The organism is Marinobacter sp. ST-43 (assembly GCF_030541085.1).
GTDB classification, from domain to species: Bacteria; Pseudomonadota; Gammaproteobacteria; order Pseudomonadales; family Oleiphilaceae; genus Marinobacter; species Marinobacter nauticus.
Genome location: NZ_JASSVO010000001.1, coordinates 517,092 through 632,132, shown reverse-complemented (window position 1 = coordinate 632,132; position 115,041 = coordinate 517,092). Strand labels below are relative to the sequence as shown.

Below are 115,041 nucleotides of genomic sequence, written 5' to 3'. Positions count from 1 at the left end.
TTACCACGCTCTCACTCACACTGCCCGGAGTCTCATGGGCATCCGGGTGAACTCCCCGCATCTGGTACGCCACCAGATTGGAGGCGTGCAGGTGGTAATTGGCGTGCATTTCATGGTCAATGCGTGCGGCCAGTGCTTTCGGGTTGTCCGGTGAATCGGCAATCGGGGCCCCGAAATGGACATGAACGTGGCCTTTAAAGCCCGTCAGCCCTTTAACGATCTGGTCTGTGTCTTCGCCTTCGGTCTTCTGATAGGCGCCGGTCCGGCCCCGCACTTCCAGTTCTTTGGCCTTGTCGGCATCGCAGGGGTCGTATTCGTAGGCAATGGATACCGGCACGATGTGAAGACGGTTCATGGCTTCATCGAACGCCAGCCCGGATTTTTTCCGGCTCATGTAGAACATCTTGATGATCGCCGGGTCGGTAGCGTCAATGCCGTCTTTCGCGCGGCCTTCGCGCTGAGCAATCCAGATGCTGTGATTGGTATCAATGCTGTGATTGATGAAGCCGGAAAGCGTGAGGTAGGCATCACGCATTTCCCTTGGGCTGGTCATGTTACGGCGCACCACAAAACTCTTGTTCAGCCGCATCATTTCCGCAAACACCCGATTGGAGAGCAGGTTGTCGCCAATGGCAATCCGGGTTGTGTGGAAGCCGTTCTGGAACAGCAGGTAGTTGACCACCATCGGGTCAAAAACAATGTCCCGGTGATTGGAAATAAATAGATGGGCGCTGTTCTTGCTGAGATTTTCCAGGCCACTGTGGGTGACGCGGGTGGTGGTATTTTCCACCAGTTCTCCGACGTATTTCGAAACCCCGGCCTGCATATCATCTACCCGGGTGTAATGCCCGAAATGGCCGACCAGCCAGCGGCGAACAAACATCCTCAGAACGCCCGGCGCCCATTTTGCAACGGTTGGCGACTTGAACCGCCCAACCATATCCAGGAATTCCCGGTCGTTAACCAACCTCTGGATGGTTGGCGCGGTTTCTTCATCCGAATAGGGACGGATTGCGTCAAATTCCTGCATGCAAGCCCTGTTGTTGTTCGCAGCGTTGATCACAGTGTACGAAAGGGGCGCTATTGTATCCTTTCTCTTGCCGGTTTGCCTCCACCCGAATGGCCAGTTGACCAAACATCCGGAAGGATCTGGTAGAATCGCGCTGCTTAATCACTCCGCCACGGGCCGACCACTGAATGTACATGGACCAGGACTTCGACCAACTCGCCACTGAACCACCCACCGCTGCGGGCCGAAATCCGGAGCAGGTTCTGCACGAGGTCTTTGGTTACGAGAGTTTTCGGCCCCTGCAGGGGGATATTGTCCGGGAAGTGGTCAACGGCGGTGATGCCCTTGTATTGATGCCCACCGGGGGCGGTAAATCCCTGTGTTACCAGGTGCCCGCTCTGGTCCGGCCCGGCACCGCCATTGTAATCTCACCGCTGATCGCGCTTATGCAGGATCAGGTGGCGGCGCTACGCGAGCTTGGAGTGAGAGCGGCGTTCCTGAATTCCACCATGGATTTCGAACAGGCCCGTGCCACCGAATACGCCCTGGCGACCGGCGAGCTGGACCTGCTCTATTGCGCGCCGGAACGGCTGATTCAGCCGCGAACCATTGAGCTGCTGCATAACGCCTCCCTGTCGTTGTTTGCCATAGACGAGGCTCACTGCGTCTCCCAGTGGGGGCACGATTTCCGGTCCGACTACCTTCAACTGAGCATGCTGGCCCAGGAATTTCCCGGCATCCCCCGTATCGCACTGACAGCGACCGCTGATGAGCGCACGCGAAAAGAGATTGCTGAACGGCTGTCGCTGACAAAGGCCCGGCATTTCATCAGTGGCTTTGATCGCCCGAACATTCAGTATCGGATTACACCAAAGACCAACGCAAACAAACAGTTGTTGGATTTTATTAAAGCAGAGCATGAAGGTGATTGCGGTATTGTCTATTGCTTGTCCCGAAACAAGGTCGATGCCACCGCCCGATTACTGAGCAGCAAGGGCTATACCGCACTGCCCTACCATGCCGGGCTGAGCGCCGAAGACCGCGCCCGCAATCAGGAGCGCTTTCTCAGGGAAGACGGCGTTATTGTGGTGGCAACCATTGCCTTTGGCATGGGCATCGATAAACCTGATGTGCGTTTTGTCGCCCATATGGACCTCCCCAAAAGCCTGGAAGCCTATTACCAGGAAACGGGCCGGGCGGGCCGGGATGGCAAGCCGTCCACCGCGTGGATGGTGTATGGCCTGCAGGATGTCATCAAACTCCGGCAGATGCTGGAGGCCTCTCAGGGTAACGATCAGTTCAAGCGGGTTGAGCGACAGAAACTGGATGCCATGCTTGGGCTGTGCGAAGTGACCCAGTGCCGGCGACAAGTGTTGTTGCATTATTTCGGAGACAATCTGGAGACTCCCTGCGGAAACTGCGATACCTGCCTGAACCCTCCGGAAACCTGGGATGGCACGGTGGCGGTGCAGAAGGCCCTCTCCTGCGTGTACCGTACCGGCCAGCGTTTTGGCGTCAACTACGTCATTGATGTACTTCGCGGGTCAGCGAATGAACGAATCCTGCAATCCGGCCACCAGGCGATCACCACCTATGGCATCGGTCAGGAACTGTCAGCGAACGAATGGAAGTCGGTATTCCGGCAACTCGTGGCGAACGGCTACCTGCGGGCAGACCCTGAGGGCTACGGCGCGCTTCAGCTAACCGAGCGCTGCCGCCCCCTGCTCAAGGGCGCACAGGCGATTGAACTCCGGAAAGACCCGGTGGTCCGCAACACCGCTGGTGGTAAGTCATCAACGAGCCGCCGGAGCGGCCAGAACGTGCGGGACCAGATTACCGACCACGCCGGGTGGGATGCGTTGCGGGCCTGCCGCAAAGAGCTGGCGGACAAGCAGGGCGTGCCGCCCTACGTGATCTTCCACGACACAACCCTGTTCGACATGCTTGAACGCCGCCCTTCCACCCTGGAGGAGCTGGCCGAGGTCAGCGGCGTGGGCGCCGCCAAGCTGGAAAAGTATGGCGATGTTTTCCTGCAGGCGCTACGCTCTATCAATCCTGAGGCTTGAACCCCTTCTTGCGCACCCGGTAATGGGCGATGGAGGTGGCAACGTGGTTGCCTTCTTCATCTCTCAGAATGCCTTCCAGAGTAAATTTAGCCCTGCCGGTGGCGTCTGCATCGGCAAGGATGGCAGCCACCGCCTCTGGTGGTAGTTCAAATTCCACGGTCACATCTGAATTGGCCGGCTGCAGAAACTCCAGAGTCATTTCCTTCAGAATTGGCGTATAGGCAGGGCCAAGGTCGAAGAGGGTCAACACCCCACCGGGAATCTCCGCCACCAGGAAATAGGCGCCAGCATACAGGCTACCAAAGTGGTTTTTATTGCCCTTGAGGCGCACGCGGGCTTTGACGTAGCCCGGGCGAAGCTCCTCAACACTGAAGTGATTACGGGGCGCGAACGGTATCGCCATACCAATAATGCGGTTAACCGCGGCATAACTGCCGGTCTTCTTGAGCCATTCCAGCGGTTGCAGCAGCGTCGCCTTGGGGTCACTGGAGCTTACCCATTGGCCGGCGGTGCCAATCAGAGAATCAATAAGAGCCATAAAGCCATATCCCGAAGTACAGAAAAGGCGATCTTTACAGTCAGATACGGCTACTTCAAGAATCTTTTACAGTTTTTTTGAAACCTGTACGTTTCGATTAACGCTTTCTGATCTAAGCTGTAGCCATTGTCTGTAACGTTACCGTTGCTTGCAGCCGGATAACAGGGAAAGGGCACGCAGTTGTACACATTCAATAAAATGATAACGCGCCTCTGGCCAGTTCTGGCGCTTGCGGCGTGCATTCACGTTCAGCCAACGGCTGCGTCCGAATCCGAATCCAAATCGGCTCCCACACGAGACTACATACTCTGGTATCGCAACTACGATAACCCGGCGATTCGCAATCTGGTTGAACTCGCATTGCGCAAAACCTCGGAGTACGGTGAGTTCCAGATTATCCGCAGTGAAGAAATAAGCCAGGGGCGCGCCCTTCGGGAACTGGCTAACCCTCAGAGCCGGATTCTGGATATTGCGAACGTGGCGACATCAGAAGAGCGGGAAACATTTCTGAACGCCATTCCGGTACCTGTGGACGGCGGACTGCTCGGATTCAGGGTATGCCTGGTGTTGCCGGAACAGCTCAGTCTGTTTGAGGGGGTATCCAGCCTGGACGACCTGCGCCAGCGAGATATCCGTATTGGCCAGGGCGCACACTGGCCAGACACCCCGATTCTCGAAGCTAACGGCATTACCGTGATCACCCACACCCGCTATGAAATACTCTTTGGTATGCTTCGCAATAAACGCTTCGACTGTTACGCCCGCGGTGTGAGCGAAGTGCTGTTCGACCTCGAACATAACAAAGCCGACGACCTGGTAATCGAGCCAAACATCCTGCTGGCCTACGCCATGCCATCCTACCTTTTTGTGGCCCCGGACGATCACGAAACCGCGCAACGCCTGCAACTGGGTCTGGAGCGAGCGATCCTGGACGGCAGCTTCGCGGTGTATCTGAAAAACTGGTTTGGCAGAGCGGTATCATCACTGGGCCTTGAACGGCGCACAGTAATCACGTTGGAGAATCCGTATCTTAGTGAAGAATCCAGATATGTCGGGCGTCGAACCCTGGAAAACCTGGAGCGCCGCGTTGAGCTACTGAGTGTCGGAGACTAGCGGGCCATCCCTGGCCGCCACGAATTACACCCGGAAACGGGTTACCTTGTCATTCAGCACACTGCCGATAGTCTCGATGTGGCCACTGTAAACATCGTTCTCGCTGGCCGCCTTGGCCGCTTCCTGGCCCTGGTCAGCAATGCGGGTGATGGACGCATTCAACTCTTCGGTCACCGATGTCTGCTCCTCGGAGGCCGTGGCGATCTGTGAGGTCATCTGACTGATGGCGGTAATCGCCTCCACAATCCGGTTCAGAGACTCCATCGCATCCTGCGCTTTTTCCATACTCACGTTGGATACCGCCGTAGAGGCTTTCATAACGTCTACCGCATCGTTGGCGCCTTTCTGCAGCCGCTCGATCATGTTGTTGATTTCTTCGGTGGAAGACTGGGTACGCTGAGCGAGATTCCGAACCTCATCGGCCACCACCGCAAATCCGCGTCCCGCATCCCCTGCCCGCGCCGCTTCAATGGCCGCGTTCAGTGCCAGCAGATTGGTTTGTTCCGCAATGCCCTGAATGACTTCAAGTACAGTCGTAATCGACGAAACATCCTTACCAAGGGTGTCGATAACCTCGGCGGCGGCGTTTATCTCACCCACCAGCTTCTGCACCGCATCCCGCGAGGCGGTGACGGTCTCCAGGGAACCCCGGCTTTCCTGGTCTGCATTCTCTGCGGCTTCCGCAGTTTGCTGGGCATTCTGGGCAATCTCACCCGCCGCCGCGGACATTTCGTTAATTGCCGTCGCGATCATGTCGATCTCATGCTGCTGGTTTTCAACACTGGAGCGACTGTCGCTGGACGTCTGTCGGAGCGACTTTACGTTCTCCTCCAGTTCGTCGCTGCCCTCTTTTACTTCTTTTACAACCTGCTGGATGTTCTCAACAAAGCTATTGAAGCTGCGCGCCAACTGCCCAAACTCATCAGACGCAGAGTCATCAAGACGCTTGGTAAGGTCCGCATCTCCGGAAGCGATGCGAGACATGGCGCCATTAAGCCTGCGAACCGGCGCAAGAAGGAAGCTAATCGCAAAGTAGAGCAAGACAAGCGCAACAATCAGCCCTACCCCGGCGATGATCAGGCCCATAGTCCGAGCCTCGACGATGGGAGCACTGATCAGGTTTTCATTCACGAACGTAGCCAGGTACCAGTCCACGGCCCGGGCTTCGCTGATGGGGTGAAAGCTGACACTCCACTCGGCACCCTCGCTCTCAAATCCCTGCAGAGAACCGTCCAGAACCGGCTGCTGACCGATCATGCCGCTGATGTTCTTGCCAACAATCTCGCTGTTGGGGTGAAACAGGACCGTGCCGGAATTGTTGATTAACGCCGCATAGCCCGTCTCTGCCAGGGTAATGGTCGATAGCATCTGATCGATTGTGTTGAGACTGATATCCATACCGGCCACGCCAACATAATTGCCCCGCTTGATTGGCGCCATGGCGGAAATAATGGTCTCGTCCGAGGTTGCATCCAGGTACGGATCGGTAAACGACGCCCGCCCCAAACGCTGGGCTTTCTGGTACCAGGGGCGTACCCGGGGGTCATAATCGGGTGGAAGCGTGGCCTCTACTTCGGCACTTCGCATCAGCATGCGGCCATCTTCGGTGCCGGCGTACACGTCCTTGATGTTGGCACCTTCGGTCATGGCTTCCATAAGAACGCGGGCGTTATCGTCGTTGCGAGTCCGTTCCAGCGCCTTCGCCGTCGCTTCCGCCATATCCAGGCGCGTATTGAGCCAATCGGCAATACTCGACGTACTCTGGGCCACCGCATCGCTCATCAGCGCGCTAACGTAGCGATCGGTCGTTGAGCGGAGCCGAATATCGTTGGAAATTGTCAGGGCGCCCATAATCAACACGATCAGGGAGCCAATTGCGATCAGCAATTTCTGGGCGAATGATAGGTTCAAGCTGACGGCCTCCAATCAGGGTCAAAAACAAATTGCATTTATCATTTAGTGTAGTCGAAACATACTTACTAACGGCAGATCCTGCGAAGTCTTGAACACTCTTTGCTAGAATGCTGAGATCACAGCACATTCGCCAGACACGACAGGGAGAACCCTATGGCCCATGAAGAGCTCCACCTGAATCTGCGTAACCTGACCCTTGATGACTACGGCCAGTTGCAAGAGTTGATGGATCGGGTTTACGACGACATTGGTGGCGCGTGGCCAAAAGAAACCATCAAGGCTCTGGTAGAACAGTTTCCGGATGGCCAGATCTGTATCGAAGACAACGGCCAGTTGGTGGCGGTGGCGCTCACGGTATGCGTGAAATACGAAAGATTCAGCAACCCTCACGCCTACGACGACCTGATTCTGCGTAACGAGAAAATCTGGCACAACCCCAACGGCGATTCGCTTTACGGCCTGGATGTGTTTATAGACCCCGAATACCGGGGCTATCGACTGGGGCGTCGCCTGTATGAAGCACGAAAAGAGCTCTGTCGTTCCATGAACCTGCGGGCCATCCTCGCCGGAGGGCGGATTCCCAGCTACTTCAAGTACGCCGAGCAATACACTCCGGAAGAATACATTCAGCGCGTTGATCGCAAGGAAATCTACGACCCGATCCTGACGTTCCAGCTTTCCAACGATTTCCAGGTTACCCGGCTGATGCACAAATACCTGCCGGAAGACCAGAAATCCCTCGGATATGCAACGTTGCTGGAGTGGAGAAACATTCTCTATACGCCTCCCTCATCGGTACTCAACGTCAAAAAAACCCAGGTGCGCATGGGGGCGGTGCAGTGGCAGATGCGGGAATTCACCTCGGTGGAGGAGGTGCTCAAGCAGGTTGAGTACTTCGTGGACGCACTGTCGGATTATAAAAGCGACTTTGCCCTGTTCCCGGAATTTTTCAACGCGCCGCTGATGGGGCTGACCGACCAGATGGATCAGACCCGTGCCATTCGGTTCCTCGCAGGCTTTACCGAACAGTTCCGCAACGAAATGTCGGAAATGGCCGTCAGTTACAACATCAACATTATCACCGGCTCCATGCCGCTGATTGAAGATGACCGGGTCTACAACGTCTCATACCTGTGCCACCGTGACGGTCGTGTAGACGAGCAGCGCAAGGTCCACATCACCCCTCACGAACGTCGCGACTGGGTTATTGAGGGTGGTGATAAATTCCAGGTATTCGATACCGATGCCGGCCGTGTCGCCATCATGATCTGCTACGACATTGAGTTTCCGGAACTGGGCCGTATCGCCGCCAGTCAGGATGTGGACATTATCTGTGTCCCCTTCTGGACCGATACCAAGAACGGCTATTTGCGCGTGCGCCATTGTGCCCAGGCCCGGGCCATAGAAAACGAGTGCTACGTGGTGATTACCGGCAGCGTGGGCAACCTGCCGAAAGTGGAAAACCTGGATGTTCAGTACGCCCAGTCTTCGGTATTCTCGCCGTCGGATTTCGCATTTCCACATGATGCAGTGATGGCAGAAACCACGCCGAACACCGAAATGATCATGTTTTCAGATATGGATCTGGAAAAGCTCAAACTGGTCAGAAACGAAGGTTCTGTCACCAATCTGAAAGATCGACGTGTTGACCTTTACGAGCTGAAAACCCGGTAATGGGCAGATTTGGCCCCGCACAGGGGGCCAAATCCTGATTATTTCCATGAACGGGCTGCGGTAGATAGCTGACGGCATTGCCAAAAGTTTCTGGCCCGTCTATTGTTTAATTAATGTTCAGTATATATCTGGCCGACCTCAATAGCAGAGCAAGCGTTCCATGAACGAAGAACTACCGGACCTGGTCGCGCGTTTCCGAATCCGACACGGCATTTTTCGCAAGGAAACCGTTGAAGCGCGACTTTATGAACTCGACAGTTACGGCTGCGTGATGAAAACGGACAAGCTGTTTGAACCCGGGGATACCGTGGTTCTCGACCTTGTTATGGATATGCCGTTTGAAGAAATCCGTGCCGAAGGCCTGACCGGCCTGGTTACCGAAAAGAGAAAACACTGTAGCAACTTCTTCTACTCGCTTGATTTTGTTGAGCTAAATGCTCGAGACGAATCACCGCTCTCTGACAAGCTGCGGCGCATAAGAGAAGTTGTTCTCAAGAAACAGAGCCTGAAATCCCGGCGTGGGTCGAGTCCCGCTTCCGGTATGCGACAAATGGCCTGATGCCCGTTCACTTCACCCGCACTTCCCTTCCGTAAGGAGACTCTCCATGGCAAAGAAAGCCAAGCCAAGCGTTGATAAGATCGTCAAGAAAGTAAACAAAGAGTTCGAGAAAACATCCGCCCAGATCGAAGGGCTGATTAACGACGCACTGAAGCAGTTCGACAACCTGCAGAACCAGGTTCAGGAGCCAGTACGCAAGCTCCTGAAAGACATGGATGAGCTGCGTGATCGTGAAATGAAGCGCTTTAACGACGAATTTGAGCGCCGCATGAATGAATTCCACGAACTGCAGTCGGCATTGCTGGAGCGCCTGGGTATCGCTTCCAGGGAAACTGGCAAGTCAGTGTCCAAGTCCAGCGAATCAACCTCGAAGGCCAGCGGTACCAAGAAAGCGGCTCCGGCCAAGAAAACCGCCGCGGCCAAGCCGGCCGCCAAGAAAACGAGCACTGCCAAGCCCAAGGCCGCAGCTCCGAAGAAAGCGGCCAAGCCGGCAGACAAGTCTGACCTTACCCGCGTGAAGGGCATTGGCCCGGCAACCGCAAAGAAAATGAAAGAGGCTGGCATTACCTCCATCGAGCAGATTGCCAACCCCAGCGATGCGGACAAGCAGAAACTGGAAGCATTCAAGAGCCTGAAAGGGTTCAGCGAGTTGTCTGCCGAAGCGAAAAAGGTACTCTGAAACCTATCTCGCAACCCAATGCCTTAAAATAAAGGGTAGGCCCGTCGGCCTACCCTTTTTTGCATCTGACCAGGGCGAGTTCGAGGCTTTCCAGCTCGCTCTCCGGGGAAAAACCAGACGCGAGGGCACTTACCTTCGCCCGCAAATCCCCCAGGAATTCCGCGTCGGTTTCCGCACGTAACATCAGCCTCGCCAGAGCTTTATCATCTTTAACCGGAAAATAGCCGGGATAGTCATCGCCCAGCAAACCACGGTTGCCGGGAATATCAGAGGCAAGAATCGGCAAGCCCGCCCGACAGGCTTCCGACACCACATTCGCCCCACCCTCCATGATGGAACTGATCACCATAAGATTACTCACGGCCATCAGGTGCTCCAGCTTTGGCTTGTCCAACTCACCCAGATAATGAAACCGAGGATTGGACCGGCTTTCTTCCAGCGCCTTTTCCCGCCACGCCTCGTTGTGGGCCTTGCCGGCGCAGGAAACCACGATGCGGGATTGCTCAGGAAGGTGGTAGCAGGCCCAGGCAGCACGTAGAGAATCCTTTTCGTCACGCAGATGGCCAATAACGCAAACGTGGAACTGGTCCTTTTCTGCCCGGGCGCTACCCGCCACTGACGGCTTGGGCGCGGATTGCCGCAGGCACAGCAATTTGTCGTGGTAGCGTTCGGGAATATCCTCGGCCACCAGATCATGCAGCCCGATCAACAGATCAGCGGCGTCCATGGAGGCCCATGTGATGTCCGGAAACTCGTGCTGAAAGCGGTATATGTCTGTGCCGGTAAGTACCACGATCAAAGGTTTCTCGGGCCATGTTTCCCGGTACCGCTTAACCGCGTCAGCACTTCGCCAGGCGTGCAGGGCAATCAGGCAGTCCGTTTCCTGGCCCTGGTATTCTGTCACCACTTCCACCTGATGACTGGCTGCTTCCAGCAGACTCTGCCAACGCAGTGCGGTGGCCCGATTACCTGCTTTCGAATCCGGGCCGGCTGGAGTTACTATGGTCAATCGCATGGTGGTCACTTGTTCTGTTTTTGAAAAATTCTGCATGTGGCACTGCGCCAGGTAAAGCCTTCCCTCGTATACCGGTTCAGACTTGATGGAAATCACGTTATCCTGACTGGGTTTTCAAGTAGATGGCAACGTTTTTCACCAAACCCCACCTCGCAAAGGAATGATTCATGATGGCAATCAGCAACCTCAGAAAATGGCTGGCGACGGGCCTGCTTTCGCTGGCAGCGGCAACCACCGTTCAGGCAGACACTTTCGTGTTCACCGCCATTCCGGATGAAGATGAAACCAAACTGGTCGAGCGCTTTCGTGGCGTGGCTGACTATCTTCAGGAGCAGCTGGATGTTGAGGTGCGTTACATCCCGGTGAAATCCTACGCCGCTGCGGTCTCCGCCTTCCGCAACAACCAGGTACAACTGGCGTGGTTTGGTGGCTTGTCTGGTGTTCAGGCCCGCCGACTGGTTCCGGGTTCCGAAGCTATTGCCCAGGGGGTTGAAGATGAAGCCTTCGAGACCTACTTCATCGCCAACACCAGCACTGGAATCCAGCCGGCCGACAGCCTGGATGAGCTGGAAGACGAGCTGCGCGGCAAAACCTTTACCTTCGGCTCCAAAGGTTCTACCTCGGGCCGCCTGATGCCGGAATTCTACATTCGGGATGCCTTCAACGAAGCGCCGGATTCCCTGTTCTCCCGCGTTGGCTTCAGTGGCAACCATACCCGCACTCTGCGCCTGGTCGAGGCCGGAACCTATGAAGTGGGCGCCCTGAACTTCCAGGTTTGGGAAAAAGAACTGGAAAACGGCAACATCGATACCGACGCCGTTCAGGTAATCTGGAGAACCCCCACCTACCCGGACTACCAGTGGACCATCCGTGGTGATGTCGACGAGCGTTTTGGTGATGGCTTCAAGGAGAGAGTCACCGAAGCCCTGCTGAAGCTGGATGATCCTGCCTTGCTGGAGAGCTTCCCCCGCTCAGGCTTCATCCCGGCATCCAATGACGACTACGAGCCCATTCGTGCGACAGCGGAAAACATCGGAATTCTCGATTGATGTCAGGCTTTGATTTCCATGGCCTGACCGCCAGTTTCGATGGAGAACGGGTTATTGGCCCGCTCTCCTTCCGAATCAATGAAGGGGAACACGTTGGTCTGGTTGGCAAAAGTGGTGCCGGCAAATCCACGCTTATCCGCTTGCTTTATGACCGGCTCGAAGGCAAGGCTTCGCTCGTTCCTCAGGGCCTTGGATTGGTCAATGCGCTTCCTGTCTTCCACAATGTATTTATGGGCCAACTGGACCAGCATGCCACCTGGTACAACACGCTTACGCTGATCCGGCCCTTCCGGCGGGACAAAGACGCCATCGGGGCGTTACTGACCGAACTGGGTATACCGGAAAAACTCTGGATTCCGGCGGCGGCACTGTCTGGCGGGCAACGGCAACGGGTGGCCATTGCGCGGGCGCTCTATCGGCAGGCGCCAACACTGTTGGCCGATGAGCCCATTTCCGCCCTGGACGGGCCAATGGCCCAGCAGGTGATGACGATGCTTACCAATCAATTCACCACCAGTATTGTTGCGCTGCATGATGTGGAGATGGCACTGGCACACTGTACCCGCATCATCGGTATTCAGGATGGCCAGATTGCCCTGGACCAGCCTGCCAGCGAGCTGACAGCCGCTGACATTTCCGTTCTCTACTGACAGGCACCCACTCTCAGCATGTTCGCCTACCCAACCGTACGAGCCAGCTTTATTTTTCTTGCCGTTGCGCTGCTCGGGCTGCTGGTTGCGGACATTGCCATTACCACAGCCAACCCCTGGCAGGATCTTGGCCGCTTCTTTCTGGGCGTGGCCACACCCAATTTTTTCAGCACCGAAGGCTTGCTCACTGCCCTGCTGCGGACCGTAGCTTTTGCCTTCGTGGGCGTAACTCTCGGGAGTATCTGCGGCTTCCTGCTGGCGCTGGTGTACCGCTTTCTGCCAGTACGAATCTTCTGCGCCTTTATCCGTGCCATCCATGAGCTGTTCTGGGCGCTGATCTTTCTTCAGTTTTTCGGTTTCCACCCGCTCACGGGTGTGCTGGCCATTGCCATTCCCTATTCCGGCATCTTCGCCAAGGTCTATTCGGAAATCCTGGAAGAGGCAGACCCGGAACCGGGCCGTCTGCTGCCACCGGGTACCTCATCCATTGCCGCCTTTCTGTATGCCCGTATCCCCGATTGCTGGGTTCAGATGCGCACCTATACGGCCTACCGGCTCGAGTGTGGTCTGCGTTCCTCTGCCATTCTGGGCTTTGTGGGACTCCCGACTCTGGGTTTCTACCTGGAATCCTCATTCTCCCAGGGTCTGTACTCAGATGCCGGCGCCATGCTGATTCTGTTCTATGTGCTGATAGCCACCATGCCCTTATGGGTTCGCCCCAAACTACTGCCGATCTATATTCTTGCAGCGCCTTTTTTTCTTGGGGACGGTCTACCCATTGTCTGGGGCAACGTGGAACGCTTCTTTACTGAGGACATCATTCCTTCACCGATCCGGGATGGCGAAGGGCTTGCGGCTATCTGGGCGTGGTTATCCGATGTGATGATAACGGAAGCTTTGCCAGGCATCTGGAACACCGTGGTATTGACGCAGATAGCGCTGGTGGCCACCGGCATTCTGTCCCTGCTGGCCTTCCCCCTGATCTCGAATCATTTCGGTGGCCCTGTGCGGCGTACCTCCGGGCATGTGTTTCTGGTGATCGCCCGTTCGACACCGGAATACATTCTTGCTTATATTCTGCTACAGCTGTGGGGGCCTTCCATGCTGCCGGCCGTGGTGGCGCTGGCCCTGCACAACGGTGGCATTATCGGCCACCTGATTGGCCGGCAGACCAACACCATTCACCTGCGCCCGGACGCTCCGGTGGGTTTTTCCCGCTACAGCTGGGAACTGGTGCCCCGCATCTACCGCTCATTTCTGGCATTCCTGTTCTACCGCTGGGAAATCATCATGCGCGAAACGGCGATACTGGGCATCCTTGGTATCTACACTCTCGGCTTTTACGTCGACAGTGCCATTCAGAATATTCGTTTTGATCGTGCCATGGTGCTGATTTTGATTACCGCCCTGCTGAACATCGGTGTCGACGCCCTGGGCCGTTTCATTCGTCGCAAACTGGCCCTTCAAACCATGCCCACCTGCTGATCCCCTGGGACTGCCATCACATTTTTCGACGCTAAACCGGGCTTCAGTGCCATTTTCTGATTTTGCCCCCTGTCCCGCCGGTTACACAACGTTACAATAACCTCGATGAATCAGCTTGTCGCTCCGCTTTCAGAGGAATACCACGATGGTCAATGGATTGGTCACAATGACAGAACTGGGGCTGATTGCCCTGCTGGCACTGTTAGCCGCGCGGGTGATTACCCTGTCCCGAATGGAATCCTTCGTTCCGGCCGGTGTCGCAGGCGCCGAGCCGCAAGCCGATAATTCCAGGAGTTCCGCGCGCAGGATCGCCAGTTCGGGCAAAGAAGCGGGTCACTATAAGGGCATGACGACACCGGATCGAACTGAACTCTTCACCCAGTTGCACATTTTGGCGGGATTGCAGGAGCGGGATTGCCGGGTGAAAGGCCTGGTACTGTCAGAATCGCCAGAGGCGGTTCGTACTTATGCTGCCGCCTGGCTCTACGGTGCCAGCTGCGCCCTGAGCCCGAAACCCGTTCGCCACTCAGAGGCGCTGGCAGGTATGGTTGCGGGCATTGTCAGCCGGAAGACAGGTATTCGGCAGCCGGAGGCGCTGCAGGCCATTTCGACGCTTACCGGTAGCAGCGTTCTGATGGCCTGTTACCGTGCCGGGCTGGAAGGTGCGGAATTCTGGCAAGCAAACCATTATGTGCCCGCCAACTCGAGCCTCTACGAGGCAGTGACCAGTAACGCGTTTATTTAGTGGTTTCCAGAGTCCAGTCGCTGCCCAGGTTAACGGTCTCCCGGCAGGAATCATCGTTGGCAGGTGAGCCGGTAATTACAGGTTTGGTGAATTCGCCATCATCGGTGTAAGCCATGGACTCCACATCCACCGCCCGCACTACCCAGGACTGGCCATTGGCTGAAACCGTAGCCCGGTGGGTCAGCCCGAACACGAAGCGACAGTAATCCAGCTTGAGCTGAACGAGATCCTGCTCGGCCTTGCGGATTTTGCGCAATAGCACCTTCTGAACGCTTTCCCCGTAATCCATCACTGTTCCCTGGAAGTCATCGAAATTTGACGGGATTTAACTATTTCTCAGCCCGGAACACCAGTGCCCAGGGCACATTTTCCAATACTTTCTGGCCATCCTGCAGGTCAATGCGCCAGATCATCTCCGCACCCGTAGTGCAAAACGGAGCTGTAAAGGTTGCCTGATAGCTCAGGGGCTCCTGGCGCTCCATGGGCACCGGATATTCGCCCATATACATGGATTGCCCTCTTAATACCGCCAGAAAGCGGTCCGGCGCTTCCGGTACGGTAATCGCCAGCCGGTATTCCATGCCCTGATCGCCTTCTTCGAGCGTGCTGAGTTCCACTCGCCAGGCGCCTTCGTCGGTCTCCCAGGTGCAGGCGCGGGAAAGCAGGTCGCATTCTGGCCGTTCCTCAGCGGTGCCGGCGGTTTCCAGCCACTGTGGGCCAAACGCCAGAGCCCCAATTGCAGCCAACACTAAACCCGGAACCATGATGGTTCGTACCATACCCTGCCTCACAACCAGATCTTAAACCGGCATTATGGGGATAATTCCCGACATAGCAAAGGTTTCTAAACTGCTGCCAGCATGAGAAAATGTCCGGCTTTCTGGTCTACCATCAACAGAACAGGACACGCCCGTGCAACCGGACATATCCGTTAAGCACCTGAACAAGATCTACGAAGATGGCTTCCAGGCCCTCAAAGACGTCAACCTGGAAATCTACCCCGGCGAGATCTTCGCGCTGCTCGGCCCCAACGGTGCTGGTAAAACTACCCTGATCTCTATCATCTGCGGCATCGTCAACAAGAGCGATGGCGAGGTAAAAGCCGCCGGTCACGACATCGTAAAGCAATACCGCAAAGCCCGGGAGGCCATCGGCCTGGTACCGCAGGAGCTTAATACCGACTCCTTTGAAACCGTTTGGGATGCGGTATCCTTCAGTCGCGGTCTGTTCGGCAAGGCACCCAGGCCTGCCCATATCGAAAAGGTTCTGAAAGACCTCTCCCTCTGGGACAAGCGCAACAACCGCATCATGTCACTGTCTGGCGGTATGAAACGCCGGGTGATGATCGCCAAGGCGCTGTCCCACGAACCGCGCATTCTGTTCCTGGATGAACCTACCGCCGGAGTGGATGTCGAGCTACGGCGTGACATGTGGGAGATGGTGCGCAAACTCCGCGAGAACGGCACCACCATCATTCTGACCACCCACTACATTGAAGAAGCGGAAGAAATGGCCGACCGCATCGGCGTTATCCGCCAGGGCGAGATCATTCTCGTGGAAGACAAGAACCGCCTGATGTCCAAGCTGGGCAAGAAAGAACTTCGCCTGCAGCTTCAGCAAAAACTGGATAAGCTGCCCGGGGAACTCACCCTGGAGCCAATCGAACTTTCGGAAGACGGCTACGAGCTGATCTATACCTTCGACTCTCAGCAACAACAGGCCGGCGTGGCCCGACTGCTACGCACCCTGGGAGATCTGGACATTGAGTACCGTGATCTGCAAACCCGGGAGAGTTCCCTGGAAGAGATATTCGTGGGCCTGGTGCACGAGTAGCCACCCGCCCGAACGGTCCGCACGGAGAGAACAATGAATCTTTACGGTGTTAAAGCAATCTACAAGTTCGAGATGGCACGCATGAAACGCACGGTCATGCAAAGCGTGCTGTCGCCCGTTATCTCCACCTGCCTGTACTTTGTGGTATTCGGCTCGGCCATCGGATCCCGCATGGGCGACATCGACAACATCAGCTACGGGGCCTACATCATTCCCGGCCTGGTGATGCTGTCACTGCTGATGCAGAGCATCTCCAACGCCTCCTTCGGCATCTACATGCCGAAATTCTCCGGTACCATCTATGAAGTGCTGTCTGCGCCGGTATCCTACGTGGAAATCGTGCTGGGTTATGTGGGGGCCGCAACCACCAAGGCCGTGATATTGGGTCTGATCATTCTGGCCACCGCGAAGCTGTTCGTTGACTACTCAATACTCCATCCTTTCTGGATGTTTTCGTTCCTGGTGCTTACAGCCATGACCTTCAGCCTGTTCGGCTTCATCATCGGTATCTGGGCGGATGGCTTCGAGAAGCTGCAGATTGTGCCAATGATGATTGTGACGCCACTGGTGTTCCTGGGCGGCACCTTCTATTCCATCGAGATGCTGCCCGAGATCTGGCAAACCATCAGCCTTTTTAATCCGGTGGTGTACCTGATCAGCGGCTTCCGGTGGGCCTTCTATGGGGTTTCCGATGTGCACGTGGGCATTAGTGTAGGCATGACCATGGTATTCCTGACCATGTGTATGACCGCCGTCTGGTGGATCTTCAAAACCGGCTACCGTCTGCGTTCATGATGACTCGTTTTTTCTCCCTGCTGGTTGTGAGTACCCTGCTTGCAAGCTGTGGCTCGGCAGGGGCCAAAGATTCCGGGCACCTCCCGGTGGCCCAGGCCTGTTTCGTCACAGAGACAGCGCGACATCCAGTGGTGCTGGAAGTGGCGAGTGACAGCAAAGACCGACAGAAAGGCCTCATGGGCCGGGAAGCTCTGGCAGAAAACGCCGGCATGCTGTTCATCTACGATTATGAGAGAAGCCCGGAGCAAGGCTTCTGGATGTACCAGACCCTTCTACCGCTGGATATTGCCTTTCTGGACAACGAGGGAGTGATCGTCAGCATTCGCCAGATGCACCCTTGTGCATCATCTCGTAGCAACGATTGCCCCAGCTACCCCGCAGGCGTCTCCTACTGGCGCGCCGTGGAAATGAACGCGGGTTATTTCAACAGCCGGCAAATCGAAGCAGGAGACCGACTGGTCCGAGACCAGCCGGCCTTCTGCAACCGCTGATTACTTGTGTTGCCAGTCTGGGTCCCGCTTATCCAGAAACGCAGAAATACCCTCCCGGGCATCGTTCGCTTGCATGTTTTCCGCCATCACATTCGCCGTGTAGTCATAGGCATGGGCCAGCGGCATTTCCAGCTGCTTGTAGAACGCCTCTTTACCAATTTTCAGGGTATGCCCGGACTTTGCTGCGATGGTGGTTGCCATGCCGTACACGGTCTCATCCAGAGCTTCCGGCTCGACCGCTCGATTAATCAGCCCGATCTGTTCTGCCCGGGCCGCATCAATCAACTCACCGGTCAAGAGCATCTCCATGGCATGCTTGCGGCTGACATTGCGGGACAGAGCCACCATGGGCGTTGAACAGAAAAGGCCAATGTTCACACCTGGCGTAGCAAAACGGGCACCCTTCTCGGCCACTGCCAGGTCGCAACTGGCAACCAGCTGACAGCCTGCCGCCGTCGCTACGCCAGCAACCCGGGCAATCACCGGTTTTGGCAGGTTCACAATCTGCTGCATCACCTTGCTGCATTGCCTGAAAAGCCGCAACTGGAAATCGTGGCTGTCGAACTGCTCGCGCATTTCACGAAGATCGTGTCCGGCACAGAACACCTTGCCGGCAGCGGCAAGTACCACTACGCGCACATTACCGTCCCCGGCAATCTGCTCAAGCACCTCTGAAAGCGCTTCCAGCAGGGCCATTGAAAGATTGTTACGCCGCTCCGGCTGATTCAGGGTTACTGTGGCCACACCGTTTTCAGCGTGCAGTCGCACCAATTCATCAGATGCCGCCGTCATACAACACTCCCCTTGGTTTTTATCGGTGATTTCTTTGTGTCAGTATTCCCAACGCCGCCGTCTCTGTCGAACCGACCTTCGGCGTATGGTTGCAATGCCGCGAAACGCCCTCAGGGTAATAACATGTACCCGACACAGGAGGTGATGCATGTCTCGCTCAACGTTGCTCAAAGCCATTGTTGGTCTTGCCATTATCGTTGGCGGTATCGTCGTGATTATCAAGGATGAACCGGCCGCCCCCACCGGCGACATCAACAGCATTGAGCCCCTGCCGGAACAGGACAACCCGGATCGTTAAGCCCTGTGTATGTCCGTTTTTTTACAATGCGACTGATCAAAGATCGCTCAATCATAAAGGTGACACTCCTTTCATATTGTTAAACGGACGATTTTTAAAATCAGGCATTCCCGTTGCTGATTGTCTCTCGGAGCTCAGGGATTACACCTTCGAGCGACGGTAAACAAATGACGAAGCCCACAGGGAGTGTCACCAATGAATAAGAAACTATTGATCGCCAGCGCCGCCGTGGCCCTGTTTGCCGCAGGCTCCGCCCAGGCCGCGGTGATTCAGCTAACCGGTGTTAGCGGAATCTGGACCGCCACCAATCCCGTAAGCCCGGCCGTATCGGGTGGTGGAACCAATGAAATCCGTTGGGGAACACCGGCCATTTTCGGAGGACAGCAGAGTGGTTACCGTTTCGACGGCTCAGCGCCCCCAGCCGTCAACGTCAATGAGAACGTTGACTTCAACCTGGGTACCTTCACCCACTACAACTGGCCCATCTTCGAACCGTCACTGAATACTGCCCAACTGACCGTCGAAACCAACCTGACCATCGACGGAATGGCAGAAACCATTTACTCCGTGTTTGAGTTCGAGCATTGGGAAACCCCGAATGCGGGACCTTGCCCAAACAACTCGATTCCCGGATTGAATGCCAACGGCTGTGGAGACCGGGTCACATTCGCGCTTAACGTCGGCGCCTCTGACTCCTTCCTGATCGATGGCGTTAACTACTTTGTAGATATCTCAGGCTTTTTCTACAACGGGGCATTGGCTAGTGAATTCTGGACCAAGGAACAGAACGATAACGCTGCCACACTAAAAGGTGTGATTACCTCACGTCCGGTTTCCGTACCGGAACCCTCTACCCTCGCCTTGCTGGGCCTGGGCCTGCTGGGATTTGGTGTAAGGAAGCGGATGGCTAAGGCTGCTTGATAGCCACGCAAACGATTAGGAAATCGCGGCTGGAAACGGGCGCGGTTTCTTTAATTCGAGTTATATTAATGAAAATTACCTAACTGTGATCAGTCAATGGTTTTGTTCAAGACTTGGCATTGAAGAATGCCGACGCTGAAATGGTTAATCCCAGACTGTCCTTTCCTGACTGCCTTCAACTAACTCCGACAACACCCACATTTCCCAGCGATACCGTATGCTTGTATAACTAGGGGCCGAGATATGCCCGCCACCTTGGAATTCTGTCAATTACTGCACGAACCCCTTAAAGCAGATATCATGAAAAATTCTGAACATCTTGAAGTAAGTCCTTAACCTGTTTACTTATCCTTCTACGAAACTCAAGATCCAATTCATCAGGGGTCATACTTTCCACACCGGTTTTTTGAAAGTAGCTTACTAAAACTTCTTTCTTTTGAAGGTCAGTATATTCGTCAAAATTCGGAATGTATTTGCTCGTATATCTTTTGTGATTTATTTCATAAAACGACCGTGCAAAGCGCTTTGGATTAATAACAACATTGAATCGCCTTGCTAGCTTCATTATGAAATTATCAAGAGAATGAAGGAGTTCTTTATCGTTAATCTCAGAAAAAAAGAAGAGCCACCCCATGCATTTATTCTCAAAAATGCAACCGGTGATTCGCATATTTAGGCGCCACTCCAAGAACTTCTCGTTCCTATTCTTAGAGTATCGATATGAGGTAAAAATAGAGACAATGGACTCTCTAAGTTTCTCAATTGACCCAGATCTAACCGTAATTAAATTATTTCTAAAAGAGTAACCCAAATAGTCGAACTCATCAGTCAACTTTCCTATTCTAGATTTTTCAGGCGAAACTTTGGGGTCGTGTACTTTAAGGCCCAGACGTGAGAAGTCCGATATTATATTCGAAGTTACGCTCTCTACCTTCTCCTCTGGCGAAAAAACCAAAATATCATCTACATACCGATAGAATTTGATCCTTGAATCTCGCCGGTATTTCCGATCCAAGTCAGCCAAAAATATTGCAGCCAAAACATTAGAAATTGCCAACCCCTGCGGAATACCAGCTTTAGTCAATTTATCAGATTTAGAAGGGCGCGAAACTGTAGGAGTTTTTATAGCCTTATAAACCAAATTTCTTATTTCTTTATCTGCTATAAGATGTCTGAGTTTAATTTTAAATATACTATGCGGAACGCTTGGGTAAAAATTCTGGACGTCGAGCTTAATAAAGTGTGTATATGAGGCATCAGAACGAGCTGACTTAACATCTTTTATAACATTCTGAGGAAGCTGAAACTCGACAAGATCCTTAAAGTGATCTGTTAAAAAATCACACAAGGCTCTTAGAACTATCCTGTCGCGTATAGTAGGTATTGAAATTTCCCGAGGAACTTTCCCTGCACCCTTGCTAGCAAGTTTTTGCTTATACTTTGTAAACTCATAATTCCCGGAAAGTACTTTCCTGACAATCACGTCAATCTGATCCTTTTGGATCCCCCAAAAGTGACGTTGACTTAGATTGTCTATCCCTGTGGCACCGGAAACAATAACTCGATTATGATAGATTTTCTCTAAGTACTCTTTATCAAAATATTGATCAAATTCGGCCCTAACTGTCATAGCAAACCGATTCCAACGAAAATGCCGACTGGAAGGAGGACGTACAAAGAAAAAAGAACAACGCGGGCCAGCCGCTCCAGCCAAAACACAAGCCAAGTATATTGAGTCGGGTGTTTTGTAAGCCTTTCACGGGGCTCAGTAAGATGGGCTTCGCACAATGCAGCTCTGAAATCACTATCGGTGTGATTTTCGCAAACTTTAAGAACTTGTTGGAACTCTCTCCCAATCGATTCTATTGATTTGTGATTGGCGGTTTCCCTTCCGTCCTCACTCTCATCCTGAGTTGTTTGCGCTCCTTCCGGACAACCAGGCTTCATCCGATCAGACTCTGGATTCTGGCCTCTACTGAAACCAGGTGCTTTTTCCACGATCCTGGCCTGTATATAAATGCCGTTCAATGTTTCGTAGCACTCTTTGACTAGCGCAGCCCTCTCTTTGAAGCTAAGGCCGTTAATGAACCCCGATACAGTTAAAGTCAGAATAGAAAAAGCGATCCAGCCAACATTTACAAGAGCATCGGGCCTCTCTACTTGGAGATAGTAGATGGCAGCAAAAACAGAGAAAAAAGAGTACCAGAGAAGTAGAATTTGCGCTTGAAATGAATTCGAAAGAAGACGCTTTTCGGTTTGAATCCTGGCTTTCCTTGTCCACCAGATATTATCTGATAACGTCATGAGATCCCTATCTAAATTATAAGGTCCTAGGGTGCAGTTTTAAGTCATCATAAGGTAACGCCCGCAATACGGGCTAGCAAAGCTAGGAGTAAAACTCCTCTAGATTAGTTTCACCCACTAAGTGGACGCCTCACAGTGCAAGCACCAGAGGTGCACCCTAGGAAGCATGATCCTACTAACTAACGCTTGGGGGTGCAACAGAACTCGAACGCTCTACCAACAGTCTACAAAGGGACTTTGAGTCCATACAGCATCCCCCCCTCATAACGCTTTGTTTTATTTGGTGCCCGGAGCCGGAATCGAACCGGCACGGCCTTGCGGCCGAGAGATTTTAAGTCTCTTGTGTCTACCAATTTCACCATCCGGGCATCGGAGGGGAGATTCTTGAAGGGCGGAATTGTATAAGGGCCGGTGGCGTAACGCAATTCTGTTTCCCGGCGGCTCTTCAATACGCTTTCTATGCCGCCACCGGCTTGATCGCCCTGCCCTTGTAGATGTAACCCGCGATTTTGGGCGCTTTGGGGATGTAGAGGTTTTCCAGCTCCAGGATTTCGAAACCCGCTTCCCTGATCAGGTCCGCTATATGGCGGTTCAGGTGGCAGCCACCGGCCAGCTTGCGCCAGCCAGGTGTGATTCGATGTTGCCATTTGCGGGTGCCATCGTGGGGGGATTCGCCATGCTCCAGGAACAACAGATTGCCACCCGGCCTGAGTACGCGTTTCATTTGCTGCAGCGCGGCGTGCCAGTCAGGGATGGTGCATAGGGTGAAGGTCAGCAGCACGGTGTCCACGCTGTTGTCCTCCAGGGGTATTTTCTCCCCCGGCAGATCCAGCCACTCTACTTTTATGGGGGAACGTTGCAGGTTGGGTAGCGCTTTTCGGCGCATGCCTTCTGAGGGTTCCAGGCCGTAAACCAGCTCAACCTGGTCCTGGTTGTAGAACTCCAGATTGATGCCAGAGCCCATGCCCACTTCCAGTACCCGGCCCCGGGCCTGCGGAACCACCTGGCTGCGCAGCTTCATCACCTGGCCCATGGAACAGGCCTTGTCTATGATGTGGGGGAGAATTCGTTCCTCGTAAAAGCTCATCTGGCTCACCATAATTGTTTTATATCAAGGGGTGCGACAAACTGCCCTATCGAAATCTGCTACGATTTGCGTAGCATCGTAATCATCTGCCGGTAATAACAACATAACAAAATAAACTATGGCAGCGGCTGAACGGGTTCGCTGACCCGTTTGTTATGACTTGTGCGAGTTACCGGAGGTTCCTATGGAACTAGATCCTCTCATCCTATCGCGAATCCAGTTCGCGTTTGTGGTGTCATTTCACGCCATTTTTCCGGTGTTTACCATCGGGCTAGCCTCCTACATCGCGGTACTTGAGGGCCTCGCCTTCAAAACCCGTAATCCGGTGTGGACCAAACTGTCGAGCTTCTGGACCAAGGTCTTCGCTGTGGTCTTTGGCATGGGCGTGGTCTCGGGCATTGTGATGTCATTCCAGTTCGGTACCAACTGGAGCGCGTTCTCTCAGGCCTCGGCCAACTTCCTCGGCCCCATCCTGAGTTATGAGGTGATCACCGCATTCTTCCTGGAGGCGGCGTTCCTGGGGGTGCTGCTGTTTGGCCGCGACAAGGTACCCGCCGGCGTTCATCTGTTCGCCGCCATCATGGTCGCCACCGGCACCTTTATCTCGTCCTTCTGGATTCTCGCAGCCAACAGTTGGATGCAGACACCGGCCGGTGTCGAATTCCGTGAGGGCGTGTTCCATGTGGTCTCCTGGAGCGAGGCTATCTTCAACCCGTCCTTCCCGTATCGCTTTATGCACATGGCCCTGGCGTCCTTCCTTACCGGTGGATTTGTGGTGGCGGGTGTCAGTGCCTGGTATCTGTTGCGGGGGCGTGAGGTGGAAGCCAATCGCAAGGCACTCTCCATGTGCCTCTGGTTGCTGCTGTTCATTGCCCCGGCCCAGGCGGTTGTAGGTGACTTCCATGGACTGAATACTCTGGAACATCAGCCCACCAAAGTCGCGGCTATGGAAGGCAACTGGGAAACCTCCCGCAATGTGCCGCTGTTGCTGTTTGCCATTCCCGACCAGGAAAACCAGACCAACCATTTCGAGATTGGCATTCCCAGCCTGGCCAGCCTGATTCTTACCCACGAGTGGGATGGCGAAGTGCCGGGTCTGAATGAAGTGGCGGTCGAAGAGCAACCACCGGTGGCGATTGTGTTCTGGTCCTTCCGGATCATGGTCGGCATTGGTGTCCTGATGATTCTGTTTGCGCTCGCAGGCCTGTTTCTGCGCGCGGGTGGCCGGCTTTACAAGACCCGCTGGTATCTTCAGGGGATGCGCTTTATGAGTATCGCGCCCTTCTTTGCCGTGCTTACCGGCTGGTTTGTGACCGAGGTAGGCCGGGCACCCTGGCTGGTGTACGGCATGATGACCCAGGCCGAATCGGTAACGCCCTCGCTTACCGGCGGCATGGCGCTGTTCACGTTGATCGGCTATATCGTTGTCTATGCCCTGGTGTTCAGTGCCGGCGTGTATTACCTCATGCGGGTGCTTTACGTTGGTCTTGAAGATGCTGACGACGAAGAGCACGCCTCTGATCGCCCTGCCCGTCCGCTCTCTGCGGCCCATGTGCCGTTCGAGATTGAATCTGGCTCACACGGCGTTCATCAGGCAAAACCGGCTAACGAAGGAGGGCACTGACCATGGAACTGTTTGATCTCGCCCTCATCTGGGCATTCATTATCGGCTTCGGCATCATCATGTATGTGCTGATGGACGGCTTTGACCTGGGCGTGGGTATCCTGTTCCCGTTCGCTCCGTCGGAAGAGGACCGGGACACCATGATGAATTCGGTGGCTCCGGTCTGGGACGGCAACGAAACCTGGCTGGTGCTGGGCGGAGCCGGCCTGTTGGCCGCCTTCCCGATGGTGTATTCCATCTTCCTGCCGGCACTCTACATTGGCGTGTTCCTGCTGCTGGCAGGGCTCATCTTCCGGGGTGTGGCGTTTGAATTCCGATTCAAGGCTCGTACCTCAAGGTACCTGTGGAACTGGTCGTTTGCCGGTGGCTCTACCATTGCCGCATTCGCTCAGGGTGCTGTGGTCGGGGCTTACATCCAGGGTTTCAATACCGTGAATGGCGCCTACGTTGGCGGCGCGCTGGACTGGCTGACCCCGTTCACCGTGCTGACAGGCCTGGGGATGCTGGCCGGTTATGCCCTGCTGGGTTCTACCTGGCTGATTATGAAAACTGAAGGGCGCCTGCAAGAGTGGGCCTACCGGGTAAGTGCACCACTGCTGATTGCCGTGTTGGTGGTGTTTGGCATTATCAGCGTATGGACGCCCTTTGTTGACGACATGGTGCGGGAGCGCTGGTTCTCCAATCTGAGCGTGATCTGGATTCTGCCGGCCCTGACCCTGCTGTGTGCTTTCCAGATCTGGCGTTCGGTACGCAACCGGTTTGAAGGTATGCCATTCGTCGCCACCATGGGCCTGTTCATCACTACCTACCTCGGACTTGTGGTGAGCAAGTGGCCGTATGTGGTTCCGCCCAACTACACCCTGTGGGATGCGGCTTCCGCTTATGAGTCCCAGCTGTTCCTGCTGCTCGGCCTGCTGTTCGTCATTCCCATTGTTCTGGCCTACACCGCCTGGACCTACTGGGTATTCCGCGGCAAGGTGCGTGCAGGCGAAGGGTACCACTGAGTGGCGGATCCGGCCCGGTTAAAGGTCCGCGCCTGGCTATCGGGTCTGGCCCGCAACAGCCAGCGCTGGATCACCGCAACCGTTCTGGCCGGTGTTCTTGCCGGGCTGGCGACCATCGTACAAATGGTGTTGCTGGCCTGGCTGATTCACCGGGGTGTGATTGAAAAAACGCCGGTTTCCGAACTCACGCCCGTATTTCTGGCCCTGCTTGCGGTTCTGGTGATTCGGGCCGCAGGCCAGGGGCTGCAAACCCGCTTTGCAGCCCGCTGCAGCGAGCAGGTGCGGCGCGATGCCCGCCGGCAACTGCATCATCACTGGAAAGCCACCGGTCCGGTTAATCTGGCGGATACGTCCGCTGCGTCCCTGGCCCGCGAGTGGCTGGACCACGTGGAGGCGCTGCACGGCTATTTCGCCCGTTTTCTGCCGCAGATGACTCTGTCTGTGGTGATTCCCCTGGCCATCCTCGTTCTGGTGTTCTGGCTGGACTGGCTGGCGGGTATTTTCCTGGTGCTTTCTGCTCCGCTGATTCCGCTGTTTATGGCCCTGGTGGGCATGGGCGCAGAAAAGCTGAACCAGCAGCATTTCGAAACGGTCAGCCGGTTGTCCGGCCAGTTTCTGGATAAGGTTCGAGGGCTGACGACGCTTCAACTGTTCGGGCAAACCGAGGCGGCCAGCCGCACGCTGGAAGCCCGTTCCGACCAGTACCGCAAGATCACCATGACAACGCTGAAAGTGGCATTTTTATCGTCAGCGGTACTGGAATTCTTTGCCTCTGTGGCGATTGCGGTATTGGCCATCTATATCGGCTTCGGATTGCTGGGTTATATCGAATTTGGCCCAAGCGACGAACTCACGCTGTTCAGCGGATTGCTTATCCTGCTGCTGGCCCCGGAGTTCTTTCAGCCCTTGCGCACGCTATCCCAGCACTATCACGACCGGGCGGCCGCCCTGGGGGCCGGTGCCGAGATTCTGGCCCGGCTGGAACAGTCTGTCGACAACGCAGAGCCGATCCGGCCAGACAACAGCATTAGCAATCAAGGCATTCAGATCTCCGGGGTCACGCTCCGTTACGGCGAGGGCCCGGTCATCTTCGATAACCTGGATATCCGCATCAAGGCCGGTCAGGTGATCGCCCTTACCGGACCCTCTGGTGGAGGCAAATCGACCCTTTTGCATCTGCTGGCTGGCTTTATTCAGTCAGAGGCAGGGGCTGTGTCAGTATTCGGCGAGGCTCCGGGCAATCAGCCGTTCGGATGGCTTGGCCAGCGGGGCTTCTGGATTCAGGGCACCTGGGCCGAAAACCTTCGGCTAACCACCCCCGATGCGACGGATATTGCCATCGACTATGCATTACGACAGGTGGGCCTGGGTGAGCTGGTGGACAGCCGGGCTGACGGCATTCACAGCCGCATTGCCGAGGATGGTCTGGGGCTGTCCGGTGGTCAGGCCCGCCGTTTAAGCCTGGCCCGTATCTTCCTGGCGGACTATCCCCTGATTCTGCTGGATGAACCGACGGCCGGGCTGGATGCCACCAGCGAGGTGTTCATTCTGGAGGCCCTGCACAAACTCAGCGAATCCGGCAAAACACTGGCGTTCTCCACCCATCATCAGGCGCTGCTGACATTGGCAGACCGCGTATTGATAGTGAATGACGGCGAGGTGCGCGATGCCTGAACTGAAGCCCTGGCTGGCGCTGATTTTCCGTCGCAAAAGTCGCCTTACGGTTGGTGCCGGCTTGCTACTGGGCACCCTGCTTTCCGGTATCGGTCTGCTAGCGTTGTCTGGCTGGTTTCTGACCGAAACCGCGCTGGTTGGCCTGTTGCTGGCGGCAGGGATACAGGCCTACATCAATCTTTATGTGCCGGGCGGTGGTATCCGTTTTTTTGCGGTGTCCCGAACGGTGTTCCGGTATCTGGAACGCGTGTACAACCACAACACGGTACTGCAGCTACTCACCGATATTCGGGTGGCCCTGTTTGACCGATTGGCGGCCCGGCCACGAACAGAGCGCAGTTCCCGTTCCGGCGCGCAGTGGCTTTCCCGGCTCACAGCCGATGTCGATGCGCTGGACACGCTTTATCTCAGGCTGATTGCCCCCGCCGCCCTGGCAGCCGTGGTTACCCTGCTGCTTGCCGCAATGGCGTGGTTACTGTTTGATGGTGTTGTGGCGCTGATTCTGGTGGTGATTCTGTCGCTTTCGTTCCTCCTGTCCACCTGGCTGGTGTATCTACGAACTTACGCTGCCTCCGGACAGTTGAGCGATCAGCAGGAAAGCCTGCGAGGCGAACTGGTTGAGCATCTTGAAGGCTTTGCGGAACTTACCGCCGCTGGCCGCACGGGTAAGCACACAGCCCGGCTGATGCGTCGAAGCGTAGAACTTTCCAGGGATCAGGCCCGGATCGACAGCCGAACCGGCTGGCATCAGGCTGGCTCTCATCTGCTGATCAATGTCGCGGCGGTGGCAGCCTTGTGGCTGGGCTTCCGCCTGTTCGAGCAAGGCACTCTGAGCGGCCCGGTACTGGTTCTCCTGCCCATTGCCCTGCTGGGCCTGGCCGAAGTCTACGCCATGCTCCCGGATGCCTTTGGCAAACTGGGAGCGACTCGTGCTGCTGCGCGCCGCCTGAACTCCGACCACGGTCTGGAAAGGGCCGCGGCATCACCCGCTGGTTCTGCTGGCGAACTGCCGGAGGGCTTCTCTCTTCAGGCCTGCGATATCACCGTGGGTTACGCGGGTTATTCGCCCTTACTCAGCCACTTCACGCTGACGCTTCGCCCGGGCGACACCGTGGGTATCGTTGGCGTCTCCGGCAGTGGCAAATCCACCCTGGCAGATACCCTGGCCGGGCTGGCAGAGCCATGCCGGGGAGAACGTCATTCCCTGCCCTGCGCCTACCTCACGCAAGCGACCGTGGTGTTTGAAGACACCGTGAAAGCGAACCTTCAGTTGGCGAACCCCTACGCCGAGGACGGCGATTTGTGGCGGGTACTGGAACTGGTGGAACTGGCGGAACGCTTTGCTCAGGAAGCCGAAGGCCTGGATACCTGGCTGGGCAGTGCCGGCAACCGGTTGTCTGGCGGGGAGGCCCGGCGATTGGTACTTGCGCGGGTTTTGCTGAGCCGGGCGCCGGTGGTGATCCTGGATGAACCTTTCACCGGTGTGGACGAGGCAACCCGCACCCGGATCTCGCCCCAGATCAGCCGCTGGCTGCTGGGGCGAACCGTGGTGTGTCTCGGCCATGGGCCGGACGCCCTGCTGGCCTCCGACCGCATTCTGCACCTGGGTTGATCAGCGGGTTTCGACCACTTCAAACGTCAGACCGGCATTAGCCTGCAGGCGCTCGAGCAATTTGCCATCGAGCGCCGAGGCCGGTGTCCAGAAGCCACCTTTGACGTCCTCTTTCACATCAAAGGCCAGACACAGACCGGCTTCACCAAGCATTTTTGATGTCGAGCCGTAACCCGGGTCGCGATCGCCCGTCACCTTGGTGATCATGGTCTTGCCATCGGTGGTTTTGCCCACGAAACGCAGGTCGTAGAAACCTTTCTCCTGATCGTCCGGGCTTGGGCCCTCCCCGGGCTTGGGTACCAGCTTTTCCACCACCCAACGTGTTGGCTTGATGGCGGACGCGGTGAAGAACGCACCCAGCGCACCCACCATACCGTAAGCGGTCAGGCGGCCTTTGGTGCCCTTGCCCGTCATGATGGCTTCGTCGTAGGTGAACTCTTTGCCGTAGCGGGCACCCTGCAACGCATTGGAGCGGTGCACCACACGGGTGTTGATGGCCCCCATCACAAACGGGGCCAGCCAGGCGTTGAAGTTCTTGTCAAACTCAGCAGATTTCAGGCTGGGCTGGCGTTTCTCGGAGCGATGCTCCGGCGGGCAGATGGAGAACGGATTGGCCAGTTCCTTGCGCAACTTGGGGTCGGCTCCGGCTTCCTTGGCCACGTTGATCATGGAAGCCACCGTGCCGCCAGAAAGGCCGCCCTTGGCGACTTTCACCCTCATGCGCACGTCCTGGCAGGGTTTGCCAAAGGTTGCTTCCGATTGCTGCTGCAGGAACCAAACGCCCATATCGGAAGGAATCGAGTCAAAGCCGCAGCAATGCACAATCCGTGCACCGCTTTCTTTAGCCTTGGCCTCGTACCGCTCAATCATCCGACGGATCCATTGTACTTCACCAGTGAGGTCGCAATAGTCCGTACCTGTCTCTGCGCAGACTTTTACCAGAGTTTCGCCGAAAAGAGCGTAAGGGCCCACGGTTGAGATGACCACTCGCGTCTGGCCGCACAGATCGCGCAGCGCAGGCTCGTCTGCTGCATCCGCCAGAATTACCGGTAGTGATGCGGCGCCTGCCCCCAGATCCGACTTGAGCTGGTTCAGCTTTCCTTCGGAGCGGCCGGCAATGGCCCATTTGACCTCCTTGTCTGCACCATAGTTTTCCAGAAGGTAGCGAGCCAGAATCTGGCCGACAAAACTGGTGGCACCGAACACGACAAGGTCATAGTTCGCAGCGGTGGTGTCTGTCATGGTCTGTCCTTGTTCAAACGAATGTATGAATGGATGGTAACAGGTTTATTCTGTGGTGCTACTTTCCCGTGAACTCGTGAACCGGCGTCGGGCCGGCCAATCGTTTGTCCTGTGGACTGCGGCACACTCTGCCCAGTCATTGAAGGAGGAGAGCCCCTTTGAGCGTCTTTCTGATTATTATCAGCCTGTTTCTTCTGGCTTTCAGCGCCCTGCTGGTCTGGCAAGTGCTTGAGCAGCGAAAGATGATCAAGCAAATGCTGGAAAGCGAGGATATCAGCGACACACATCAGGATCCTGAGCTGGTGCTTACGTTACGGGTACGGGATCCGATCGCCTTGGCCAAACGCGAATCCCGCACCGGACGGGTGCTGGCCGACCGCCTACCAGTAATGACCCGGAAAATGGTCTATCAGGAAGTGATGAAAGAGCTGGAGCGGGAGCTGGACGAGCGGGACATTGAGGTAGATATGCACATTGAGTATCGCTAGTACAAGAGCAACAGGAGCCCTGCCATGCTGTTACTGATCGTTAGCCTGATGTGTCTGGCCGGCAGCGCAATACTGTCGTTCGCTGCATTCCGGCTGTCCAATGGTAACCGGCGCGACCTGAGAATCCTGAATGCCCATCGAATAGGTGCCCTGAGCGCTATTCAGAAAAGCCGGATGGACCTGATGGAGGTTCGCAACCGCGCCCGGTTGCTGGAAGAAACGGTGTCCGGCGGCGCGACCGCAGTCGAGAAAGTCCACAAAGCCATCGCCAACACCACGTTTGGCCTGATTGACCTGTTTTCCCGGGACGATGAGTTCCGGGACAGCGCCCGCCGGATAAAGCAATCCCACCACCAGAAGAGCGAGCAGGTGTACAAAGCGGTGAGAACCTCTAACCGGGCACTGCATATCCTTGCCGATACGCTGATTATCGGCAAAGCGGAAAAGCGCATTGTCTCAAAAACAAAGAAGGCGCCCTGAGGCGCCTTCTTTTATTGAAACTTCAGAAAGTTACAGTACTTTCTTCAGTTCCTCTTCCAGCTGCGGAACTGCTTCGAACAGGTCTGCAACCAGGCCGTAGTCGGCCACCTGGAAGATCGGGGCTTCTTCGTCCTTGTTGATCGCAACGATCACCTTGGAATCAGACATACCCGCCAGGTGCTGGATGGCACCGGAGATACCAACCGCAACGTACAGCTGCGGAGCAACAATCTTACCGGTCTGACCAACCTGCATGTCGTTCGGCACGAAGCCGGCGTCAACGGCGGCACGGGAAGCACCAACCGCAGCGCCCAGCAGATCAGCAACCTGCTCCAGCATCTTGAAGTTGTCGCCGTTCTGCATGCCACGGCCACCGGAGATAACGATACCGGCAGAGGCGAGGTCCGGACGATCAGACTGGGCTTTCTCTTCACCAACGAAGGAAGACAGGCCGGCGTCTTTTACCACGTCCAGCTGCTCAACAGAGGCAGAACCACCTTCAGCGGCTACCGGGTCGAAGGCGGTCGGACGAACCGTCACAACCTTGATGCTGTCGCTTGCCTTGACGGTCGCGATGGCGTTACCAGCGTAGATCGGACGCACGAAGGTGTCTTCGGATTCAACGCGGATAATGTCAGAAACCTGGGCAACGTCCAGCAGCGCAGCAACGCGCGGCATGAAGTCTTTACCGGTGGTACCGGCAGAAGTCAGGATGTGGCTGTAGCCCTTGCCTACTTCAGCAACCAGCTCGCCCAGGTTCTCACCCAGGAAATGACCGTACGCGGCGTTGTCTGCAACCAGTACCTTGTTCACGCCTTCTGCCTTGGCAGCGGCTTCAGCGACGGCGCCTACGTTCTCACCGGCAACCAGCACGTCGATGTCGCCACCGATGGCCTTGGCAGCCGCTACAACGTTCAGAGTAGCCTGTTTCAGGCTGCTGTTGTCGTGTTCAGCAATTACCAGGATGCTCATTTAGATCACCTTCGCTTCGTTCTTCAGTTTATCCACCAGCTCAGCTACGTCAGCCACCTTGATACCAGCCTGGCGTGCAGCCGGGGCTTCGACTTTCAGGGTGGACAGGCGAGCGGCAACGTCAACGCCCAGGTCAGCCGGAGACATGGAGTCCAGCGGCTTTTTCTTGGCTTTCATGATGTTCGGCAGAGAAGCGTAGCGCGGCTCGTTCAGACGCAGGTCTGTGGTAACAACCGCCGGCAGGTTCAGAGCAACTGTCATCAGACCGCCGTCTACTTCGCGGGTTACGTTAACCTTGTCACCGTCAACAACCACTTCAGAGGCGAAGGTGCCCTGGCCCATGCCAGTCAGAGCAGCCAGCATCTGGCCAGTCTGGTTGTTGTCGGAATCGATGGACTGCTTGCCAAGAATAACCAGCTTGGGCTCTTCTTTCTCAACAACAGCCTTCAGCAGCTTGGCCGCTTCGAGGGACTGAACTTCTTCGTCAGTCTCGATGTGGATACCGCGGTCAGCACCCAGAGCCAGGGCAGTACGGATCTGCTCCTGAGAAGCCTTCGGGCCAATGGATACAACAACGATTTCACTGGCAACGCCCTTCTCTTTCAGACGAACCGCTTCTTCAACTGCGATTTCGCAGAACGGGTTCATTGCCATCTTGACGTTGGCGAGATCAACGCCGGTGTTGTCCGGCTTGACGCGCACCTTCACGTTGTAGTCGATAACTCGTTTTACAGCGACCAGAACCTTCATAGATTCCTCGTTCTTCTACGATGGGTTTAATGAGTCTTCACAGTCAAAGGACCGGGTTGACCCGACCTGACAATGAGACGATACTAAAAATCGACTCAAAACACACGATATTTCGGTGTATACGTACAATGCCAAAGGTTAGTGCAGATTTCAAACAAACGTTTGTTTGATTCTTCAAATGCGTTATCCTTTCGGGACAAATAGCCGTTTTGAGCGGTTTTGGGCTGTCGTCCATACGCATTTTTACCGGTATGATGGCGCCCCTGATGAGGCCTGCGGGCAAACAATATCCATTAAAAGCTGTTTGAGGAGACCAACGTGGAACGCGAATCGATGGAATTTGATGTTCTGATCGTCGGCGGCGGCCCTGCGGGCCTGTCGGCAGCCTGCCGCGTCATGCAACTGGCGCAGGAAGCCGGCGAAGAACTAACCGTTTGTGTGGTTGAAAAAGGTTCTGAGATCGGCGCGCACATCCTCGCCGGCACCGTATTCGAGCCCACGGCCCTGAACGAACTCTTCCCGGACTGGAAAGAGAAAGGCGCCCCCCTGAACACCCCGGTTACCCGGGATGACATTTTCCTGCTGAAGAATCAGGAAAAGGCCACCAAAGTACCCAATGCCTTTGTGCCCAAGAACATGCACAACCACGGCAACTACATCATCAGCCTGGGCAACCTGTGCCGCTGGCTGGCTGAGCAGGCCGAACAGCTGGGTGTTGAAGTGTATCCGGGCTTTGCCGCTTCAGAAACCATCGTTGAAGATGGTCAGGTAAAAGGCATTATCACCGGTGATATGGGCGTTGCCCGTGACGGTTCCGAGAAAGACGGCTATATGCCGGGTATGGAACTGCGCGCCAAGTACACACTGTTTACTGAGGGCTGTCGTGGTCATCTGGGCAAACGCCTGATCAATGACTTCAAGCTGGACGAAGGCAAGGATCCGCAACACTACGGCATCGGCATCAAAGAGCTGTGGGACATCGACCCGGCCAAACACGAGCCCGGCCTGGTTGTTCACACCACTGGCTGGCCGCTGAATGAATCCGGCTCTACCGGCGGCTCTTTCCTGTATCACCTGGAAAACGGTCAGGTTTATGTTGGTCTGATCACCGATCTTTCCTACAGCAACCCGCACCTGAGCCCGTTCGAGGAGTTCCAGCGTCTCAAGTACCATCCGGAAATCAAGAAGTATCTGGAAGGCGGCAAGCGTGTTGCCTACGGCGCCCGTGCGATCGCCAAGGGTGGCTACAACGCCCTGCCCAAGATGAGCTTCCCGGGCGGCCTGCTGCTGGGTTGTGATGCCGGCACCCTGAACAGCTCCAAGATCAAAGGTTCCCACACCGCCATGAAATCCGGCCTGTTGGGCGCTGAAGCCGTATTCGAGGCCCTGAAGGAAGGTAAATCCGGTGAGGAAATCACCAGCTTCCAGAAGCGTTTCGAAGACAGCTGGCTGTACAAGGAGCTATACGCCGAGCGTAACTTTGGCCCGGCCATGCACAAGTTCGGCAATATCGTCGGCGGTGCCATCGCATTCTTCGAGCAAAACATTCTGCGCGGCAGCCTGCCTATCACCTTCCACGACACGACTCCGGACTACGCCACTCTGAAGCCGGCGTCTGAGTGCAAGAAGATCGACTATCCGAAGCCGGATAACAAGCTGACGTTTGACCGTCTGTCCTCGGTGTTCATTTCCAACACCAACCATGAGGAAGATCAGCCGGTTCACCTGAAGCTGACCGACCCGGAAATTCCGCTGAAAGAAAACCTGCCGAAGTACGACGAGCCAGCGCAGCGTTACTGCCCGGCCGGCGTATACGAAGTGGTTGAGAAAGACGATGGCAGCGGCAAGAAGTTCCAGATCAACGCCCAGAACTGTGTTCACTGCAAGACCTGTGACATCAAGGATCCTGCCCAGAACATCACCTGGGTAACGCCGGAAGGCGGCGGTGGTCCGAACTACCCGAACATGTGATCCACGATCACTGTTTCAGAAAACCGGGGCTTGCCCCGGTTTTTTTATGCTCGCAGATTATTCCGGCCATAAAAAAACGGCCCCCGAAGGTGCCGTTTTCTGATCAACCATCAGAAGGCATATCAGTGCACGTGGCCGTGCTCTTGCTCTTCGTCGGTTGCTTCGCGGGTTTCTACCACTTCAACGTCGAAGTGCAGAGTCTGGCCCGCCAGCGGGTGGTTGGCATCGATGGTAACGGTTTCGTCGCCAACTTCTACCACGCGAACGACCTGGGGGCCGCCCGGAGTCTGTGCCTGGAACTGCATGCCTGGCTCGATGGTGTCTACGCCCTCGAAAGCAGAGCGCGGAACCGGCTGGATGAGCTCTTCGTTTACTTCACCGTAGCCTTCAGCTGGCTCTACGGAAACTTTAACCTGGTCGCCAGCGTTCTTCTCGGTCAGCGCACTTTCCAGTCCGCCGATGATGTTCTGTGCACCTTCCAGATACGCCAGTGGCTCACGGCCTTCTACGCGGGAGGAATCGAGTTGCTCTCCCTGGTCGTTAGTGAGCGTGTAATGGATGGTGACAACACGAGGTTGGGCCATGTGATCTCCTTGCGTGTCGCAATGACTGTGTATTTAGATTGTAGGCAATCGAAAGTGATCGTGAACAGCCAGACTGCACAGAGGGACTAACGACCACCGGGCCTCGTTAGAGAGCCAGGCTCGATAACAAGAAAGAAACCACAGTTTAACAAGTGACAGACTGCGTTTTCTACCTTATTCATTGGGGTGGTCAGGCGCTTTTCAACCGTCCTGCCCGATTTCCCAGAATTTTCCGTGACTAAGCACCCCGTACACGGTTTTTCCCGCCGCTTCCGTTTCCTCGGCCAGCTCGGCGAGGTCATAGAACGCCGAGGTAACCAGCCGGGCTTCAACGCCGTGGCGCACCTGAATAACTGGCCGAGGTTCGCCAGTCTCGGAGTAGGAACCCACATGTAACGGGTGCTGCTCACCAATCTCCAGGGTTTCGTCCATGTTGGTGGCCAGGGTGATAACCTGCTCTGCGCCCTCGCCTTTCACCTCCAGACCATGGGCCAGCAGTGGTGCGTCCTCAACCTGGATACGCCATTTCTCGACCGGCGTAACCAGGTAGTACTCGCCATCGCTTTCCCGCCTGAGAATGGTAGAGAACAGCTTTACCGTGGCCTCCCGGGCGATGGGCTCACCTTTGAAGACCCACTGGCCATCGCGGGTGATCACCAGATCCATATCGCCGGAAAGTTCGGGGTGCCATTTATCCAGCGGTGGCAGATCCCTGCTCTTGCCAGCGTCCTCGAGGGATTTGGCAATGTCATCGGGTGTCCGGTTCATCGTTTTCTCCCTGATCAGAGCCCACGCATCCATTCTTCCCGCAAAGGCACGGCGCCGGGCTGGGTAATGGCCATGTTTACCTGCTGCAGCAGGCGATCTTTATCGCGGCCCAATGTACCTTTGAGCACGAGGTAATTGGAGGCGTGATCGCTGCGGAAAATAGTGTTATCCAGTTCCAGGTGTTCCAGGAACAAACGTATTTCCTCGAACAGGGCCTGCTGGCCCAGGGGCACGAAATCTGCCCCGAAGCCCTCGCGGAATCGCTCTTCACCCTGCGGGAAGCTGACCACAAGGGTCGACAGGTAATCGGGCTGGGTTTCATTGCAGAGTGCGGCGGTGTTAATGGCATGCTGCCATGACAGAGCTTCACCACCCAGACCATTGAGCACCATCACCGAGCTCACCAGGCCCGCTTCCCGGATCTTCACCAGGGCCGACCGGGTGGATTCCCAGGTTTCACCTTTGTTAACGCGCCGAAGAATCTCGTCGTCGCCGGATTCCATGCCCACATAGAGGATTTTCAGGCCGGCTTCCCGGAGCTGCGCCAACTCTTCAACCGATTTTTTCGCCAGGTTTCGTGGCAGGCAGTAGCTGGAAACGCGTTCCAGGCCGGGAAAAGCTCGCTTCAAGTCAGCGATTATTTCCAGCAAGCGCCGGGTGGGCAGCACCATGGCATCTCCATCGGCCAGGAAAACCCGGCGCACGTCGCCAAATGCCGCTGCTGCTTTCTCGATGTCTGCCCTGATGTCTTCGGGCTTTCGAGCCCGGAATTTCTTCTGGGGCTGAGTATACATCTCACAGAAGGTGCACTGGTTCCAGGAACAGCCATTAGTCACCGGCAGAATCAGCGATTTGGCCTCGCTGGGCGGCCGGAAGACCGGCTCAATGTAATCAATGGGAAAACTGTACATAGGTTCGTTCAGTATCAGAAATGAGTGATGTACTGATGAGATCAGGGCAGAAACTGGGCTTTCAAGTCGGCGCAGCCTGGCCCCACTACAGGCATATCCAGCAGTACAGCCTGAGACGTCATAAAGGGAATGCCCTGCCGATGGCCATCCACCAACAGAGTGGAGAAGCTGCCCACAAATGGCATGTGGGAAACCAGCATCAATGGTGAAACCTGGTTGTCCAGAAGCTCATCCAGACAACGGCCAGGGTCGTCATCGGGTGTGATAAAGGCTTTTTCCTGGACCGGGCAATTCAGCACTTCCGCCACAATCGCGGCGGTTTGCCGGGCCCGAACATAGGGGCTGGACCAGATCTGGGCGGGACGCCACGGGGAAGAGGCAATTTGGGCCGCCACGGCTGCCACGCCGCGGCGACCCGCCTCGGTCAGCTCACGCTCCTGATCCAGCGAATGCCAGCCGGCCTCACCATGGCGCATAACAATCAGATGCACGTGCCTCTCCTTCCGGATGACAATCCCGGGTCACTGGGTAATGGTGCGCGGCAGAATGAACTCCACATCAGAGTTCTGCACGGCCATCATCAGGCTGTTGATCACCGCATTGATGGAAGCGCTTTCATAGAGAATCTCGTAAAGCCCCCGTACCAAAGGCATGTAGATGCCAATAGCCTCAGATTTTTCCCGTACCAGTTTCAGGGTATAGATACCTTCGGCCACCTGCCCCAACTCCTGCACGGCTTCTTCCAGCTTCTGGCCCTTGCCAATGGCATAACCAACCCGGAAATTCCGGCTTTTGCAGGAGGTACAGGTGGCAATCAGGTCACCAACACCCGCAAGGCCCATAAAGGTCATCGGGTTGGCGCCAAGGCTAACCGCGAAACGGCTCATTTCGGCCAGGCCACGGGTAATCAGCATGGCTTTCGCGTTCTCGCCCATGTTCAGGGCCGATGCCAGGCCGGCAACAATGGCGTAGATATTCTTGAGTGCGCCGGCCAGTTCCACACCGTAGACATCAACATTGGCGTAAACCCGAAAGTATTCGCAGCCCAGCAGTTCCTGCACTGTGCGGCGCACATCCGGGTCTTTTGCTGCGATCACGGTGGCGGTCAGTTCCCGGTTGACGATCTCGCCAGCCAGGTTCGGCCCGCTCAGAACACCGGAGCGACACCTGGGAAGCTCCTCCAGCAGGATTTCGCTCATCAATTTAAAACCGTGCTCTTCGATGCCTTTGGTCAGGCTGACGACGATCTGGCCATCGCGGAATTCGCTGCTGTGTTCGCGAATGACCGACCGAAACGCTTTCGATGGGATCGCAACCAGCACAATCTCCGCTTTGCGCACCGCATCGGCCAGGTCTGTTGTCGGCTGAATGTCACCCTCAAGGGTAACGGCGGGCATATACCGGCGGTTAATGCGGGTGCTGCGTATTTCCTCTGCCTGTGCTTCATCGCGCATCCAGAAATGCACAACGTGGCCATTCTCGCCCAGTACTTTTGCCATGGCAGTACCGAAACTGCCGCCACCAAGTACTGCCACATCGTAGGAATTCGCCCCGTGATTACCGGGCGTCGGGTTATCAGGCATAAACGTTCCGTTCTGTTTCTGTCAGGGCCGGGCCCGGTGCAGGACTGGCGTTTCAGCCAGTTTCCTCGCATTCCAGGGCCCGTACCAGATTCTTGAATTCTTCCCTGTTCCGGCTATTCATGCCCATCAGTACTTTATGGGCATCAAGAACTTTATCGCGAACCTGCTGTTCGCTCGCCTTGAGCACGGGGATTTCTTCGAGTTCTTCAATTCGGGAAGCTGGCTCACGGACAATAATGAAAATCTTGTCGAAGCCCATGGACGTAATAATGCGGGTGATATCGGGGTTGGTGGAAATCAGCGTTGGCAGAAAATGACTTTGTTTCTGCGCCGCCAGCGCAATCTTGGCCAGCAGGCCAAGCGTCGTGCTGTCGATGATTTCGGTCTCGGTGAGATCGATAACCACGGTTTTGAATGCCGGATCACGGGTTATGGACTCAACCAGATTGTCCAGCGTCGAACACAGGTTCAGCCGGATTTCCCCAATAAACTTCAGGACGTATATTCCCTGCTGTTCTGCTTGCAGGATTTTATAACCAGCCATTTTTCACACTGCCACTAAGTCGACGACGTGTTATCTGACCCGTTTATGGTATCAGTTACCGATACTATCGCGATATCGTCAGGCAGCTCCGAGATCTTATCCAGCCCCAGAGCGTCGCTCAGCGATGCGATAGTGTGACTACCTCCTGAAACGAGTTCAAGTAGTCTGTTCTCCTTTTCATCCAGAGATTTGGCCGGGATCACTTCCAGCAGGCCATCAGAGAACAACAAAAGCCGGAATGGTCGGTCCAGCTTCACCTTGTAAAGCTCCCATTCCGGCGTTTCGAACAGCCCTACCGGCAGCCCGCTGCCTTCCAGAAAACGGGTTTCACCATCTTCAAACGACAGGATGGGCATGGGGAAATGCGCTCCGACCGCATAACTCAATGTACGTTCTGTTGTTGAAATAATTCCAACAAACACGGTGACATGCTTGCCAAGCCCTGTATCCAACAGCTCTGAGTTGATGCGCTCCAGGAAACGTTCCGGGTGCAGGATGTCTTCACTGGACTGACGCCGAAGATTCCGCTGCAAACGATTGGTGAGGTTTCGCAGTAACACGGTAACGAATGCGGAACTGGCGCCATGGCCAGAAACGTCGGCGATATAAACGAGGACCTTGTCTTCACTGATGCGAAAATAGTCGAGAAAATCGCCACTGAGATACAGGGACGGCTTGATGAGGTAATCAACGCTGAGCCCGGAAAGCGTGAGCTGATGGTCTGGCAGCATTTTTAGCTGCACCTTGCGACCGGCATTCTGGTCGGCCCTTAGCTCGGCAATACCGTTGCGCAGGTCCCGGTTGGCTTCTTCCAGTTCCTGCCGGTACAACTGGTTCAGGCGGTTTACCCTGACCCGGTCAAACAACTTGCCGATAACGTCGTCCAGTGCATTGCGGTCGTCATTGCAGGGTTTGAGCACGACATCGGCGGCTCCGGCCCGCATGGCCTGGACCACATCGGCGCTGGACTGGCTGCTGGTGCAGGCCACTATCGGCGTGAAACTTTCTGTTTCATCAAGGCGCCGGGACAGGTCTCTGATCGCCTCTGGAGGGAGATCTGCAAAGATCACATCCGGGATATTGTCGTCGAACAATCCTCGGGCAGCGTTTACCCCCGCTGCACCAGTTACGTAAAACCCCCGCGCCTCCAGGTAACGGGACAGATCGGCTCGGGCCTGTTCATCGGCGTCAATTATCAGAATGCGCTCGGTGCGCGAGGTCATGTTGGCTGCCCTAAACTACCAGCGGTAAAGAAAAAAGGCTTTATATGGCCTATTCTGGCATGCCCCTGTGATATAACAAGGCCGCAATCATCATTTTGGGAGAATTGTAACCATGAGACGTGCCGTTAACGATCTGCTCGGAGCCTATGACAAACTGATCATGGACCCGGTGCATGGCGGTATCCCGCTCTACCGGCACGAAATCCAGGTGATTGACCATCCACTGTTTCAGCGCTTGCGAAACATCTGCCAGAACGACATTCTGAGTCTGGTTTTCCCCGGCGCCACCCATTCCCGTTTCCTGCACAGCATCGGGGTGATGCATGTGGGCACACGGATGTTCCGGGCCATGATCGATGCATACCTTCGGGAACGGCAGCTGAGTGAGCAGACCGATCTCAGCCTGAGCCAGCTCGATGCCATTGATTACCTGGCCAAGACCATCCGGCTTGGCTGCTTGCTGCACGACAGCGGTCACTCCAGTTTCTCCCATCAGTTCACCCAGGCCCGGAAGATTCGCGACCTGATGTCTCGCCCTGAACGGTTCCGGGATTTGTGGGAAGGCGTTGACTATTCGGCCTACCACGCCAGTGAACCGGAAGAGCTGGAGCATGAACACTACTCTGTTCGAGTCGCCCATGACGTACTCTCGTCTGTGGATCTGGAGAGCGCCGGGCTGGCTGCTATCGATGTCATCGGCATTATGGAAACCACCGATGTTACGCCCAGCGAAACCTTCTGCCGCCACGCCCAGACCTTCTGGGAATTTATTGCTGGTGATGATGCCATTGCCGGCACTATCCCGCCCCGGGATGTACCACAGCTGGTGATGGGTCTGCTGTCATCCATTGTTTCGGGGGAAATTGATGCCGACCGGGCCGATTATATGTTGCGGGACGGCTTCCACAGTTCGGTCACCATCGGCGGTTTCAATCTCGATCACCTGCTGAGCAACCTGCGGTTCGGCTGGGACGTTTCTGAACCCTGGATGGGGCTTGCGATTACCCAGAAAGGCCTGGGCGCCCTGGAAGACTTCGTGTACAGCCGCCACCAGATGTACCGCAAGGTATATGCGCACAAGACCGCTCTGGGCTTCGACTGGTTGCTGCGGGAGGCCATTAACGAAGTGCTGGAGGACCCGGAAAGCTTCGACTGGGTGGATACCTGCCTGAGCAACATGAAATGGTTTGCCGAGCTGACCGATAACTTCTTCTGGGAAGCCTTCCGCAAGGTGGCCCGCCGGGAGCCCAGGAGCTACTCGTTCTGCATTGTGAACCGGGTAAAGCTGGACCACGTCGACACCCGGGAAAATCTGGACAAGACCGAAATCCTGAACCACAGCCGCTGGCTGGCATCGGAGCTGGGCATTAACCCGGACAACGTGGTTACCTGCTCCATGAAGGCTCGCTTCTCGAACATTCAGGACAACTTCAACGGCATCAAGGTCTTGGTGAAAAACCCGATCACCCGGGAGCGAAGCCTGCGAAAAATCACCGAGGTGAGTGCCTTCTTCTCAAAATTCGGCGACGGCACCATCACCCATTTCTACCGGCGGCCGGAGGTCGCAGAAAAAGCTCCCTCCGACCTGACTGAGTAGCCGCAATTACTGATCAGAGCTCTGGCCCATTGCCTGCACCAGTTGCGAGGCGCTTTCCCAGGCGCCTTCAACCCGACCGCCCGCCAGCCAGTCGCCTGCCAGGCCAATGCCAGTATTCTGGTCGAACAGATAGCCGGGGTTATCGCCGGCTTCCGAGCGTGCGTACAGCCAGCGATGAGTTACCCAGTCATCCGGAGCCTCCCCATGCCCGGTCAGTGCCTTGAATTCCGCCAGCAGAGCTTCAGCAATGCTTTCCGGAGCGTCATCCACGTGCTCATGTGTCCACCCAGGGTTGGCGTGCAGCACCCACCACTGGCCCTCGTCTTCCCGGCCGGGTTTGGAGGAGTTGTTGGCCACCCAGAACAACACGTCCGAGTTGGGGCGCGCAGCATCGAACGGGAAATCAACGGAGCGATTAAAATGGGCAGCTACCGCCCAGCACGGCAGGATATTACCCACGTGTCCAGCCAGCCCTTCCGCCATCGCATCAAGCCCGCTGTCCCGCAACAGTTCCTGAGCCTGCGCCGGTGGCGCCGTGATCACGACCTGATCAAAGCCGTCGTAGTGCTGCCCATCGGTACCGGTGAGCTGCCATTTCGAATCTTCTTTCGACAATCGGACGATTCGAACACCGGATGCCAGCGTAATGTGTTCAGAAAGAGCCCGGGAAATGGCCGTCATTCGCGGAGTACCAACAAACCGGTGTTCCTCCGGAAACGCCTGCCAGCTGGCCCCTTCCGTCTGATAGCCGAACCGGGCATTCCAGCTCTGGTAGCTCCGGGGCCCGGCCCAGCGATCCAGAAACCGGGTGAAGCCGGGATTACGGGACGTGAAGTACTGGGCGCCGATATCGGCGGATCCGTTCGCCACGCGTTTGGACGCCAGACGACCACCGGGGCCGCGACTCTTCTCGAATACCCGGACATTATGGCCCGAATCGCCAAGAAGAATTGCGGTCGTCAGCCCCGCCAGCCCTGAACCAATAACCGCGATGCTGCGTATTGATGTGGTGTCTGATGTTACTTCACGCATGGTTGTATATGACCCGAGTAAATAGTTGGTTAACAAACATTCTGAGATGGTTCGATTCCGAAGCTGGATCAGATCACCTGGATACGGACTCCCGAGCCTTTAACTGGGTACGAGTCCTGCCCTTCATCGCTCTCCACCTTGCCTGTTTGCTGGCACTTTACACCGGCGTCAGTACTTTCGCAGTGGTTTTTGCCGTTGCGTTTTTCCTGGTAAGGATGTTCGCGATCACGGGCTTCTACCATCGGTATTTCTCCCACAAAACCTTCAAAACCAGCCGGCCTGCGCAGTTCGCATTTGCCATTCTGGGGGCCAGCGCGGCTCAGCGGGGTCCCTTGTGGTGGGCCGCGCACCACCGGCACCATCACCAACACTCGGACAACGAGCAGGATCTGCACTCACCACACCAGGGTGGGTTCTGGTGGTCCCATATGGGATGGTTCACCTGTGATGCGGGCTTTGCGATGGATGAACGCAGGGTGCGCGACTGGCTGAAATTCCCGGAACTCAGGTTCATCAACCGTTTTGACTCTCTGATACCCGCTGCGTTCGCGGTCGCTATTTACCTGTTTGGCGAGGCACTGGCCCTGTGGGCGCCCGAGCTCGGCACCAACGGGCTTCAGCTCCTGGTATGGGGTTTCTTCATATCAACCGTGGTGCTTTTTCACGCGACGGTTTCGATCAACTCCCTGTCACACGTCTGGGGTAAAAGACGGTTTGAGACCGATGACGACAGCCGCAACAATTTCTGGCTGGCTCTGATCACCCTGGGCGAGGGCTGGCACAATAACCACCACCGCTGGCCGCAATCGGTACGCCAGGGTTTCCGCTGGTACGAAATTGATGTCACCTGGTACGGCCTGTGGTTGCTTTCCAAGCTGGGCATCATCTGGGATCTCAATCCGATTCCGGCTCATATTCAGAAAGAGACCCGGAAACTGGACCACAAGAGGAGGAACCGCTCATGACGACGTCTGCCTCTGCCATTGAAGTCGGGGCACCGGATTCCGGATTGCCCGTGGTACTGGACCGTTTCTGTTCGCTGTATAACGCACTGGACAAAGGCAATCTCAACAAGCTCCAGCAGGTATACGGCGAGGATATCGAGTTTCAGGATCCTTTTGGTCGGGTACATGGCCTTGATCAGCTAACCGAATACATGGCGAGCGCCTACGGCAACGTTATCCGCTGCCAGTTCCGTTTCCATGAACCCGTCATTCAGGAATGCTGGTGCTGCCTGCCCTGGGTGATGGAACTTCAACACAAGCGTGTCCGCGGCGGCAAGCCGGTGTTTGTAGAAGGCATCAGCCACCTGGAAATCCGGGACGGGAAAGTGCGGTATCACCGGGACTATTTCGACGCCGGCCAGCTATTGTATGAAAACCTGCCCGTATTGGGCCGGATGATTCGTTGGGTAAAGGAGCAGGCGGGATGAGCCAATTGCTGTCATCACCCAGCAACATCTGGTTAACCGGCGCCTCATCCGGTATTGGCGAAGCGCTGGTTCACGAACTCGCCGGTGCCGGTCACAAACTGATTGTGACCGGCCGCCGGCAGGAGCCATTGGATGAGCTGTTGCAAACCTTCCCGAACCAGATAGCCGCCGCCGCTGCGGACACCACCAGCAAGAATGACTTGCAGGGGGTCAAGTCGCAGCTTGACCACTTTGGCGACCTGGACATGGTCATTCTGAACGCCGGTACCTGTGAGTATCTGGAAGTCGCGGACTACAACAGCGATGTCATTGCCAACAACGTGACCACCAACGTGATCGGCACAGCACGCTGCCTGGATTTTGCCCTGCCGGCGCTGCGGGCGACCCGTGCCAAAGGTAAACCGGCGACGCTGGTGATTGTGAGTTCCTCGGCGTGGTGGTTTCCGTTCGGGCGTGCTGAGGGCTATGGCGCCTCCAAGGCGGCACTTACCTACTTTGCCCAGTCACTGAGAGCTGATCTGGCGGCCGAGGGGATTCGGGTGGTGGTGGTATCCCCGGGGTTTGTCAAAACGCCATTGACGGACCGAAACGATTTTCCCATGCCGTTCATCATCTCAGCCGGGGATGCGGCTAGACGAATCCGCACAGGGCTTGAGAAAGGCCGGAACGAAATCGCGTTCCCGAAACGCTTTACCTGGTCCCTGAAGCTGCTAGCCGCCCTGCCCCAGGGAGTCATCGACCGCATGGCCGCCTCCATGGCCCGTAAAACCGATCATTGAAGTTTGACCACAGGAAATACCTTGCATGAATCAGGAACGTCAGCGAATTGCCGTGATTGGCGCTGGAGTATCAGGTTTAACAGCCGCCTGGCTGCTGGCCGACAAGCACGATGTGCATCTGTTTGAAGCCGGCGACTATGCCGGAGGCCACACCAACACGGAACAGGTTGAAGCTGGTGGTCGCACCTGGCCGGTGAATACCGGTTTTATTGTGTTCAACGACTGGACCTACCCCAACTTCATCAAGTTGATGGATCGGCTCGGGGTGGCCTCTGAAGTGAGCAACATGAGTTTCAGCGTGGACTGCCATGCCAGTGGACTGCAGTACAACGGCACCAGTCTGAACACCCTGTTCGCCCAGCGCCGGAATCTGTTTAATCTGAATTTCCTGAAAATGATCCGGGAGATTCTCCGGTTCAATAAGGAAACCCGTGCCGACCTGGCCGCCGCCACGATTCCGGACGGCGAAACACTCGGGGAATATCTGAACCGCAACGGCTACAGCCGGTACTTCCGAAACTACTACATTGTCCCCATGGGCGCGGCTATCTGGTCTGCGCCGGAGATTGTGCTGGAACAGTTCCCAATCCGGTTTTTTCTACAATTTTTTAACAACCACGGCATGTTATCTGTGGATGACCGGCCCACCTGGCGAGTGATTTCCGGAGGTTCGGCTACCTACGTAAACCGGATGATGGACAAGCTGGGCGAACGCACCCATCTGAACAGCCCGGTAACTTCCGTAAAACGGGATGAGGAGGGCGTTACCCTGGTGGCCAACGGACAGGAACATCGTTTTGACCAGGTCATTTTCGGCTGCCACAGTGACCAGGCCCTGGCCATGCTGGACGACGCCACTGACGATGAGAGAAGCATCCTCGGAGCCATCGCATACCAGAAGAACGACGTGGTTCTGCACACGGACGCCAGCGTACTGCCCTCGAACCGTCTGGCTTGGGCCGCCTGGAATTACATGATCCCGGAACACAGCACGCAACCGGTTTCCGTAACCTACAACATGAACGTTCTTCAGAACTTCGACGACGCTCCGGAAACCTTTTGCGTCACCCTGAACCGAAGCCGGGATATTAATCCGGAAAAGGTGATCAAACGGTTTGAATACGATCACCCCGTCTTCACTCTGGACGCCGTTGCCGCACAGGAGCGCTACGATGACATCGGTAACCGGAACCGCACCCACTTTTGCGGTGCCTACTGGTTCAATGGCTTCCACGAAGACGGTGTGCGCAGCGCACTGAGAGTTACCCGGGCATTCGGGGTGGAGCTCTGATTATGGCCAGTGAATGGCTGGAAGGCACCATAAGGCATCGGCGCAAGCTACCGGTTCAGCATGAGTTCAGCTACAACATCGGAATGCTCGCCCTCGACCTTGACGACTGGTCCACGGTAACCAGAACCAGTCCGTTTTTTTCCCTCGAACGTTTTAACTGGCTGGGGCTCTACCGGCGGGATTACCTTGACCCGGAAGTGCCCAGCCTGCGCCAGGCGGTATTCAACCGGGTTAAAAGCGCCACCGGCTGGGCTCCGGATGGGCCAATAGAGCTGGTTACCCACCCGCGCTACCTGGGCTACATTTTCAATCCGGTCAGCTTTTACCTGTGCTATGAAAGGGGCTGCAGGCCAGACGCCGGTGCCACCCCCCGTGTGATTGTCGCCCAGATTACCAACACCCCCTGGAAACAGCGCCATGTGTACTGCATGGAATGCACCCAGCCGGGGCCGGGCTCCGATAACGCCTGGCACACCGAGCGTTTTGCTTTCAGCAAACGCTTCCACGTTTCACCATTTAATGGCATGAATCAGCACTACCAGTGGCTGTTCAGTTTTCGCGGCAAGGACATGCGCGTTCACATGAATGTGGAAGAGGAAGGCCGCAAGCATTTTGATGCCACGCTGGTAGTCCAACGCACCCCTCTTGATCGTAAAACCCTGCACAGGAGCCTGAGACGGTTTCCCCTGGAAACCATCAAAGGCGTTGCCGGTATTTACTGGAATGCCCTGAAGCTGAAATTCAAAGGGGCCCCCTTTTACACCCACCCGGACAAACTCGATGCAACCGACAGCGCCTACCAGCGCGGTACCGAGGATCTGGGGCTGGATGTAACGGAAAAACCATCGGCACAACAAGACAACGCATTTGATTCGGCAGGAAGGGTAAGCTCATGGAGAACCTGAACACCTCGGTTGAACACCAGCGCACCGGAAACACGGGGCTTTCGTTGATCAGCCGTGTCGCAAAGCACCTGGCTTGCCAGCAACTGGCGCAGCTTGGTCATGGCAGGCTGGTGATCAGAGAGGCAGGAGGTGAGGACCTCGTATTCGGTGATGGCGATGACCGCTATCCGCAGGCCGAGTTAGTGATCCACAACCACAGCACCTGGCGGGATCTGGTGACCGGTGGCAGCATCGGTGCTGCCGAATCGTTTGTGGCAGGTGACTGGAGTTCACCAGATCTGACCGCCCTGCTTCGGTTCTTTACCCGCAATATCGACACCATGAACCGGTTTGAAGACCGGTTTGCCTGGATCAGCAAGCCCGCACTCAAGGCACTGCACTGGCTGAACCGCAACACCCCGGAAGGCTCCCGCAAGAACATCAGCGCCCACTACGATCTGGGCAATGACCTGTTCCGCCTGTTCCTGGACCCAACCATGATGTATTCCTCCGCCATTTACCCCCGCGAGGATGCAACCCTGGACGAAGCGGCCGTTCACAAGCTGGATACCATCTGCCGCAAGCTGGATTTAAGGCCGGAGGACCGGGTGGTGGAAATCGGTACTGGCTGGGGTGGCTTCGCCATTCACGCCGCCAAACACTATGGCTGCCATGTCACCACCACTACCATTTCCAGGGAGCAGCTGGAGCTGACCAAGGCGCGAGTGAAAGCGGAAGGCCTGGAAGACAAGATTACGCTGCTGTTCGACGACTACCGCGATCTGCAGGGGCAGTTCGACAAACTGGTGTCCATCGAGATGATCGAAGCCGTTGGCCCCCAGTTCCTGGACAGCTACCTGTCCCAAATCAGCCACCTGCTGAAGCCGGATGGCCTGGCGCTGATTCAGGCCATTAACATGCCGGAACAGCGTTACCACCGGGCATTGAAGAATGTGGATTTCATCCAGCGTTACATTTTCCCCGGCAGCTTTATCCCATCGTTTGGCGCTATTCTTGGCTCTATGAACCGGGGCTCAGACCTGGTACTGACCCATGCCGAAGACTTCGGCTTTCACTACGCCCGAACGCTGAGGGACTGGTGTGATCGGTTCATGGTGTGCCGTCAGGAACTGGAACAGCTGGGATACGACCAGGCCTTCCAGCGCCTGTGGCATTTCTATTTCGCGTACTGCGAAGCTGGCTTCAGCGAGCGGGCGATTGGCGTTGCCCATCTGGTCATGGCCAAGCCGGCCAACAAACGCGCGAATATTCTGAGTGTATGATCACTTCAAAAAACGCCCGTAACCTGCTGAACTTTATACTGTTCCAGACAGGCTGGCTGGCCTGCGTGCTGTACCCCGGGCTAGCTACGGTTGGGCTGATCCTGGTGTTCCTGGGGCTACATCTTGCTCTGGTCAGTCAACAGCGGTTTTCCGAACTGCAGTTTATTGGCTTTGGCGTGGTGCTCGGCGGACTGATGGATACATTCTGGTTCCGAACCGGGGTGCTGGCCCTGGATTCCGGAGAAGAGGTGCTGGCGGCCCCGCCCTGGCTCATCGCGATCTGGGCAATCTTCATGACCACCCTGTGTCATTCCCTGGGCTGGATTGGCCAGCGCCAGTGGTTGCCGTGGGCTCTGGCCCCCATTGCCGGCCCCTTTGCCTATTGGTCCGCCAGCCAGCTCGGTATAGTGGCGCTGCCGGACCTGACAGTTTCCCTGGTCGCCATGGCCGTCGGCTGGTTCGTCCTGTTTCCGTTGCTGCTGTTCATTCGCAAGGCCCTGTATACGGAGCTGGAAACATGAAACTCGCTGGTTCGACGGCCCTGACCGTATTCCTGGCAGCAGCCGCGTTTCCCGTGGCTGGCGAGGTATTTGAATTTTCAGGTACAGCCAAACAGGATGGGAAGGTGCTTTACCAGGAGGATCATCGAGTCGAAGGCACGTGTTCCGAAGGCGTCTTCGCCCCGGTTAATCACCAGGTTTCCTACCGGACTCCGGAAAGCCGCGACGAGTTTGCCAGCAAAATGCTGTCTTACAATAGCTCCCCATTCCGTCCGCAACTGGAATTCCGCCAGCCGACATTCGGAGAAGCTTTGACCATCACCTACCCGCAGGAGCAGGCACTCAACATCGTCTGGCAGAGTCCAGCGGGAGACACCCGCGAATTCATGGTCCCCTTTGACCAGAGCCTGGTGGTGGATTCAGGTTTTGATTACTTTGTCCGGGCAAACTGGGAACGCGTCCAACAAGGCGAGTCTGTGGAATTCCGGTTTCTGGCCCCCACCCGGGGCGATCACTACGGTTTTGTTCTGGAGCCAGCCACTTCTGTAAAGGTGAACGCAGAGGTGACCGTGCAGATCCGCCCCACAAGTCTGGTATTACGGTTTCTGGTGGATCCCATCGTGCTGGGCTATAGCTCAGACGGCGCACTGACCGACTATCTGGGGTTGACCAACATCCGGCAAGATGCCGAATCCAACCACATTGCCCACATTCGCTATCAGGTTGCCCGCTTGCCGGATTGTGAACTGACACGGTAATCCGGTCGCAGCTGCCAGACGGCACCCGGCCTGGGGTGTGTTAAACTCCGAAAAAATTTTTCCGGAGATTCTGCGCCCATGATGTTTGTGTCGTTCAATGTGAACAGTATCCGCACCCGCCTGCATCAGCTCGAAGCCGTGATTCAGCAGCTTAATCCGGATGTCATCGGTCTTCAGGAAACCAAGGTCACTGATGAGGAATTCCCGGTCGAGGCCATTCGCGAGCTCGGTTATCACGTTCACTTTCATGGCCAGAAAACCCACTACGGTGTTGCCCTGTTATCCCGCGCGGAGCCGGAAGAGGTCCTCAAAGGCTACCCCTCCGATGGCGAAGACTCCCAGCGGCGCCTGATTACCGGCCATTTCACCGTTAACGGCGAGCCCCTGACCGTCATCAACGGTTATTTCCCCCAGGGAGAAAGCCGGGACCACCCTGTAAAGTTTCCTGCCAAGGAAAAGTTCTACGCCGACCTGATGGCCTACCTGGACGAATTGGCCAAGAAACCCGGCCATATTATGGTAATGGGCGACATGAACATATCGCCCACAGACCGCGACATCGGCATTGGCGCCGACAATGCAAAACGCTGGTTGCGTTCGGGAAAATGCAGTTTCCTGCCGGAAGAGCGGGAATGGCTTGGGCAGGTTGAACAACGGGGCTTTACCGATGTATTCCGCCATCTGCACCCGGACGAAGCCAACACCTTCAGCTGGTTTGACTATCGCAGCAAAGGCTTTGAGCGTGACCCGAGGCGAGGCCTGCGCATTGACCTGATCATGGCCAGTGACAGCCTCCTGCCCAAGGCAAAAGCAGCTGGTGTGTCCTACGATATCCGGGCCATGGAGCGACCATCCGATCACTGCCCGGTGTGGGCCTCATTCGACCTCTGATTGACCGGGCCATTACGGATGAAGAAAGTCAAAACCAGGGATCGGATCCTCGACACCAGCCTGCTGCTGTTCAACAGCCTTGGGGAGCCCAACGTCACCACTCTGCTGATCTCTGATGAGCTGGAGATCAGCCCTGGCAACCTGTATTACCACTTCAAAAGCAAAGGCGATATCGTTGAGGAATTGTTCCGGGCCTATGAGGCAGAGATGCTGGATCTTCTGGCGGTGCCCGAGGAAGCAGACGTGCCCATGGACCAGTTCAGCTTCTTCCTGCATCTGCTGTTTGAAGCCGTGGCCCGCTACCGTTTCCTGTACCAGGATCTGGTCAATGTCCTGTCCCGTTACGATCAGCTTCAGGTTCGATTTCGCAGGGTTCTCAAAAAAAAGGAATTGGCGTTCAACACGCTGTGTGAGAGTTTTCGCCGGCAAGGCATCATGAACATCGGTTCGGATGAACTGGCTTCGGTGTGTGAGCAGCTTACCCTGACGGTGTGTTACTGGAGCAGCTTCGATACGCTTTCGCATCTGGATGACAGGGAGTCAGTGGACCCGGGCCGCGGGGTCTATCAAATGTTGCACCTGTTGCTGCCCTACCTGAACGAGGACGAGCAGGAACAGGTCCGGCTCACCAGCCGGACCTATCTCTAGAGTTTATTCTTCCTCGTCGCGCGCAGTGTTCTGGCCGCGCAGCCTGGACAGCTCACTTTCCAATGCCTCGATACGGCGCTCCATAGCTTCGATTTCTTCCCGGCGATGGATGCCCAGGCGACGGAGTGCGCCAGAAACCCGCTGGTCGAACATATGCTCGAGCTTGTCCCAGGTACCGGTGGCCCGCTCACGAACCTCGCCTACCCGATCTTCCACGGTGCGGATCTGTTTCTCGACCACACCCCGGGTTTTGCTCTCCAGCTGTTCGCCTTCCTGAACCAGACGATCAAAGAACTTGCCGGCGTCCTCTTCCGCTTTGGTGTAGGCGCCAAGCCCAGCCAGCCAGATTTGCCGGGCGGAATCCTTGATCTTGCCCGCCAGTTGCGGATCATTTTCAGGATTTTTGTCGTCGTGCTCAGACATGCATACCTCATGGGAGTCGGGCATTAGCGGTAGCTGTCATTGTATTACAGCCGGGGCCGGATTGCAGTGGTGGCCCTGAGAACCGCATAACGAAAGGCCGCAGTATAACCACTGATGCAATATGAAAAAATGTTTTCAAACGAAAGCGCCTCTCACTTGAACTGTTCAAATTATGGTCAATACTTCCCAATACCGGCATCCCTGTTGATGTCGGTTTGTCTGGAAGTCTTTCATGGATACTACTCGCACGCCTCTGCCCGGCATTCCCTGCCGGGCTTTTTTTGTTATTATTTCTCCCCATTATATGGTTATTCCAAAACCGATATTTCGCGGGAGTCTATGAATGATTGATATTGCCTGGAGCCAGTTTACCCCTGGCGCTGCACTGATCGGCGGCCTGCTGATCGGCCTCGCCGCTGCAAGCTTCCTGCTTTTGAACGGCCGCATTGCAGGAATAAGTGGAATACTGGGTGGCCTGTTGGTGCCTGCCCGCCGCGATATACTCTGGCGGGTGGCTTTTCTCGCCGGGCTTGTAGGCACCCCAAGCCTGTGGCTGTTGTTTTCCGAGCTTCCACCCATTCAAGTTGACGCAGGTTACCCGGCTCTGATCCTCGCCGGATTGCTGGTGGGTATAGGCACTCGCTACGGCTCAGGCTGCACCAGCGGGCATGGTGTCTGCGGATTGTCTCGTCTGTCGCCTCGCTCACTGGTCGCAACCCTGAGTTTTATGGCAACAGGATTTTTAACGGTGTTCGTAATTCGCCATCTGATGGGAGTCTGAATGATGAAGTACTCTGTCACCTCACTTCTGGCAGGACTGATTTTCGGGTTGGGGCTCATGGTATCCGGTATGGCCAATCCGGAAAAAGTGCTCGGTTTTCTCGATATCGCCGGGCTTTGGGACCCGTCACTGGCTTTCGTGATGGGAGGCACAATCATCGTCGGACTGGTCGCTTTCGCCGTGGCGCGCAGGCGTACCCTGTCGTTCCTCGGATTCACCATGAAAATGCCGGCGAACAACCGTATTGAGCCCAGACTTGTTATTGGCAGCATGATGTTCGGTATTGGCTGGGGCATTGCCGGTTTTTGTCCAGGGCCCGCCCTGGTGGCTCTTGGTGCCGGAGAAATCAAGGCCGTGGTCTTTGTTGCGTCCATGGTGGCCGGTATGATGGCATTCGAAGTGATCGAGCGGATTAAACGACCGTCGTTGGGAGACACGCGTGGATATCAGAAAAATTGATGACAGTATTTCCGTAGCGCCACAAATCGCTATTGATGACGTTGCCGAAATTGCGCGGCTGGGGTTTCGGACCCTGGTCGCCAATCGGCCCGACCATGAAGAATACGGCCAACCGGCCATGGCCGACATTGAGGCCGCAGCGAAAGCAGAGGGCCTTGAATGGGTCTACATGCCGGTTGAGTCTGGCAATATTACCGACCAGGACGTCGAACGTTTCGCGCCCATGATCCGTGATGCCGAGAAACCCGTACTAGCCTTCTGTCGTTCCGGCACCCGCTGTACGGTACTATGGGCCCTGAGCAGTGCCCGCGACCACCAGCCTGAGGAAATCCTGTCCCGGGCACGGAATGCAGGTTACGACATTACCGGGCTTATTCCCCGCCTGATGCAGCAGGCCGGCAAGCGTTAATTTTCACCTCACGGAACGTCTCAATGCCTTACAACGGGATCGATAACTACCGCCACAATGAGCCGGACCGGCTCGGTGTGCTGATCACCAACCTTGGAACCCCCGACGCACCTACTACTCCCGCCCTGAGGAAATACCTGGCGGAATTCCTCTGGGATCCGCGGGTTGTCGAGGTACCGCGCCCCCTGTGGTGGCTGATTCTGCACGGCGTCATCCTCCGCATTCGCCCCCGGAAAAGTGCGGAAGCCTATGCCGGTGTGTGGGAAAAGGACGGTTCTCCCCTGCTGATTCACACAGCGAAACAGGCTGAGGGTATCCGTGAGGCCATGAAACAGCGCTTCGGCACCAATGTGGTGGTAGGTTTCGCCATGCGTTATGGCAACCCTTCCATCCCCCGGGTACTGGACGAGATGCAACAACAGGGCGTGCGCAAGCTGCTGGTACTTCCGCTGTATCCCCAGTATTCAGCCTCGACCACGGCCTCAACGTTCGATGCCATTGCAAAAGACTTTACCCGGCGGCGCTGGCTGCCCGATTTCCGGTTTATTTCCCATTACCAGGATTTCCCGCCGTACATCGAAGCCATGGCGCGCCATATTGAATCGCACTGGGCCGAACATGGCCGCAAGGAAAAGCTGATTCTCTCCTACCACGGCGTGCCGCTGAAATACCTGCTGAAGGGCGACCCGTACCACTGTGAATGCCATAAGACATCACGGCTGCTGGCGGAGCGTCTTGGCCTCGGTAAAGACCAGTACATGACCACTTTCCAGTCCCGGTTCGGGCGGGAGGAATGGCTGCAACCCTACACCGATGAAACCCTTAAAGCCTTGCCCGGAAAAGGGGTAAAATCCATTGATGTATTCTGTCCTGGTTTCTCCGCCGATTGCCTGGAAACCATCGAGGAGATTAACGAGGAAAACCGGGACTACTTTATGGCAGCCGGCGGCGAAAGCTTCAGCTATATCCCCTGCCTGAACGCCACCCCGGGGCACATTGATGCGCTGGTGCAACTGGTTGAGGACAATCTGCAGGGATGGGCTATTCCCGAGAATTCGCCGGAATCCCTGGAACAGCGGGCCAGACTGGCGGAAGAGCGCAAACAGGCCACCTTCCCGGGCCGCAGCGACATCTAAGGAAAGACAGGACAGTGCCATGAAACTGAATTGCGATCTGGGGGAAAGCTACGGCGCCTGGCAAATGGGCCAGGACGACCTGGTTATGCCCCTGATCGACATGGCCAACGTGGCCTGTGGCTTTCATGCCGCAGACCCTATGGTAATTCGCAAAACACTGGCACTGGCAGCCACTCACCACGTGGCTATTGGCGCTCACCCGTCCTATCACGACCTGCCCGGCTTCGGTCGGCGCTCGATTCACCACACATCGGAAGAGATCGAAGCCCTGATGCTGTATCAGCTCGGGGCGCTCGAAGGCATGTGCCGGAGTGAAGGCCTGACGCTAAGCTACGTCAAACCCCATGGCGCCCTGAATAACGACATGATGCGGGACAATAGACTGCTTCGCGCCGTGATGGAGGCCGTACGCACCTTCCGGACCGATCTGGCACTGATGATTCCGGTCACCAGTAATTACCGCGAACATCAGCAGATGGCGGCCGACGTTGGCCTGCCCCTGCTGCTGGAAGCCTTTGCAGACCGCGCCTACGATGACGAAGGCCAGTTGGTTTCCCGGCGCCAGGCCGGCGCCGTACACGAGAATCCGGACATCATCGTTGGCCAGGCGCAGTCCTTTGCGGAAAAGGGCGGCGTATTCAGTACCACCGGCAACTGGCTTGAGCTTCCGGCCGACAGCCTGTGTGTACATGGCGACAATGACGCCGCGCTCGACGCAATCAAAGCCATCCGCCAGGCGCTCGGTAAATCCGGCCGATGATCGAGGCGGTTTCGGAAGATACCATCCTGATTACCCTGGCCCAGGCCATCGATGACGCCCTGCCTGCCCGCATTGCCAACCTCGTCGACAACATTTGGCGTGCGGGTTTTCACTGGCTGGTGGATATGGTGCCCTCATACACGACATTGATGGTGGTCTACGACCCGGTAGTCGTCGATTTCCGACAGGTAAGCGCCGAGATCTGGCCCCTCGTTCACAGGCTGAGCACACAGGCGCACACGGCGGAATTGAAAAGCCGCCTGGTGGAACTGCCGGTGTATTACAGTGCCGAGACCGGGCCTGACCTGCAGTGGCTGGCCTCGGAAAGCGGCCTGGATTGCGAGGAAGTGATTCGTCGACACAGCTCGGTTGAATACCGGGTGCATGCGCTTGGATTTGCCCCCGGCTTCGCCTTTATGGGGCAGGTTGACCCCAGCATCGCCGCACCCCGGAAAACCACTCCTCGCAAACAGGTACCCGCCGGAAGCGTTGGTATTGCCAATCGGCAGACAGCAGTTTACCCGCAGGTTTCTCCGGGCGGCTGGCAGTTGATCGGCCGCTGCCCGACACTCCTTTTTGACCCAACCAACCTGTCGCTCCTCAGGGTCGGCGATCGGGTGCGCTTTACACCCATCAGCCGGGAGGCGTTTCTGGCCGCCGGTGGGGAGCTCATTCCATGAGCTGGCTGGACGTCATTCATCCCGGCGTGCAAAGTTCTGTGCAGGACAGTGGTCGCCGGGGTTATCGCCACCACGGGCTGGCCGCAGGCGGCGCCCTTGACCTGGTTAGTTATGCCTGGGCCAACAAGCTGCTGGACAACCCTCGCGATGCCGCCTGCCTGGAAATCATGCTGGGCGGATTCTGCGCCATTGCCCACGGCTCGCTCCAGATTGCCGTCACCGGCGCCAGAACCAGCGTGACCGTGAACGGCGAACCCGTTGAACTGTGGCGAACCTTGAACCTGAACGACGGCGACGAGCTGACCATCAGCCACTCGGCTCATAACCGGCTTATCTACCTGGCCGTGGCGGGAGGATTGGATTCACCGGAGCAGTTCGGCAGTCGCACCGTGGTTGTTCGGGAAAAGCTCGCGGGCCGGGGCCCTATAAAGCGCGGAGATAACCTGGTACCACGGGAAGCGCAACGAAAAGTGTCAACCCGGGAAGTTCCCGCGCACCAGCGCCCTGATTTTAGTTCAGAGGTGGTTATCGGCCTGATACCGGGCTATCAGTACGCTCAGTTTCAGCGTTCAGATATCCTGCGACTGACAACCAGCAGCTACACCGTTAGCGATCAATCCGACCGTATGGGTTTCCGGCTTCAGGGCGCGGCCATGGACTCCCCTCCTCCCGGCATCATCTCCGAAGGTATTGCACACGGATCCGTTCAGATTCCCGGCGACGGTCAGCCTATCGTACTGCTGAGCGATGGCCAGACGATTGGAGGGTACCCCAAGCCCGGTGTCGTACCAGCGCTGGATTGCAGCCGCCTGGCTCAGCAACTACCCGGTGGCCGTGTCCGGTTTGAATTATGCGATCTGGCTACGGCGCAGAATCAGCGTCGGCTTTTTGAGCTTCACTACCAGAACACTCGCTGGTGTCAGAATGGCCAGGCACTTGAGTGGCTTTAATTCCCCCGGCATGTTCAAGGTCGGGAACGGCCTGACAAAAGGTGCACTCTTCCGTATCTACGGCCGCGCCACCCGTCTCGACATAACGCACGCGATGGCTCGCCCTGCCTCGATTGGCTGACACTGCGAAGCGGCGGTTTTTGCGATCTGACTGTTCCTGACTTTCCGGTTCTTCAGCCATGGATGAAATCTCCCGGATATGAAGCGTGGTGTTTGGAATCCAACGGAGGGATTGGTGTAACCAGGATATTGGGGTATCAAGAGGAAAAACAAGAAGAAAAATGGCGGTGGGCCAGGGATTCGAACCCCGGGACGGCTATTAACCGTCGGCGGTTTTCAAGACCGCTGCATTCAGCCACTCTGCCAGCCCACCGTCTTGTCGAAGCATCGGGAAACGCTTCGGCTAGCTGCCTTGTCGACAGCGGGAGGAATGATACCGGATTTGCCCCCTCTGTCAACGCCCTGCAAGAAAAACAAAGCAAATTCCGTGGCTTCTGGTCAGAGCTTAGACAAGATTACCGCGTTTTAATGGAATCCATTTGGTGTTTCTCTGTCGTAAATGATTGAAAGTTGCGGTTTCGACATTATGATGGTCTACAGTATCCAGTTGCACTAGAGCACTAAACGGAGATGACAATGGAAGACAGACGTTTCGGCGTTCAGAACAACCAGGCGGCCTACTCGCCGGCCAGCGAAACCAGTCGCGCAGCGGCAGGTATCAGCGACGACGCCATGAAGGTGTTGCGCAACACCTACATGTTGCTCGGTATGACCCTGGCGTTTTCAGCCGTGACCGCGTTCCTGAACATGAATGGCACGCACCCGGGCTTCCTGATTACCATCGTGGGCTACATCGGCCTGCTGTTTGCCACCTATAAGCTGAAGAACAGCCCCTGGGGCATCGTCACCACCTTCGCACTGACCGGCTTTATGGGTTATACCCTTGGCCCGATCATCGGTGCGTTTGTTGCTGCAGGCGCCTCACAGATTGTTGCTCAGGCACTGACGTTGACTGCCGTCGCGTTCGTGGGCCTGTCCGCAACCGCCATCATCACCAAGAAGGACTTCAGCTTCCTGTCCAGCTTCCTGACCGCTGGTGCATTCGTGCTGATTGGCGCCATGCTGCTGGCGTTCTTCATGGAGAGCTCAGTTCTGCACCTGGCCGTTTCCGCAGGCTTCACGATCTTCGCTTCGATCATGATCCTGTTCGAGACCAGCCAGATCATCAAGGGTGGCGAGCGTAACTACATCATCGCCACCGTAGGCCTGTATGTGTCCATCTACAACCTGTTCGTCAGCCTGCTGCACCTGCTGTCAGCGTTCAGCGGCGAAGATTGATCAGTACACTCAGCCCAACGCCTTGAGAAAACCCCGGCCTATGCCGGGGTTTTTGCTTTAGGTACACTTGCAGGGTTTCCATCAGTCAGCATCCAGATTCATGCCTCAGCCACTCAGTTACACACTCGTGATTACCGGTGCCCCCTGGGCAACACAGGCTCCCCAGACTGCCCTGTCATTCGCTCAGGCCCTGCTGAAAGCGGGCCACCGTATCGACCGGGTGTTCCTGTATGGCGATGGCGTACACCTGGCGTCAGCCCTGAGCGCTCCTCCCTCCGATGAGCAACACTGGCCGCGACTGTGGTCTGAATTCCTTTCCGGGAACAACATCACAGCGGTCGCCTGCATTGCTTCAGCCCTGCGCCGCGGCATTGTCGATAAGACCGAACAGGCCCGTTACGAGCTGACTGCCAGCAATCTCAGGGCACCCTTCGAAATTGCCGGTCTTGGCGAGTGGGTAGAGGGAAACCTGAAGTCCAACCGGGTTCTTTATTTTCACGGGACACACTGACCATGACCACCCTGATTGTGATCGATCAGCCACCCTATGGCTCCTGGGCAGGACGAGACGCGCTGGACATGACCTTCTCCCTGGCGGCCTTCGACCAGCCCGCCGCCATGCTGTTTCTGGGGGCTGGCGTCAACTGGCTGTGCAAAGGCCAGGCCGCCGATGCCGTCGGCCAGAAATCTGTGGCGAAGAACCTCTCTGCGGCCGCCCTGTTCGGCGTTGAACAGATACTGGTGGATGCCCAAGCATGCGCGCAATATGGACTGGAGTTCGACGATTTGCTGTCAGGAAGCATGCCGTCGGAGTCGATTTCCGAAACCCTGAGCCAGTTTTCCCGCGTTGTTTTTGCCGGATAGGACCCTGTCATGCCTGAAAACACGACCGCAACCCTGCACATCATCAACAAAGCTCCGGAACACGCCAGATTCCGGCATTGTCTGGCATCTGCTCAACAGGGTGACACGCTACTGCTGATTGAAGATGCCGTGTTGGCGCTGCTCGATCGCGGAAAGGAGTTGCCGGGGGCTTCTTATGGCCTGGAGGCGGACGCAAATGCGCGCGCCGTGGCCAATCGCGTGCCCGCAGATCAACTGGTCGACTACGCCGGTTTTGTGCAGCTGACCGTTAATCATTCACGAATCATCAACTGGTAAACCATGAGTGCTTCGAATTCGCCTGAGAGAAACAACGAGGGTTTTCTGGAGGACGCGGCCACCTGGACCGATGAGGTAGCCTGGGAAATCGCTCAGGAAGACGACATTGAGTTAACGGAAAAACACTGGGAAATCATATATTTTCTAAGGAATTTTTATAAACAGCATGAAATTTCACCGCCATCGAACCGTTTGTTCGTGAAGGCCGTGAGAGAGGCGCTGGGGGACGAGAAAGGAGACAGCATCTACCTGATGACACTGTTCCCCGGAACACCCGCCAAAACTGCCTGCCGGATTGCCGGACTGCCTCGTCCTACGAATTGCCTCTGAGCCAGTGGAAGATATCGCACTGTTACTTGTCGCGCTTTTCGGCTGACCGCGCCTGATTGGCTTGCTGTTCTTCGGCAGCGGCCCCCAGAAAAGTGCTCAGCCCGTTTTCAAACAGGTTTGAACCAAACTTGAGGAACTGGCGAGTGGATTCCCTGGTGGCACCGTCCCAGGCGCTTTGGGGTATCTGCCGGATAGATTCAGCAACACCCTTCTGAACGCCGCTGGTCACCTTCGGCTCAATCTCATTGGCGGTATCAATCAAATCCTGAATGCGCTCAGCCAGCCATGGCTTTACCACCCAGAACCAGAACGCGAAGAGAACAGCCGTTACGGCGAACGCTGTCAAAAAAATCTGTGTGAGGATCTGTGCCCAAACTGGCATACGCTATTCTCCCTGGTGTGGTTAGCCCAGTACGGCCCGGGGCAAGCCGGTCATGGCAAGAAACTGAACGAGCCCGGCCACTGCACCAAACAAGCCACCCACGAACATCAGCTGAATTTCTTCCTCCCGGAACGCCGGCCTGAGTATGTCCTGGAATTCTTCCGGTCGCAGGGCCTTCATCTGGCTGGCCAGCACCCCCGCGACGACTGGTGCACGCTCACGATTGAAAGCGGGATCACTGAATACATCCCGCGTGGCCAGCACCGCTTTCTGATTCATCACACGCTTGAGCTCGGTGTAACCGGTCATACCCACAGACACCTGGGCCGCCAGCTTCATGACCATGGAATTGTCGAGCATGGGGCGCAGGTGTTTCTGGATGATGGCGCGGGTACGGTCACCATGCTGACCGTTGATCATGGCATCGGCGACTTTCTCGACCGTGATCAATTCCTCCGCCACCAGACGCGCCCATATATCGCTGATTTCATCCTGCCGACGCAGGAACAGCCCCTGCAATTGCCAGAACAGCACTCTGCGCGGACGTACCGGAGCGAAAATCAGGTTGATGGCAATCCAGTTAGTCACGAAGCCTATAAAGAACCCGCCCACCGGCAGTAACCAGGGCTGGGGGTAGAACACGGAAACCGGCGCCAACGCGGCACCCATCACCGCTCCGATGATAGCGCCCCGATTAATAACCGACCTGAGCTCAACCGCACCGGCCTGCTGGAAGATACGATTCATCAGGTCCGGATGGTTCTGCAACTCCCGACTCAACAGCGCCTTGAGATCGACCAGCTCATCAAGATCGTCACCAAAATCCTCCACCAGCTCCTCTACCCGATTGGGTAGCTGTTGCCGCGCCCACTGATAGATCCGGGCCCGAACAAACAGCGGCAGATTATCCCAGAGTACCGGCTGGATTTCGTACATGACCTCGTCAATGTACTCATCCATGCGGGGCGTCACCTGAGCCACCACCTGTTCCACAATGCGGTTGGGCTCCAGCTTCTGGTACACAGAATTCAGGTCGCCAAACTTCTGCAGGGTGCGATCAATACAGATGTGGGCCATTTTCTCGGCCTTGCGCGGAATTACCCCTTGCCAGCCAATAACCCCAACGCCGATGAACCGGACAGGATGAAAGGACATCTGAATGGCGAGCCAGTTAGTGAACCATCCCACCACGGCAGCCATTACAGGCACGGACACAAGAGCAAGGTCAGTCAAGCGTTACCCCGAAATAGAAAAAGCATTCGCTCACACGGCACGGATAATACCCGGCCTTTGATTCTGTTTATGTGACCGATAATGAAGTATTGCGCTTAACAGGCCATTGGCCGTGTAGCCAGGCAAGGCAGGTGTTTCTGGCAGCCGCCAGAGAAGGGGCGACTGCCGGAGGAAGGGTGCAACTTATTGATAGTAAGCGTTTTCGGTATTCGAGTGGTCTGTCACATCACGCACCGCGGAGATTTCAGGTACGCGTTCCTTCAGTGTCTTCTCGACACCCTGCTTCAGCGTCAGGCTGACCGCAGAGCAGCCCTGGCACCCGCCACCAAAGCGCAACACCGCAACCGATTCGTCAACAATCTCAACCAGCGAAACATCACCGCCATGAGCTGCCAGGTTGGGATTGATTTCAGAGGCCAGCACGTAGTTCACACGCTCCGGCAGGGGCGCATCATCAGCCACCTGCGGCACCTTGGCATTAGGCGCCTTGATGGTCAGTTGCCCGCCCATCTGATCCTTGGAGTAATCGACATATGCGTCTTCCAGGAACGGCACCGAATTATGGTCCAGATACAGAGTAAACTTCTCCAGGTTGACCTGCTCATCGGTTGGCACAACTTCATTGGGCGGACAGTATGCCAGACAGGTCTCTGCGTTGCGGGTGCCGGGCTGGGTCACGAAAATGCGTACGCCCATACCTTCAACGTCCTGCTTTTCAATCAGTTGCGCAAGATAATCCCTTGCGGAATCAGTCACAGTTACCAGAGCCATGCTTCCTACCTGTTATCAAGTGTGACTGACATTTTATGAGAGATCGCCGGAACATAAAAGACCAAGTAAAATAGTCGGGCATTAATGGGGTAATCAGTTTCCCTTATCCCAACGGCGGACAGGCAAAACGGAACTTGATAATGATCATCCGTACTAAGACGCCTTTCAGCATTTTTGCTATGATCCCGCGCCAAAACGTAAAACACGACGTTAATAACGACACCCGGAAGAGTTTTCTATGACCGATCGCAATACACGCCTGGAACAGCTGCACCAAGCCCTCAAGGAGCGGATTGTCATTCTTGATGGTGGCATGGGCACCATGATCCAGAACCAGAAACTGGATGAGGCCGCATTCCGGGGCGATCGGTTCAAGGATTACGAACGGGAAGTCCAGGGCAACAATGACCTGCTGAACCTTACCCAGCCTGCCCTGCTCCGCAACATCCATGCAGATTATCTGGATGCCGGCGCCGACATTATCGAGACCAACACCTTCAACTCCACCAAGCTGTCACAGGCCGACTACGGTCTGGAAGAGCTGGCCAGGGAACTGAACGTGGCTGCGGCGAAGCTGGCACGGGAAATCGCCGACGAGTTCACCGCCAGGAATCCCGACAAGCCGCGGTTTGTGGCCGGTGCCGTGGGCCCCACCTCCCGCACCGCCTCTATTTCACCGGATGTGAACAATCCCGGTTACCGGAACGTGGATTTCCAGACTCTGGTCGACAATTACTACGAGGCGGTCTCCGGCCTGGTCGAGGGCGGCTCAGACCTTATTCTGATCGAAACCATTTTCGACACTCTGAACGCCAAGGCGGCAATCTACGCGACCCAGCAGTTCTTTATCGACAGTGGTATTGAGCTGCCGATCATGATTTCCGGAACCATCACCGATGCCTCTGGCCGAACACTTTCCGGGCAAACCACCGAAGCTTTCTACAACTCGGTTGCCCACGCAAAGCCGATTTCCGTGGGTCTGAACTGTGCTCTTGGCGCGGACGCGCTGCGGCCTTATGTGGAAGAACTGTCGAACAAGGCCGAAACCTACGTATCAGCCCACCCCAACGCCGGGCTGCCCAACGAGTTTGGCGAATACGACCAGACCCCGGAGGAAATGGCCGAGATCATTGAAGGCTTTGCCAAAGACGGCTTTCTCAACATCATTGGCGGCTGTTGCGGTTCGCGCCCGGACCATATTGAAGCCATCGCCAGGGCCGTGGCCAAGTACCCGCCGAGACAAATTCCTGAACGCCCGAAAGCACTCAGGCTCTCCGGCCTGGAACCGTTCACCGGTGACGAAAACACCCTGTTCATCAACGTCGGTGAGCGCACCAACGTAACCGGTTCCAAGCGCTTCCTGCGGCTGATCAAGGAAGAGCAATATGAAGAAGCCCTGAGCGTTGCCCGGGACCAGGTTGAGAACGGTGCGCAGATCATCGATATCAACATGGACGAGGGCATGCTGGATTCCAGGGAAGTGATGGTTACCTTCCTGAACCTGGTGGCCTCTGAACCAGACATTTCCCGCGTACCGATCATGATCGACTCGTCCAAGTGGGACGTGATCGAAGCGGGTTTACGCTGCATCCAGGGCAAGGCCGTGGTGAACTCCATCAGCCTGAAAGAAGGCGAAGAGGAGTTCATCAAACGTGCCAGGGACTGCATGCGTTACGGCGCTGCGGTGGTGGTGATGGCCTTTGACGAAGACGGCCAGGCCGATACCTTCGAACGCAAGACTGAAATCTGCAAACGCTCCTATGATGTGCTGACCGGCATCGGCTTCAACCCGGCCGACATCATTTTTGACCCCAACATCTTTGCCATTGCTACCGGTATTGAGGAGCACAACAACTACGCAGTGGACTTTATCAACGCCACACGCTGGATCCGGGAGCACTGCCCCCACGCCTCTATCTCCGGCGGCGTAAGCAACGTCTCGTTCTCATTCCGCGGCAACGATGCGGTGCGTGAGGCCATCCACTCGGTTTTCCTGTATCACGCGGTCAAGGCCGGCATGAATATGGGCATCGTGAATCCCGGCCAACTGGTGATCTATGACGAGATCGAGCCTGACTTGAAAGAACTGGTGGAAGACGTGGTTCTGAACCGCCGGGATGACTCCACCGATCGCCTGCTCGAAGCGGCCGAAAAGTTCAGAGGCAAAGGCGGCCAGGCCAAAGAGGAAGACCTTGCCTGGCGTGAATGGCCCGTTGAGAAGCGCCTGGAGCATGCCCTGGTTAAAGGCATTACCAGTTACATTATTGACGACACGGAAGCCTGCCGGCAAAACGCCAGCCACCCCATCGAGGTAATCGAAGGCCCGCTGATGGCCGGCATGAACGTGGTTGGCGATCTTTTCGGTGACGGCAAGATGTTCTTGCCCCAGGTGGTCAAAAGCGCCCGGGTGATGAAGCAGGCCGTGGCGCACCTGATTCCGTACATCGAAGCTGAGAAAACCGAAGACCAGCAGGCCAAGGGCAAGATACTGATGGCCACGGTCAAGGGCGACGTACACGACATTGGCAAGAACATTGTTGGCGTCGTCCTGCAGTGCAACAACTACGAGGTAATCGACCTTGGCGTAATGGTGCCCTGTGAAAAGATTCTGGAAACAGCCCGAAAAGAAAATGTCGACATGATTGGCCTGAGCGGCCTGATCACACCGTCACTGGATGAGATGGTGCACGTGGCCCGGGAAATGCAGCGCCTGGATTTCAGAATTCCCCTGATGATTGGTGGCGCGACAACTTCCAAAGCCCACACCGCGGTCAAAATCGAGCCCCAGTACAAGAACGACATCGCCCTTTACGTGTCTGATGCCTCCCGCTGTGTGAACGTGGCGTCCCAGCTGTTGAGCAAGACCGCCAAGCCGGCTTTCGTGGAAGCAGCCCGCACCGAATATGATGAAATCCGGGAACGCCGGAAGAACCGTGGCGACCGCACCAAGCTGGTGTCGCTGAAAGAAGCCCGTGCCCGTGCACCGGAAATCGATTTCGAGAACTACCAGCCGCCCAAGCCTGCGTTTACCGGTGTCCGGGTGTTCGAAGAGTATGATCTGAACGAACTGGTGGACTACATCGACTGGACACCGTTCTTTATTTCCTGGGACATCGCCGGCAAATACCCTGCCATTTTTGACGACCCGAAGCGTGGCGACGCCGCCCGTACCCTGTTTGACGATGCCCAGAAACTACTGAAACAGATGATCGGGGAAAAGCGGATCTCCGCAAGAGGCGTTATCGGGTTCTGGCCCGCCAATCGCCGGGGTGATGACATTGTGGTGTACACCGATGAGTCCCGAACCGAAGAGCTGACTACCCTGCACCATTTGCGTCAGCAGGATGAGAAGGCTCCGGGCAAGCCAATGATGGCGCTGTCCGACTTCGTGGCGCCGGAGAGTCTGCATCTGGGCGATTACGTGGGCGGCTTTGCGGTGACCACCGGCATCGGCGTCGACGAACTGACCACTGAGTTCAAAAACGCCCACGACGACTACAGCGCCATTATGGTGCAGGCCCTGGCAGACCGCTTGGCCGAAGCCTTTGCCGAACGCATGCACGAACGGGTGCGCAAGGAATTCTGGGGTTATGCCACCGATGAACAGATGGCCAACGAGGACCTGATCAAGGAACGCTATCGTGGTATCCGCCCGGCCCCCGGCTACCCCGCCTGCCCGGACCACACTGAAAAGGCCACACTGTTCAAACTGCTGGACGCCACCGCTAACACCAGCCTGCAGCTAACGGAGCATTTTGCCATGTATCCAACCGCAGCAGTCTCCGGTTGGTACTTCGCCCACCCGGAAGCCAAGTACTTTGCCGTTGGCAAAATTGGCGTTGATCAGGTTGAGGACTATGCTGAACGCAAAGGCCTGACCAAGGCTGAGGCTGAACGCTGGTTGATGCCAAGCCTGGCGTACGATCCGGCGGAATAACCTGAGGCGTATTCCATGAATGACGTGACCGAAAACAACAATAACAATGAACGCCCCCGCAGCCCGGGGGTTCTGAAGATCATGCAAAGCATCCTTGCCGGCGCTTTCGGTGTGCAGTCTGACAAGCGCCGCCAGGAAGACTTTTCACACCACAGCCCGCTGCCCTATATCGTTGCCGGCGTTCTGTTTACCGTCGCGTTTGTGGGCGGGCTGATCATCGTGGTCAAACTGGTATTGGCCGGGCAGTAGCCTACTGCCCGGATACCCAGACCACCGCAAAGGCCACTGCCAGCAGCACGAGCAATACCGCCGCCACTGCATCGGCCTGACTGTCTGATTGCACGGATTTTTTCATGGCACTTCCTCCTTCCTACCCGAAGTTGTTGTTTTTCTGGCTTTCCCGATCAAGTAAAGCAGCAAATTGACATTCGTCCAGTTCCGGCGGCGATCACTTATCACCTGAATCGATAATGTTATGTTGAAATAATCATTTTGAGAATAAAAACACGATGGTATCCTGCCTCGCAGGAATAAGGCCCGGTCCATGAAACCCGGCCGTAAATTTTAGCTCTTCTGATGTAGCAGGCAGGACGTTCCACTATGTACGTTTATGATGAGCACGACCGGCAGATAGCCGCAGAGCGTGTTGCCCAATTCCGTGACCAGACCGAGCGCGCCCTTGCTGGTGAGCTGTCTGAAGAGGAATTCCTTCCACTTCGACTGCAGAACGGGCTTTATGTTCAGCGTCTCGCACCCATGCTCCGTATCTGTATCCCTTACGGCATGCTTCGCTCCGAGCAGCTCCGCCGTTTGGCACGCGTAACCCGGGACTATGATAAAGGCTACGCTCATTTCACCACCCGCACCAACATCCAGCTGAACTGGCCGAACCTGGAAGACGTGCCCGATATCCTGGCTGAGCTGGCGGAAGTGGAAATGCACGCAAATCAGACCAGCGGTAACTGCATCCGGAACACCACCACGGACCCGTTCTCCGGTGTCCAGGTGGACGAAATTGCTGATCCTCGCCCCTACTGCGAGATTATTCGCCAGTGGTCGACATTCCACCCGGAATTTGCGTTTTTACCACGTAAATTCAAAATTGCCGTGAATGCCTCTGAACACACGGATCGTGCGGCTATCCGGGTCCATGACATCGGCTTGCAGCTGGTGCGCAATGACCAGGGCGAACTCGGCTTCCGGGTGCACGTCGGTGGCGGACTTGGCCGTACCCCCATGGTTGGCCCGGTCATCCGCGACTTCCTGCCGGAACTGGATCTGCTGACCTACCTGGAAGCCATTGTCCGGGTTTACAACCGCTACGGCCGCCGTGACAACAAGTTCAAGGCGCGTATCAAGATTCTCGTTAAGGCACTGAGCCCGGAAGGCTTCGCCGAGAAAGTGGAAGCAGAGTGGGCCCACATCAAGGACTCTCCTTCAAGGCTGACACCGGAGGTGGTGACCAAATTCCAGGGCTACTTTACTGAGCCGTCCTATGATGCACTGGACAATGCCACCGACCTGCTGGCAACGCAGCGCTTTGAGAACCGTGAGTTCGACAAGTGGCTGACCCACAACGTCAACAGTCACAAAAAGCCCGGCTACGCCATTGTGACCCTGACACTCAAGAAGACCGGTACGCCCCCGGGGGATGTCACCGACTTCCAGTTGGAGCAGATTGCCGACCTTGCGGATGAGTACAGCTACGGCGAAGCCCGGGCCACTCACGAGCAGAATGTGGTGCTGGCAGACGTCCGCCAGGATCGGCTGTTTGAGCTCTGGCAAAAGCTTGTGCCTTTGGGCTTCGCAACGGCGAACCTGAACACACTGAACGACGTTATCTGCTGCCCCGGCGGCGATTTCTGCGCCCTGGCCAACGCCAAGTCGATTCCTGTGGCTGAAGCAATCCAGCGTCGTTTTGATGACCTGGACTTCCTGTACGACCTCGGTCCCATCGACCTGAACATTTCAGGCTGCATGAACGCCTGTGGCCACCACCACGTGGGCAATATTGGTGTTCTGGGCGTCGACAAGAAAGGCGAAGAGTTCTATCAGATCAGCCTGGGTGGATCGTCACACCACGACGCCACCATCGGCAAGATTCTGGGGCCGTCCTTCGCTCGTGAGGAAATGCCAGAGGTCATCGCCAAGCTGATCAATGTTTACGTAGAAAACCGGACGGAAGAGGAAACCTTCCTGGACACCTATCGCCGGGTCGGTCTGGATCCTTTCAAGGAGCGGGTATATGCCTGATGTAATTGCCGCTGACGGCACGATTCGTAATGACGACTGGGTTGTGGTGCCCCGCCCTGCGGCGGGTGAATCCATGGATATTCCTGAAGATAAGCCGGTCTTGATTCCGGCAGATCTGTGGCTGGCCGGCCATGAGCACTTTGCCGCAAAGCCCTCAGTGGGTGTCTGGTTTGACAGCCACGATGAGCCGGAATTGCTTGGCGAGAAAGTGAATGAATTGCCACTGATCGCGGTGAATTTCCCGCGCTTTGTCGATGGCCGTGGTTACAGCATTGGCCGTTTGCTGCGTGAACGGTTCGGGTACCGCGGCGAGCTGCGAGCCATTGGCGATGTTCTGCTTGACCAGCTTCAGTTCATGAAGCGCTGTGGCTTTGACAGCTACGTACTGCGCGCTGACAAGGACATTGCAAAGGCACCGAAGTGCCTGAGCTTCTTCACCCAGACCTACCAGGCTGCGACCGACACGGACCAGCCCCTGTTCCGCCGCCGGGCCTCCTGAGACCAATCACCAGCGCATGAGTCGTCATGCGCTGGTGTTCAGTTCTGGTTTACTGCATTTTTTGATTCCGAAACGCACTCAACACTTTCCAGACGGTATGTTCCAGCGCCGCGCTGGTAGCCAAACCGAGCTTTTCCGGCAGTGTACGTTTGCGCTGGAAAGACACTGAGATCACGTCTCCCCGCTCACAAGCCTCAATCAGGTATTCGTCAGACGTTTTGATCTCATCGATCAGCTTCACGTCCAGAGCGCGCTTGCCGAACCAGATATCTCCATTGGCAACCGCCTGAATATCCAGATCCGGACGCCGCTCACTCACATACTCCTTGAACAGGACATGGGTATCCTCCAGGTCCTCGAGGAATTTCTGGCGTCCCTTATCGGTATTCTCACCAAAGACTGTCAGCGTTCGCTTGTGTTCACCCGCGGTGAGCACCTCAAAGTCAACGTCGTTCTTTTTCAGGAACCGGTGGAAGTTCGGGAGTTGCGCCACCACCCCGATGGAACCGAGCACGGCAAACGGCGAAGCAATAATGCGATCAGCCACGCAGGCCATCATATAGCCGCCGCTGGCCGCAACCTTGTCGACACAAGCAGTCAGCTTGATGCCCTTGCTGCGAATCCGGTCCAGCTGGGCTGCCGCCAGGCCATAGGCATGAACCAGACCACCGCCGCTCTCCAGGCGGATAACCACTTCGTCCGTTTCCGGATTGGCGACACCGAGAACCGCCGACACTGAACGCCGCAGGGTATCGGTATCGCTGGCTTTAATGTCGCCGTCAAAATCGAGGACGTAAACACGGGCGGTTTTCTCTTCGGTAACGTCAGATTCTGGCTGCTTCTTCGCTGCTTTCTTTTCAGCCTTGTCCTCTTTCTTCTTTTTCTTCTGCCAGGCTTTGCGCTCCTGATCTGTCATCAACCTGGCCTGGATTGACTCTCTGAGCCGGCGATACTGATCGTTCAGCTTGCGTATTTTCAGCTCACCCTCACCTTCGTGATCGTCCCGGTCTTTCTGGGTTGCCGAGACAATGATGGACACGAGCACAATCGCCGCCACCACGAAAGTCGCCACCTTGGCGAGAAACAGGCCGTATTCGGTCAGAAATTCCAAAATGCAGTCTCCACACGTATTTGCAAACCCCGAAGTGTACCGCCTCGGCACAGGCCTGATAAGCCCGCGATAAAATTAAAACAAGCGTTCGATCAAGCTTGACACGAACCGGCTCTAACCATAAAGTCGGATTGCGAGGTTGGCGCTACCCCGGCTGCTGTACAGGCTGCCTCTGCCAGGGATCACTAGTCGTCACCACCATGACAAGACAACCATCAAAAAGGGTAAAACAATGTCTGTAGCTCAGGTATTTGAAAAACTCGAACAGAACTTCAACGCAGACGCAGCACAGGGCCTGGACCTGGTATTCCAGTTCGACATCGAAGACGACAAGACTTACCACCTCGTGATCAATGACGGCACCTGCAAGCTGCACGAAGGCGCACACGACGATCCTTCTGTTACCCTGATCATGAACTCTGAAACCCTGCAGGGTATCGTCTCTGGCGAGACCGACGGCATGCAGGCGTTCATGGCTGGTCAGCTACGCGCCGAAGGCGACATGATGCTGGCAACCAAGCTGGGTGAACTGTTCAACATGGGCTGAGCCCGGTTAAACACCAGCTATAAAAAAACCTGCGCAAACCGCAGGTTTTTTTATGCCATTCAGAAATTCGGGCCACCCTGGCGTCTACAGACCGACGTCATCCAGCGAACTCTGAGCCAGCTTGAGCAGGTCTACATTCCTGTCTTCCCGCCGACCGACGCCTTCAATGTAGTACTCGAGCGAGGTGAGCGCATCCGCCAGCGCTTCCAGAACCTGAGACGCAGGGGCTTCGCGCGCATCCAGCAGGCGCTCCTGAATAGACGTCGCGACCCTGGCAATGACGTCCGCTGCGATCGGGTCGTCCACCATTTGCAAGCCACCCCAGATACTGCGCAGTGTCCCCGGCAGATTGGCCAGATGAAGCTTGTCGTAATCGGATTCGATAAATGCTGTGATCGCTCGCTTGGCAAGGGTCAACGCACTACGGGCCTCATCCGCCACAACCCAGATGGCTTCCTGCAGGTACACGGATTCGTCCCGGCTCCGTTCTGCGCCGGCAAGGGCGTCGGTCTCTGAGGTGATGCCGCGAGTGACAATCTGCATGACGGCATCTTCCACCCCCAGCACGGAATCCGCCAGACGATAGAGCTCCTCCTCCGCCGGCAGGCGGTTTTCCTCTTCCCATTTACGCAGTTTGGCCGCTTCTTCACGGGAAATACTGGCCAGGCGGTTCAGATCGAGCATCACCAGCGTATTGGCCAGGCGCTCCAGAGTATCGGCAATCGAGGCAAGTTCGGCCAGATCCGGTTCTATTCCGCGCTCAATGATGTCCAGCTTGTCTTTCAGCTGATTAAGCTCTTCCTGCAAGGCTTCAGACAGGGATTTGAGCACGTCCGTGCCAGGGCCATAGAGGCGCCGGGAATGAGCCTCAAGAAGTGCGTCCGGGAATTCGGCAGGACCGAGCTGATAAGCAGAGAGTACCCGCGTCACCTCAGGGTTGGCTGAGCCACTGCGGTAAAGCAGATAGATCAGATCTTTGATCAGCGATTCGGGGGCATCCTTGGCGGTAGCTACCTTGCCGACATATACCACTTCCCGAGCGTATTTCTCGATTCGCATCAGCAGACGCTTGCGGGCCTTGCTAAAGCCCATGGCACGATCCAGCATGGTATCGGAGACCAACGCCAGCAGGCACCACATCTGCCCCATAGGCGCTCCCTGACACAGCCGTGCGAGACCACGGGCAGCCCTGGCAATGAGCTTCTTGCTAACCGCTTCGTTGCGCTCGCGGAGAATGCCGAGCAGTGCCACCTGGAAGGTCAGGCGCATGCGACGGGCCAGGATTTCATATTCAGACTCTGCATCATCCATGGGCCTGAGCCCCAGATCGCTGCAAAAGTCCGGGCGCTCCTTGATGTCGATATCAAAGAAGCAGGATTCGGGATAAGGTTTCTCACGACGGGCTTCACGCAGATCATTGATCACGGGCAGCAGCAGCTCGGGATGATCTTCACGTTGCTGATGGTAGTACTCGACGTAACGGCGGAGAATGAACAGCGCGCTGTTAAGTGCTGTCAGCAGTATATTCTTGTCGTCGTTGGCACCAACCGGAACATCATTGGCGAGATTAACCGCTTCCTGGCAAAGCAGGGTTCCGCCCCGGAGCTCCACCAGAATGAAGATTCCCCGAAGCTGGTTCAGGTAATCAACACAGTTCTGCAGATCTTCCCCGCTCTCGCGGTTTTCCTGAAAGCGCTCAAGGCTGGATTCTGCCTGCTTGATGGTCTGTTCGATTTCACTTTTGACCAGATCAAACGACTGCGATTTCGTCGCCAGAGACGATTGAACCATAAACGCTTCCTGTTAATTTGCGGAGACTACCGCATCCTGTTCATGAACTGCAGCCTGCATACGGGCAGGTCCTTCCTGTTCAGCGAGGCAGCCCTTGCCCATACCTGAACGGTTCGCAAAAAACTGGCGAACTTATCATTACTTATAACACAAAACTCAAGTAGCTCAAGAAAGCCGGAATGTAACAAATGGTACAGCTGAACGTGGTTCTCATTCTGTTGCCTGCAACCGGGACCACACCGTTTCTCCGGCCTGCTTCTCCATCATCGCCATGAACTCATCATGGGCCGAGGCTTCATCACTGGAGGCCCGAACCACCGCCAAAGGCGCGCGCTCACCGGAGATTCGGCGAATACCGCCATCGCCACCTTCATCGCCGGAGCCGGCATCCAGGGAAAGCGCGGTCTGGCCGCCGGTCATCAGCAGATAGACGTCTGCCAGGATCTCGGCGTCCAGCAATGCCCCGTGAAGGTCACGGTTGGAGTTATCCACTCCATAACGCTTGCACAGGGCGTCGAGATTGTTTTTCTGGCCCGGGTGCTTTTTCCTGGCAATGGCCAGTGAATCGACAATGCCGCAATGGTCTGCTGTTTTCCGAACCGGTTTCAGACGGGCGAATTCGGAGTCCATGAAGCCCACGTCGAACGCGGCGTTATGGATGACCAGCTCTGCACCCTTGATGAACTCAAAGAACTCGTCGGCAACCTCCGCAAACTTTGGCTTGTCGGCCAGAAATTCATTGGTGATACCGTGAACGGTGATAGCCTCCGCTTCTACCTCCCGCTCAGGGTTAATGTATACGTGATAGTTGCGACCGGTCAGCTCGCGCTCGATCACTTCCACACAACCAATTTCGATAATGCGGTGACCTTCGTTCGGATCAATACCCGTGGTTTCGGTATCCAGTACGATCTGTCTCATGCAACTGCGCTCTCACTCACTGCTCATTAATCGGTTTTCCAGGGGCCAGGGTTCAGGCCCCGTTCAGTTCGCGGACTCCGCGGTTGGCCAACTCATCCGCCAACTCGTTATCAGGATGCCCTGAATGACCCTTCACCCAATGCCAGTTAACGGTGTGCCGGGCAGTTTCAGCATCGAGCTCCTGCCACAGATCCGCATTCTTGACCGGTTTCTTTGCCGAGGTTTTCCAGCCATTGCGCTTCCAGCCGCTCATCCATTCGGTAATGCCCTTGCGCACGTATTGTGAGTCCGTATACAACTCCACCTGGCAAGCGCGCTTGAGCTCCCTTAAGCCTCGAATGGCCGCCATCAGCTCCATTCGGTTGTTGGTGGTTTGCAACTCGCCACCGTGCATGGTCTTGCACGCATCGCCATAGCGCAACACAACACCCCACCCCCCGGGGCCCGGGTTACCTTTACAGGCTCCGTCGGTATACATCACTACCTTACCAGCCATTACTGCTCCTGTTCTGTTCCACGCCTGTCCACCCTGCCTGAGCTATGGCTGGCACAGCCACTGGATACCCCCACGGTTCCGGGCAAAGAAATCACCTTGCTCTTGCGCCAGGATGCCCTGGTCCGGATCCCGGCGTATTCGCGTTTGCGCGCAAGGATACAGTAATAGGCGCCCGTGGGCAGTAAATGAGGGCGGCTACTGGCGGCCAAACGCTGCCGTCTTCCGGATGCCCCGTGTTTTCGCTGCAGCGGAAGGGTACAGAAATAGGTGCCACTGTTTTCCAGCTCGAACCCCAGCAACCTGAGCCAGTCCTCCATTCGTGATCGCATCAGGAACCGACCACCCCAGGGGCCAAACCGATGGCGGGAAACCAGCCTGCGTGCGCCCCAGAGACTGAGGGGGTTGAACCCAACCAGAGCGATGCGCCCCTCACCTCGCAATACACGGGCGGACTCGCGAAGTACCTGGTGCGGATCCGGAGAGAAATCGGCCGTATGATGAAGGATCACAAGATCCATGGAATCACCGGGAAACGGCAGCTCGTCGGCGTCACAAACCGCCACGCCCTCTGGCATATGGGCATGCCAGGCCGGGCAGGTAATAATCTTCTGGGCAAAATCGGTACCACTCGCCAAAGGCAATCGGTGACTCAGGCCGACCTGAAGTTGTCTTGCCCCCGTAAGGCCTTGCAGTTCCTTATCAAGCACCGCTCTCTGGCTGGCCAGCAGGGAGCGGCCGAGGGGGGTCTGCACCCAACGCTCAAAGCTCTCATGTCGTGCTGAATAGTCAATCACGCCGCTGGTTGTCACGCTGGCTCCCCTACCCGATCCACTAAAGGCTTGATTGCTCGCGCAACCTGCCGCTCCTTGGGCTGTACCCGTTGTTGCATTATCATAACAGGCACATTCATTGAACACATGGGGTGGCCACCTTGCGCATTCATCCGGTTCCGGCGTTCTCAGACAACTATATCTGGTGCCTTACCAACCCTGAATCCGGCAAGACCCTGATTGTCGATCCCGGCCAGGCAAGACCGGTGCTGGACTATCTCAGTGACAGCGGTTTTTCAGCAGACACCATCCTGATCACCCATCACCACCCGGATCACACCGGTGGTGTGAAAGAGCTACAGAAAGAGTTTCCGGATATCCGTATTGTTGGCCCGGCGGATTCGCCCTTCAAGGGTGCCACAAACACGGTCCATGCCGGCGATGAAGCCGTCTGGGAAGGCATCACGTTCGATGTCCTGGCAGTTCCCGGCCATACACTGGATCATATTGCCTATTACAGCGACACCCAGGTAAATGGCAAACCCGTTCTGTTCTGCGGCGACACTCTGTTTGTCTGCGGCTGCGGGCGACTGTTCGAAGGCACTCCGGAGCAGATGCACACCTCGCTCCAGACCCTGCGGGACCTTCCGGATAACACTGCAGTATACTGTGCTCATGAATACACCCTGGCAAACCTTCGCTTCGCCCGTCACTGGCTACCCGAAGATAAGGCGTTGGCCGAGTTTGAGAACGCCTGCAAAGACCTTCGGGAACGGGGTAAGCCAACCGTGCCGACCACGATCGGCCAGGAGAAACAGCTGAATCCATTCCTTCGGTGGGATGATGCCATGGTCATAGAGGCCGCCGAGAATTACAGCACCACACACCGCCTTGCCACCGGCTCGGATTGTGCGGTTTTTGCAGCCGTGCGCCACGGCAAGGATAACTTCTGAGCGTGCGGGCGGTCACTGCTTAACAATTTATCTCACAGCCGTAACATGGCTCGGCTTGACCGCCCGGAAAACGCTCCCATAGAATTTCGAGCAATTATCGAACGTAACCTGTTAAATATGCCGGCTATTTTTACAGATACCCGCCGGCTCCACCCGGAACCCTGTGTTTATGCCGGTAAAACGACTGCCCTTCATCCTTCTCGCGTCAACCCTTTTCAGCGGCTGCAGTACCAGTCAGATCGCCGAAAACTGGCATACACCTTCGGCCTGGTTCGGGACCGAGGAAGAGAATCAGCAAAAAGACCCCCTGGACTCACAGCAAGTGGTTGTTGCCAAGGGCGATGAGGACCTCAAGGCTGACGTCGCTGCCGGCAATGGAGAGGACAGTGCCAGCGGGGCACCATTAGATGACGCCATCTCCCCGGAACTTCAGGCCAAGGCCCAGCAAGCTCGGGAAAAACTGGACAATCCCGCCCGACAATCCGACGCATCCACCAGAACAGACGATCTGTGGTCACGACTTCGCGCCGGTTTCACCATGGACCACTCCGTCGACAATGCCAGGGTACAGGCTCAATTGGACTGGTACGTGCGCCACCCCCGTTACATCGATCGCGTGGTGGAAAGAGGCTCCCGGTACCTGCATTACATTATCAATGAAACCGAAAAACGCGGCCTGCCCAGCGAACTGGCTCTGTTGCCAGTGGTAGAAAGCGCCTTTGATCCTTTTGCCTACTCCCACGGTCGCGCTGCCGGGCTTTGGCAGTTCATCCCGTCTACCGGCAAATACTTCGGGCTGACCCAAAGCTGGTGGCATGATGACCGACGGGACGTGATTGCGGCTACCGATGCTGCCCTGACTTACCTGGAGCGCCTGGCCAACCGGTTCGATGGCGATTACACCCTGGCCCTGGCCGCTTATAATTCCGGGGGCGGGACCGTATCCAGCGCCATGCGTCGTAACCGCAACGTCGGAAAAGCCACAGACTACTGGTCTCTGACATTACCGACGGAGACCCGCCACTATGTGCCCAAACTGATTGCCCTGGCAAAAATTTTCGACGATCCGAAAGCCTACGGTATCGACCTGCCACCATTAAAAGACGAACCGTATTTCGAAGTGGTGGATACCGGCTCCCAGCTGGACCTGGCCCAGGCCGCAGAATTAGCCGGCGTGGATATTGATGAAATCTATCTGCTGAACCCGTCCTACAATCGCTGGGCAACCAATCCGGATGGCCCCCATCGCTTGCTGGTACCCAAGCAACAGGCCGAGGCATTCCAAACCGCGCTTGCAGAGTTCCCAAGCGAACAGCGTGTATCCTGGCAGAACTATAAAGTCCGCAAGGGTGACAGCCTGAACACCATTGCCCGCAAGTTCTCCACTACCCCATCGGTCATTCAGCAGGTCAACAAGCTCAACAGTGACCTGATCCGGATCGGCCAGCAACTGCTGATTCCGTCCTCCACCAAGGGCTCCGACGCCTATGCCCTAAGCCAGGCCCAGCGACTGGAGCGAACTCAGGATCGCAAGCGCAGCGGCAACAAGGTACGGTACACCGTGCGCCGGGGCGATACTTTCTGGGATATTGCCAGGGAGCACCGGGTTTCGGTTCGGGAAGTGGCTGCCTGGAATGGCATGGCACCGGGAGACCCCCTGATTCCAGGCAAGGAACTGGTGATCTGGTCGAAAACTTCAAAGCCGACCATGGTAGCTTCGAATACCCGGGGCAAGGCCATGGTGCGCAAGGTGGGATACCGGGTTCGCAGCGGCGATTCCCTGTCTGCCATCGCCAGCCGGTTTTCGGTGAATGTGCGTGACATCGCATCATGGAACGATCTTAATACGGACCGTTATCTCCAACCCGGCCAAAGTCTGGTACTCTACGTGGACATAAGAAACAGTCCGTAACGTACGAGAACCATGACAAAAAAACCAGAAGCACCCTTGCTGACCAGAATTACCGCGACGCTGGCTCTGGCAGCGTCTGCCTGTTTCGCCTCAGCCGATGAAGGCGTCACCGAAAACCCCACTCCTGTGCATGGCATCGCCATGCACGGTGAACTGAAGTACCCTGCGGATTTCAGTCACTTCGACTACGTCAACCCGGAGGCCCCGAAAGGCGGCGAACTGAAGTTATCTGTGGTTGCCAACGGCTTCGATAGTTTTAACCCCTTTGTCATCCGGGGCATCTCTGCGGCGGGTATTAACGCATATGTGTACGATACCCTTCTGGAGTCTTCTGCCGACGAGCCGTTTTCCGAATATGGGCTGATTGCCGAGTCCGTTGAAGTGCCGGAAGACCGCAGCTTTGTCATCTTCAATCTGAATAAAGAGGCCCGCTTCCAGGACGGTGAACCAATCACCGCTGAAGACGTGGAGTTTTCCTACCGGATTCTGACCACCGAAGGCCACCCGTTTTACCGCAACTACTACGCGGATGTAGACAAGGTCACCATTGAAAACAGTCACCGGATCCGCTTTGACTTTGCGCAAACCAACAATCGGGAACTGCCCCTGATTCTTGGCCAGATGCCCGTCCTGCCAGAACATTTCTGGCAGGATCGGGAGTTTGAAAGCAGCGGCCTGACCATCCCGGTGGGCAGTGGCCCTTACCGGATTGCCTCTTTTGATGCCGGCCGTTCGGTTACCTATCAAAGAGTCGACGACTACTGGGCCAAAGATCTGGGTGTACGCAAAGGCCGGTTCAACTTCGACACCATTTCCTACGAGTACTACAACGACGACACCGTCGCCCTGGAGGCTTTCAAAGCCGGTAATTTCCATTTCCGCCAGGAAACCTCCGCCAAGAACTGGGCCACTGCCTATACCGGTCGTCAGTTCGAGAGCGGCGATATTGAGAAAGAAGCCATTGAGCACCACCGCCCCACCGGCATGCAGGGCTTTATCTTCAATACCCGCAAGCCGGTGTTTCAGGATCCCCTGGTTCGGGAGGCGCTGGCCTACGGTTTTGATTTCCAGTGGGCCAACCAGAACCTGTTCTTTGGCCAGTACACTCGCACCAGCAGTTATTTTGAGAACAGCGATCTTGCCTCGTCGGGCTTGCCTGAAGGGCGAGAGCTTGAAATTCTTGAAGCCTATCGGGATCAACTAAGCCCCGACGTTTTCACCGAGGCCTATTTCCCTCCGGATACCGGTAAAGGCGTCAGCCTGCGGGACAATCTGCGTACCGCACTAAAACTTCTGACCGAAGCCGGGTATCAGATCAAGAATGGCAAAATGGTCCATCAGGAGACTGGCAAACCACTGGCATTCGAGATCCTTCTGTTCCAGAAAAGCTTTGAACGAGTGGTTCTGCCCTTCAAACAGAATCTTGGAAAGTTGGGTATCGATGTGTCGGTGCGGCTGGTCGACAGTAACCAGTATGTTCAGCGGGTTCGGAGTTTTGATTTCGACATGATCACCCAGGTGCTGCCTCAATCTGATTCTCCGGGCAACGAACAACGGGACTACTGGCACTCGAGTAATGCCGATGTACCCGGCTCCCGCAATTTCATGGGCGTTAGCGATCCCGTCATCGATGAGCTGGTCAACATGGTCATTCAGGCGCCGGACCGGGAAGAGCTTGTACGCCGGGTGCACGCACTGGATCGTGTGCTGCTGAATGGCCATTACGTGATCCCGCACTGGCATTTGCGCAAGGATCGGGTGGCCTACTGGAACCACCTGAAACGCCCGGCCAACACGCCCAAGAACGGCATCGACCTTAACAACTGGTGGAGTGAACGCTGATACCGTTCGCTATCACGACGCTGTAGTAAGGACTGCTCCCTGAATGGGCATTTACATACTCCGCCGCCTCGCCCTGATCATCCCCACCCTGGTGGGGATCATGCTGTTGAATTTTGTCATTGTTCAGGCCGCTCCCGGTGGCCCCATTGAACAGATTCTCGCGGAGATGGAAGGCCACGGCAGCAGCGCTCTGGCGCGCGCCGGTGGTGGCGATGTCGGCAGTGAAGTGGCGAGCAGTTCCGGAGACAGCCGGGCCTCCCGGGGCCTGCCGCCCGAACTTCTTGAAGAACTTGAGGCCATGTACGGCTTCGACAAGCCTGCGCACGAACGCTTTTTCAAAATGCTGGGCGATTACGCCACCTTCGATTTCGGCGATTCCTTTTTCCGGGACAGAAGCGTCGTCGAACTGATTCTGGACAAGATGCCGGTCTCCATTTCCCTCGGCCTCTGGTCCACGCTGATTATCTACCTCGTCTCCATTCCACTGGGCATCCGTAAGGCGGTCACGGATGGCTCCCGGTTCGATGTCTGGACCAGTTCCGCGATCGTGGTCGGCTACGCCATTCCCGGATTCCTGTTTGCCATCCTGCTGATCGTACTGTTTGCCGGCGGTAGCTATTTCGATCTGTTCCCGCTCCGGGGCCTGACCTCGCCGGGTTTTGACGAGATGACCTGGTACCAGAAGGTTGCTGATTATTTCTGGCATCTCGCCCTGCCAGTGACCGCAAACGTGATCGGCGGGTTCGCTACCCTCACGCTGCTGACCAAGAACTCGTTTCTGGACGAAATCAGCAAGCAGTATGTGGTCACCGCCAGGGCCAAGGGCCTGGAAGAGAAGCAGGTGCTTTACGGCCATGTGTTCCGTAATGCCATGCTGATTGTCATTGCCAGTATGCCCGGCGTTCTGGTGGCGCTGTTCTTTACCGGGTCGTTGTTGATTGAGGTAATCTTCTCGCTGGACGGCCTCGGCCTGCTTGGTTTTGAGGCTGCCCTCAACCGGGATTATCCGGTCATTTTCGGCACTCTCTACATCCTGACGCTGATGGGGCTGGTGATGAAGCTGATCAGCGACCTCACTTATGTCGCGGTTGATCCGCGCATCGATTTCGAAAGCCGGGAGGGTGCGTAATCGTGGCAACCCTCTCGCCGATTCAGCGCAGACGACTCAATAACTTTACCGCCAACCGGCGCGGCTTCTGGAGCCTCTGGATTTTTCTGGTGCTGTTTGGCCTCTCGCTGTGTGCGGAACTGATAGCCAACGATAAACCCCTGGTCGTTTCCTACAACGGAGACTGGTACTTTCCGGTCATTCAGCAAGTGCCCGAAGAAACCTTTGGTGGTTTTCTACCCACGGAAGCTGATTACCGGGACGACTTCATTGCGAGCGAAATCCAGAGCAATGGCTGGATGCTCTGGCCGCCCATCCGCTTCAGCTATAACACCATCAACTACGAGCTCACCGTGCCCTCACCTGCGCCACCCAGTGCCGAGAACTGGCTGGGAACCGATGACCAGGGGCGGGATGTGGCTGCCAGGGTGATCTATGGTTTCCGTATTTCGGTGTTGTTCGGCCTGACGCTCACCATCGCCAGTTCCATCGTTGGCGTTGCCGTTGGCGCACTTCAGGGCTACTACGGTGGCAAGATCGATCTGTTTGGCCAGCGCTTTATCGAGATCTGGTCTGGTTTGCCCATGTTGTACCTGCTCATCATTCTGTCTTCGATTGTTCAGCCCAATTTCTGGTGGTTGCTGGGCATCATGCTGCTGTTCAGCTGGATGGGGCTGGTGGATGTCGTGCGGGCTGAGTTTCTCCGCGCCCGTAACTTCGAGTATGTGAAAGCCGCCAGAGCACTCGGCCTGGATAATCGCAGAATCATGTTCCGGCACATTCTGCCCAATGCCATGGTGGCAACCCTCACGTTCATGCCGTTTATTCTCACCGGCGCCATAACCGGGCTCACGTCTCTGGATTTCCTGGGGTTCGGCCTGCCCTCGGGATCGCCATCACTGGGTGAACTGATTGCCCAGGGTAAAGCCAACCTTCATGCCCCCTGGCTGGGTATTTCCGCATTCGTGTCACTGGCCGTCATGCTTACGCTGCTGGTGTTTGTGGGAGAAGCGGTGCGCGATGCCTTTGACCCGAGAAAGAACTGATATGAGTGACCTGCTTTCCATCTCGGACCTGTCCATCACCTTCGATAACGGCCCACGGGTGGTTGACGGGCTGTCATTAAGCATCGACAAAGGCCAGACTCTCGCGCTGGTTGGCGAAAGCGGCTCCGGCAAGTCGGTATCTGCCCTGTCGATACTTCGGCTGCTGGATGAACGTCATGCGGCTTATCCCGCCGGACAGATCCTCTACAAGGGCGAAGACTTGCTGCAGGCGAAGGAAAAGCGCCTGCGCCAGATTCGTGGCCGGCACATCAGCATGATCTTCCAGGAGCCGATGACCTCGCTCAATCCGTTGCATACCGTCGAAAAGCAGATTGGCGAGACCCTGGAGCTACACAAAGGCATGCGCGGCCCCCAGGCCCGGAAACGCTGCCTGGAATTACTGGAACTGGTCGGGATTCCGGCCCCGGAGACCCGCCTGACGAGCTACCCACACCAATTATCGGGTGGGCAAAAACAGCGGGTAATGATTGCCATGGCTCTGGCCAATGAACCCGATTTGCTGATTGCGGATGAGCCCACCACGGCACTGGATGTGACGGTTCAGAAACAGGTGCTGGAGTTGCTGAAATCATTGCAGCAGAAGCTGGGCATGGCAGTGCTGTTAATTACCCACGATCTGAACATCGTCCGCCGGTATGCCGATTACGTGGTGGTGATGGAACGGGGAAAAATGGTCGAACAAGGCGCGACAGAAGCGCTGTTCAGGTCGCCCTCTCATACCTACACCCGTAAACTCATTGACGCGGAACCACCGGAGCACCCTCTGCCAGCCAGTAGTGGTACCGAAACCCTGATGACCGTAAACAACGTGAATGTGCATTTCCCCATTCGCAAGACCCTGCTGGGCAAGGTAAAAGAAAGCTTCCACGCGGTACAGGATGCCAGCTTCGAGCTGCGTGCCGGTGAAACCCTCGGTATTGTCGGCGAAAGTGGCAGTGGCAAAACCACACTGGGCCACGCCTTGCTGAAACTCACTCCGAGCACAGGCCAGTTCAGCCTCTGCGGCACAGAGCTGTCCGCCCTTTCCCAGAAGGCTTTCCGGCCATGGCGCCGGCGCGTTCAGATTGTCTTCCAGGATCCGTTTGGCAGCCTCAGCCCGCGGATGTCCGTTGAAGAAATCATCCGTGAAGGACTGGAAATCCACGAGCCCGGGAGTTCCGGGCAGCACGAAGCCAGGGTTATCCAGGCCCTTCAGGATGTGGGACTGGATCCGGCCGCACGGCATCGGTATCCACACGAGTTCTCGGGCGGCCAGCGTCAGCGTATTGCCATAGCACGCGCGCTGGTTCTCCAGCCAGACCTGATGATTCTGGATGAACCCACCTCCGCCCTGGACAGAACGGTACAGAAGCAGGTGATCGAGCTTTTACGGGAAATTCAGGCCCGATATAGGCTAAGCTACATCTTTATCAGTCATGATCTGGCCGTTGTTCGCGCACTCAGCCACAAACTGCTGGTACTCAGGCAAGGCCGGATTGTGGAATACGGCGATGCAGAGACCATTTTCCGGGAACCACAACAGCCGTATACCCGGGAACTGCTGAATGCCGCATTTTTCTATCAGTCTACGACCAATTGAGCGTTACCCGACCCTGACAGGTCGGGGATAATGCGCCGAAACCACGGAACACAGGGAGCAGAAACCCATGGGAATCCTCAGTGGCAAAAAAGCACTGATTGTTGGCGTCGCCAGCAAACATTCCATTGCCTACGGCATTGCCGAGGCCTTCGCTCGTGAAGGCGCCGAAATGGCCTTCACCTATCAGAACGAGAAACTGCAGTCCCGCGTTGAGAAGTTTGCGGAACAGTGGGGCAGCAAACTGACTTTCCCCTGTGACGTCGCCAGCGACGAGCAGATTGACCAAGTATTCGAGCAACTGGGCAAACACTGGGACAACATCGACATCATCATCCATGCGGTTGGTTATGCGCCGGCCCATGAGCTGGATGGAAACTACGTGGACGTCACCACCCGTGACGGATTCCGGATTGCCCACGATATCAGCTCATACAGTTTCGTGGCCCTCGCCAAGGGCGCGCGCAAGATGATGCACGAAGGCAGCAGTCTGCTGACCCTGAGCTACCTGGGCGCCGAGCGGGTGCTGCAGAACTACAACGTGATGGGTCTGGCCAAGGCGTCTCTCGAAGCCAACGTACGCTATATGGCCGCCAGCCTGGGCAAGGAAGGCATCCGGGTGAACGGTATCTCAGCGGGCCCGATCAAGACCCTGGCCGCTTCAGGCATCAAGAGCTTCCGCCGCATGCTGGCCGAGAACGCCAAGCAGGCCCCCTTGCGTCGTAACGTGACCACAGAAGAAGTTGGCAACGCCGCCGCCTTCATGTCGTCCGACCTGGCCTCTGGTATCACCGGTGAAATCCTGTATGTGGACGGTGGTTTCAACATCACCGGCATGGCGGAGATGGACGCCTGATAGGTTCCCTACGTCAGCCATAGCAAAAGAGCCGGCGCGATGCCGGCTCTTTTCGTTCAGCTTTCCGAGAGTGCCCTGGCAACCGCCTCGATCCAGTCCAGATAGTCAGTTTCATCTGACTCAAGTACCCGGACGCCAATCAGATACCCCCACTCCGCCTCGCGACACCACATGACCTCGACACTCAGCCGGAAGTGCTCTGCGTGTTCCCCGAGACTTACCTCCGCAACCAAAATCGACCCGATGCTAAGCGATGCCTCGCACAACAGACTGATTCCACGGGCCGATATGTCGCGCACCTGACATTCCAGCCTGTCGGATACACCATCCAGTGTCGACGGCTCCGACTCCGGTTCGGCCGATTCCAGGAGTATCCAGGCACGCGCCCGGGCCGTTAGACGGTAGTCCTCACGAAGGTCTTTCCCTGACGGCAACTCGTCCTCTAATCCGAAGCCATAATCATCATCGATCATCGTTCACCTCAGTTCCGACCAACACGGATACGCCCGACAACACGGCTCAGGGTGTCATCAAACTCGGCCGAATTGCCAAGCACACGAATTCGTCCTTCCACGATCCCGTTAACCAGTTCGTCCTGGAGAAATTCCCGGCGATTGAGCCCCAGGCGATCCACAAACACATATTTACGCGAGGCAGAAATCTTGACGGCAAGCTTGAGCCGGACAGGGTCGTCATCCCGGGTTTCCTGGGTAAGCACAATCCAGCCACCGAGAGCGATACCTTCAACCTGTTTGGTGGCCACCAGCACGGCCTCTTTTCGCAAACGCTCCTGCTCCGCCTTCTCATTTGCCACCCGTTGGCGCTCAACCTCTTCACGCTCCCGTTCAAGTTCCTGCTGACGTGCGAGCTCTTCTTCCCGACGGCGCTGCTCGGCCGCTTCCCGTTCCTTTCGAAGCGCTTCGGCCCGGGCACGGGCTTCCTTGGCCGCCTTTTCCCGTTGTTCCAGCTGCCTGGCGCAGACTTTCGATAGCACTTCGAGGGTTTCTACAAGTACCTGACCGAAGGCCGTTGGTTCTGGAAGCGGCCTGAGCGCACCGCGGCCAAGCTCGGCGTGGAACTCGGCCCACGGCTGCAGTCCGAGTTTAACGCCGGCACCATTGGTCCAGAGCACTTCCCCGCTATCAGACAACAAAGCAAAGAAAAAACGTCGCTGTTCCCTTGCCCCTTCACCCTCTACAAACCACTGACCGACCAGAGGTTTGGCGTGGTCGGCCGAGACCGGCTCATTTGCCAGCCAGGTGCTGTCCCAGGAAAAATCTGAACCGGTGGCGAGCGCGGGCTCCAATTCTGGTGTCTCCCCTCGAATTCGAGCCACAATTACCGCCTGGATCTCGTGTAATGCCTGTTCAGGAGCATCCTCACCCAGAGCGCGAGTCCAGACTTCGCGGACACGGTCGCCGAGTTGTTCCCCGACGTGATACAACCGGTTACGATCCCGATCAGAAAGCTGGGGGTCGCCCACCCAGACCAGCCACTCCAGTAATTTGTTGGCGTGCCGATGCACTTCACTGTCCGCGCCTTCGGCCCAGACACTCTGTTTCAACACCTTGTGCCAGTCGGTCAGGATAAAGCGGGTAATGGCCGGCGGTAGCTGACGGCCCGTCAAGGCGCGGCCAATCAGAGCCCTGGCCACCTGATCTGACAAACGCTGGCGTGAAGCCCCCTGCTCGGTTTCCAACAACCGTTCCCGGAGCCGCGCCACCTGATCATCCCGCTTTCGGGTATCGGCAAGCCATTGGCTGCAGTAGTGCTCCAGCGGATCGCGGCTGCCGGCCTCAAAGCTGCCGGATACAGTAATAACCAGGCTATCAAGCTGATCCAGCAATACGCGGGATGATCGACCACCGGTATCACTCCAGCCACGCCATTCCTGAAGGTTATCAAGCCAGTCCAGAAGTACCCCGCTGAACACCTCCGCACCACACAGATCCAGTTGCCATGCCAGCCAGAACCGCAAGCGCGCTATGCGCCCCACCAGGGCGGCATGCAGGCCTGAGGTTTTCAGGAAGACATCCATGATCCGGTCGGAGAGGTAGGCCGCATTCACCTGTCGGACGGTCCACTCAATCTGAACCGAACGCAGCACTTTGGTTACCCGCTCATCCCGCTGTTCCGTCCAGCAGGACATCAATAAGGGACGCCAGTCCGGTTCCTGCTCCGGAGAAGACTTACTGGCGGGGTATGGCAGATCGGGCACCCGGATCCCGGACAGAACCTGGGTAATCCTTTCTGAAACCACCTTTCGGGAGGGAGCGACAGCCTGTGGTTTCGTTGATGAGGGCGACATCCGTTACCTGTTGTCCTGAAGCGTTGAGAAGCGTTGAAAAGGGCCTGCAAATAACGCAGTATAACCAACTCGCCGGGGTTTACTGCAACCTAGTATCCCACTCGCACTTATTATTCAATCATCCGGACAAAAGAATGAATATACCGGATGAGGTAACGACAAGATTCGGGGAAGCACAACAAGATGTCGGGTAAGAAACTGGAAAACCTGAACGTGGCCAGCCAGGAAACACTGATCACTCCTGAAGCACTGAAGCAAGAGATGCCACTGTCAGACAAGGCAGCCGAAACCGTTGCCAATGGTCGGCAAGCCATCTACGACATTATGGATGGCAAGGATCATCGTTTGTTCATTGTCGTAGGCCCCTGCTCGATTCACGATGTAGAAGCTGCCCGCGATTATGCCGCCCGACTGAAAAAGCTCGCCGATGAAGTCAGCGATACATTGTTGATCGTCATGCGCGTGTACTTCGAGAAGCCACGCACCACCGTAGGCTGGAAAGGCCTGATCAACGATCCGCACCTGAATGATACCTTTGATATCGAGCAGGGACTGCACATTGGTCGCCGCCTGCTGCTGGACATCAATGAGATGGGCCTTCCGGCCGCCACTGAAGCCCTGGACCCAATATCTCCCCAATACCTTCAGGACACCATAGCCTGGTCTGCTATCGGTGCCCGTACCACCGAGTCCCAGACTCACCGGGAAATGAGCAGCGGCCTGTCCATGGCCATCGGCTTCAAGAACGGCACCGATGGCAGCCTCGACGTTGCGGTAAACGCCATGAAGTCAGTCTCTCATCCCCACAGCTTCCTGGGCATCGACCAGCAGGGCAAAGTTGCCATTATTCGCACCAAGGGCAACAACTACGGCCACGTCGTGCTTCGTGGTGGTGGCGGCAAGCCAAACTACGACTCCGTCAGCGTAGCCTTGTGTGAACAGGCACTGGATAAGGCCAAGCTGCGCAAATCCATCATGGTGGATTGCAGCCACGCCAACTCCAGCAAGGATCCGGCTATTCAGCCTTTGGTAATGCAGGATGTGACTCACCAGATTCTGGAAGGCAATCAGTCTATCCAGAGCCTGATGGTGGAAAGCCACATTAACTGGGGTAGTCAGTCTATTCCGGAAAACCTGGCTGACCTGAAATACGGCGTATCCATTACCGACGCCTGTATCGACTGGGAAACCACCGAAAAAGCCATTCGCGACATGCGTGAGAAGCTGAAAGACGTTCTGCCTAAGCGGACCGCCTCTGCCTGAAGTCTGAAGCCGGGCCTCAGCGCCCGGCTTCTGCTCCAAGCCAGTCCAGACGGTTTCGAAGAGAAACCACATTGCCGATAATCACCAACGTCGGCGCCTGAGCCCCCTTCTCCTGAACCCGATCCACAATCGTTTCCAGAGTGCCGGTAATCACTTCCTGTTCCGGCGTGGTGCCGCGAGATACCAATGCCACAGGCATATCCGCCGGCATGCCGTGTGCCATCAGTTCCCGACTGATGATCGGTAAACCGACCAGGCCCATGTAAAACACCAGCGTCTGGTTATTCTGGACAAAATCCTTCCACGGCAGATCACAGGTGTCATTCTTCAGGTGCCCGGTAATAAACCGCACCGACTGGGCGTGATCCCGATGGGTCAGCGGAATACCGGCATAAGCAGCACAACCTGAGGCGGCAGTGATACCCGGCACAACCTGGAAACGGACGCCGGCCGAGGCCAGGGTTTCAATCTCCTCGCCACCACGGCCAAAGATGAACGGATCGCCGCCTTTAAGGCGTACCACCCGATAGCCTTCCCGGGCCAGATCCACCAACCGTTGATTGATCTGATCCTGCGGCAGCGTGTGGTTCGAACGTTGTTTGCCAACGTGGATCTTCTGGGCGTTTTCAGGAATAAGAGCCATGATTTCCGGGGAAACCAGGCGGTCGTACAACACCACCTCCGCCGACTGGATCAAACGCCAGGCTTTCAGGGTAAGCAGTTCCGGATCACCAGGGCCGGCACCGACCAAGGCAACTTCCCCGGCCGAGTTGTTGGGGTTATCCGTAACCGGGTTGGTCCGGTACCTTGCCGGTGCAGAGCCGACGGGTACGCCCTTTACTGGTGCATCCCTGGATTGATCATTCATTGAATACGCTCGACGCCTCCCATGTAGGGTTTGAGTACCTCGGGCACCAGAATACTACCGTCCGCCTGCTGATAGTTCTCCATCACCGCAATCATGGCGCGACCTACGGCCAGGCCGGAACCATTGAGGGTATGGACCGGTTCGGGCTTTCCAGTGTCCGGATTACGCCAGCGGGCTTGCATACGCCGTGCCTGAAAATCACGGGTGTTGGAACAGGAAGAAATCTCACGGTATTTACCCTGCCCCGGCAGCCAGACTTCCAGGTCGTAGGTTTTCGCGGCGGAAAAGCCCATGTCTCCGCCACAGAGGGTGACGACGCGGTAAGGCAGTTCGAGCAGTTGCAGGATCTTCTCGGCGTGTCCGGTCAGTTCCTCCAGCGCCTGCGTGGATTCATCCGGCCGAACGATGTGCACCAGCTCCACTTTGTCGAACTGATGCTGACGAATCATGCCCCGCACATCCCGGCCATAAGACCCTGCCTCACTCCGGAAACACGGCGTATGGCAAACCAGGAGCAACGGCAATTCAGCATCATCCAGAATGGTATCCGCAACCAGGTTCGTGGCCGGCACTTCCGCGGTAGGAATCAGGTACAGGGGATTGTCGCCGGCTGTGCGGAAAAGATCTTCTTCAAATTTCGGCAGCTGGCCCGTACCAAACAGAGTGTTGGCATTCACCAGATAAGGCACATAGGCCTCGGTGTAACCATGCTGCAGAGTATGCTGATCGAGCATGAACTGAGCCAGTGCACGGTGCAGGCGCGCCAGCTGTCCGCGCATAACAGCAAAACGGGAATGGGCCAGCTGAGTGGCCTTCTCAAAGTCCAGGCCTTTCAGCTGCTCACCCAGGGCCACGTGATCCTTAGGCTCAAAATCGAATTCACGGGGCGTACCCCAGACACGCGTCTCGACGTTGTCGTCTTCACTGGCGCCCGGTGGCACGTCGTCGTCGGGAAGGTTGGGAATACCGGCAAAGAAGGCATTCAGGGATTCCTGCACGGAACGCAGTTCGTCCTCGGCGTCACCACGTTGCTGCTTCAGGCTTTCGACTTCTTCCAGCAACGGTTTGATATCCTCACCGGCCGACTTGGCTTTGCCGATGGATTTCGACCGTTTGTTCTGCTCGCTCTGCAAGTTTTCCGTACGAACCTGAATGGCCCGGCGGCGTTCCTCAAGCTGCTCGAAGGTGGCAATATCAAACTCGAAATTCTTGATAGCCAGCCGACGGGCGATCTCTTCAGTCTGTGTACGGACACGTTTCGGATCGAGCATGTTGTTCCTGATTTCCGGTTAACGAATGAATGGTTATGCGGGCATTATACCTGCCGTGAATGCGCTGACCACCACCGGCCGGGCACAGGCAGGAAAATTGGCAAGGGATGGGGCTTAGTACCGCTTTTTGGGGCTGTTGGCATCCAGCGAGTCCAGTCGTTCGCGCTTCTCAGCCAGCTTGATTTCCAGCCCCCGCTGGACCGGTTGGTAATAGCGGCGCTGGTGGATCGCCTCCGGCAGGTAGGCTTCTCCTGCCGCATAGGCATCCGGCTCATCGTGGGCGTATCGGTACTCTTCTCCGTGCCCCATGCTTTTCAGCAATTTGGTGGGCGCATTACGCAGATGTACCGGAACTTCATAGTCCGGATCGCTGCGGATATCCGCGATGCATTGATTGTAAGCTTTGTAAACGGCATTGCTTTTGGGGGCAAGGGCCAGGTACGTAACGGCCTGCGCCAATGCCAGCTCACCCTCCGGGGAGCCCAGACGTTCCTGAGCATCCCAGGCCTGCAGGGTAATCTGGAGCGCCCTCGGGTCGGCATTACCGATGTCTTCACTGGCAATACGAACCAGGCGCCGGGCGACATACAGCGGGTCGCAACCTCCGTCGAGCATCCGGCACAACCAGTAAAGTGAACCGTCCGGGTTGGAGCCCCGCACCGATTTGTGCAGCGCCGAAATCTGGTCGTAGAAGACATCCCCACCTTTATCGAAACGGCGGAGACTGGTCTGCAGTACCTGTTCGAGAGTTTGAGCGGTAACCCGATTATTCCCGTCATCGTCCGGCTCAGCGAGGTCGGCGGCCACTTCCAGAATGTTCAGCGCTCGCCGGGCATCGCCACCGGACGCTTCCGCCATGGTCGCCAGCACCGACTCATCTACCCGAAGCTGGCCAGCGAAGCCCTGTTCGCTCTCAAGGGCACTGTCCAGCAACCGTCGTATATCCGCTGCCTCCAGGTTTTTCAGGACATAAACACGGGTACGGGACAGCAGGGCACTGTTCAGTTCGAAGGATGGGTTTTCGGTGGTTGCGCCCACGAAAATGAAGGTGCCATCTTCAATGTGCGGGAGGAATGCATCCTGCTGGCTCTTGTTGAACCGATGCACTTCATCCACGAACAAAAGCGTATCCCTGCCCTGGGACTGTTTACGGTTGCGGGCCCTTTCCACCACCTCGCGAATTTCCTTAACGCCACTGAGGACTGCAGAGATGGTTTCGAAGGAAAGGTCGCCGACATTGGCCAGCAGGCGAGCAAAGGTGGTTTTTCCGACTCCGGGCGGCCCCCAGAGAATCATGGAATGCAGCTGCCCCTGTTCCACGGCCCGGCGCAGAGGTTTGCCAGGGCCGACCAGATGAGCCTGGCCGACATAGCCTTCAAGAGAAGTCGGCCGCATACGAGCGGCCAGGGGCTGAAAGCCGGTCTCAGTCTGAAACAGGCTGTCCTGCATCAGGCACCATCCCGAATCACGTCAACCCCCTCCGGATAATCGAGGCGGAAGACACTGGAGTCGAGTGCCTGATTCAGTTCAATATGGTCGAAGCTGAGAATGCTCATCTGGGACAATGAATCCCGCATGCGCATTTCCTGCAGCTCTCCGTCATAGAAGCTCAGTCGCAGAGAGGTAAACAGAGAATCCTGGCTACGGGGTACCAGAGTGAACTCACGGGTGCTTTCGCCAAGATCCCGAACGCTCACTTCGTAACTCTCATCCAAGTTCTCTACTTCGCCGCTTAACAGCAGTGCCGGCGTGGTCTGAACCCGCTCATCAAGGGAGTGGACGGTTACCTGCTCCAGATCCGGATCGTAGACTTCGACTTTGTCGCCATCGCTGACAATAAACTGGGACAAGGGTGCACCGGTCTCCCAGTAGAACAAACCAGGGCGTTTGGCTTTGAGCGATCCACGGGTTTCCTGAACCTGACTGCCATTCTCGTTGACGACAATCTGTATGAAATCCGCCTGATAGGTCTCGTAGCCTTTCAGAATCGAGGTCAACTGCTCAGCCGCGCCCCGGGATGCCTGTACGCTCTCAGCCTGGGACAGGCCAGACCACGTTGCTGCCAGCATCAACAGGATTCCTGAAAACATTCTGATCATCTGATAACTCCTAGTCTCTGGGAGGCGGCGGTGCAAGAACTTCTCTGGCACCGTTGTGGCCCGCCGGGCTGACTACCCCCGAAGCTTCCATGGCATCCACCAGATTGGCGGCACGGTTGTAGCCGATCTTGAATTTACGCTGGACCGACGAAATCGATACCCGTCGGTTTTCGGTAACAAAGGCGACAGCTTCGTCAAACAGGGCGTCGCCCTCTTCGCCACCACCGGCGCCGCCCTCGCTGAGCGTGGGCACACCAGGAAGGTGCTCACCCTCGGCGCCATTCAGTACATCATCCACGTACTCCGGCTCACCCCGGGCTTTCCAGGCACTGACGACGCGGTGAACTTCGTCATCATCGACAAAGGCCCCGTGCACCCGCACCGGTAAACCGGAACCAGGTGGTAGATAAAGCATGTCGCCATGGCCCAGCAACTGCTCTGCGCCGCCCTGGTCGAGAACGGTGCGGGAGTCGATCTTGGAGGACACCTGGAACGACATCCGGGTGGGAATGTTCGCCTTGATCAGGCCGGTAATCACATCAACGGAGGGCCGCTGGGTTGCCAGAACCAGGTGGATGCCAGCCGCCCGTGCCTTCTGGGCAATCCGGGCAATCAATTCTTCCACTTTCTTGCCGACAATCATCATCATGTCGGCAAATTCATCGATCACCACCACAATAAACGGCAGTGTATCCAGCTCAGGGCGTTCCTGCTCATCATTGGCAAGGTATTCATCCGGCTTCCAGAGTGGATCCAGCAGCGGCTCTCCCTCCGCCCGGGCATCTTTCACCTTCTTGTTGTAGCCGGCAATATTTCGAACCCCCAGGCTGGCCATCAGCCGGTAGCGGCGCTCCATCTCGGCCACACACCAACGCAGGGCATTGGCGGCCTCTTTCATGTCCGTGACCACTGGCGCCAACAGATGCGGGATCCCGTCGTAAATGCTCAGCTCAAGCATCTTCGGGTCAACCATGATGAACCGGACCTCGTCCGGAGTGGCCTTCAGCAACATGCTCAACAACATGGCGTTCACCCCCACCGACTTACCGGAACCGGTGGTGCCGGCGACCAGCAGGTGGGGCATCTTGGCCAGGTTGGCAACCATGGGGTTGCCCCCAATATCATTCCCCAGAGCCAATGTCAGTGGAGAGGAGGATTCGGTGAACACTTTTGCACCCAGCACTTCGCTCAGGCGTACAATTTCACGCTCCTCGTTGGGAATCTCGATGCCGACCACGGATTTGCCCGGAATCACCTCGACCACCCGCACACTGAGCACGGCCAGGGATCGGGCCAGGTCTTTTGCCAGGTTGGAGATCTTGCTGACCTTGACCCCGGGCGCCGGTTTGATCTCGAAGCGGGTAATCACGGGGCCGGGATTAACCTCGACTACCTCAACTGACACCCCGAAATCGCTTAGCTTCTCTTCGAGCAAACGGGACATGTGCTCCAGAGACTCTTCCGAATAACCTCTTTCTTTGTGCTCCTCGGGAGGGTCCAGCAATGAAATCGGCGGAATCGGGCTTTCAATGTCTTCGAGCAGAGAGCCCTGGCGGTCATCACCCTTTTTCGGCGCACCGCCCTGCTCTTCTTTCTTGAACGGCGATATTTTCAGGGAACGGGCTTTTGCCTTTTCAGCCGGGGGAGGCGATGGCTCTGCCTTTACATCCCGAGAGCTGAAACTCTCCAGGTGCTCTGGTTCCGCTATGGATGCAGGCAGCCCTTCGATAGCCGGCTCTTTCCGTTCGCGCTGGGGCTCCCGAGCCCTGGTATCCTCCGCGGGTTTTGCACGACGACCAAATATCCGCTGCCACCAGCTCTGCTGGCCTGACTTTCGGTCATTTTTACCCTTCTCGCGAGCCCGTACTTTGTCACGCACAACCGGGGGTTCCGGTTCCGGCTTTGGTGCTTCCACCCTGGCTGCCGAGGTTCCCTGGCCGGCGGTCTTTTCAGCCTTCTTCCCTGCCCCGGCGAATAGCGATTTGGCGGCCAGGGCAAACTTCAGGGTCAAGCCGCCCACCTGATCCATCAACCGGAACCAGGACAGGCCGATAGTCACCGTCAGGGCAAAGAGAAAAATGGCAATCAGCAGCAACGTGGTCGCCGGAAGATTAAAAAACCGCACCATGGCTTCAGACACCGCAGTACCCAAAACGCCGCCAGAGGAGGCGCCCAAGCCAAATACGGAGTAGAGAGAAAGCAGGCTGGTGGCAGACAGCAGTATAAGAACAAAACCGCCAAAGCGGACCATGAACAGCGGCCAGTGCATATCCAGCGGTTGATGCCGGCGACGAATCAGCATGATGGCGTAACCGGCAACCATCACGGGAAACAGCCAGGACACATGGCCAAAGAAATCCATGAACAGGCTCGCCAGCCAGGCACCGGTGCGACCTGCGTAATTCTGAACACGGATATCGTGGCCAATGCTGGCCCAGCCAGGGTCAGCCGGATTGAAGGTAAACAGGGCCATGGCGAGATAGATGCACAGCACAATCAACGCAATGACCGCGCCTTCCCTGGCCCCCTGAGCCATCAGGCGACGAAATCGCTTCTGCTTGTCGGTCAGTTCTGTGGCTACTGCTTTCTTCGCTTTCGCGGATTCCGCCATGAATGCTCAAACCGTCCGGTTGTTAATCTTTCAACGCCTGGAAACCTCTGTCCAGATCGGTTTTCAGATCCTTGATGGATTCGATACCGACTGACAGGCGAATCAGGTTCTCGGTAATGCCTGCCCTCGCCTTGTCCTCGGGAGAGAGGCGTCCATGAGTGGTTGTCGCCGGATGAGTGATGGTGGTTTTCACATCCCCCAGATTGGCGGTGATGGAAATCATCCGGGTCGCGTCAATAAACTTCCACGCCTGTTCCCGGCCACCCCTTACCAGGAAGGAGAGCACGCCACCAAAGCCGTCCTGCTGTTTTTTCGCCAGCTCGTGCTGCGGATGGCTCCGCAAGCCTGCATAGTAAACTTTCTCCACACAGTCCTGCTGTTCCAGCCACAACGCCAACTCTAACGCATTGTCACAATGGGCGCGCATACGAATCGGTAAGGTTTCCAGGCCCTTCTGGAACACCCAGGCATTGAACGGACTCATCGTCGGGCCGGCGGAACGGAGGAAACCATAAATCTCGTCCAGGTATCTCGCCGGCCCAACCACCACGCCACCGACACAACGGCCCTGGCCGTCGAGATACTTGGTGGCTGAATGAATAACGATGTCGGCGCCCTGCTCCAGTGGCCGCTGCAGCACGGGTGTGCAGAAGCAGTTGTCGACCACCAGCAAAGCATCGTTTTCACGGGCGATGGCCGACAAGGCCGCAAGATCCGCCACTTCACACAACGGATTGGACGGGGTTTCCAAAAACAGCATCCGGGTGGCGGGGCGAACCTCAGCCTTCCACTCATCGGTGTTCGTCAGGCTCACAAAGCTGGTTTCCACGCCAAACCGGGCCATGTACTTCTGAAACAGTACGTTGGTCGTCCCAAACACACCTCGGGAACAGATCACATGGTCGCCGGACTTCAGCAGAGACATGCAGGTGCTGAGAATGGCAGCCATACCTGAAGCAGTCGCAACACCACGCTCTCCCCCCTCCATGGCAGCAATTCTGGCTTCAAATGCCTGAACCGTCGGGTTGGTAAACCGGGAGTAGATATTACCGGGCTCTTCACCGCCAAAACGGGCAGCCGCCTGGGCCGCGCTACCATAGACGAAGCTGGAGGTCGGGAAGATTGCATCGCTGTGTTCGAGCTGCCCGGTACGAATCTGCCCTGCCCGCACGGCCAGGGTATCGACCGACATGCCTTCCAGGTCCGATTCGGGAATCCAAACGTGTTCTTCTCGGCCGAACGTCATGACAGTCTCCTGGCGTAATTGCGGGTGTCAGTCTTCATCATTGTGCAGGTCAATAATGGCGTTGTCGTCATTCGCGACCTGACTGGTTGAGCGCTTCTCATCCTTGCGAAGATCTTCCAGCCTGGTCAGGTAAGCTTCATCCACGTCGCCGGTAATGTAATCCCCGGTGAACACCGAGCATTCCCAACCGTCGATGTCTTCATTGACATCGTTGACACAGGAAATCAGGTCATCCAGGTCCTGATACACCAACCAGTCGGCGCCGATCAGATCCCGAACCTCTTCCACCGTGCGGTCATGGGCAATCAGTTCGCTGGCAGAAGGCATGTCGATGCCGTACACATTGGGATAGCGCACGGGGGGCGCAGCCGACGCGAAATAGACATTACGTGCTCCGGCATCCCGGGCCATCTGCACAATTTCCTTACAGGTAGTGCCCCGTACGATGGAATCGTCCACCAGCATGACGTTCTTGCCACGGAATTCCAGGTCAATCGGGTTGAGCTTCTGGCGTACCGATTTCTTACGCATTTTCTGGCCGGGCATGATAAAGGTACGGCCAATGTACCGATTCTTGATAAAGCCTTCGCGATACTTCACGCCCAACTGATGGGCCATTTGCATGGCGGACGTACGACTGGTGTCCGGAATGGGAATGACTACGTCGATATCGTGGTCGGGCCGCTCGCGCAGGACCTTGTCTGCCAGCACCTCGCCCATCCGGAGCCGGGCCTTGTAACAGGAAACGCCGTCCATGATCGAGTCCGGACGGGCAAAATAGACATGCTCAAAAATACACGGATAGAGCTTGGGTGATTCGGCGCACTGTTCTGAATACAAGGTGCCATCGGTTTCAATATAGACAGCCTCGCCCGGAGCAATGTCACGAACGATGCTGAAACCGGCAGCATTGAGGGCGACGCTTTCCGACGCGATCATGTATTCCTTCTGGCCCTCTTCATTTTCCCGGACACCGTAGCAGGCGGGCCGGATACCGTTCGGGTCCCGGAAACCGACGATGCCATAACCGGTGATCATGGCGATAACAGCATAGGCACCTTTGCAACGCTTGTGCACTGCGCGCACAGCGGAAAAGATCTCGTCCTTGGTGGGGTTCAGCTTACCCAGTTTCTGCAGTTCGTGGGCGAACACGTTCAGCAGAACTTCAGAATCCGAGTTGGTGTTGATGTGGCGCAGATCGGTTCGGAACAGATCGCTGCTCAGCTCATCGGCATTGGTCAGGTTCCCGTTGTGCGCCAAGGTAATGCCGTAGGGGCTGTTCACATAGAAAGGCTGGGCCTCCGCTGAACTGGAGCTACCCGCCGTGGGATAACGCACATGCCCGATGCCCACGTTACCCACCAACCGGCGCATATGGCGAGTATGGAAAACATCCCGCACCAGTCCATTGTCTTTACGCAAAAAGAATCGGTTGTCCTGGAAGGTAACAATACCCGCCGCATCCTGGCCACGGTGCTGAAGAACAGTCAGTGCATCATAAAGAAGCTGATTGACGTTGGAAGTACTGACGATACCGACAATGCCGCACATGGCTGGATATATCTCCGAGTGTTAAAACTGAATGTTAACGGGATGCAGACGCGGGTTCCACGCCTTCAGGTTCTGCGGACGCCTCCGGGGCTGTCTGAGCGCCCTGCTCCGGACCGAGGAAGCGGGCAAATTCGTCGCCGAGCGTGCGCCTGGACCAATCCTCAACTACCGCAAGGCGTTCAATCATGACCGACGTTCTCCACCAGGTATCCTCGGCCAGCGGCGTGTAGCGCGTGAAGGCAATGGCGACAATCACAACCACAACCCCTCTGAGAAGACCAAACCCCATGCCGAGTACCCTGTCCGTTGCTGACAGGCCGGTCGCACGCACCAGGTGGCCGATCATATTGTTGATGATCGCGCCAACGATCAGGGTGCCAAAGAAAAGGATGGCAAACGCTGCAATCAACCGCACCAGCGGTGTTTCCACCGTGGACTCCAGAAGAGATTGCATCTGGGGGTGAAACGTCCGGGCGATGATAAATGCACCAACCCAGGTAACCAGCGACAGCGCTTCACGGACGAAGCCCCGCTTCAGACTGATAAGCGTGGAGACGGCAATGAGGGCAATGATGACCCAGTCTATCCAGATCAGCGCTTCCATGGAAAACCCGGTGGAGAAAACGAAAGGCGGATTCTAACAGGAAACCGGGTGACACCAAACTGCCGAAGCCAGATTAAATCCGGCAACGGCCAGTTATTTGTCGCCGGTGGTGACCAGGCTGTTCAAGCCGAAGGCTTTATCAAGGGCCGCCTTGGCTTTCTGGGCATCGTCTTTGTTGACGAACGGGCCGCTGAATACCCGGGTCAGGGTGCTATCGCCGCGATCAACCTGTTGCAGGTGGGCGCCGTACCCCATGTCGAGAACCTTGTCCCGCAAACGCCGGGCGTTGTCCTGGTTACCAAAACTGCCAAGCTGCACCACCCACGCACCTTCAAGTGAACCGGTAAACTCGGCCTTATCGCCAGGTTCTGCAGCGCCTGCGGAGGCAGCATCTTGTTTTTCGGCTGGCGCCGCAGGCTCCGGCTCAGCGGAGGATTCTGCCGGTACTGGTTCCACCTGTTGGGAATTTGGCTCCGGGGCGGGCTCCTCCTCGGCAACAGCGTTTTCCTCGATGATCCGGAAACCGGCCGCCGGCTCGTCGTTAACGGGCGGCGCGGAACTCCTGGGTGCCTCTGCGCCGACGGTCTCGTTATCCGGATACTGAGATTCAGGCATCTCAACTTCGGGGAACGGAGGTTCCTCGGGAATGGTGATGGGGGTTGACTGTCTTTGGGAATGGGGCTCGTCAAAAATCATCGGCACGAAAATAACCGCGAGTGAAACCAGCACCAGTGCGCCAATGATCCGCTGCTTCAGTCCATCCACCTGAGAGGGCTCCCGTTAACAACCTGTTTGATCACGATACTAACCGGCCACTCGCCAGAACTCAAAGCTTCCCAGGGGCCTATGGACAAACTTTAAGACGCTTCCGAAGCCGGCAGAAGCTCTTCCCTGGCCAGAGCAACCGTGAAGAACGAACCGAACACCACGACCCGATCACCGGACACTACCTCGCCCATGGCCGCTGCGAGAGCCTCAGACACAGAATCAAAAACGCCGGGCGTTCCCTGAAATGGCACGCTTGCGATACGCCTCATCAGGCTGTCGGAATCAAGCCCTCTGGCAACATTCAGGCCCGCCAGGTACCACTGATCAACGACGGACGACATGGCACCGACCACACCCTCCACGTCCTTGTCTCCCAACGCGCCGTACACAGCCAGGATACGCCCGTGGCCATCACCATCACATCGAAGGTTACGGAGGTTGTCAGCGAGCCAGGCAGCAGCATGGGGGTTGTGACCAACGTCTATAATGACATCCGGATCGTGATGAATGGTTTCAAACCGGCCTGGAACCCGCACGCTATGTATCGCATGCTGAAGGCTTTCCAGTGAAAGCTCCGGTACGAGTTGCCGGGAAAGCACCGCCGCAGCCGCGACACTCTGGACAGGCAAGGGGCCGGCCGGCAACTCGACCCGCTCGTCGCCGATAGTGAGCAAAACCTGTCCGGGAGCGCCAGGCGCAAGCGTATAATCACGGCCGGTGAGCTTCAGCGCCACCTTCTGCGCCGCGGCCTGTTGAAGGACCGAGGATGGAGGATTTGGATCCGCACAAACGGCGGGTATACCCGGCCTGAGGATCCCCGCTTTTTCAAAACCAATGACTTCCCGGTTATCCCCCAGAAAACCAATATGATCGATATCTACTGACGTGATCACCGCGTAGTCCGGGTCCAGCACGTTGACTGCATCCAGGCGACCTCCCAACCCGACTTCCAGCACCCAATTCTCAACGCCGGCGTCTGCAAATGCGACAAAAGCGGCCAGCGTTCCGAATTCAAAATAGGTCAGAGTCACCCCGCGGCGAGCCGCCTCCACCCGCTCGAAGGCGGTCACCAGGGTCGCATCGGAAATCTCCTGGCCACCAATCCGAACCCGCTCGTTATAGCGGAACAGATGGGGGGACATATAAGCCCCGGTGCTCCTGCCGGCTGCCAGCAAAATCGACTCAAGTGCCGTAACCGTGGTGCCTTTGCCATTGGTCCCTGCCACGGTAATGATGCGAGCCTGAGGCTTGCGCGGGAACAACCGCCGCAGAACCACCAGTACCCGGTCCAGGCCGAGATCTATTTCTGTGGGATGAATGGCTTCGAGCCAGTGCAGCCATTCTTGAACAGACGCCCCGAGGGCCGGAGGCCCAACGGGGGCTGAGGAGGATTCAGTGCCCTTCTGGTTCATCAACGTCCGGCTTTTCAGTAACTTCAAATTCGATGGGGGCTTCGGTGCCGGGCTTTTCCTGGGCAGTAAACTTGGCCAACAGATGGGCGATGCGCTCACGCATCTGATGACGATGCAGAATCATATCAATCGCACCATGTTCCAGCAGAAATTCGCTGCGCTGGAAACCTTCCGGCAGTTTCTCGCGCACGGTTTGCTCGATAACCCGTGGGCCCGCGAAACCGATCAGAGCGTAAGGTTCAGCAATATTGAGGTCACCCAGCATAGCGAGGCTGGCCGATACACCACCAAAGACCGGATCGGTCATCACTGAAATGTATGGTATGCCTTCCTGCTTGAGCTTCTCCAACACCGCCGCGGTCTTGGCCATCTGCATCAATGACAGGATGGCTTCCTGCATGCGGGCACCGCCACTGGCGGAAAAGCAGACCAAGGGAATCCGGTGCTCAAGAGCCACATTCGCTGCCTGGACAAACTTCTCGCCAACCACCTGACCCATCGAACCGCCCAGGAAGTTGAACTCGAACGCGCAGGCAACCAAAGGGACACCCATGGTTGTGCCACGCATGGCAATCAGCGCATCTTTTTCGCCGGTCGCTTTCTGCGCCGCCGCGAGTCGGTCCTTGTAGCGCTTGCTGTCTTTGAACTTCAGCCGATCTGACGGTTCGAGGTGAGCTGCCAGCTCCTCACGCCCGTCTTTGTCCAGAAAGATATCCAGTCGACGACGTGCAGACACCCGCAGATGGTGATTACACTTGGGGCAAACGTCCAGGTTCTTCTCGAGCTCCGGCTTGTACAGGAATGCGCCGCATTTGGGGCATTTCTTCCATAACCCTTCCGGCACTCCGGTACGTTGCCGTGATTCCGAGCGAATCTTGCTCGGCATGATTTTGTCCAGCCAGTTACTCATGCTCTCGTCCTGTCCTTTGATGCCTGGATAATGCCCGCTCAGTGAGCGAGGCTGTCCAGCGCTTCGCGCATCGGGTGCAGCAGATCCGTCAGTGCGTTACGCAAAGCGTCAGGATCTGTCTGATGTCGGGCTATTGTATCGACCAGAACACTGCCAACAATTACACCATCGGATACTCTGCCTACTGCAGCGGCAGTTTCCGCATCCCTGATACCAAAGCCCACACCCACCGGTAACGCCGTGAGCTCGTGCACGTGGGCCACTTTCTTCGCGACTTCATCAACATCAATGGTTGCGGACCCGGTCACGCCCTTGATAGAAACATAGTACACATAGCCGGATGAGTGCTCACTGATCGCCTTGATCCGGTCATCCGTGGTTGTCGGCGCCAAAAGGAAAACCGGATCCAGATGGCGGTCGGCAAACAGCGGTGCTACCTGATCAGCCTCTTCGGGAGGCAGGTCAACCGTCAGAACGCCATCGACACCTGCGTCCGCTGCCGCATCTGCAAACGCTTCATAGCCCATGGCCTCCATCGGGTTCAGATAACCCATCAGCACCACCGGGGTATCCGGATCGGTCTTGCGGAACTCCTTGACCATCGCCATCACCTGACGCAGCGACGTACCGTGCTTGAGCGCCCTTTCACAGGCCAGCTGAATCACCGGACCATCAGCCATCGGGTCCGAGAACGGCACGCCCAGCTCGATAATATCAGCACCGGCAGAGACCAGGGTATGCATCAGGCTGACCGTCTGATCCGGATGTGGATCGCCCGCTGTAATATAGGGAATCAGCGCCTTGCGGCCCTGCTCTTTCAATGTTTTCAATACGCCTTCAATTCGGCTCATGCCTGCTCCTGATACCTTCAGATCTCAATGCCATCAAGCTGGGCAATGGTGTGAATATCCTTGTCGCCGCGACCAGAGATGTTGATAACCAGCATTTGGTCCTTGTCCATGGTGGCGGCAAGCTTCACGCCATAAGCCACAGCGTGGGCGGTTTCCAGCGCCGGCATGATACCCTCAACCCGCGTCAGTTTACGGAAGCCATCCAGGGCCTCGTCATCAGTCACCGACACGTAATTGGCGCGGCCAATGTCTTTCAACCAGGCATGTTCGGGCCCCACTCCGGGATAGTCCAGACCAGCACTAACGGAATGTGTTCCGGCGATCTGGCCATTCTCATCTTCCATCAGGTAGGTCCGGTTACCATGCAGCACACCGGGGCGGCCGGCACAAAGCGGAGCCGCATGTTGTCCGGTTTCAATACCCAGACCACCGGCTTCAACACCATAAAGCTCCACGGACTCATCCGCCAGGAACGGATAGAACATACCAATGGCGTTAGAACCGCCACCGACGCAGGCCACCAGTGCGTCCGGCAGTTTACCCACTTTTTCCATGGCCTGTTTACGGATTTCTCGCCCAATCACCGACTGGAAATCACGCACCAGTAAAGGATAGGGATGCGGCCCTGCCACAGTGCCGATGATGTAGAAAGTATCATCCACATTCGCGACCCAGTCGCGCATGGCATCATTCATGGCATCCTTAAGGGTTTTCGTACCGCTCTGAACGGCATGGACGGTCGCGCCCAGCAGTTTCATGCGGTACACGTTCAGGGACTGACGCTTGACGTCTTCTGCCCCCATGAATACGTGACATTCAAGGCCCAGACGGGCACAAACCGTGGCGGTGGCTACACCATGTTGACCGGCGCCAGTTTCTGCAATGATGCGCTTCTTGCCCAGAAAACTGGCCAGCAGGGCCTGGCCAATGGTGTTATTCACCTTATGGGCACCGGTGTGGTTGAGGTCTTCGCGCTTGAGCCAGATTTGTGCGCCACCGGCTTCCCGAGTCAGGCGCTCTGCGAAATACAGCGGGCTGGGACGGCCAACATAATCGGCGAGGTCATTATCAAAAGTCGCCTGGAATTCCGGATCCTCCTTCAACCGAAGGTACTCCTTTTCCAGGGTCATCAGAGAATCCATCAGGGTTTCTGAAACAAACCGTCCACCAAAGGCACCGAAGTGACCTCTCGCATCAGGAAGCGCCTTCAACATTTCTTCAGTCAGTTTTACAGACACGGTGAACCTCTTTGAAAAATTGAGACAATTTGGTGGCGTCTTTCTTACCCTTGCTCTCTTCCACCCCACCGCTGACGTCAACAGCCCAGGGGCGTACCTGCTCAATCGCGCGGGCTACGTTATCAGATGACAACCCACCGGCCAATATCAGGGGCAAGGGCCTGCTTTCAGGAATCAGTGACCAGTTGAACGACTGGCCGGTACCGCCATAGCGGTTTGGATCCCAGGCGTCCACCAACAAACCGGAAGCCTGATGATAATCGGCAAACGCCTGTTCGATCTGTCCGGGCTCACGCACCCTGACGGCCTTGATCCAGCGCCGGCCAAAAGACTGGCAGAACTCCGGACTCTCATCGCCATGGAACTGCAGGAGATCCAGTGGCACAGCATCCAGAACGGCTTCGACATAATCCCGCTCAGGATTCACGAACAGTCCAGTAACCGCCACGAACGCAGGAACCTTGGCGGCCAGGATTCGGGCCTGCTCCAGATCGACCGCTCTAGGGCTCGGCGCATAAAACACCAGACCTATGGCATCGGCGCCACAGGCTACCGCGGCTTCCACATCCTGCGGGCGCGTCAGGCCACATATTTTTACGCGGGCTGTCATGCAGGAGCCTTTCCCTGTTTCGGGTGTATGTGAGTTGGTGTGATCGGCGCGTTGCTGGCCGGGTCAAACCAGGGAGTAACGAACGCCGGTCCACACAATGCCTTGGGAATCCCGAAGGACTCAGGATAACCGACATCCACCAGGTAGAGCCCGTAAGGAGGGGCGGTCACACCGGCAAGTTTGCGATCACGGCGTTCCAGAATATCACCAATCCAGCCTTCAGGCTGCTGACCATTACCAACCGCCATCAAGGCACCGGCAATATTGCGTACCATATGATGAAGAAAGGCGTTGGCCTGCACATCTATTACGACAAACTCTCCGCATCGGGTTACCGAAATCTGCTCCAGAAACCGAACCGGAGTCCGGGACTGGCAACCGGCAGCGCGAAATGAGGAGAAGTCATGCTCGCCGACCAGTGCCTGGGCTGCACGATGCATTCTTTCGGCATCCAACGGACGAAAGGTCCAGGACACCTGTCCACGCTGGATCCCCGGGCGCACCGGATGATTGTAGATCACATACCGGTAACGTCGGTAAATCGCGGAAAACCTGGCGTGAAAATCGCCCTGACCGTTCCCTGCCCAGTGCACAGAAATGTCATCAGGTAATGCCGTGTTCATTCCCATGACCCAGGAACGAAGGTTTCGAACCGATGGCGTGTCAAAATGGGCTACCTGAAAACTGGCATGCACGCCGGCGTCGGTGCGGCCTGCACACACCAGGTCGACCGGATGGTCGGCAACGCGGGCCGCGGCCCGGGAAAGTTCTGCCTCCACCGAACGCACGCCACTCTTCTGCAATTGCCAGCCATGAAAGGCCTGACCGTCGTACTCAAAGATGATGGCAACCCGTCCATTACCAATGGCGTTATCTGTGGTGAGAGGCTGAGGCGTGAGGAACAAGTGCTGACCCGATTGCTGTCCACTGAAAAAGCAAAACGCCGGCTCAATGGCCGGCGCTTGCCGCGGTTAGTTGATTATAACGAATCAGGAGAGATTTTTAAGAAGCTCTTGTGCTTCTGCCTTCTGTTCTTCGTTACCCTCAAGAGCAACTTCCTCCAGAATATCCCTGGCACCGTCGCTGTCACCCATTTCGATGTAGGCCCGTGCCAGATCAAGTTTGGTGGCGGCTTCATCGGTACCGGCGAGGAAATCAAAGTCATCCTCGTCGTCCAGAGCGCTCTCATCAATATCCAACCCGCTATCACTGCGAGTGGAGCCTTCATCGAGTGAGTCTGACGCCACAGGCACTACTTCGTCCTCCAGCTCTTCAGGAGCCGGTTCGGCCTCAGCAACCTCTTCTGTCTGCTCCGCCAGCTCTTCCGGATTCTGCTGGTCAACGCCCGGCTCATCAGCCTCGGATTCGCTGAGCGCATCTTCCAGCCCAAGCTCATCTTCCAGGGATGGTTCGTCTTCCTGAGGACCTGCAGGCTCTCCGTTATCAGAGAACTCTTCCATCAGCGCCAGATCTTCATCAGACACATCCAGCTCCAGGTCATCCAGATCAGATTCGCCGAGCTCCAGTTCAGAGGGGTCTTCATCCTCGCCGGCAACCTTATCCAGCTCCGCATCAAGCTCGTCCAGGAAGGACTCGTCAAGCGAATCAGACTCCAGGTCCAGATCCGATACCTCGGTGTCCTCCGGCTTAACTGGCTCTTCTTCCGTCGACTCAAGGTCGTCATCAAGATCGAAGCCCAGCTCAAGATCGTCTTCCTGATCCGAACCGGTACCAGACAGATCCGCCTCAACCGGCGCCGCTTCATCGGCTTCGAAGGAGGGCCCATCTGAACCGGCGAGTGCGTCGTCTTCAAAGGCCGACTCGAAATCCAGACTGAAGTCCTCTTCTTTGGATTCGGAAGTCCCGGCTGCCTCATCCAGACCGGAATCCAGATCAAGTGAAGCGTAATCCGTTTCGGTGGCGGACTCGTCTTCAGACTCCGGTTCTTCACCAATGCCGGACAGATCGTACTCAATCATGTCATCCCGGCCATCGGATTCTTTGCTGACATCGGATTCCAGCTCACCGAACTCGTTTTCATCAGCGGGCTCTGAAGTGGCTTCAAATTCGTCAGCTTTCAGCTCGTCAGAGATATCCCAGTCATCCGAAGCCTGCTCGGTGGCCGGCTCTTGCTCTGGCTGACTGCCGAACGAATCCGAGCGCAGTTGGGATTCAAGGTCGTCGATGCTGGGCATCGCTTCAGCTTCAGCAAGGCGCTCCCGGAGGGATTCAGCTTCCTGGATAGCTGCCTCATCATCCAGCGCTTCAACTTCACGGTACTGCTTTTCAAACGCGTCGCGGTCCTGATTGTCCGCATACACAGACAACAGCTTCAGGCGCAGATCAGTACGGCTGGGCTCACGTGAAATGGCGTTCTCGAGCACCTGGGCTGCCTGATCGTGACGACCGTAAGCAACATAGGTTTCTGCTTCGGCAATGGCATCACCGGCTTCCGCTTCTGCCTCATCCTCATCTTCGAGACTGAGGTCGAACGAATCACCGCCTTCACCTTCATCACTGTTCAACTGGTCGTAGAACTCTTTCTCTCGATTGGCGTTGCGTCGTGCCACGAGCAGCAACAAGAGAAGCAGAAGGATCAGACCACCACCAAGTGCAATCTGATACATCGGGTTGTTCAGGATGCCGTCAATAATATTACCCGGAAACGCCTTCTCAGGGGCCGTTACTGGCTGCTGCGGCTTTGGCTGCTGGGCCTGGGGGACGGCCGCTGGGTCAGGTTCAGATGATGATTCCTGCTCGGTAACGGCAGGCTGCTCTGCCACCACCTCATCCGCAGCGCCCGCGTCGACATCACCACCAAACGGCTCTTCACCTGCAATATCGGCTTCGTCCGGAGCCATGGCGCTATCTTCTTCCGCCATCGCTGTGTCGGCCGATTCACCATCAGCGGCTTCATCAACCTGGCCGTCTGCTACCGGTTCTTCTCCGGTGCCGGCACCCAGATCACCTTCTACAGGTGCTGTCGCCGGGTCAGCGTCAGACTCGGTCACGCCAGTGTCGGTCGGGGCCGGAGACTCTTCTTCCGACACCATACCCTGCATATCCGCAAGCTGGCTGTTCTTCAGTTCCAGCAACCGCTGCAGGGTCTCAACCTGGTCCTGTAGATCCTGGACACGGGTATTGAGTTCGTCATTTTCGCGTTTTGCGGCCTCCAGCTCTTCCATCGCAACTGCGGAACCGGCATCAACACCGCCCGGCAGATCGCCGTCACCACCGGCAGAACCACCGTCTTCGGTAGACCGGGATTCCGATTCATCGGCAACCAGCAGGCGCAACTCATCACCCGCTGCCGCCTGAGTAGCACCCTGTCCTGCCGCAGCCTGGGCGGTATCCGTTGCATCAACGGTTCTCGGAGACTGGAATTCCTGGTTCTGCTGTGCAACTACCCGATTGGCTTCAGCGCGGCTACGGCTCCGAATCTGATCGAGGGAAGGAATCCGCAACACCTCACCACGCTTCAGGCGGTTAATATTCCCACCAATGAACGCGTTAGGATTCTGATCCTGAATCGCGAGCATAACCTGCTGCATGGAAACCGAACCATCCGGACGTACCTGCTGGGCAATGGTCCAGAGTGTGTCGGAGGGCCCTGTCGGACCAAACGTATCTGCCTGATAGCCCCGCGACATGGAGCCTTCTGCTGCCGCCTGACGGCGAACAGATTCCTGGCTGCGCGCCGGCTGCTGTCGGGTGGCTGTCGTGGCCGGAGCACTGACTTGCTCCTCAATACCAGATTCCTCGGCGTAGACCGGAGGATCGACCAGCACGGCATATTCCCGCATCAGGCGACCATTGGGCCAGGTCAGCTCGAGCAGAAAATTCAGATACGGCTCGCGTACTGGCGCCCGGGAGGAAACATTGATGGCCAGGTTGCCATCCGTCCCGGTAACCACTTCAAACCTTAATTGACTCAGAAACTGGTGGCGGTCCAGGCCGACGCGCTCATAGGCGGCCTCCGGTGCCACATTGACGAACACTTCACCGGGATCAACACCGCGACTCTGATTCAGTGATATTTCTGCATCCAGTGGCTCATTCAGCCAGGACTGGAGCTCAATTTCTCCAAGTCCAAGCGCCTGAGCCATTCCAGAGCCGAGCCCTCCCGCCAGCGCCAGGGCAACCGCAAGCTTGCGTACCTTCATGCTTATTCCTTTCCAGTCTCCGTTATTCTTTACTGCCGTATCTCAACAGAATCGGACGAGGTTGGATGACTTTCGCCTTGTTATTTCTCGTTTTTATATCGCAATTATACCGTTCGGTTTGGCAAGTATTGTTGATAAAACCCGTTTTATCAATCAATCAGCTGCAATCCTTGCACCGTTTTTTTATCTATCGGGCGGAACTCCTTAGCGCCCTTGAAAATAACAGGGGCGGACGCTGAAATCAGCCTCCGCCCCTGACCGGCTTGCAAAAAACCGGACACAGTTGGCATTAATTACCGCTGTGTAACACTTTTTAACGTTCCTGAAGGATTCGCAGCATCCGACGCAGCGGTTCTGCGGCACCCCACAGCAACTGGTCACCCACCGTGAAAGCGGAAATATACTCCGGCCCCATGGACAACTTGCGAATACGACCAATCGGAATACTCAACGTGCCGGTCACTTTCGCCGGAGTGAGCTCCTGCATGGTGGCATCGCGATCGTTGGGAATGACTTTCACCCAGTCGTTTGCCTTGGCCAGAATGCCTTCGATTTCGGAAACCGACAGATCTTTCTTCAGCTTGATGGTCAGAGCCTGACTGTGAGAGCGCATGGCGCCAATCCGCACGCAGATACCATCAATAGGAATCGGGTTGTCACTACGACCCAGAATCTTGTTGGTCTCGACGCCCGCTTTCCACTCTTCCTTGCTCATGCCGTTATCGAGCTGCTTGTCGATGAACGGAATCAGACTACCTGCCAACGGCACACCGAAATGCTCGGTGGGGAAATCGCCAGAACGCATGGTGTCGGTTACCTTGCGATCGATTTCGAGGATGGCGGAAGACGGATCAGCCAGCTCAGATTTGACGCTCTCATTCAGCGTACCCATCTGGTTCAACAGTTCCCGCATATTCTGGGCACCAGAGCCGGAAGCGGCCTGGTACGTCATCGGAGACACCCACTCGATCAGATCCTGCTCCAGCAGGCCACCCAGGGCCAGCATCATCAGGCTGACGGTGCAGTTACCGCCGATATAGTCCTTTACGCCCTTGTCCAGAGCCGCGTCGATCACATTACGGTTAACCGGATCCAGCACGATCACAGAGTGATCGACCATACGCAGGGTGGATGCCGCATCAATCCAGTAACCGTCCCAGCCTGCATCACGCAGCTTCTGGTAAACCTCAGTGGTGTAATCGCCGCCCTGACAGGTAACGATCACATCCATCCCCTTGAGGATGTCGATATCGAACGCATCCTGCAGTGGAGGAACACCATCTTTGCCTACGTCCGGAGCCGGCTTCCCTGCCTGGGAAGTGGTAAAAAACACCGGATCAATGTCGGCAAAATCATTTTCTTCGCGCATGCGCTGCATGAGGACCGAGCCCACCATGCCACGCCAACCTACAAGTCCAACTCGCTTCATGTGCGACCTTTGAACCTCGTTTTATGCCCACCCTCTACCGTTATCGCTGGCAGGGACAGGATGGATGATCCCGCAACGGCTGCATCCTGCCGTTGTCGGGTCTCGATCAAGCAAACCAGTGGTGCTTTAAAGCGCGTTCAGAACCGCCTCACCCATGTCGCGGGTGGATACCTTCTGACCGCCTTCCGACATAATGTCGGCGGTACGCAGCCCCTGGTCCAGTACCTTGCTGACCGCCGCCTCGATGGCCTGGGCAGCTTTTTCCTCATTCAGGCTGTAACGCAACATCATTGCAGCACTGAGGATGGTAGCCAGCGGGTTGGCAATGCCCTGCCCGGCAATATCCGGCGCCGAGCCGTGACACGGCTCATACATACCCTGCTTGTCGGAATTCAGTGACGCTGAGGGAAGCATGCCGATAGAACCGGTGAGCATTGCCGCTTCGTCAGAAAGAATATCACCAAACATGTTGCCAGTCACAATCACGTCGAATTGCTTGGGCGCACGGACCAACTGCATGGCCGCGTTATCCACGTACATATGGGAAAGCTCCACGTCCGGGTACTCGCGCTTCAGGTCTTCCATGATTTCCCGCCACAGCACGGTTACTTCCAGCACGTTGGCCTTGTCAACCGAGCACAATTTCTTGCCCCGCTGCTGGGCCGCCTCGAAGGCAACCCGGCCAATACGCCTAATCTCGGACTCGGTGTACTGGTAGGTGTTGTAGCCCTGGCGCTCACCGCTTTCCAGTTCACGCACACCACGAGGCTGACCAAAATAGATACCACCGGTCAGCTCGCGCACGATCAGAATGTCCAGCCCTGAAACCACTTCCGGCTTCAGGGACGAGGCAGACGCCAGCTGAGGATACAGAATGGCCGGACGCAGGTTGGCAAACAGCTCAAGATTGGAACGCAGACCCAGCAGCCCCTTCTCTGGGCGCTTCGCCATCGGCAGGCTGTCCCACTTTGGGCCACCTACGGCCCCCAGCAGGATCGCGTCAGCCTTACGGGCCTTCTCCAGGGTTTCTTCAGGCAGCGGTGTGTCTGTTTCATCAATCGCCGCACCACCAACGAGAGCAGACTCAAAACCAAGACCCAGACCGAACTGGTCATTCACCTTATGCAGAACCTTCTCCGCTTCTGCCACAATCTCCGGACCAATGCCGTCGCCCGGCAGGAGCAATACATTACGGGACATAATCCAATTCCTTGTTAATCAGTTTCCAGTATTAAACAACCAGGGAGCGGTCTTGCGCCGAGATTCTTCATAAGCGCGAATGGTATCCGCATCTTCCAGGGTCACGCCAATGTCGTCCAGACCGTTCAGCAGGCAATGACGACGGAAATCGTCCACCTCAAAACTGAACGACTCGCCACCGGGCGTCGTCACCGTTTTCGATTCGAGATCGACCGTCAGCTGATAGCCTTCATTCTCTTCGGTTTCCCGGAACAGCTTATCAACCACTTTTTCATCTAAAACAATGGGTAAAAGTCCATTCTTAAAGCAGTTGTTGTAGAAAATATCAGCAAAACTCGGAGCAATAATCACCCGGAAACCGAAATCATCCAGCGCCCATGGCGCGTGCTCACGACTCGAACCACAGCCAAAATTGGTCCGCGCCAGCAACACGCTGCCGTTTTTGTAGCGATCCTGGTTCAGCACAAAGTCCGGATTCAGGGGGCGGTTGGAGCAATCCTGATCCGGCTTGCCTTCATCCAGATAACGCAGCTCATCGAACAGGTTCGGGCCAAAGCCGGTGCGCTTGATGGACTTCAAAAACTGCTTGGGAATGATCATGTCCGTGTCCACATTGGAACGGTCCATGGGGGCAACAATGCCCTGGTGTTGCGTAAATGCTCGCATGGTCTCTCTCCTGTGGCTCAGTTCATCAATTCACGGACATCAACGAAGTGGCCAGTCACCGCTGCCGCGGCGGCCATAGCCGGGCTCACCAGGTGAGTCCGCCCACCAAAGCCCTGACGACCTTCGAAGTTCCGGTTGGAGGTAGACGCGCAATGCTCGCCCTGCCCCAACTTGTCGGCGTTCATAGCCAGACACATGGAACAACCCGGATCACGCCACTCCAGACCCGCCTCGATAAAGACCTTGTCGAGACCTTCCTGCTCCGCCTGGGCTTTTACCAGACCGGAACCCGGAACCACCATCGCCTGCTTGAGGCTCGCAGCCACCTTGCGGCCCTTAACCACCGCCGCCGCTTCCCGCAGATCCTCAATCCGGCTATTGGTGCAGGAACCGATAAACACGCGATCCAGCTTGATATCGGTAATCTTCTGATTCGGCTGAAGGCCCATGTACTTCAACGCGCGGACGATTCCCTCGCGCTTAATGAGATCCTCTTCCTTCGCAGGATCCGGCACCGCGCCCTCTACACCAACCACCATCTCCGGCGACGTACCCCAGCTCACCTGAGGCTGAATGGCGGAACCATCAAGCTCAACCACTTTGTCGAACACCGCATCATCGTCGCTGTGGAGCGTGCGCCAGTATTCAACCGCCTTGTCCCAGGTCTCGCCCCTGGGCGAAAACGGACGACCTTTGACATACTCGATGGTGGTGTCATCCACTGCCACCATACCCACCCGGGCACCGGCTTCGATGGACATATTACAAATGGTCATCCGGCCTTCCATGCTCAAATCACGGATCGCCTCGCCACCAAACTCAATGGCATAGCCGGTACCACCAGCGGTGCCGATCTTGCCGATGATCGCCAGAACCACATCCTTGCCGGTCACACCCGCGCCCAGCTTGCCGTTCACCTTTACCAGCATGTTCTTCATCTTCTTCTGGACCAGGCACTGGGTCGCCAGAACATGCTCCACTTCAGACGTGCCGATACCATGAGCCAGACAGCCAAAAGCGCCGTGAGTAGAAGTATGAGAATCACCGCAGACAATGCTCATGCCCGGCAACGTCGCACCCTGCTCCGGCCCAATCACGTGCACGATGCCCTGGCGCTGATCCTTGATCTTGAACTCGAGAATCCCGAATTCGTCACAGTTCTTGTCCAGCGTCTCCACCTGAGTGCGGGACACCGGATCCACAATGCCGTCGATACCTTTGTCACGATCCGTGGTCGGAACGTTATGATCCGGAGTGGCAATATTGGCATCAATCCGCCAAGGCTTGCGGCCAGCCAGACGAAGGCCCTCAAAGGCCTGAGGTGATGTCACTTCGTGCAACAATTGACGATCAATGTAAATCAACGCGGAACCATCGTCCCGCTGCTTGACCAAATGGTCGTCCCACAATTTGTCGTATAAGGTCTTGCCCGCCATGATTCTCTCTCACTCTCTGGGGGTTTCTGTTTCTGCTTCGAATGATGACATCATACCCCTGCGCCACGAATAACCTCAATTCATGTTTTTTATGCTTTGCATTCCCGTAAGGCATATATTTAAATTACCAATGGACGGCGATCAGCTAGAACGAATTCCCCAAGCCTGGTGCCAGGCACAACTGGGCGGAAAGGCTTTTCAAAACACGCCCACGAGTACGTCCCTGTAGGCTCGTTTCGGGCCGTCCATGGCCCTCAACGGTTTTGAAAAGCCTTTCCGCCCAGTCGTGCCCCATGCAATGGTCGGGATTTCCCATAACCAATTAGTCGATCTGCTGTAACCCAAAGTTCGAGTTCCGGCTTGTGGGGCACCTTTCCAAAAATGTCGGAGGCCATGGATGGCCGGAGAGAAGCGCACACGGACGTGCTTGTAGCGGTTTTTGGAAAGGTGCCCCGCAAGCCGGGACCTGCACCAAGGCATCGGAACACTCCGATCAAAGATGGGCACAGAAAATGGACGCAAACTCCTTAAAAGCATTCTTGACCATAGTCGACCAAGGCTCCTTCTCGGAAGCCGCCGAGACCCTGCACCTGACGCAGCCAGCCATCAGCAAACGCCTGGCCGCCCTCGAAACCCAACTAGGCACCCGACTGATCGACCGCAGCAACCGCGAAATCCGTCTGACCGAAGCCGGCACAAGACTCCTCCCCCATGCCCGCAAAATCCTCGACGAAATCCACAACGCCCGCATGGCCCTCACCACCAGCGCCGACAGCATCGGAGGCGAACTCCACGCCATCGCCAGCCACCACATCGGCCTGCACCACCTGCCCAACTGGCTGCGCCGCTACCGCCGGGAATACCCTCAAGTAGATCTGCACCTGCAATTCATGGAATCCGATGCCGCCTACGACCAGATGAACAAACGCAACGCAGAACTGGCCTTTGTGACCCTCAGCGACAGCATGAATCCGGAGTTCTCCATCCTTGCCCAGTGGCCAGACCCAATGGCCTTCGTGGTTGGGAAAGAACACCCTCTCGCAACACTGGCGAGTCCTGAACTTTCTGACCTCGCGCCACACCCGGCGTTGCTACCGGACACCAGTACCGCCACCTACCGGGTGGTCAGCCGTCTGTTTCTGGAAGCCAACCTCACCCTGAGACCCCTGATGCCAACCAACTACCTGGAAACCATCAAAATGATGGTAAGCGTTGGCCTTGGGTGGAGCATTTTGCCGGTTAGCATGCTCGATAACAGCCTGAAAGTGCTTGAAGTGCCCCACCCTGTTACCCGGGTTCTGGGTGCCGTGGCGCTCTCCCGCCGACAACTGGGTAGTGCCGCGCAGGCATTGCTGCAGATAGTAGAAGAGGAAGAAACGCGACCAGAGTCCAGTCAATGATCGTGCTGGAGCTGAGGTGGCGGCTGCAAACCCCGCCAGGTTACGATAATCGCAAGGGCCATCGCGGCGGCACCACCCCAGAACGCCGCGGAGGTACTGAAACCATCCACCAGGAAACCGGATAACCATGCACCGAGCGCCCCGCCGGCGCCAAAGGTCAGGCCACTGTAAAGAGCCTGACCCTGGCCATGATGGTGCTTACCGAAGAAGCCCTGAATGTATTGGACGGATACTGCATGCAATGCGCCGTAAGAAGCCGCATGCAGCAGTTGGGCAAAGATCAGCACCGGCAATACCGACGTAAGCTCGGCAATCAGGCCCCAGCGGATCATCGTCAGCACCAGCGCCCCCAGCACCACCTGCCGTACACTAAAACGCCGGGATAGCCTGTGCATAATCAGAAACAGGCCGATCTCCGCGATGACTCCGAGTGACCACAGTAACCCGATGGCCAGTTTGCCGTATCCATGTTGTTCCAGGTGGATACTGAAGAAGGTGTAGTAGGCACCATGTGATACCTGAAGCAGAAAATTCATCGCGAAAAAAGCGATCACAGCCGGATGGGTGACAATTGCTTTGAGGCTTCCGACAGGTGCAGATTGCTGCTTGCGCTCGCCACGCTCGGAAGGCACCAGAAATGCCGAGACGGCAATCCCTGCAAATACGGGCAATAACAGCCACGGCAAGTACTGAATCTCCACCAGCTCCAGTAGCCCGCCGACCAGAGCCACTGCGCCGATAAATCCTACAGAGCCCCAAAGACGAACCTTGCCGTACTTGTCCCGATGCTTGCCGAGTACCCGCAGGGTAATGACTTCATACAGCGGCAAAATGGCGTTCCAGAAAAAGGTGAACACCAGCATGACCAGCAACAGACCGTAGAATCCGGGTTCCAGAAACACGCCGGCGAAAAACAGCGAGCCGAAAATAGCACCAAATCGTACCAGGCGGACCCGCTGGCCGGTCCGGTCACCGATGTAACCCCAAACGCTGGGTGCGACGATCTTGGTTAGCTGGATGGTCGCCATCAATGTGGCGATCTGGAGATAGGAGTAGCCCTGCCCCTCAAGATAGAGGGACCAATAGGGCAAAAGCCCTCCAAGGAGGGCGAAAAACCAGAAATAGAGGTTCGACAGCCGCCAG

110 protein-coding genes, 2 tRNA genes and 1 pseudogene (2 of these 113 running past the window's edge) are annotated in these 115,041 nt (G+C 56.5%); 58 read left to right on the top strand and 55 right to left on the bottom strand.

Features of this window, described 5'->3' with window-relative positions; translation table 11 throughout:
• On the bottom strand, positions 1–1,030 hold the 5' portion of the coding sequence (locus QPL98_RS02980; protein ID WP_303292662.1) for a 1-acyl-sn-glycerol-3-phosphate acyltransferase. The gene continues 176 nt to the left of window position 1, outside the view; only the first 1,030 of its 1,206 coding nucleotides appear in the window; it begins with the start codon at positions 1,028–1,030; the stop codon falls past the left edge of the window.
• A gap of 173 nt (positions 1,031–1,203) precedes the next feature.
• On the opposite strand from QPL98_RS02980, the gene recQ reads away from it, so the two are divergent.
• Complete coding sequence (gene recQ / locus QPL98_RS02975) at positions 1,204–3,075, top strand: DNA helicase RecQ (RefSeq protein WP_368389042.1); 1,872 nt, start codon at positions 1,204–1,206, stop codon at positions 3,073–3,075.
• Here the strand turns inward: recQ and QPL98_RS02970 are convergent.
• The gene (locus tag QPL98_RS02970) at positions 3,059–3,613 is read right to left on the bottom strand and encodes a YiiD C-terminal domain-containing protein (protein ID WP_023010197.1); all 555 of its coding nucleotides are present in this window, start codon (positions 3,611–3,613) and stop codon (positions 3,059–3,061) included. The two genes, recQ and QPL98_RS02970, sit on opposite strands and share 17 nt — an antisense overlap.
• Before the next feature lie 198 nt (positions 3,614–3,811).
• Here QPL98_RS02970 and QPL98_RS02965 point away from each other — a divergent pair, with 198 nt between their 5' ends.
• Positions 3,812–4,726 carry a transporter substrate-binding domain-containing protein gene (locus tag QPL98_RS02965; RefSeq protein ID WP_278350614.1) on the top strand — a complete coding sequence of 305 codons (915 nt, stop codon included), beginning with the start codon at positions 3,812–3,814 and terminating at the stop codon, positions 4,724–4,726.
• Between the two features lie 24 nt (positions 4,727–4,750).
• Here QPL98_RS02965 and QPL98_RS02960 read toward each other — a convergent pair whose 3' ends face one another.
• Positions 4,751–6,637 carry a methyl-accepting chemotaxis protein gene (locus QPL98_RS02960; protein WP_278350615.1) on the bottom strand — a complete coding sequence of 629 codons (1,887 nt, stop codon included), beginning with the start codon at positions 6,635–6,637 and terminating at the stop codon, positions 4,751–4,753.
• 156 nt (positions 6,638–6,793) lie between these two features.
• Between QPL98_RS02960 and QPL98_RS02955 the strand changes: the two genes are divergently transcribed.
• The 3 genes from QPL98_RS02955 to QPL98_RS02945 all read left to right on the top strand — a co-directional run bounded on the left by QPL98_RS02955 (position 6,794) and on the right by QPL98_RS02945 (position 9,552).
• The gene (locus QPL98_RS02955; protein ID WP_011784929.1) at positions 6,794–8,314 is read left to right on the top strand and encodes a bifunctional GNAT family N-acetyltransferase/carbon-nitrogen hydrolase family protein; all 1,521 of its coding nucleotides are present in this window, start codon (positions 6,794–6,796) and stop codon (positions 8,312–8,314) included.
• 160 nt (positions 8,315–8,474) lie between these two features.
• Positions 8,475–8,873 (top strand): hypothetical protein, encoded by a 399-nt coding sequence (locus QPL98_RS02950; protein WP_014421463.1) that lies wholly within the window; start codon positions 8,475–8,477, stop codon positions 8,871–8,873.
• Between the two features lie 46 nt (positions 8,874–8,919).
• Positions 8,920–9,552, top strand: a complete 633-nt coding sequence (locus QPL98_RS02945; protein ID WP_141066956.1) for a helix-hairpin-helix domain-containing protein — start codon at positions 8,920–8,922, stop codon at positions 9,550–9,552.
• A 49-nt stretch (positions 9,553–9,601) separates the two neighbouring features.
• On the opposite strand, the gene senB is transcribed toward QPL98_RS02945, so the two are convergent.
• Positions 9,602–10,567 carry a selenoneine biosynthesis selenosugar synthase SenB gene (senB, locus tag QPL98_RS02940; protein WP_278350616.1) on the bottom strand — a complete coding sequence of 322 codons (966 nt, stop codon included), beginning with the start codon at positions 10,565–10,567 and terminating at the stop codon, positions 9,602–9,604.
• Positions 10,568–10,734: 167 nt separating this feature from the next.
• Between senB and QPL98_RS02935 the strand changes: the two genes are divergently transcribed.
• The 4 genes from QPL98_RS02935 to QPL98_RS02920 all read left to right on the top strand — a co-directional run bounded on the left by QPL98_RS02935 (position 10,735) and on the right by QPL98_RS02920 (position 14,496).
• A complete protein-coding gene (locus tag QPL98_RS02935; RefSeq protein WP_278350617.1) occupies positions 10,735–11,616 on the top strand; it encodes a putative selenate ABC transporter substrate-binding protein in 882 nt (293 codons plus the stop codon).
• On the top strand, positions 11,616–12,266 hold the full coding sequence (locus tag QPL98_RS02930; protein WP_114434085.1) for an ATP-binding cassette domain-containing protein: 651 nt from the start codon (positions 11,616–11,618) through the stop codon (positions 12,264–12,266). Before QPL98_RS02935 ends, QPL98_RS02930 begins: the two co-directional genes overlap by 1 nt.
• A gap of 18 nt (positions 12,267–12,284) precedes the next feature.
• Positions 12,285–13,751 (top strand): ABC transporter permease, encoded by a 1,467-nt coding sequence (locus tag QPL98_RS02925; protein ID WP_114434084.1) that lies wholly within the window; start codon positions 12,285–12,287, stop codon positions 13,749–13,751.
• 145 nt (positions 13,752–13,896) lie between these two features.
• Positions 13,897–14,496, top strand: coding sequence for a hypothetical protein (locus tag QPL98_RS02920; protein ID WP_141066953.1), 600 nt, complete (start codon positions 13,897–13,899; stop codon positions 14,494–14,496).
• On the opposite strand, the gene QPL98_RS02915 is transcribed toward QPL98_RS02920, so the two are convergent.
• Together QPL98_RS02915 and QPL98_RS02910 are read right to left on the bottom strand one after the other, a co-directional pair.
• Complete coding sequence (locus tag QPL98_RS02915; protein WP_041654698.1) at positions 14,489–14,785, bottom strand: hypothetical protein; 297 nt, start codon at positions 14,783–14,785, stop codon at positions 14,489–14,491. The two genes, QPL98_RS02920 and QPL98_RS02915, sit on opposite strands and share 8 nt — an antisense overlap.
• Before the next feature lie 40 nt (positions 14,786–14,825).
• On the bottom strand, positions 14,826–15,245 hold the full coding sequence (locus tag QPL98_RS02910; RefSeq protein WP_278350618.1) for a hypothetical protein: 420 nt from the start codon (positions 15,243–15,245) through the stop codon (positions 14,826–14,828).
• Between the two features lie 163 nt (positions 15,246–15,408).
• Here QPL98_RS02910 and QPL98_RS02905 point away from each other — a divergent pair, with 163 nt between their 5' ends.
• From QPL98_RS02905 to QPL98_RS02895, 3 genes are read left to right on the top strand one after another with little or no spacing between them, the layout of a single operon-like run.
• On the top strand, positions 15,409–16,329 hold the full coding sequence (locus QPL98_RS02905; protein ID WP_023010274.1) for an ABC transporter ATP-binding protein: 921 nt from the start codon (positions 15,409–15,411) through the stop codon (positions 16,327–16,329).
• A gap of 33 nt (positions 16,330–16,362) precedes the next feature.
• Complete coding sequence (locus tag QPL98_RS02900) at positions 16,363–17,124, top strand: ABC transporter permease (protein ID WP_011784940.1); 762 nt, start codon at positions 16,363–16,365, stop codon at positions 17,122–17,124.
• On the top strand, positions 17,121–17,615 hold the full coding sequence (locus QPL98_RS02895; RefSeq protein WP_011784941.1) for a DUF192 domain-containing protein: 495 nt from the start codon (positions 17,121–17,123) through the stop codon (positions 17,613–17,615). Before QPL98_RS02900 ends, QPL98_RS02895 begins: the two co-directional genes overlap by 4 nt.
• Here QPL98_RS02895 and QPL98_RS02890 read toward each other — a convergent pair whose 3' ends face one another.
• Entirely contained in the window at positions 17,616–18,407 is a 792-nt protein-coding gene (locus tag QPL98_RS02890; RefSeq protein ID WP_303292656.1) for an enoyl-CoA hydratase, read from the bottom strand. It abuts the gene before it with no gap.
• Positions 18,408–18,555: 148 nt separating this feature from the next.
• Here QPL98_RS02890 and QPL98_RS02885 point away from each other — a divergent pair, with 148 nt between their 5' ends.
• Together QPL98_RS02885 and QPL98_RS02880 are read left to right on the top strand one after the other, a co-directional pair.
• Positions 18,556–18,705: a hypothetical protein gene (locus tag QPL98_RS02885; RefSeq protein WP_303292655.1), complete on the top strand. Its 150-nt coding sequence runs from the start codon at positions 18,556–18,558 to the stop codon at positions 18,703–18,705.
• 195 nt (positions 18,706–18,900) lie between these two features.
• On the top strand, positions 18,901–19,626 hold the full coding sequence (locus QPL98_RS02880) for a THxN family PEP-CTERM protein (protein WP_153740050.1): 726 nt from the start codon (positions 18,901–18,903) through the stop codon (positions 19,624–19,626).
• A 298-nt stretch (positions 19,627–19,924) separates the two neighbouring features.
• Here QPL98_RS02880 and QPL98_RS02875 read toward each other — a convergent pair whose 3' ends face one another.
• From QPL98_RS02875 to QPL98_RS02860, 4 genes are all read right to left on the bottom strand, one after another.
• On the bottom strand, positions 19,925–21,256 hold the full coding sequence (locus tag QPL98_RS02875) for a reverse transcriptase domain-containing protein (protein ID WP_153739878.1): 1,332 nt from the start codon (positions 21,254–21,256) through the stop codon (positions 19,925–19,927).
• Complete coding sequence (locus QPL98_RS02870) at positions 21,253–21,930, bottom strand: SLATT domain-containing protein (protein WP_153739879.1); 678 nt, start codon at positions 21,928–21,930, stop codon at positions 21,253–21,255. The genes QPL98_RS02875 and QPL98_RS02870 overlap by 4 nt, the downstream gene beginning before the upstream one ends.
• A 281-nt stretch (positions 21,931–22,211) precedes the next feature.
• Positions 22,212–22,298, bottom strand: a tRNA-Leu gene (locus tag QPL98_RS02865).
• 89 nt (positions 22,299–22,387) lie between these two features.
• The gene (locus QPL98_RS02860; RefSeq protein WP_014421449.1) at positions 22,388–23,017 is read right to left on the bottom strand and encodes a class I SAM-dependent methyltransferase; all 630 of its coding nucleotides are present in this window, start codon (positions 23,015–23,017) and stop codon (positions 22,388–22,390) included.
• A 184-nt stretch (positions 23,018–23,201) separates the two neighbouring features.
• Here QPL98_RS02860 and QPL98_RS02855 point away from each other — a divergent pair, with 184 nt between their 5' ends.
• Genes QPL98_RS02855 through cydC form a run of 4 tightly spaced genes read left to right on the top strand, consistent with a single transcriptional unit; the run spans position 23,202 to position 28,931 of the window.
• Positions 23,202–24,641, top strand: a complete 1,440-nt coding sequence (locus tag QPL98_RS02855; protein ID WP_153739880.1) for a cytochrome ubiquinol oxidase subunit I — start codon at positions 23,202–23,204, stop codon at positions 24,639–24,641.
• A gap of 2 nt (positions 24,642–24,643) precedes the next feature.
• Positions 24,644–25,645 (top strand): cytochrome d ubiquinol oxidase subunit II, encoded by a 1,002-nt coding sequence (gene cydB, locus QPL98_RS02850; RefSeq protein ID WP_014421447.1) that lies wholly within the window; start codon positions 24,644–24,646, stop codon positions 25,643–25,645.
• Complete coding sequence (cydD, locus tag QPL98_RS02845; RefSeq protein WP_153739881.1) at positions 25,646–27,319, top strand: thiol reductant ABC exporter subunit CydD; 1,674 nt, start codon at positions 25,646–25,648, stop codon at positions 27,317–27,319.
• Entirely contained in the window at positions 27,312–28,931 is a 1,620-nt protein-coding gene (gene cydC, locus QPL98_RS02840; RefSeq protein WP_153739882.1) for a thiol reductant ABC exporter subunit CydC, read from the top strand. Before cydD ends, cydC begins: the two co-directional genes overlap by 8 nt.
• Here the strand turns inward: cydC and QPL98_RS02835 are convergent, their stop codons facing one another.
• Positions 28,932–30,173: a trans-acting enoyl reductase family protein gene (locus tag QPL98_RS02835; RefSeq protein ID WP_153739883.1), complete on the bottom strand. Its 1,242-nt coding sequence runs from the start codon at positions 30,171–30,173 to the stop codon at positions 28,932–28,934. It lies immediately after the preceding gene.
• Between the two features lie 158 nt (positions 30,174–30,331).
• Here QPL98_RS02835 and QPL98_RS02830 point away from each other — a divergent pair, with 158 nt between their 5' ends.
• Together QPL98_RS02830 and QPL98_RS02825 are read left to right on the top strand one after the other, a co-directional pair.
• The gene (locus tag QPL98_RS02830; protein ID WP_011784955.1) at positions 30,332–30,661 is read left to right on the top strand and encodes a hypothetical protein; all 330 of its coding nucleotides are present in this window, start codon (positions 30,332–30,334) and stop codon (positions 30,659–30,661) included.
• A 24-nt stretch (positions 30,662–30,685) separates the two neighbouring features.
• A complete protein-coding gene (locus QPL98_RS02825; protein WP_153739884.1) occupies positions 30,686–31,141 on the top strand; it encodes a hypothetical protein in 456 nt (151 codons plus the stop codon).
• Positions 31,142–31,171: 30 nt separating this feature from the next.
• Here QPL98_RS02825 and QPL98_RS02820 read toward each other — a convergent pair whose 3' ends face one another.
• Both QPL98_RS02820 and QPL98_RS02815 read right to left on the bottom strand, forming a co-directional pair.
• Entirely contained in the window at positions 31,172–32,113 is a 942-nt protein-coding gene (locus QPL98_RS02820; protein ID WP_153739885.1) for an electron transfer flavoprotein subunit alpha/FixB family protein, read from the bottom strand.
• Positions 32,114–32,863, bottom strand: coding sequence for an electron transfer flavoprotein subunit beta/FixA family protein (locus QPL98_RS02815; protein WP_011784958.1), 750 nt, complete (start codon positions 32,861–32,863; stop codon positions 32,114–32,116). It lies immediately after the preceding gene.
• Between the two features lie 318 nt (positions 32,864–33,181).
• On the opposite strand from QPL98_RS02815, the gene QPL98_RS02810 reads away from it, so the two are divergent.
• On the top strand, positions 33,182–34,834 hold the full coding sequence (locus QPL98_RS02810) for an electron transfer flavoprotein-ubiquinone oxidoreductase (protein WP_022991232.1): 1,653 nt from the start codon (positions 33,182–33,184) through the stop codon (positions 34,832–34,834).
• A gap of 122 nt (positions 34,835–34,956) precedes the next feature.
• Here the strand turns inward: QPL98_RS02810 and QPL98_RS02805 are convergent, their stop codons facing one another.
• The 7 genes from QPL98_RS02805 to QPL98_RS02775 all read right to left on the bottom strand — a co-directional run bounded on the left by QPL98_RS02805 (position 34,957) and on the right by QPL98_RS02775 (position 40,447).
• Positions 34,957–35,418 carry a peptidylprolyl isomerase gene (locus QPL98_RS02805; RefSeq protein ID WP_011784960.1) on the bottom strand — a complete coding sequence of 154 codons (462 nt, stop codon included), beginning with the start codon at positions 35,416–35,418 and terminating at the stop codon, positions 34,957–34,959.
• A 201-nt stretch (positions 35,419–35,619) separates the two neighbouring features.
• Complete coding sequence (locus QPL98_RS02800; RefSeq protein ID WP_153739886.1) at positions 35,620–36,186, bottom strand: DUF1285 domain-containing protein; 567 nt, start codon at positions 36,184–36,186, stop codon at positions 35,620–35,622.
• 14 nt (positions 36,187–36,200) lie between these two features.
• On the bottom strand, positions 36,201–37,097 hold the full coding sequence (locus QPL98_RS02795) for a radical SAM protein (protein WP_153739887.1): 897 nt from the start codon (positions 37,095–37,097) through the stop codon (positions 36,201–36,203).
• 41 nt (positions 37,098–37,138) lie between these two features.
• On the bottom strand, positions 37,139–37,588 hold the full coding sequence (locus QPL98_RS02790) for a histidine phosphatase family protein (protein ID WP_022991229.1): 450 nt from the start codon (positions 37,586–37,588) through the stop codon (positions 37,139–37,141).
• 30 nt (positions 37,589–37,618) lie between these two features.
• Positions 37,619–38,680, bottom strand: a complete 1,062-nt coding sequence (locus QPL98_RS02785; RefSeq protein ID WP_303292640.1) for an NAD(P)H-dependent glycerol-3-phosphate dehydrogenase — start codon at positions 38,678–38,680, stop codon at positions 37,619–37,621.
• Between the two features lie 52 nt (positions 38,681–38,732).
• Entirely contained in the window at positions 38,733–39,224 is a 492-nt protein-coding gene (locus QPL98_RS02780; protein ID WP_011784965.1) for an STAS domain-containing protein, read from the bottom strand.
• Positions 39,225–39,238: 14 nt separating this feature from the next.
• Complete coding sequence (locus tag QPL98_RS02775) at positions 39,239–40,447, bottom strand: PP2C family protein-serine/threonine phosphatase (RefSeq protein WP_121206527.1); 1,209 nt, start codon at positions 40,445–40,447, stop codon at positions 39,239–39,241.
• Between the two features lie 112 nt (positions 40,448–40,559).
• On the opposite strand from QPL98_RS02775, the gene QPL98_RS02770 reads away from it, so the two are divergent.
• Positions 40,560–42,044, top strand: a complete 1,485-nt coding sequence (locus QPL98_RS02770) for an HD domain-containing protein (protein WP_011784967.1) — start codon at positions 40,560–40,562, stop codon at positions 42,042–42,044.
• A gap of 6 nt (positions 42,045–42,050) precedes the next feature.
• On the opposite strand, the gene QPL98_RS02765 is transcribed toward QPL98_RS02770, so the two are convergent.
• On the bottom strand, positions 42,051–43,076 hold the full coding sequence (locus QPL98_RS02765; protein WP_303292636.1) for an NAD(P)/FAD-dependent oxidoreductase: 1,026 nt from the start codon (positions 43,074–43,076) through the stop codon (positions 42,051–42,053).
• An 8-nt stretch (positions 43,077–43,084) separates the two neighbouring features.
• On the opposite strand from QPL98_RS02765, the gene QPL98_RS02760 reads away from it, so the two are divergent.
• The 10 genes from QPL98_RS02760 to QPL98_RS02715 all read left to right on the top strand — a co-directional run bounded on the left by QPL98_RS02760 (position 43,085) and on the right by QPL98_RS02715 (position 51,542).
• Positions 43,085–44,041 (top strand): acyl-CoA desaturase, encoded by a 957-nt coding sequence (locus QPL98_RS02760; RefSeq protein ID WP_183578390.1) that lies wholly within the window; start codon positions 43,085–43,087, stop codon positions 44,039–44,041.
• Positions 44,038–44,508, top strand: a complete 471-nt coding sequence (locus QPL98_RS02755) for a nuclear transport factor 2 family protein (protein WP_303292635.1) — start codon at positions 44,038–44,040, stop codon at positions 44,506–44,508. Before QPL98_RS02760 ends, QPL98_RS02755 begins: the two co-directional genes overlap by 4 nt.
• On the top strand, positions 44,505–45,287 hold the full coding sequence (locus QPL98_RS02750; RefSeq protein WP_183578393.1) for an SDR family oxidoreductase: 783 nt from the start codon (positions 44,505–44,507) through the stop codon (positions 45,285–45,287). Before QPL98_RS02755 ends, QPL98_RS02750 begins: the two co-directional genes overlap by 4 nt.
• A gap of 25 nt (positions 45,288–45,312) precedes the next feature.
• The gene (locus QPL98_RS02745) at positions 45,313–46,578 is read left to right on the top strand and encodes an NAD(P)/FAD-dependent oxidoreductase (protein WP_303292633.1); all 1,266 of its coding nucleotides are present in this window, start codon (positions 45,313–45,315) and stop codon (positions 46,576–46,578) included.
• 2 nt (positions 46,579–46,580) lie between these two features.
• Entirely contained in the window at positions 46,581–47,483 is a 903-nt protein-coding gene (locus QPL98_RS02740; protein WP_153739894.1) for a DUF1365 domain-containing protein, read from the top strand.
• The gene (locus QPL98_RS02735) at positions 47,471–48,745 is read left to right on the top strand and encodes a cyclopropane-fatty-acyl-phospholipid synthase family protein (RefSeq protein WP_153739895.1); all 1,275 of its coding nucleotides are present in this window, start codon (positions 47,471–47,473) and stop codon (positions 48,743–48,745) included. The genes QPL98_RS02740 and QPL98_RS02735 overlap by 13 nt, the downstream gene beginning before the upstream one ends.
• Positions 48,742–49,266, top strand: coding sequence for a DUF2878 domain-containing protein (locus QPL98_RS02730; protein WP_153739896.1), 525 nt, complete (start codon positions 48,742–48,744; stop codon positions 49,264–49,266). The genes QPL98_RS02735 and QPL98_RS02730 overlap by 4 nt, the downstream gene beginning before the upstream one ends.
• Positions 49,263–50,003 carry a hypothetical protein gene (locus QPL98_RS02725; protein ID WP_153739897.1) on the top strand — a complete coding sequence of 247 codons (741 nt, stop codon included), beginning with the start codon at positions 49,263–49,265 and terminating at the stop codon, positions 50,001–50,003. Before QPL98_RS02730 ends, QPL98_RS02725 begins: the two co-directional genes overlap by 4 nt.
• A 78-nt stretch (positions 50,004–50,081) precedes the next feature.
• Positions 50,082–50,894: an exodeoxyribonuclease III gene (gene xthA / locus QPL98_RS02720; protein WP_014421425.1), complete on the top strand. Its 813-nt coding sequence runs from the start codon at positions 50,082–50,084 to the stop codon at positions 50,892–50,894.
• 18 nt (positions 50,895–50,912) lie between these two features.
• A complete protein-coding gene (locus QPL98_RS02715; RefSeq protein WP_014421424.1) occupies positions 50,913–51,542 on the top strand; it encodes a TetR/AcrR family transcriptional regulator in 630 nt (209 codons plus the stop codon).
• Positions 51,543–51,545: 3 nt separating this feature from the next.
• Here the strand turns inward: QPL98_RS02715 and QPL98_RS02710 are convergent, their stop codons facing one another.
• Positions 51,546–51,965 (bottom strand): phasin family protein, encoded by a 420-nt coding sequence (locus QPL98_RS02710; protein ID WP_011784979.1) that lies wholly within the window; start codon positions 51,963–51,965, stop codon positions 51,546–51,548.
• Between the two features lie 343 nt (positions 51,966–52,308).
• Here QPL98_RS02710 and QPL98_RS02705 point away from each other — a divergent pair, with 343 nt between their 5' ends.
• The 7 genes from QPL98_RS02705 to QPL98_RS02675 are packed head-to-tail and all read left to right on the top strand — an operon-like array spanning position 52,309 to position 57,140.
• Positions 52,309–52,746, top strand: coding sequence for a YeeE/YedE family protein (locus QPL98_RS02705; RefSeq protein WP_303292629.1), 438 nt, complete (start codon positions 52,309–52,311; stop codon positions 52,744–52,746).
• 3 nt (positions 52,747–52,749) lie between these two features.
• Positions 52,750–53,205: a YeeE/YedE family protein gene (locus QPL98_RS02700; RefSeq protein ID WP_153740038.1), complete on the top strand. Its 456-nt coding sequence runs from the start codon at positions 52,750–52,752 to the stop codon at positions 53,203–53,205.
• Entirely contained in the window at positions 53,186–53,614 is a 429-nt protein-coding gene (locus QPL98_RS02695; RefSeq protein ID WP_022991214.1) for a TIGR01244 family sulfur transferase, read from the top strand. Before QPL98_RS02700 ends, QPL98_RS02695 begins: the two co-directional genes overlap by 20 nt.
• A gap of 23 nt (positions 53,615–53,637) precedes the next feature.
• Positions 53,638–54,750 (top strand): ferrochelatase, encoded by a 1,113-nt coding sequence (hemH, locus tag QPL98_RS02690; RefSeq protein ID WP_303292628.1) that lies wholly within the window; start codon positions 53,638–53,640, stop codon positions 54,748–54,750.
• Positions 54,751–54,769: 19 nt separating this feature from the next.
• A complete protein-coding gene (locus tag QPL98_RS02685) occupies positions 54,770–55,510 on the top strand; it encodes a 5-oxoprolinase subunit PxpA (protein ID WP_272998831.1) in 741 nt (246 codons plus the stop codon).
• Positions 55,507–56,190 (top strand): 5-oxoprolinase subunit PxpB, encoded by a 684-nt coding sequence (pxpB, locus tag QPL98_RS02680; RefSeq protein WP_303292624.1) that lies wholly within the window; start codon positions 55,507–55,509, stop codon positions 56,188–56,190. The genes QPL98_RS02685 and pxpB overlap by 4 nt, the downstream gene beginning before the upstream one ends.
• Positions 56,187–57,140: a biotin-dependent carboxyltransferase family protein gene (locus tag QPL98_RS02675; protein ID WP_303292622.1), complete on the top strand. Its 954-nt coding sequence runs from the start codon at positions 56,187–56,189 to the stop codon at positions 57,138–57,140. The genes pxpB and QPL98_RS02675 overlap by 4 nt, the downstream gene beginning before the upstream one ends.
• A 282-nt stretch (positions 57,141–57,422) precedes the next feature.
• Here the strand turns inward: QPL98_RS02675 and QPL98_RS02670 are convergent.
• Positions 57,423–57,513: transfer RNA gene (locus QPL98_RS02670), tRNA-Ser, on the bottom strand.
• A gap of 263 nt (positions 57,514–57,776) precedes the next feature.
• On the opposite strand from QPL98_RS02670, the gene QPL98_RS02665 reads away from it, so the two are divergent.
• The 5 genes from QPL98_RS02665 (at position 57,777) to QPL98_RS02645 (ending at position 59,969) form a co-directional block, all read left to right on the top strand.
• Complete coding sequence (locus QPL98_RS02665; RefSeq protein WP_153739902.1) at positions 57,777–58,478, top strand: Bax inhibitor-1/YccA family protein; 702 nt, start codon at positions 57,777–57,779, stop codon at positions 58,476–58,478.
• 100 nt (positions 58,479–58,578) lie between these two features.
• Positions 58,579–58,989: a sulfurtransferase complex subunit TusD gene (gene tusD / locus QPL98_RS02660; protein ID WP_153739903.1), complete on the top strand. Its 411-nt coding sequence runs from the start codon at positions 58,579–58,581 to the stop codon at positions 58,987–58,989.
• A gap of 2 nt (positions 58,990–58,991) precedes the next feature.
• Positions 58,992–59,342: a DsrE family protein gene (locus QPL98_RS02655; protein WP_153739904.1), complete on the top strand. Its 351-nt coding sequence runs from the start codon at positions 58,992–58,994 to the stop codon at positions 59,340–59,342.
• A 9-nt stretch (positions 59,343–59,351) separates the two neighbouring features.
• Positions 59,352–59,639 carry a sulfurtransferase complex subunit TusB gene (tusB, locus tag QPL98_RS02650; protein WP_153739905.1) on the top strand — a complete coding sequence of 96 codons (288 nt, stop codon included), beginning with the start codon at positions 59,352–59,354 and terminating at the stop codon, positions 59,637–59,639.
• Positions 59,640–59,642: 3 nt separating this feature from the next.
• Positions 59,643–59,969 carry a TusE/DsrC/DsvC family sulfur relay protein gene (locus QPL98_RS02645; RefSeq protein ID WP_153739906.1) on the top strand — a complete coding sequence of 109 codons (327 nt, stop codon included), beginning with the start codon at positions 59,643–59,645 and terminating at the stop codon, positions 59,967–59,969.
• Between the two features lie 22 nt (positions 59,970–59,991).
• Here the strand turns inward: QPL98_RS02645 and QPL98_RS02640 are convergent, their stop codons facing one another.
• The 3 genes from QPL98_RS02640 to nfuA form a co-directional block, all read right to left on the bottom strand.
• Positions 59,992–60,351 (bottom strand): hypothetical protein, encoded by a 360-nt coding sequence (locus tag QPL98_RS02640; RefSeq protein WP_153739907.1) that lies wholly within the window; start codon positions 60,349–60,351, stop codon positions 59,992–59,994.
• A 21-nt stretch (positions 60,352–60,372) separates the two neighbouring features.
• Entirely contained in the window at positions 60,373–61,584 is a 1,212-nt protein-coding gene (locus QPL98_RS02635; RefSeq protein ID WP_194841878.1) for a DUF445 domain-containing protein, read from the bottom strand.
• Between the two features lie 183 nt (positions 61,585–61,767).
• Positions 61,768–62,355: a Fe-S biogenesis protein NfuA gene (gene nfuA, locus QPL98_RS02630; protein ID WP_011785011.1), complete on the bottom strand. Its 588-nt coding sequence runs from the start codon at positions 62,353–62,355 to the stop codon at positions 61,768–61,770.
• A 238-nt stretch (positions 62,356–62,593) separates the two neighbouring features.
• Here nfuA and metH point away from each other — a divergent pair, with 238 nt between their 5' ends.
• The 4 genes from metH to QPL98_RS02610 all read left to right on the top strand — a co-directional run bounded on the left by metH (position 62,594) and on the right by QPL98_RS02610 (position 69,044).
• Positions 62,594–66,292: a methionine synthase gene (metH, locus tag QPL98_RS02625; protein ID WP_153739908.1), complete on the top strand. Its 3,699-nt coding sequence runs from the start codon at positions 62,594–62,596 to the stop codon at positions 66,290–66,292.
• Positions 66,293–66,307: 15 nt separating this feature from the next.
• Positions 66,308–66,541, top strand: a complete 234-nt coding sequence (locus QPL98_RS02620; RefSeq protein WP_014421407.1) for a DUF2970 domain-containing protein — start codon at positions 66,308–66,310, stop codon at positions 66,539–66,541.
• A gap of 351 nt (positions 66,542–66,892) precedes the next feature.
• Entirely contained in the window at positions 66,893–68,545 is a 1,653-nt protein-coding gene (locus QPL98_RS02615) for a nitrite/sulfite reductase (protein ID WP_153739909.1), read from the top strand.
• A complete protein-coding gene (locus QPL98_RS02610) occupies positions 68,538–69,044 on the top strand; it encodes a DUF934 domain-containing protein (protein WP_022991198.1) in 507 nt (168 codons plus the stop codon). Before QPL98_RS02615 ends, QPL98_RS02610 begins: the two co-directional genes overlap by 8 nt.
• Positions 69,045–69,093: 49 nt before the next feature.
• On the opposite strand, the gene sohB is transcribed toward QPL98_RS02610, so the two are convergent.
• A complete protein-coding gene (gene sohB / locus QPL98_RS02605) occupies positions 69,094–70,155 on the bottom strand; it encodes a protease SohB (RefSeq protein ID WP_153739910.1) in 1,062 nt (353 codons plus the stop codon).
• A 232-nt stretch (positions 70,156–70,387) separates the two neighbouring features.
• Between sohB and QPL98_RS02600 the strand changes: the two genes are divergently transcribed.
• Entirely contained in the window at positions 70,388–70,702 is a 315-nt protein-coding gene (locus QPL98_RS02600; RefSeq protein ID WP_011785017.1) for an SCP2 sterol-binding domain-containing protein, read from the top strand.
• Positions 70,703–70,786: 84 nt separating this feature from the next.
• Here the strand turns inward: QPL98_RS02600 and QPL98_RS02595 are convergent, their stop codons facing one another.
• The 4 genes from QPL98_RS02595 to QPL98_RS02580 form a co-directional block, all read right to left on the bottom strand.
• The gene (locus tag QPL98_RS02595; protein ID WP_153739911.1) at positions 70,787–72,493 is read right to left on the bottom strand and encodes a chemotaxis protein; all 1,707 of its coding nucleotides are present in this window, start codon (positions 72,491–72,493) and stop codon (positions 70,787–70,789) included.
• Between the two features lie 210 nt (positions 72,494–72,703).
• The gene (gene dnaQ / locus QPL98_RS02590) at positions 72,704–73,414 is read right to left on the bottom strand and encodes a DNA polymerase III subunit epsilon (protein WP_153739912.1); all 711 of its coding nucleotides are present in this window, start codon (positions 73,412–73,414) and stop codon (positions 72,704–72,706) included.
• 52 nt (positions 73,415–73,466) lie between these two features.
• The gene (gene rnhA, locus QPL98_RS02585; protein WP_011785020.1) at positions 73,467–73,910 is read right to left on the bottom strand and encodes a ribonuclease HI; all 444 of its coding nucleotides are present in this window, start codon (positions 73,908–73,910) and stop codon (positions 73,467–73,469) included.
• Positions 73,910–74,719, bottom strand: coding sequence for a class I SAM-dependent methyltransferase (locus QPL98_RS02580; RefSeq protein WP_113880110.1), 810 nt, complete (start codon positions 74,717–74,719; stop codon positions 73,910–73,912). The genes rnhA and QPL98_RS02580 overlap by 1 nt, the downstream gene beginning before the upstream one ends.
• A gap of 122 nt (positions 74,720–74,841) precedes the next feature.
• On the opposite strand from QPL98_RS02580, the gene gloB reads away from it, so the two are divergent.
• The 7 genes from gloB to QPL98_RS02545 all read left to right on the top strand — a co-directional run bounded on the left by gloB (position 74,842) and on the right by QPL98_RS02545 (position 83,994).
• The gene (gloB, locus tag QPL98_RS02575; protein WP_153739913.1) at positions 74,842–75,633 is read left to right on the top strand and encodes a hydroxyacylglutathione hydrolase; all 792 of its coding nucleotides are present in this window, start codon (positions 74,842–74,844) and stop codon (positions 75,631–75,633) included.
• Positions 75,634–75,802: 169 nt separating this feature from the next.
• Positions 75,803–77,545: a LysM peptidoglycan-binding domain-containing protein gene (locus tag QPL98_RS02570; RefSeq protein WP_153739914.1), complete on the top strand. Its 1,743-nt coding sequence runs from the start codon at positions 75,803–75,805 to the stop codon at positions 77,543–77,545.
• 12 nt (positions 77,546–77,557) lie between these two features.
• Positions 77,558–79,387: an extracellular solute-binding protein gene (locus tag QPL98_RS02565; protein ID WP_153739915.1), complete on the top strand. Its 1,830-nt coding sequence runs from the start codon at positions 77,558–77,560 to the stop codon at positions 79,385–79,387.
• A 43-nt stretch (positions 79,388–79,430) separates the two neighbouring features.
• Positions 79,431–80,516, top strand: a complete 1,086-nt coding sequence (locus QPL98_RS02560; protein ID WP_022991191.1) for a microcin C ABC transporter permease YejB — start codon at positions 79,431–79,433, stop codon at positions 80,514–80,516.
• 2 nt (positions 80,517–80,518) lie between these two features.
• Positions 80,519–81,541, top strand: a complete 1,023-nt coding sequence (locus tag QPL98_RS02555; RefSeq protein ID WP_113880113.1) for an ABC transporter permease — start codon at positions 80,519–80,521, stop codon at positions 81,539–81,541.
• Between the two features lies 1 nt (position 81,542).
• On the top strand, positions 81,543–83,141 hold the full coding sequence (locus tag QPL98_RS02550) for an ABC transporter ATP-binding protein (protein ID WP_153739916.1): 1,599 nt from the start codon (positions 81,543–81,545) through the stop codon (positions 83,139–83,141).
• Positions 83,142–83,208: 67 nt separating this feature from the next.
• A complete protein-coding gene (locus QPL98_RS02545) occupies positions 83,209–83,994 on the top strand; it encodes an enoyl-ACP reductase (protein ID WP_014421393.1) in 786 nt (261 codons plus the stop codon).
• Positions 83,995–84,050: 56 nt separating this feature from the next.
• Here the strand turns inward: QPL98_RS02545 and QPL98_RS02540 are convergent, their stop codons facing one another.
• Both QPL98_RS02540 and QPL98_RS02535 read right to left on the bottom strand, forming a co-directional pair.
• The gene (locus tag QPL98_RS02540) at positions 84,051–84,467 is read right to left on the bottom strand and encodes a PilZ domain-containing protein (RefSeq protein WP_153739917.1); all 417 of its coding nucleotides are present in this window, start codon (positions 84,465–84,467) and stop codon (positions 84,051–84,053) included.
• A gap of 8 nt (positions 84,468–84,475) precedes the next feature.
• A complete protein-coding gene (locus tag QPL98_RS02535) occupies positions 84,476–86,212 on the bottom strand; it encodes a DUF1631 family protein (RefSeq protein WP_227548792.1) in 1,737 nt (578 codons plus the stop codon).
• A gap of 273 nt (positions 86,213–86,485) precedes the next feature.
• On the opposite strand from QPL98_RS02535, the gene QPL98_RS02530 reads away from it, so the two are divergent.
• Positions 86,486–87,565 carry a 3-deoxy-7-phosphoheptulonate synthase gene (locus QPL98_RS02530; protein ID WP_011785031.1) on the top strand — a complete coding sequence of 360 codons (1,080 nt, stop codon included), beginning with the start codon at positions 86,486–86,488 and terminating at the stop codon, positions 87,563–87,565.
• A gap of 16 nt (positions 87,566–87,581) precedes the next feature.
• Here the strand turns inward: QPL98_RS02530 and cobA are convergent.
• The 20 genes and pseudogenes from cobA to leuC all read right to left on the bottom strand — a co-directional run.
• A pseudogene (cobA, locus tag QPL98_RS02525) lies at positions 87,582–88,328 on the bottom strand (uroporphyrinogen-III C-methyltransferase); the annotation flags it as partial.
• Between the two features lie 101 nt (positions 88,329–88,429).
• Complete coding sequence (gene serS, locus QPL98_RS02520; RefSeq protein ID WP_303292602.1) at positions 88,430–89,704, bottom strand: serine--tRNA ligase; 1,275 nt, start codon at positions 89,702–89,704, stop codon at positions 88,430–88,432.
• 114 nt (positions 89,705–89,818) lie between these two features.
• Complete coding sequence (locus tag QPL98_RS02515) at positions 89,819–91,153, bottom strand: replication-associated recombination protein A (protein ID WP_153739921.1); 1,335 nt, start codon at positions 91,151–91,153, stop codon at positions 89,819–89,821.
• On the bottom strand, positions 91,153–91,803 hold the full coding sequence (lolA, locus tag QPL98_RS02510; RefSeq protein WP_011785035.1) for an outer membrane lipoprotein chaperone LolA: 651 nt from the start codon (positions 91,801–91,803) through the stop codon (positions 91,153–91,155). The genes QPL98_RS02515 and lolA overlap by 1 nt, the downstream gene beginning before the upstream one ends.
• Positions 91,804–91,813: 10 nt before the next feature.
• Complete coding sequence (locus tag QPL98_RS02505) at positions 91,814–94,414, bottom strand: DNA translocase FtsK (RefSeq protein ID WP_303292600.1); 2,601 nt, start codon at positions 94,412–94,414, stop codon at positions 91,814–91,816.
• 22 nt (positions 94,415–94,436) lie between these two features.
• Positions 94,437–95,660 carry an O-succinylhomoserine sulfhydrylase gene (locus QPL98_RS02500; RefSeq protein ID WP_113880123.1) on the bottom strand — a complete coding sequence of 408 codons (1,224 nt, stop codon included), beginning with the start codon at positions 95,658–95,660 and terminating at the stop codon, positions 94,437–94,439.
• A 27-nt stretch (positions 95,661–95,687) separates the two neighbouring features.
• Positions 95,688–97,211 carry an amidophosphoribosyltransferase gene (gene purF / locus QPL98_RS02495; RefSeq protein WP_303292597.1) on the bottom strand — a complete coding sequence of 508 codons (1,524 nt, stop codon included), beginning with the start codon at positions 97,209–97,211 and terminating at the stop codon, positions 95,688–95,690.
• Between the two features lie 34 nt (positions 97,212–97,245).
• Positions 97,246–97,815 carry a CvpA family protein gene (locus tag QPL98_RS02490; protein WP_014421384.1) on the bottom strand — a complete coding sequence of 190 codons (570 nt, stop codon included), beginning with the start codon at positions 97,813–97,815 and terminating at the stop codon, positions 97,246–97,248.
• A gap of 93 nt (positions 97,816–97,908) precedes the next feature.
• A complete protein-coding gene (locus QPL98_RS02485; RefSeq protein WP_303292594.1) occupies positions 97,909–98,580 on the bottom strand; it encodes an SPOR domain-containing protein in 672 nt (223 codons plus the stop codon).
• Between the two features lie 92 nt (positions 98,581–98,672).
• On the bottom strand, positions 98,673–99,995 hold the full coding sequence (gene folC / locus QPL98_RS02480; RefSeq protein WP_303292592.1) for a bifunctional tetrahydrofolate synthase/dihydrofolate synthase: 1,323 nt from the start codon (positions 99,993–99,995) through the stop codon (positions 98,673–98,675).
• Positions 99,976–100,905, bottom strand: coding sequence for an acetyl-CoA carboxylase, carboxyltransferase subunit beta (accD, locus tag QPL98_RS02475; protein ID WP_014421381.1), 930 nt, complete (start codon positions 100,903–100,905; stop codon positions 99,976–99,978). Before accD ends, folC begins: the two co-directional genes overlap by 20 nt.
• A gap of 38 nt (positions 100,906–100,943) precedes the next feature.
• Complete coding sequence (gene trpA, locus QPL98_RS02470) at positions 100,944–101,756, bottom strand: tryptophan synthase subunit alpha (protein ID WP_303292589.1); 813 nt, start codon at positions 101,754–101,756, stop codon at positions 100,944–100,946.
• A 17-nt stretch (positions 101,757–101,773) separates the two neighbouring features.
• Entirely contained in the window at positions 101,774–102,970 is a 1,197-nt protein-coding gene (gene trpB, locus QPL98_RS02465; protein WP_031210933.1) for a tryptophan synthase subunit beta, read from the bottom strand.
• Positions 102,971–102,974: 4 nt separating this feature from the next.
• Positions 102,975–103,604 carry a phosphoribosylanthranilate isomerase gene (locus QPL98_RS02460; protein WP_023010109.1) on the bottom strand — a complete coding sequence of 210 codons (630 nt, stop codon included), beginning with the start codon at positions 103,602–103,604 and terminating at the stop codon, positions 102,975–102,977.
• Positions 103,601–104,509, bottom strand: coding sequence for a tRNA pseudouridine(38-40) synthase TruA (truA, locus tag QPL98_RS02455; protein WP_023010108.1), 909 nt, complete (start codon positions 104,507–104,509; stop codon positions 103,601–103,603). The genes QPL98_RS02460 and truA overlap by 4 nt, the downstream gene beginning before the upstream one ends.
• Before the next feature lie 84 nt (positions 104,510–104,593).
• Complete coding sequence (locus QPL98_RS02450; RefSeq protein ID WP_023010107.1) at positions 104,594–107,767, bottom strand: FimV/HubP family polar landmark protein; 3,174 nt, start codon at positions 107,765–107,767, stop codon at positions 104,594–104,596.
• 313 nt (positions 107,768–108,080) lie between these two features.
• A complete protein-coding gene (asd, locus tag QPL98_RS02445) occupies positions 108,081–109,196 on the bottom strand; it encodes an aspartate-semialdehyde dehydrogenase (RefSeq protein WP_031210539.1) in 1,116 nt (371 codons plus the stop codon).
• Between the two features lie 126 nt (positions 109,197–109,322).
• Entirely contained in the window at positions 109,323–110,396 is a 1,074-nt protein-coding gene (leuB, locus tag QPL98_RS02440; protein ID WP_141066939.1) for a 3-isopropylmalate dehydrogenase, read from the bottom strand.
• 18 nt (positions 110,397–110,414) lie between these two features.
• On the bottom strand, positions 110,415–111,062 hold the full coding sequence (leuD, locus tag QPL98_RS02435) for a 3-isopropylmalate dehydratase small subunit (RefSeq protein ID WP_286894741.1): 648 nt from the start codon (positions 111,060–111,062) through the stop codon (positions 110,415–110,417).
• A gap of 17 nt (positions 111,063–111,079) precedes the next feature.
• Positions 111,080–112,498 carry a 3-isopropylmalate dehydratase large subunit gene (gene leuC / locus QPL98_RS02430; protein WP_023010102.1) on the bottom strand — a complete coding sequence of 473 codons (1,419 nt, stop codon included), beginning with the start codon at positions 112,496–112,498 and terminating at the stop codon, positions 111,080–111,082.
• Between the two features lie 512 nt (positions 112,499–113,010).
• On the opposite strand from leuC, the gene QPL98_RS02425 reads away from it, so the two are divergent.
• Positions 113,011–113,898: a LysR family transcriptional regulator gene (locus QPL98_RS02425; protein WP_303292585.1), complete on the top strand. Its 888-nt coding sequence runs from the start codon at positions 113,011–113,013 to the stop codon at positions 113,896–113,898.
• Here QPL98_RS02425 and QPL98_RS02420 read toward each other — a convergent pair.
• Positions 113,892–115,041, bottom strand: partial view of an MFS transporter gene (locus QPL98_RS02420; protein WP_273030051.1) — the 3' portion only. 5 nt of this gene lie beyond the right edge of the window; only the last 1,150 of its 1,155 coding nucleotides appear in the window; its start codon lies beyond the right edge, outside the window; its stop codon occupies positions 113,892–113,894. The genes QPL98_RS02425 and QPL98_RS02420 overlap by 7 nt on opposite strands.

Bases quoted from the DNA above. Each gene is read 5' to 3' on its own strand.
- QPL98_RS02890 (WP_303292656.1), bottom strand. From the start codon at position 18,407: ATGACGGCGGCATCTGATGAATTGGTGCGACTGCACGCTGAAAACGGT.
- QPL98_RS02870 (WP_153739879.1), bottom strand. From the start codon at position 21,930: ATGACGTTATCAGATAATATCTGGTGGACAAGGAAAGCCAGGATTCAA.
- dnaQ (WP_153739912.1), bottom strand. From the start codon at position 73,414: ATGAGACAGATCGTACTGGATACCGAAACCACGGGTATTGATCCGAAC.
- senB (WP_278350616.1), bottom strand. From the start codon at position 10,567: ATGCGATTGACCATAGTAACTCCAGCCGGCCCGGATTCGAAAGCAGGT.
- QPL98_RS02700 (WP_153740038.1), top strand. From the start codon at position 52,750: ATGAAGTACTCTGTCACCTCACTTCTGGCAGGACTGATTTTCGGGTTG.
- QPL98_RS02665 (WP_153739902.1), top strand. From the start codon at position 57,777: ATGGAAGACAGACGTTTCGGCGTTCAGAACAACCAGGCGGCCTACTCG.
- QPL98_RS02620 (WP_014421407.1), top strand. From the start codon at position 66,308: ATGAATGACGTGACCGAAAACAACAATAACAATGAACGCCCCCGCAGC.
- QPL98_RS02775 (WP_121206527.1), bottom strand. From the start codon at position 40,447: ATGACCTCGCGCACCGAGCGCATTCTGATAATTGACGCCGATGAACAG.
- QPL98_RS02780 (WP_011784965.1), bottom strand. From the start codon at position 39,224: ATGGCTGGTTATAAAATCCTGCAAGCAGAACAGCAGGGAATATACGTC.
- QPL98_RS02860 (WP_014421449.1), bottom strand. From the start codon at position 23,017: ATGAGCTTTTACGAGGAACGAATTCTCCCCCACATCATAGACAAGGCC.
- pxpB (WP_303292624.1), top strand. From the start codon at position 55,507: ATGATCGAGGCGGTTTCGGAAGATACCATCCTGATTACCCTGGCCCAG.
- QPL98_RS02645 (WP_153739906.1), top strand. From the start codon at position 59,643: ATGAGTGCTTCGAATTCGCCTGAGAGAAACAACGAGGGTTTTCTGGAG.
- QPL98_RS02570 (WP_153739914.1), top strand. From the start codon at position 75,803: ATGCCGGTAAAACGACTGCCCTTCATCCTTCTCGCGTCAACCCTTTTC.
- metH (WP_153739908.1), top strand. From the start codon at position 62,594: ATGACCGATCGCAATACACGCCTGGAACAGCTGCACCAAGCCCTCAAG.
- QPL98_RS02425 (WP_303292585.1), top strand. From the start codon at position 113,011: ATGGACGCAAACTCCTTAAAAGCATTCTTGACCATAGTCGACCAAGGC.
- cydB (WP_014421447.1), top strand. From the start codon at position 24,644: ATGGAACTGTTTGATCTCGCCCTCATCTGGGCATTCATTATCGGCTTC.
- QPL98_RS02785 (WP_303292640.1), bottom strand. From the start codon at position 38,680: ATGCCTGATAACCCGACGCCCGGTAATCACGGGGCGAATTCCTACGAT.
- QPL98_RS02935 (WP_278350617.1), top strand. From the start codon at position 10,735: ATGATGGCAATCAGCAACCTCAGAAAATGGCTGGCGACGGGCCTGCTT.
- QPL98_RS02770 (WP_011784967.1), top strand. From the start codon at position 40,560: ATGAGACGTGCCGTTAACGATCTGCTCGGAGCCTATGACAAACTGATC.
- QPL98_RS02685 (WP_272998831.1), top strand. From the start codon at position 54,770: ATGAAACTGAATTGCGATCTGGGGGAAAGCTACGGCGCCTGGCAAATG.
- QPL98_RS02705 (WP_303292629.1), top strand. From the start codon at position 52,309: ATGATTGATATTGCCTGGAGCCAGTTTACCCCTGGCGCTGCACTGATC.
- QPL98_RS02560 (WP_022991191.1), top strand. From the start codon at position 79,431: ATGGGCATTTACATACTCCGCCGCCTCGCCCTGATCATCCCCACCCTG.
- QPL98_RS02565 (WP_153739915.1), top strand. From the start codon at position 77,558: ATGACAAAAAAACCAGAAGCACCCTTGCTGACCAGAATTACCGCGACG.
- QPL98_RS02795 (WP_153739887.1), bottom strand. From the start codon at position 37,097: ATGTACAGTTTTCCCATTGATTACATTGAGCCGGTCTTCCGGCCGCCC.
- QPL98_RS02885 (WP_303292655.1), top strand. From the start codon at position 18,556: ATGTCTCGCTCAACGTTGCTCAAAGCCATTGTTGGTCTTGCCATTATC.
- tusD (WP_153739903.1), top strand. From the start codon at position 58,579: ATGCCTCAGCCACTCAGTTACACACTCGTGATTACCGGTGCCCCCTGG.
- QPL98_RS02460 (WP_023010109.1), bottom strand. From the start codon at position 103,604: ATGACAGCCCGCGTAAAAATATGTGGCCTGACGCGCCCGCAGGATGTG.
- QPL98_RS02895 (WP_011784941.1), top strand. From the start codon at position 17,121: ATGATGACTCGTTTTTTCTCCCTGCTGGTTGTGAGTACCCTGCTTGCA.
- QPL98_RS02855 (WP_153739880.1), top strand. From the start codon at position 23,202: ATGGAACTAGATCCTCTCATCCTATCGCGAATCCAGTTCGCGTTTGTG.
- leuC (WP_023010102.1), bottom strand. From the start codon at position 112,498: ATGGCGGGCAAGACCTTATACGACAAATTGTGGGACGACCATTTGGTC.
- QPL98_RS02920 (WP_141066953.1), top strand. From the start codon at position 13,897: ATGGTCAATGGATTGGTCACAATGACAGAACTGGGGCTGATTGCCCTG.
- QPL98_RS02530 (WP_011785031.1), top strand. From the start codon at position 86,486: ATGTCGGGTAAGAAACTGGAAAACCTGAACGTGGCCAGCCAGGAAACA.
- QPL98_RS02950 (WP_014421463.1), top strand. From the start codon at position 8,475: ATGAACGAAGAACTACCGGACCTGGTCGCGCGTTTCCGAATCCGACAC.
- QPL98_RS02760 (WP_183578390.1), top strand. From the start codon at position 43,085: ATGACCCGAGTAAATAGTTGGTTAACAAACATTCTGAGATGGTTCGAT.
- QPL98_RS02815 (WP_011784958.1), bottom strand. From the start codon at position 32,863: ATGAAGGTTCTGGTCGCTGTAAAACGAGTTATCGACTACAACGTGAAG.
- purF (WP_303292597.1), bottom strand. From the start codon at position 97,211: ATGTGCGGCATTGTCGGTATCGTCAGTACTTCCAACGTCAATCAGCTT.
- QPL98_RS02655 (WP_153739904.1), top strand. From the start codon at position 58,992: ATGACCACCCTGATTGTGATCGATCAGCCACCCTATGGCTCCTGGGCA.
- QPL98_RS02715 (WP_014421424.1), top strand. From the start codon at position 50,913: ATGAAGAAAGTCAAAACCAGGGATCGGATCCTCGACACCAGCCTGCTG.
- QPL98_RS02505 (WP_303292600.1), bottom strand. From the start codon at position 94,414: ATGGCGGAATCCGCGAAAGCGAAGAAAGCAGTAGCCACAGAACTGACC.
- cydC (WP_153739882.1), top strand. From the start codon at position 27,312: ATGCCTGAACTGAAGCCCTGGCTGGCGCTGATTTTCCGTCGCAAAAGT.
- QPL98_RS02825 (WP_153739884.1), top strand. From the start codon at position 30,686: ATGCTGTTACTGATCGTTAGCCTGATGTGTCTGGCCGGCAGCGCAATA.
- QPL98_RS02540 (WP_153739917.1), bottom strand. From the start codon at position 84,467: ATGATCGATGATGATTATGGCTTCGGATTAGAGGACGAGTTGCCGTCA.
- QPL98_RS02900 (WP_011784940.1), top strand. From the start codon at position 16,363: ATGAATCTTTACGGTGTTAAAGCAATCTACAAGTTCGAGATGGCACGC.
- QPL98_RS02875 (WP_153739878.1), bottom strand. From the start codon at position 21,256: ATGACAGTTAGGGCCGAATTTGATCAATATTTTGATAAAGAGTACTTA.
- tusB (WP_153739905.1), top strand. From the start codon at position 59,352: ATGCCTGAAAACACGACCGCAACCCTGCACATCATCAACAAAGCTCCG.
- QPL98_RS02615 (WP_153739909.1), top strand. From the start codon at position 66,893: ATGTACGTTTATGATGAGCACGACCGGCAGATAGCCGCAGAGCGTGTT.
- QPL98_RS02545 (WP_014421393.1), top strand. From the start codon at position 83,209: ATGGGAATCCTCAGTGGCAAAAAAGCACTGATTGTTGGCGTCGCCAGC.
- recQ (WP_368389042.1), top strand. From the start codon at position 1,204: ATGGACCAGGACTTCGACCAACTCGCCACTGAACCACCCACCGCTGCG.
- QPL98_RS02550 (WP_153739916.1), top strand. From the start codon at position 81,543: ATGAGTGACCTGCTTTCCATCTCGGACCTGTCCATCACCTTCGATAAC.
- QPL98_RS02955 (WP_011784929.1), top strand. From the start codon at position 6,794: ATGGCCCATGAAGAGCTCCACCTGAATCTGCGTAACCTGACCCTTGAT.
- QPL98_RS02750 (WP_183578393.1), top strand. From the start codon at position 44,505: ATGAGCCAATTGCTGTCATCACCCAGCAACATCTGGTTAACCGGCGCC.
- QPL98_RS02820 (WP_153739885.1), bottom strand. From the start codon at position 32,113: ATGAGCATCCTGGTAATTGCTGAACACGACAACAGCAGCCTGAAACAG.
- QPL98_RS02800 (WP_153739886.1), bottom strand. From the start codon at position 36,186: ATGAACCGGACACCCGATGACATTGCCAAATCCCTCGAGGACGCTGGC.
- QPL98_RS02735 (WP_153739895.1), top strand. From the start codon at position 47,471: ATGGAGAACCTGAACACCTCGGTTGAACACCAGCGCACCGGAAACACG.
- QPL98_RS02965 (WP_278350614.1), top strand. From the start codon at position 3,812: ATGATAACGCGCCTCTGGCCAGTTCTGGCGCTTGCGGCGTGCATTCAC.
- QPL98_RS02970 (WP_023010197.1), bottom strand. From the start codon at position 3,613: ATGGCTCTTATTGATTCTCTGATTGGCACCGCCGGCCAATGGGTAAGC.
- QPL98_RS02640 (WP_153739907.1), bottom strand. From the start codon at position 60,351: ATGCCAGTTTGGGCACAGATCCTCACACAGATTTTTTTGACAGCGTTC.
- QPL98_RS02500 (WP_113880123.1), bottom strand. From the start codon at position 95,660: ATGACGTTCGGCCGAGAAGAACACGTTTGGATTCCCGAATCGGACCTG.
- serS (WP_303292602.1), bottom strand. From the start codon at position 89,704: ATGCTCGATCCGAAACGTGTCCGTACACAGACTGAAGAGATCGCCCGT.
- leuB (WP_141066939.1), bottom strand. From the start codon at position 110,396: ATGTCCCGTAATGTATTGCTCCTGCCGGGCGACGGCATTGGTCCGGAG.
- QPL98_RS02610 (WP_022991198.1), top strand. From the start codon at position 68,538: ATGCCTGATGTAATTGCCGCTGACGGCACGATTCGTAATGACGACTGG.
- trpA (WP_303292589.1), bottom strand. From the start codon at position 101,756: ATGAGCCGAATTGAAGGCGTATTGAAAACATTGAAAGAGCAGGGCCGC.
- hemH (WP_303292628.1), top strand. From the start codon at position 53,638: ATGCCTTACAACGGGATCGATAACTACCGCCACAATGAGCCGGACCGG.
- accD (WP_014421381.1), bottom strand. From the start codon at position 100,905: ATGAGTAACTGGCTGGACAAAATCATGCCGAGCAAGATTCGCTCGGAA.
- QPL98_RS02915 (WP_041654698.1), bottom strand. From the start codon at position 14,785: ATGGATTACGGGGAAAGCGTTCAGAAGGTGCTATTGCGCAAAATCCGC.
- QPL98_RS02945 (WP_141066956.1), top strand. From the start codon at position 8,920: ATGGCAAAGAAAGCCAAGCCAAGCGTTGATAAGATCGTCAAGAAAGTA.
- QPL98_RS02710 (WP_011784979.1), bottom strand. From the start codon at position 51,965: ATGTCTGAGCACGACGACAAAAATCCTGAAAATGATCCGCAACTGGCG.
- QPL98_RS02725 (WP_153739897.1), top strand. From the start codon at position 49,263: ATGAAACTCGCTGGTTCGACGGCCCTGACCGTATTCCTGGCAGCAGCC.
- QPL98_RS02745 (WP_303292633.1), top strand. From the start codon at position 45,313: ATGAATCAGGAACGTCAGCGAATTGCCGTGATTGGCGCTGGAGTATCA.
- QPL98_RS02880 (WP_153740050.1), top strand. From the start codon at position 18,901: ATGAATAAGAAACTATTGATCGCCAGCGCCGCCGTGGCCCTGTTTGCC.
- QPL98_RS02675 (WP_303292622.1), top strand. From the start codon at position 56,187: ATGAGCTGGCTGGACGTCATTCATCCCGGCGTGCAAAGTTCTGTGCAG.
- QPL98_RS02600 (WP_011785017.1), top strand. From the start codon at position 70,388: ATGTCTGTAGCTCAGGTATTTGAAAAACTCGAACAGAACTTCAACGCA.
- folC (WP_303292592.1), bottom strand. From the start codon at position 99,995: ATGAACCAGAAGGGCACTGAATCCTCCTCAGCCCCCGTTGGGCCTCCG.
- QPL98_RS02835 (WP_153739883.1), bottom strand. From the start codon at position 30,173: ATGACAGACACCACCGCTGCGAACTATGACCTTGTCGTGTTCGGTGCC.
- QPL98_RS02755 (WP_303292635.1), top strand. From the start codon at position 44,038: ATGACGACGTCTGCCTCTGCCATTGAAGTCGGGGCACCGGATTCCGGA.
- QPL98_RS02925 (WP_114434084.1), top strand. From the start codon at position 12,285: ATGTTCGCCTACCCAACCGTACGAGCCAGCTTTATTTTTCTTGCCGTT.
- nfuA (WP_011785011.1), bottom strand. From the start codon at position 62,355: ATGGCTCTGGTAACTGTGACTGATTCCGCAAGGGATTATCTTGCGCAA.
- xthA (WP_014421425.1), top strand. From the start codon at position 50,082: ATGATGTTTGTGTCGTTCAATGTGAACAGTATCCGCACCCGCCTGCAT.
- lolA (WP_011785035.1), bottom strand. From the start codon at position 91,803: ATGATCAGAATGTTTTCAGGAATCCTGTTGATGCTGGCAGCAACGTGG.
- QPL98_RS02730 (WP_153739896.1), top strand. From the start codon at position 48,742: ATGATCACTTCAAAAAACGCCCGTAACCTGCTGAACTTTATACTGTTC.
- QPL98_RS02490 (WP_014421384.1), bottom strand. From the start codon at position 97,815: ATGGAAGCGCTGATCTGGATAGACTGGGTCATCATTGCCCTCATTGCC.
- trpB (WP_031210933.1), bottom strand. From the start codon at position 102,970: ATGTTGAAGGCGCTTCCTGATGCGAGAGGTCACTTCGGTGCCTTTGGT.
- QPL98_RS02450 (WP_023010107.1), bottom strand. From the start codon at position 107,767: ATGAAGGTACGCAAGCTTGCGGTTGCCCTGGCGCTGGCGGGAGGGCTC.
- QPL98_RS02595 (WP_153739911.1), bottom strand. From the start codon at position 72,493: ATGGTTCAATCGTCTCTGGCGACGAAATCGCAGTCGTTTGATCTGGTC.
- QPL98_RS02740 (WP_153739894.1), top strand. From the start codon at position 46,581: ATGGCCAGTGAATGGCTGGAAGGCACCATAAGGCATCGGCGCAAGCTA.
- QPL98_RS02930 (WP_114434085.1), top strand. From the start codon at position 11,616: ATGTCAGGCTTTGATTTCCATGGCCTGACCGCCAGTTTCGATGGAGAA.
- asd (WP_031210539.1), bottom strand. From the start codon at position 109,196: ATGAAGCGAGTTGGACTTGTAGGTTGGCGTGGCATGGTGGGCTCGGTC.
- QPL98_RS02515 (WP_153739921.1), bottom strand. From the start codon at position 91,153: ATGCAGGACAGCCTGTTTCAGACTGAGACCGGCTTTCAGCCCCTGGCC.
- QPL98_RS02805 (WP_011784960.1), bottom strand. From the start codon at position 35,418: ATGGCCCAACCTCGTGTTGTCACCATCCATTACACGCTCACTAACGAC.
- leuD (WP_286894741.1), bottom strand. From the start codon at position 111,062: ATGCGAGCATTTACGCAACACCAGGGCATTGTTGCCCCCATGGACCGT.
- rnhA (WP_011785020.1), bottom strand. From the start codon at position 73,910: ATGGCTGGTAAGGTAGTGATGTATACCGACGGAGCCTGTAAAGGTAAC.
- QPL98_RS02765 (WP_303292636.1), bottom strand. From the start codon at position 43,076: ATGCGTGAAGTAACATCAGACACCACATCAATACGCAGCATCGCGGTT.